The 115,343-nt window shown below is 66.1% G+C and carries 89 protein-coding genes, 1 tRNA gene and 1 pseudogene (2 of these 91 only partly in view); 47 read left to right on the top strand and 44 right to left on the bottom strand.

From position 1 onward, the window contains the following. Positions 1 to 263, bottom strand: partial view of an LLM class flavin-dependent oxidoreductase gene (locus tag ACOGJB_RS18215; RefSeq protein ID WP_419838496.1) — the 5' end (the start) only. It extends 688 nt beyond the left edge of the window; 263 of the gene's 951 nt are visible here — the first part of the coding sequence; it begins with the start codon at positions 261 to 263; its stop codon lies beyond the left edge, outside the window. A gap of 134 nt (positions 264 to 397) precedes the next feature. On the opposite strand from ACOGJB_RS18215, the gene ACOGJB_RS18210 reads away from it, so the two are divergent. Next, positions 398 to 841, top strand: coding sequence for a GlcG/HbpS family heme-binding protein (locus ACOGJB_RS18210; protein ID WP_419838495.1), 444 nt, complete (start codon positions 398 to 400; stop codon positions 839 to 841). A 43-nt stretch (positions 842 to 884) separates the two neighbouring features. Here ACOGJB_RS18210 and ACOGJB_RS18205 read toward each other — a convergent pair whose 3' ends face one another. Then, entirely contained in the window at positions 885 to 1,610 is a 726-nt protein-coding gene (locus tag ACOGJB_RS18205; protein ID WP_419838494.1) for a hypothetical protein, read from the bottom strand. 245 nt (positions 1,611 to 1,855) lie between these two features. Here ACOGJB_RS18205 and ACOGJB_RS18200 point away from each other — a divergent pair, with 245 nt between their 5' ends. The 10 genes from ACOGJB_RS18200 (at position 1,856) to ACOGJB_RS18155 (ending at position 10,455) form a co-directional block, all read left to right on the top strand. Further along, complete coding sequence (locus ACOGJB_RS18200) at positions 1,856 to 3,259, top strand: ABC transporter substrate-binding protein (protein WP_419838493.1); 1,404 nt, start codon at positions 1,856 to 1,858, stop codon at positions 3,257 to 3,259. Between the two features lie 45 nt (positions 3,260 to 3,304). Continuing rightward, positions 3,305 to 4,231 carry a branched-chain amino acid ABC transporter permease gene (locus ACOGJB_RS18195; protein WP_419838492.1) on the top strand — a complete coding sequence of 309 codons (927 nt, stop codon included), beginning with the start codon at positions 3,305 to 3,307 and terminating at the stop codon, positions 4,229 to 4,231. Further along, a complete protein-coding gene (locus tag ACOGJB_RS18190; protein ID WP_419838491.1) occupies positions 4,228 to 5,223 on the top strand; it encodes a branched-chain amino acid ABC transporter permease in 996 nt (331 codons plus the stop codon). Before ACOGJB_RS18195 ends, ACOGJB_RS18190 begins: the two co-directional genes overlap by 4 nt. Then, the gene (locus ACOGJB_RS18185) at positions 5,220 to 5,936 is read left to right on the top strand and encodes an ABC transporter ATP-binding protein (protein WP_419838490.1); all 717 of its coding nucleotides are present in this window, start codon (positions 5,220 to 5,222) and stop codon (positions 5,934 to 5,936) included. The genes ACOGJB_RS18190 and ACOGJB_RS18185 overlap by 4 nt, the downstream gene beginning before the upstream one ends. 35 nt (positions 5,937 to 5,971) lie before the next feature. Further along, complete coding sequence (locus tag ACOGJB_RS18180; protein WP_419840768.1) at positions 5,972 to 6,685, top strand: ABC transporter ATP-binding protein; 714 nt, start codon at positions 5,972 to 5,974, stop codon at positions 6,683 to 6,685. Positions 6,686 to 6,725: 40 nt separating this feature from the next. Continuing rightward, entirely contained in the window at positions 6,726 to 6,884 is a 159-nt protein-coding gene (locus ACOGJB_RS18175) for a hypothetical protein (protein ID WP_419838489.1), read from the top strand. A gap of 200 nt (positions 6,885 to 7,084) precedes the next feature. Next, the gene (locus tag ACOGJB_RS18170) at positions 7,085 to 7,411 is read left to right on the top strand and encodes a helix-turn-helix transcriptional regulator (protein WP_419838488.1); all 327 of its coding nucleotides are present in this window, start codon (positions 7,085 to 7,087) and stop codon (positions 7,409 to 7,411) included. Continuing rightward, positions 7,398 to 8,648 carry a type II toxin-antitoxin system HipA family toxin gene (locus ACOGJB_RS18165; RefSeq protein ID WP_419838487.1) on the top strand — a complete coding sequence of 417 codons (1,251 nt, stop codon included), beginning with the start codon at positions 7,398 to 7,400 and terminating at the stop codon, positions 8,646 to 8,648. Before ACOGJB_RS18170 ends, ACOGJB_RS18165 begins: the two co-directional genes overlap by 14 nt. Before the next feature lie 50 nt (positions 8,649 to 8,698). After that, positions 8,699 to 9,079: an alkyl sulfatase dimerization domain-containing protein gene (locus ACOGJB_RS18160; RefSeq protein ID WP_419838486.1), complete on the top strand. Its 381-nt coding sequence runs from the start codon at positions 8,699 to 8,701 to the stop codon at positions 9,077 to 9,079. Positions 9,080 to 9,135: 56 nt separating this feature from the next. Continuing rightward, positions 9,136 to 10,455, top strand: coding sequence for an ATP-binding protein (locus ACOGJB_RS18155; RefSeq protein ID WP_419838485.1), 1,320 nt, complete (start codon positions 9,136 to 9,138; stop codon positions 10,453 to 10,455). A 311-nt stretch (positions 10,456 to 10,766) separates the two neighbouring features. Here the strand turns inward: ACOGJB_RS18155 and ACOGJB_RS18150 are convergent, their stop codons facing one another. The 6 genes from ACOGJB_RS18150 to ACOGJB_RS18125 form a co-directional block, all read right to left on the bottom strand. Next, positions 10,767 to 13,871, bottom strand: coding sequence for a type I restriction endonuclease subunit R (locus tag ACOGJB_RS18150; RefSeq protein WP_419838484.1), 3,105 nt, complete (start codon positions 13,869 to 13,871; stop codon positions 10,767 to 10,769). Continuing rightward, on the bottom strand, positions 13,871 to 15,196 hold the full coding sequence (locus ACOGJB_RS18145; protein ID WP_419838483.1) for a restriction endonuclease subunit S: 1,326 nt from the start codon (positions 15,194 to 15,196) through the stop codon (positions 13,871 to 13,873). The genes ACOGJB_RS18150 and ACOGJB_RS18145 overlap by 1 nt, the downstream gene beginning before the upstream one ends. Next, positions 15,193 to 15,408 (bottom strand): hypothetical protein, encoded by a 216-nt coding sequence (locus ACOGJB_RS18140; RefSeq protein ID WP_419838482.1) that lies wholly within the window; start codon positions 15,406 to 15,408, stop codon positions 15,193 to 15,195. The genes ACOGJB_RS18145 and ACOGJB_RS18140 overlap by 4 nt, the downstream gene beginning before the upstream one ends. After that, on the bottom strand, positions 15,398 to 15,796 hold the full coding sequence (locus ACOGJB_RS18135) for a DUF2335 domain-containing protein (RefSeq protein ID WP_419838481.1): 399 nt from the start codon (positions 15,794 to 15,796) through the stop codon (positions 15,398 to 15,400). The genes ACOGJB_RS18140 and ACOGJB_RS18135 overlap by 11 nt, the downstream gene beginning before the upstream one ends. Then, complete coding sequence (locus ACOGJB_RS18130; protein WP_419838480.1) at positions 15,793 to 16,029, bottom strand: hypothetical protein; 237 nt, start codon at positions 16,027 to 16,029, stop codon at positions 15,793 to 15,795. The genes ACOGJB_RS18135 and ACOGJB_RS18130 overlap by 4 nt, the downstream gene beginning before the upstream one ends. 165 nt (positions 16,030 to 16,194) lie before the next feature. After that, entirely contained in the window at positions 16,195 to 18,303 is a 2,109-nt protein-coding gene (locus tag ACOGJB_RS18125) for a type I restriction-modification system subunit M (protein ID WP_419838479.1), read from the bottom strand. Between the two features lie 157 nt (positions 18,304 to 18,460). On the opposite strand from ACOGJB_RS18125, the gene ACOGJB_RS18120 reads away from it, so the two are divergent. The 3 genes from ACOGJB_RS18120 to ACOGJB_RS18110 all read left to right on the top strand — a co-directional run bounded on the left by ACOGJB_RS18120 (position 18,461) and on the right by ACOGJB_RS18110 (position 21,381). After that, a complete protein-coding gene (locus tag ACOGJB_RS18120; protein ID WP_419838478.1) occupies positions 18,461 to 19,768 on the top strand; it encodes an AAA family ATPase in 1,308 nt (435 codons plus the stop codon). Between the two features lie 3 nt (positions 19,769 to 19,771). Next, a complete protein-coding gene (locus ACOGJB_RS18115) occupies positions 19,772 to 20,278 on the top strand; it encodes a hypothetical protein (RefSeq protein ID WP_419838477.1) in 507 nt (168 codons plus the stop codon). Positions 20,279 to 20,445: 167 nt separating this feature from the next. Then, positions 20,446 to 21,381 (top strand): DMT family transporter, encoded by a 936-nt coding sequence (locus ACOGJB_RS18110; RefSeq protein WP_419838476.1) that lies wholly within the window; start codon positions 20,446 to 20,448, stop codon positions 21,379 to 21,381. Positions 21,382 to 21,509: 128 nt separating this feature from the next. Here ACOGJB_RS18110 and ACOGJB_RS18105 read toward each other — a convergent pair whose 3' ends face one another. The 6 genes from ACOGJB_RS18105 to ACOGJB_RS18080 all read right to left on the bottom strand — a co-directional run bounded on the left by ACOGJB_RS18105 (position 21,510) and on the right by ACOGJB_RS18080 (position 30,206). Further along, the gene (locus tag ACOGJB_RS18105) at positions 21,510 to 23,027 is read right to left on the bottom strand and encodes an amidase (RefSeq protein WP_419838475.1); all 1,518 of its coding nucleotides are present in this window, start codon (positions 23,025 to 23,027) and stop codon (positions 21,510 to 21,512) included. Positions 23,028 to 23,097: 70 nt separating this feature from the next. Beyond that, complete coding sequence (locus tag ACOGJB_RS18100) at positions 23,098 to 27,297, bottom strand: hypothetical protein (RefSeq protein WP_419838474.1); 4,200 nt, start codon at positions 27,295 to 27,297, stop codon at positions 23,098 to 23,100. Next, on the bottom strand, positions 27,294 to 28,547 hold the full coding sequence (locus ACOGJB_RS18095; protein ID WP_419838473.1) for an ATP-binding protein: 1,254 nt from the start codon (positions 28,545 to 28,547) through the stop codon (positions 27,294 to 27,296). Before ACOGJB_RS18095 ends, ACOGJB_RS18100 begins: the two co-directional genes overlap by 4 nt. 66 nt (positions 28,548 to 28,613) lie before the next feature. Further along, positions 28,614 to 29,015, bottom strand: coding sequence for a type II toxin-antitoxin system VapC family toxin (locus ACOGJB_RS18090; RefSeq protein ID WP_419838472.1), 402 nt, complete (start codon positions 29,013 to 29,015; stop codon positions 28,614 to 28,616). Continuing rightward, entirely contained in the window at positions 29,012 to 29,254 is a 243-nt protein-coding gene (locus tag ACOGJB_RS18085) for a FitA-like ribbon-helix-helix domain-containing protein (RefSeq protein ID WP_419838471.1), read from the bottom strand. Before ACOGJB_RS18085 ends, ACOGJB_RS18090 begins: the two co-directional genes overlap by 4 nt. Before the next feature lie 136 nt (positions 29,255 to 29,390). Beyond that, positions 29,391 to 30,206 (bottom strand): enoyl-CoA hydratase-related protein, encoded by an 816-nt coding sequence (locus tag ACOGJB_RS18080; protein ID WP_419838470.1) that lies wholly within the window; start codon positions 30,204 to 30,206, stop codon positions 29,391 to 29,393. Positions 30,207 to 30,400: 194 nt separating this feature from the next. Here ACOGJB_RS18080 and ACOGJB_RS18075 point away from each other — a divergent pair, with 194 nt between their 5' ends. After that, on the top strand, positions 30,401 to 31,141 hold the full coding sequence (locus tag ACOGJB_RS18075; protein WP_419838469.1) for a dienelactone hydrolase family protein: 741 nt from the start codon (positions 30,401 to 30,403) through the stop codon (positions 31,139 to 31,141). A 177-nt stretch (positions 31,142 to 31,318) separates the two neighbouring features. Then, positions 31,319 to 32,053 carry an SCO6745 family protein gene (locus ACOGJB_RS18070; protein ID WP_419838468.1) on the top strand — a complete coding sequence of 245 codons (735 nt, stop codon included), beginning with the start codon at positions 31,319 to 31,321 and terminating at the stop codon, positions 32,051 to 32,053. A gap of 138 nt (positions 32,054 to 32,191) precedes the next feature. Here the strand turns inward: ACOGJB_RS18070 and egtD are convergent, their stop codons facing one another. Both egtD and egtB read right to left on the bottom strand, forming a co-directional pair. Then, on the bottom strand, positions 32,192 to 33,235 hold the full coding sequence (gene egtD, locus ACOGJB_RS18065; RefSeq protein ID WP_419838467.1) for an L-histidine N(alpha)-methyltransferase: 1,044 nt from the start codon (positions 33,233 to 33,235) through the stop codon (positions 32,192 to 32,194). Further along, a complete protein-coding gene (egtB, locus tag ACOGJB_RS18060; protein WP_419838466.1) occupies positions 33,235 to 34,524 on the bottom strand; it encodes an ergothioneine biosynthesis protein EgtB in 1,290 nt (429 codons plus the stop codon). The genes egtD and egtB overlap by 1 nt, the downstream gene beginning before the upstream one ends. Before the next feature lie 260 nt (positions 34,525 to 34,784). Here egtB and ACOGJB_RS18055 point away from each other — a divergent pair, with 260 nt between their 5' ends. Together ACOGJB_RS18055 and ACOGJB_RS18050 are read left to right on the top strand one after the other, a co-directional pair. Next, a complete protein-coding gene (locus tag ACOGJB_RS18055; protein ID WP_419840767.1) occupies positions 34,785 to 38,243 on the top strand; it encodes a carboxyl transferase domain-containing protein in 3,459 nt (1,152 codons plus the stop codon). Positions 38,244 to 38,400: 157 nt separating this feature from the next. Beyond that, complete coding sequence (locus ACOGJB_RS18050) at positions 38,401 to 38,535, top strand: hypothetical protein (protein WP_419838465.1); 135 nt, start codon at positions 38,401 to 38,403, stop codon at positions 38,533 to 38,535. Positions 38,536 to 38,750: 215 nt separating this feature from the next. Here ACOGJB_RS18050 and ACOGJB_RS18045 read toward each other — a convergent pair whose 3' ends face one another. From ACOGJB_RS18045 to ACOGJB_RS18020, 6 genes are all read right to left on the bottom strand, one after another. Further along, positions 38,751 to 41,729, bottom strand: a complete 2,979-nt coding sequence (locus ACOGJB_RS18045) for an ATP-binding cassette domain-containing protein (protein WP_419838464.1) — start codon at positions 41,727 to 41,729, stop codon at positions 38,751 to 38,753. Further along, positions 41,726 to 43,924 carry an ATP-binding cassette domain-containing protein gene (locus tag ACOGJB_RS18040; RefSeq protein ID WP_419838463.1) on the bottom strand — a complete coding sequence of 733 codons (2,199 nt, stop codon included), beginning with the start codon at positions 43,922 to 43,924 and terminating at the stop codon, positions 41,726 to 41,728. The genes ACOGJB_RS18045 and ACOGJB_RS18040 overlap by 4 nt, the downstream gene beginning before the upstream one ends. Before the next feature lie 16 nt (positions 43,925 to 43,940). Further along, complete coding sequence (locus ACOGJB_RS18035) at positions 43,941 to 44,876, bottom strand: hypothetical protein (protein ID WP_419838462.1); 936 nt, start codon at positions 44,874 to 44,876, stop codon at positions 43,941 to 43,943. A gap of 33 nt (positions 44,877 to 44,909) precedes the next feature. Then, a complete protein-coding gene (locus tag ACOGJB_RS18030) occupies positions 44,910 to 47,432 on the bottom strand; it encodes a CaiB/BaiF CoA transferase family protein (RefSeq protein ID WP_419838461.1) in 2,523 nt (840 codons plus the stop codon). A gap of 111 nt (positions 47,433 to 47,543) precedes the next feature. Continuing rightward, positions 47,544 to 50,081 (bottom strand): CaiB/BaiF CoA transferase family protein, encoded by a 2,538-nt coding sequence (locus ACOGJB_RS18025; protein ID WP_419838460.1) that lies wholly within the window; start codon positions 50,079 to 50,081, stop codon positions 47,544 to 47,546. 100 nt (positions 50,082 to 50,181) lie between these two features. Beyond that, on the bottom strand, positions 50,182 to 51,099 hold the full coding sequence (locus tag ACOGJB_RS18020) for a hypothetical protein (protein ID WP_419838459.1): 918 nt from the start codon (positions 51,097 to 51,099) through the stop codon (positions 50,182 to 50,184). Positions 51,100 to 51,183: 84 nt separating this feature from the next. Here ACOGJB_RS18020 and ACOGJB_RS18015 point away from each other — a divergent pair, with 84 nt between their 5' ends. Beyond that, positions 51,184 to 53,253: a polysaccharide deacetylase family protein gene (locus ACOGJB_RS18015; protein WP_419838458.1), complete on the top strand. Its 2,070-nt coding sequence runs from the start codon at positions 51,184 to 51,186 to the stop codon at positions 53,251 to 53,253. A 127-nt stretch (positions 53,254 to 53,380) separates the two neighbouring features. On the opposite strand, the gene ACOGJB_RS18010 is transcribed toward ACOGJB_RS18015, so the two are convergent. Continuing rightward, positions 53,381 to 54,736: an LLM class flavin-dependent oxidoreductase gene (locus ACOGJB_RS18010; RefSeq protein ID WP_419838457.1), complete on the bottom strand. Its 1,356-nt coding sequence runs from the start codon at positions 54,734 to 54,736 to the stop codon at positions 53,381 to 53,383. Positions 54,737 to 54,803: 67 nt separating this feature from the next. Here ACOGJB_RS18010 and ACOGJB_RS18005 point away from each other — a divergent pair, with 67 nt between their 5' ends. Further along, positions 54,804 to 55,571, top strand: a complete 768-nt coding sequence (locus ACOGJB_RS18005; protein ID WP_419838456.1) for an NUDIX hydrolase — start codon at positions 54,804 to 54,806, stop codon at positions 55,569 to 55,571. A 109-nt stretch (positions 55,572 to 55,680) separates the two neighbouring features. On the opposite strand, the gene ACOGJB_RS18000 is transcribed toward ACOGJB_RS18005, so the two are convergent. From ACOGJB_RS18000 to ACOGJB_RS17985, 4 genes are all read right to left on the bottom strand, one after another. Further along, on the bottom strand, positions 55,681 to 56,292 hold the full coding sequence (locus ACOGJB_RS18000) for a hypothetical protein (protein ID WP_419838455.1): 612 nt from the start codon (positions 56,290 to 56,292) through the stop codon (positions 55,681 to 55,683). Between the two features lie 62 nt (positions 56,293 to 56,354). Beyond that, on the bottom strand, positions 56,355 to 57,653 hold the full coding sequence (locus ACOGJB_RS17995; protein WP_419838454.1) for a hypothetical protein: 1,299 nt from the start codon (positions 57,651 to 57,653) through the stop codon (positions 56,355 to 56,357). A gap of 296 nt (positions 57,654 to 57,949) precedes the next feature. Beyond that, positions 57,950 to 59,260 carry an NAD(P)/FAD-dependent oxidoreductase gene (locus ACOGJB_RS17990; RefSeq protein WP_419838453.1) on the bottom strand — a complete coding sequence of 437 codons (1,311 nt, stop codon included), beginning with the start codon at positions 59,258 to 59,260 and terminating at the stop codon, positions 57,950 to 57,952. Between the two features lie 60 nt (positions 59,261 to 59,320). Then, positions 59,321 to 60,733: an aminopeptidase P N-terminal domain-containing protein gene (locus tag ACOGJB_RS17985; protein WP_419838452.1), complete on the bottom strand. Its 1,413-nt coding sequence runs from the start codon at positions 60,731 to 60,733 to the stop codon at positions 59,321 to 59,323. Positions 60,734 to 61,002: 269 nt separating this feature from the next. Between ACOGJB_RS17985 and ACOGJB_RS17980 the strand changes: the two genes are divergently transcribed. Then, a complete protein-coding gene (locus ACOGJB_RS17980) occupies positions 61,003 to 62,538 on the top strand; it encodes an acyl-CoA carboxylase subunit beta (RefSeq protein ID WP_419838451.1) in 1,536 nt (511 codons plus the stop codon). Positions 62,539 to 62,547: 9 nt separating this feature from the next. On the opposite strand, the gene ACOGJB_RS17975 is transcribed toward ACOGJB_RS17980, so the two are convergent. Genes ACOGJB_RS17975 through ACOGJB_RS17945 form a run of 7 tightly spaced genes read right to left on the bottom strand, consistent with a single transcriptional unit; the run spans position 62,548 to position 69,931 of the window. After that, complete coding sequence (locus tag ACOGJB_RS17975) at positions 62,548 to 63,621, bottom strand: transglutaminase family protein (RefSeq protein WP_419838450.1); 1,074 nt, start codon at positions 63,619 to 63,621, stop codon at positions 62,548 to 62,550. After that, positions 63,618 to 64,613 carry an alpha-E domain-containing protein gene (locus ACOGJB_RS17970; protein ID WP_419838449.1) on the bottom strand — a complete coding sequence of 332 codons (996 nt, stop codon included), beginning with the start codon at positions 64,611 to 64,613 and terminating at the stop codon, positions 63,618 to 63,620. The genes ACOGJB_RS17975 and ACOGJB_RS17970 overlap by 4 nt, the downstream gene beginning before the upstream one ends. After that, positions 64,610 to 66,127, bottom strand: coding sequence for a circularly permuted type 2 ATP-grasp protein (locus ACOGJB_RS17965; RefSeq protein WP_419838448.1), 1,518 nt, complete (start codon positions 66,125 to 66,127; stop codon positions 64,610 to 64,612). The genes ACOGJB_RS17970 and ACOGJB_RS17965 overlap by 4 nt, the downstream gene beginning before the upstream one ends. 48 nt (positions 66,128 to 66,175) lie before the next feature. Further along, positions 66,176 to 67,048: an amidohydrolase family protein gene (locus tag ACOGJB_RS17960; protein ID WP_419838447.1), complete on the bottom strand. Its 873-nt coding sequence runs from the start codon at positions 67,046 to 67,048 to the stop codon at positions 66,176 to 66,178. Continuing rightward, complete coding sequence (locus tag ACOGJB_RS17955) at positions 67,048 to 68,133, bottom strand: 4-oxalomesaconate tautomerase (RefSeq protein WP_419840766.1); 1,086 nt, start codon at positions 68,131 to 68,133, stop codon at positions 67,048 to 67,050. Before ACOGJB_RS17955 ends, ACOGJB_RS17960 begins: the two co-directional genes overlap by 1 nt. 41 nt (positions 68,134 to 68,174) lie before the next feature. Then, positions 68,175 to 68,873, bottom strand: coding sequence for a 4-carboxy-4-hydroxy-2-oxoadipate aldolase/oxaloacetate decarboxylase (locus tag ACOGJB_RS17950; RefSeq protein ID WP_419838446.1), 699 nt, complete (start codon positions 68,871 to 68,873; stop codon positions 68,175 to 68,177). Then, positions 68,873 to 69,931, bottom strand: coding sequence for an amidohydrolase family protein (locus tag ACOGJB_RS17945; RefSeq protein ID WP_419838445.1), 1,059 nt, complete (start codon positions 69,929 to 69,931; stop codon positions 68,873 to 68,875). Before ACOGJB_RS17945 ends, ACOGJB_RS17950 begins: the two co-directional genes overlap by 1 nt. Positions 69,932 to 70,086: 155 nt before the next feature. Between ACOGJB_RS17945 and ACOGJB_RS17940 the strand changes: the two genes are divergently transcribed. Continuing rightward, positions 70,087 to 70,950: an alpha/beta fold hydrolase gene (locus tag ACOGJB_RS17940; protein WP_419838444.1), complete on the top strand. Its 864-nt coding sequence runs from the start codon at positions 70,087 to 70,089 to the stop codon at positions 70,948 to 70,950. 30 nt (positions 70,951 to 70,980) lie between these two features. Here ACOGJB_RS17940 and ACOGJB_RS17935 read toward each other — a convergent pair. Beyond that, a tRNA-Val gene (locus ACOGJB_RS17935) sits at positions 70,981 to 71,054 on the bottom strand. Between the two features lie 66 nt (positions 71,055 to 71,120). On the opposite strand from ACOGJB_RS17935, the gene ACOGJB_RS17930 reads away from it, so the two are divergent. Beyond that, on the top strand, positions 71,121 to 72,431 hold the full coding sequence (locus ACOGJB_RS17930) for a cytochrome P450 (protein WP_419838443.1): 1,311 nt from the start codon (positions 71,121 to 71,123) through the stop codon (positions 72,429 to 72,431). Between the two features lie 32 nt (positions 72,432 to 72,463). Here the strand turns inward: ACOGJB_RS17930 and ACOGJB_RS17925 are convergent, their stop codons facing one another. From ACOGJB_RS17925 to ACOGJB_RS17915, 3 genes are read right to left on the bottom strand one after another with little or no spacing between them, the layout of a single operon-like run. Beyond that, positions 72,464 to 73,627, bottom strand: a complete 1,164-nt coding sequence (locus ACOGJB_RS17925; protein ID WP_419838442.1) for a PrpF domain-containing protein — start codon at positions 73,625 to 73,627, stop codon at positions 72,464 to 72,466. A gap of 58 nt (positions 73,628 to 73,685) precedes the next feature. Then, positions 73,686 to 73,901 carry a type II toxin-antitoxin system HicB family antitoxin gene (locus ACOGJB_RS17920; protein ID WP_419840765.1) on the bottom strand — a complete coding sequence of 72 codons (216 nt, stop codon included), beginning with the start codon at positions 73,899 to 73,901 and terminating at the stop codon, positions 73,686 to 73,688. A 23-nt stretch (positions 73,902 to 73,924) separates the two neighbouring features. After that, positions 73,925 to 74,128: a type II toxin-antitoxin system HicA family toxin gene (locus ACOGJB_RS17915; protein WP_419838441.1), complete on the bottom strand. Its 204-nt coding sequence runs from the start codon at positions 74,126 to 74,128 to the stop codon at positions 73,925 to 73,927. A 210-nt stretch (positions 74,129 to 74,338) separates the two neighbouring features. Between ACOGJB_RS17915 and ACOGJB_RS17910 the strand changes: the two genes are divergently transcribed. From ACOGJB_RS17910 to ACOGJB_RS17895, 4 genes are read left to right on the top strand one after another with little or no spacing between them, the layout of a single operon-like run. Next, the gene (locus ACOGJB_RS17910) at positions 74,339 to 75,391 is read left to right on the top strand and encodes an LLM class F420-dependent oxidoreductase (RefSeq protein WP_419838440.1); all 1,053 of its coding nucleotides are present in this window, start codon (positions 74,339 to 74,341) and stop codon (positions 75,389 to 75,391) included. Positions 75,392 to 75,404: 13 nt separating this feature from the next. After that, a complete protein-coding gene (locus ACOGJB_RS17905; RefSeq protein ID WP_419838439.1) occupies positions 75,405 to 76,163 on the top strand; it encodes an SDR family NAD(P)-dependent oxidoreductase in 759 nt (252 codons plus the stop codon). Positions 76,164 to 76,218: 55 nt separating this feature from the next. Then, complete coding sequence (locus ACOGJB_RS17900; protein ID WP_419838438.1) at positions 76,219 to 77,844, top strand: sulfatase; 1,626 nt, start codon at positions 76,219 to 76,221, stop codon at positions 77,842 to 77,844. An 11-nt stretch (positions 77,845 to 77,855) separates the two neighbouring features. Beyond that, complete coding sequence (locus ACOGJB_RS17895) at positions 77,856 to 78,701, top strand: VOC family protein (RefSeq protein WP_419838437.1); 846 nt, start codon at positions 77,856 to 77,858, stop codon at positions 78,699 to 78,701. 21 nt (positions 78,702 to 78,722) lie between these two features. Here the strand turns inward: ACOGJB_RS17895 and ACOGJB_RS17890 are convergent, their stop codons facing one another. After that, positions 78,723 to 79,463: a J domain-containing protein gene (locus ACOGJB_RS17890; protein WP_419838436.1), complete on the bottom strand. Its 741-nt coding sequence runs from the start codon at positions 79,461 to 79,463 to the stop codon at positions 78,723 to 78,725. A gap of 272 nt (positions 79,464 to 79,735) precedes the next feature. Between ACOGJB_RS17890 and ACOGJB_RS17885 the strand changes: the two genes are divergently transcribed. The 6 genes from ACOGJB_RS17885 to ACOGJB_RS17860 all read left to right on the top strand — a co-directional run bounded on the left by ACOGJB_RS17885 (position 79,736) and on the right by ACOGJB_RS17860 (position 89,236). Then, a complete protein-coding gene (locus ACOGJB_RS17885; RefSeq protein WP_419838435.1) occupies positions 79,736 to 81,214 on the top strand; it encodes an acetyl-CoA acetyltransferase in 1,479 nt (492 codons plus the stop codon). A gap of 201 nt (positions 81,215 to 81,415) precedes the next feature. Then, positions 81,416 to 83,518, top strand: a complete 2,103-nt coding sequence (gene ppk1 / locus ACOGJB_RS17880) for a polyphosphate kinase 1 (protein WP_419838434.1) — start codon at positions 81,416 to 81,418, stop codon at positions 83,516 to 83,518. Positions 83,519 to 83,748: 230 nt separating this feature from the next. Next, a complete protein-coding gene (leuA, locus tag ACOGJB_RS17875; RefSeq protein WP_419838433.1) occupies positions 83,749 to 85,476 on the top strand; it encodes a 2-isopropylmalate synthase in 1,728 nt (575 codons plus the stop codon). Between the two features lie 65 nt (positions 85,477 to 85,541). After that, positions 85,542 to 86,240, top strand: coding sequence for an alpha/beta fold hydrolase (locus tag ACOGJB_RS17870; RefSeq protein ID WP_419838432.1), 699 nt, complete (start codon positions 85,542 to 85,544; stop codon positions 86,238 to 86,240). Between the two features lie 120 nt (positions 86,241 to 86,360). Beyond that, a complete protein-coding gene (locus ACOGJB_RS17865) occupies positions 86,361 to 88,046 on the top strand; it encodes a Mur ligase family protein (RefSeq protein ID WP_419838431.1) in 1,686 nt (561 codons plus the stop codon). Between the two features lie 65 nt (positions 88,047 to 88,111). Next, positions 88,112 to 89,236: a D-alanine--D-alanine ligase family protein gene (locus ACOGJB_RS17860; RefSeq protein WP_419838430.1), complete on the top strand. Its 1,125-nt coding sequence runs from the start codon at positions 88,112 to 88,114 to the stop codon at positions 89,234 to 89,236. Positions 89,237 to 89,263: 27 nt separating this feature from the next. Here the strand turns inward: ACOGJB_RS17860 and ACOGJB_RS17855 are convergent, their stop codons facing one another. Beyond that, entirely contained in the window at positions 89,264 to 90,256 is a 993-nt protein-coding gene (locus ACOGJB_RS17855; protein WP_419838429.1) for a nucleotidyltransferase domain-containing protein, read from the bottom strand. A gap of 158 nt (positions 90,257 to 90,414) precedes the next feature. On the opposite strand from ACOGJB_RS17855, the gene ACOGJB_RS17850 reads away from it, so the two are divergent. Further along, positions 90,415 to 91,458: a hypothetical protein gene (locus ACOGJB_RS17850; RefSeq protein WP_419838428.1), complete on the top strand. Its 1,044-nt coding sequence runs from the start codon at positions 90,415 to 90,417 to the stop codon at positions 91,456 to 91,458. Between the two features lie 91 nt (positions 91,459 to 91,549). Here ACOGJB_RS17850 and ACOGJB_RS17845 read toward each other — a convergent pair whose 3' ends face one another. Further along, the gene (locus ACOGJB_RS17845; protein ID WP_419838427.1) at positions 91,550 to 91,936 is read right to left on the bottom strand and encodes a hypothetical protein; all 387 of its coding nucleotides are present in this window, start codon (positions 91,934 to 91,936) and stop codon (positions 91,550 to 91,552) included. A 758-nt stretch (positions 91,937 to 92,694) separates the two neighbouring features. Here ACOGJB_RS17845 and ACOGJB_RS17840 point away from each other — a divergent pair. The 3 genes and pseudogenes from ACOGJB_RS17840 to ACOGJB_RS17830 form a co-directional block, all read left to right on the top strand. Further along, positions 92,695 to 93,987: an ISL3 family transposase gene (locus ACOGJB_RS17840; protein ID WP_419837643.1), complete on the top strand. Its 1,293-nt coding sequence runs from the start codon at positions 92,695 to 92,697 to the stop codon at positions 93,985 to 93,987. Between the two features lie 435 nt (positions 93,988 to 94,422). Continuing rightward, the gene (locus tag ACOGJB_RS17835; protein ID WP_419838426.1) at positions 94,423 to 94,917 is read left to right on the top strand and encodes a transposase; all 495 of its coding nucleotides are present in this window, start codon (positions 94,423 to 94,425) and stop codon (positions 94,915 to 94,917) included. A 12-nt stretch (positions 94,918 to 94,929) separates the two neighbouring features. Beyond that, positions 94,930 to 95,388: pseudogene (locus ACOGJB_RS17830) on the top strand (IS30 family transposase); the annotation flags it as partial. Positions 95,389 to 95,585: 197 nt separating this feature from the next. Here the strand turns inward: ACOGJB_RS17830 and ACOGJB_RS17825 are convergent. Both ACOGJB_RS17825 and ACOGJB_RS17820 read right to left on the bottom strand, forming a co-directional pair. Then, the gene (locus tag ACOGJB_RS17825; protein WP_419838425.1) at positions 95,586 to 96,641 is read right to left on the bottom strand and encodes a hypothetical protein; all 1,056 of its coding nucleotides are present in this window, start codon (positions 96,639 to 96,641) and stop codon (positions 95,586 to 95,588) included. A 297-nt stretch (positions 96,642 to 96,938) separates the two neighbouring features. Further along, positions 96,939 to 98,276, bottom strand: coding sequence for a S1 family peptidase (locus ACOGJB_RS17820; RefSeq protein WP_419838424.1), 1,338 nt, complete (start codon positions 98,274 to 98,276; stop codon positions 96,939 to 96,941). 816 nt (positions 98,277 to 99,092) lie between these two features. Between ACOGJB_RS17820 and ACOGJB_RS17815 the strand changes: the two genes are divergently transcribed. The 10 genes from ACOGJB_RS17815 (at position 99,093) to ACOGJB_RS17770 (ending at position 114,634) form a co-directional block, all read left to right on the top strand. Then, positions 99,093 to 101,489 (top strand): HAD-IB family hydrolase, encoded by a 2,397-nt coding sequence (locus ACOGJB_RS17815; RefSeq protein WP_419838423.1) that lies wholly within the window; start codon positions 99,093 to 99,095, stop codon positions 101,487 to 101,489. After that, positions 101,486 to 103,075, top strand: a complete 1,590-nt coding sequence (locus ACOGJB_RS17810) for a lactate racemase domain-containing protein (protein WP_419838422.1) — start codon at positions 101,486 to 101,488, stop codon at positions 103,073 to 103,075. Before ACOGJB_RS17815 ends, ACOGJB_RS17810 begins: the two co-directional genes overlap by 4 nt. Continuing rightward, the gene (locus tag ACOGJB_RS17805) at positions 103,065 to 104,045 is read left to right on the top strand and encodes a lysophospholipid acyltransferase family protein (RefSeq protein WP_419838421.1); all 981 of its coding nucleotides are present in this window, start codon (positions 103,065 to 103,067) and stop codon (positions 104,043 to 104,045) included. Before ACOGJB_RS17810 ends, ACOGJB_RS17805 begins: the two co-directional genes overlap by 11 nt. A gap of 148 nt (positions 104,046 to 104,193) precedes the next feature. Beyond that, positions 104,194 to 106,128: an ABC transporter ATP-binding protein gene (locus ACOGJB_RS17800; protein ID WP_419840764.1), complete on the top strand. Its 1,935-nt coding sequence runs from the start codon at positions 104,194 to 104,196 to the stop codon at positions 106,126 to 106,128. Continuing rightward, on the top strand, positions 106,118 to 107,005 hold the full coding sequence (locus tag ACOGJB_RS17795; RefSeq protein ID WP_419838420.1) for a M15 family metallopeptidase: 888 nt from the start codon (positions 106,118 to 106,120) through the stop codon (positions 107,003 to 107,005). The genes ACOGJB_RS17800 and ACOGJB_RS17795 overlap by 11 nt, the downstream gene beginning before the upstream one ends. Positions 107,006 to 107,122: 117 nt before the next feature. After that, positions 107,123 to 108,208: a class I SAM-dependent methyltransferase gene (locus ACOGJB_RS17790; protein ID WP_419838419.1), complete on the top strand. Its 1,086-nt coding sequence runs from the start codon at positions 107,123 to 107,125 to the stop codon at positions 108,206 to 108,208. Between the two features lie 195 nt (positions 108,209 to 108,403). After that, on the top strand, positions 108,404 to 110,683 hold the full coding sequence (locus tag ACOGJB_RS17785; RefSeq protein ID WP_419838418.1) for an aconitate hydratase: 2,280 nt from the start codon (positions 108,404 to 108,406) through the stop codon (positions 110,681 to 110,683). Positions 110,684 to 111,003: 320 nt separating this feature from the next. After that, positions 111,004 to 111,921: a LysR family transcriptional regulator gene (locus tag ACOGJB_RS17780; protein WP_419838417.1), complete on the top strand. Its 918-nt coding sequence runs from the start codon at positions 111,004 to 111,006 to the stop codon at positions 111,919 to 111,921. A 21-nt stretch (positions 111,922 to 111,942) separates the two neighbouring features. Then, positions 111,943 to 113,280 carry an acyl-CoA carboxylase subunit beta gene (locus ACOGJB_RS17775; protein WP_419838416.1) on the top strand — a complete coding sequence of 446 codons (1,338 nt, stop codon included), beginning with the start codon at positions 111,943 to 111,945 and terminating at the stop codon, positions 113,278 to 113,280. Positions 113,281 to 113,362: 82 nt separating this feature from the next. Beyond that, positions 113,363 to 114,634, top strand: a complete 1,272-nt coding sequence (locus ACOGJB_RS17770; RefSeq protein WP_419838415.1) for a citrate synthase — start codon at positions 113,363 to 113,365, stop codon at positions 114,632 to 114,634. Between the two features lie 64 nt (positions 114,635 to 114,698). Here ACOGJB_RS17770 and ACOGJB_RS17765 read toward each other — a convergent pair whose 3' ends face one another. Continuing rightward, positions 114,699 to 115,343 carry the 3' portion of a DNA cytosine methyltransferase gene (locus ACOGJB_RS17765; RefSeq protein ID WP_419840763.1) on the bottom strand. The gene runs 576 nt beyond the window's last position, so only the last 645 of its 1,221 coding nucleotides appear in the window; the start codon falls outside the window, past its right edge — the gene reads right to left on this strand; its stop codon occupies positions 114,699 to 114,701.

Below are 115,343 nucleotides of genomic sequence, written 5' to 3'. Positions count from 1 at the left end.
AGCTGCTGGGCCATACGGCCGACGTTCACCGGCTCACGAAACGTGACCGGCGTCACCAAGGGGCCGAAGCGAATCCGCTCAGTCTCCTCGGCGGCCATCACGAACGACAGATAGACGTCGATGGCGTCCTTCTGCTTGCCGTTGAAGTAGTGGTCGGAACGGAACAGCGAACGGAACTCCAGCCGCTCGATGAGCCGGCAGATATGGCGCCACCGTTCCCATCCCAGCGGCGTCGCCTCCCCGATGATGATGCCGACGTCCATAGATCGCTCCCCCTGCTGAGCGGCACCGGTGGCCTGCCCTCAGTCGTCCGCCGAGTCGGGGCGATGCGCAGCGGTGCGTGCGCGAGCCGGAGCGTAGTCTCGGCGCGTTCGCCCACTCACAGCCGGAGTTCTCCATGGCCGACAGCACAGGCACCGCCGACACCGCACCCGCACGCTCGCTGACACTCGCCGGCGCCCGCAAGGCACTCGATGCCGCGCTCGCCAAGGCCGCCGACATGGGCGGACTGTTCTGCATAGCGGTGACCGATCCTGCCGGCGAGCCGATTGCCACTGCACGGATGGACGGCGCGCCGCGCCTGTCAGCAGGCATCGCCCTCAACAAGGCGTTCACCGTTGCCGGTTTCGGCGGCATGCCCAGCGGCAACTGGTGGAATCTCATCAAGGATGAACCGGCGCTGGTGCACGGCATCACTCACACGCCGCGGCTCATCGTGTTCGGCGGTGGCGTGGGGATCTTCGTTGACGGCACGTTGGTGGGTGCCATAGGTGCCTCGGGCGGTTCGGCCACCGAGGACACCGAGGTCGCCCAGGCCGGCGCCGACGCGTTGGCCGGCTAGCTGGAGTCGTACATGTGAGCCCGGGCAAGCCGGGCGGCCGGGCTCAGCCCTGGCGCTTGGCGAGCCATTCCTCGAACTCGGGACGCCGATCCTTGGCGATCGGGAACGTGCCGATCGAACTCTCGCCGGCGGCGACCCGCTCGATGGCCCATTCCTCTTCTATCTCCTGAGCGTAGGAGTCGTTCGCAACCTCTTCGGCGAGCAGCGCCGGGATGACCACGGCCCCCTCGCCGTCGCCCACGATGATGTCGCCGGGGAATACGGTGACGCCGGCGCAAGCAATCGGCACTTGGTGTTCGAGCGGGGTGTGCAGCCGGCCAAGAGTCGCTGCGTGGGACGACTGGTGGTACACGGGCAAGCCGACGTCTGCGACGGCCGGCGTGTCGCGCAGCGCACCGTCAGTGATGAACCCCGACGCACCGAGGTGCTTGATCCGCATGGTGAAGATGTCGCCGATGGTGCCGGCGTGCGGCTCGCCGCGGGCTTCCACGATGAGCACCTCTTCGGGCTCGGTCGACTCCACGGCTCGGCGCTGAGCGTTGGGGCCCTGCAGGCGTCGCTCGAAGTCTTCCCGTTTCGGGACAAACCGGAGGGTGTGGGCATAGCCGAGCATTCGCTGCCCCTCATTCAGCGGCCGCAAGCCGTTGAGGAAGCTGTTCTGCATGCCTCGCCGCTGCATCTGACCCGCAAGCGTCGCCGTGGACACTGCGTTGAACTTCATGCGCATGTCGTCAGTGAGCGCCACTGGGCGGTGTTCTGCGTCGGCCATGGGATCCCCATTTCTTTGCCCGTCAGGACTGATTGTGCACGGCGCGTCAAGCGCGTCTCGCTCGCAGCAATGTAACCAATCAAATGCGCCGAATTTGAGTGCGCTCAGTTCTGGGAACCGGATTATGCTCGCCCGAGGCGGGGTCCCCGATCTCGCCCACAGGGGGCGCGGGCTCGGGAGGGCTGGGTTCCCGACCGGGCGATCTGCCCGGTCACACCACGGGGGGGAAGCTCATGCTTCGCAAATTGACAGCAATCGCATTCGTGTTCGTGCTCGTCGCCGCAGCCTGCGGCAGCGATGATGACGACGACACGGCAGACACCGCGGCGCCGGCCGCCACGGAGGCGCCAGCGGCCGACGACGACACGGCCGACGACGACATGGCCGACGAGCACATGGCGATGGACCAAGCCGGCGACTTCTGCGGCCTAGGAAATGGCGAAGAGGCGACCGGCGAGCCGATCGTCATCGGCAACGTGACGACGTCAGTCCCCGGCATTGACTTCTCGACCGGCCCCCTCATGATGGAGGCGTACTTCCGCTGCGTGAACGCAAACGGCGGCATTCACGGCCGCCCCTTGGAGATGGTCTGGGAGAACGACAACGCCACCCCCGAGGACGCCGCAGCGGCAGCACGCAAGCTGGTTGAAACCGATGGCGTCGTGGTACTCGCCGGCGGCTTCTCGATCTTGGACTGCGCGGTCAACGCCGGCTACTACGAGGAGCAGGGCCTGAACGTGATCGTTGCGGGCGTTGCGGGTGAGTGCTTCAGTTCGCCCAACATTTCGGCAACCAACATGGGTCCGGCCTACTCGTTGCTCGGCGCAGCCCAGGCAGTCGTCGCGAAAGGTGCCGCCAACAAGGTCGTGACGGTCACCGGCGTCTCGCCCGCTGCGGAATATGCGCAGTCGCTGGCCGGCGCGTTCGTCGAGCAATCCGGGCTGGAGTGGGAGAACGTCCTGACAGACCTGCCGATCTCGGATCCGACCTCTGTCGCACTCGACCTCGTGAACCGGGCTGGCGACGGCGGGGGCGTGCTGCTCAACTACACACCGCCCGAGGGTCTCAAGATCCTCAAGGCCGCGGAAGAGCAGGGACTGATCGACCGGGTCATCTGGGGCGCGTCGACACCGCTGAATGACAGCGCCGTGGCCGCCACGCTTGGCGCCGCCTGGGAAGGCAAAGTCAACGTCAACGCCGAATTCAGCCTGCTGGACGATCCCCGGCCCGACGTGGAGCTCTACCGGCAGGTGACCGCCGACTTCCACGAAGACCCGACGCTGGGCAGCTTCCAGCAGATGGGCTGGGTGGCCGGCCGCATCCTGGTGCACGCCCTGTTGGGCATGGACCCGGCCGATCTCGATGATCGGGCTGCAGTGAACGCAGCGATCGGCGACATCAAGAACTTCCAGACCGATCACCTGTGCAAGCCGTGGTACTTCGGCGGTCTGGAATTGGGCAACGTGTCGAACAACTGGGACTACAACGTGGTGCCCGACGGCGTGGGTGCCATGCGCGACGACAGCGGCTGCTTCGAGATTGCCGCGATCGACCCCATCCTGGTGGCCGTGCGCGAGGCCGAGGCCGGCGGCGGTCTGACGGCGGATGAGCCCAACAACTGGAAGGGCGGTCTGGGCTCGCAAGGCTGAGCCCGGTAGCCAGCACACCTCGAGTCACCGCACACATCGCGTCGGATGCCCGATAGTTCGATACTGCTGCCCTTCTTCATCCAAGGGCTGGCGTTCGGGGCGATGTATGCGGTGACGGGGACGAGCATCGTCGTCCTCTACCGCACCACAGGTGTGGTGAACCTGGCCTTCGGTGCCGTCGGAACCATGGGCGTCCACCTCGTGTGGTCGTTCATGGGCGGATCGCTCATCGTTCCCGAGCCGCAGGTATCGGGATTCGGCATTCTGCTGTTCCCGGCGCTGGTCGCGCTGTGCGCGGTCATGTTCCTGATCTACGGGCGAGTCTTCGCACCAATTCTGGACAAGCGCGATTCCCTGGTGAAGACGCTGGGAACCGTGGCCTTGGCGCTCTTTCTGATGGGCATCATGAAAGAGCGCTGGGACACCTCCAAGCCTCGCGGCATGCACTTCCCCACCGCGAGGTTCAGCATCGGCAACACCGTCGTTTCGACGACACAAGTGCTGGCGCTGGCGTTTGCATTCGCCGTGGTGATCGGAGTGGGGATCTTCCTGCGGCGCACGAAGACCGGCACCGCCATGCGGGCGATCGCGAACAATCGTGAGACCGCGGCGTTGCTGGGCGTCCCGGTCCGGCGCGTCGAGGCGATTGCCTGGTTCGGCGCCGGTTTGCTGTGCGGCTGCGTCTTTCTGCTGCTGCCGTCGCTCTTCAAGAGCATGGATCAGGTCACCCTCACCTGGTTTGTCATTCCGGCGCTTGCAGGGGCCATCGTGGGCCAGTTCAGGTCGCTGTGGATCACGCTGGGAGCGAGCCTGCTGATCGGCGTCGTGGAGTCGATGCTGACACCGTTCAGCGGCAGCTTGAGCTTCCTGTCCCAGATTCGCAAGATGACCCCCATGGTGATCGCCGTCGTCGCGATCCTGTGGATCTCACGGAAGCGCACGGTGGTGCTCGCAGGCAGGGAGATGTCGTGAGGGTCGCTCAGGCGCTCTCCCACCGAGCCTTCCAACCGACACTCGTCGGCGCGCTGTTCCTGTTTGCGATGTTCGTCATGCCGTCGGTCCTCGACGCAACGTGGATCTTCAACTTCACCCAGATGGCGATCTACGCCGTCGTGGCTGCCAGCGTCGGGATGCTGTACGGCCGGGTGGGCTTGGTGTCGCTGGGCCAGGTTGCCCCCTACGGCATCGGCGCCTGGGTGACGATCCGATTGGCCTACCTCACCGACGTCCCCTACCCCGGGGTGTTCCCCCTGCTGTTGATCGCCGGCGGACTGGTGGCTGCCATCTTCGGGTTGCTCATCGGCTTGCCCGCGCTTCGGGTCAGCGGGCTCTACCTGGCTCTGGTCACACTGCTGCTGGCCGTCGGCATCGAGATCGCCCTGAACCGCATCAAGCTCCCCACCGGCGGTCCGGGTTTTCGAGGAGTCGCGTTCGCGATCGGTGATCGTGAACCGATGCCGCGACCATTCGTCGCTGACGGTGATGTCGCCTTCTTCCGGTACGCCGTGATCGTTGCGTTCGTCATGTTCATGATTGCCGTGGCGTTCCTGGCCTCCAAGCCGGGGCGGGCGTGGGCGTCGGTGAGCCAGAGCGAGCCTTCGGCGCTGGCCTCGGGCATCAACATCACCCGCTACAAGCTGCTGGCCTTCGGCCTGGCTGCCTTCATGGCAGGCGTGGCCGGCGGCTTGTACGGCGCTCATGTGCAGTCGAACTCCAGCATTGCGCAATTCGACCGGCAAGCTGCGCTGTTCTTGATCGCGGTGGTGCTCATGGGCGGCATCAGCTCGCTGTGGGGTGCGGTGCTGGCCGCCTTCTTCGCCACGATCATGCTGCCCTTCCTGACCCAGAACGTCATCGGTCACAATTTCTGGAATGACTTCGCGCTGACCATTTTCGGGATCGGCCTCATGATCAACCTGATCCAGACGACGAAGGCCATGGAGAAGAAGGGTCTGCTCGAGTGATCGAGATCACCGACCTCAGCGTGCAATTCGGCGGTGTCCGCTCGCTGGATCAGGTGACACTCACGTTCCCGGGCGGCACCTGCGGGCTGATCGGCCCGAACGGCGCCGGCAAGACGACGCTGTTCAACGTGATGTCGGGCTTTGTGACACCGGTGTCGGGCCGCGTCGTCATCGACGACATCGACCTGTTGGACATGCCCGACTACGCGCGGGCTCGCTGGGGCGTACGTCGCACCTTTCAGACGGTGCAGGCCATCGAGAGCCTCACCGTGTACGAGAACGTGCTCACCGTGCACGAGCACGCCGCCGAGGGCTCGCGCTCCGAACGCCAAGACGCTGTCGACGACGTGCTCTCGTTCGTCGGGCTGAGCGACGTTCGTGACAAGGTGGTCCGAACGCTGTCTCAGCGTGACCGCCGCTTCATCGAAGTCGCGCGGGCCATCGTCGGCGCACCACGGATTGTGCTCTTTGACGAGCCCGCTGCCGGGCTGCCCGAGGAGGAAACCGAGCACCTGGCACAGATCATTCGCTCGGTGCCTGAGCGCACGGGAGCGACGGCGATCTTGGTGGATCACGACATGTCGCTGGTACAGGCGTGCTGTGAGTGGACAGCGGTGCTCGACTTCGGGCGTCTCGTGGCTGCCGGCCCGACTGCCGATGTCCTGCACGATGAGCGTGTGCTCGCTGCCTACGTCGGCGACGAGGAGGCGTGACCGTGTCCGACGAGACACCCACCGACGGCGCCGCCATGTCGAACCTGGTGCTGAGCGACCTGACCGTGGATCGAGGCGGGCGACCCGTGGTGCACGATGTCTCCCTTGAGGTGCCTCCAGGTGAGATCACCACACTGCTAGGGCCGAACGGGGCCGGCAAGTCCAGCCTCGCTGCCGCCATCGCCGGCTTGGCCCGCACGCGCTCAGGGCAGGTCACCGTCGGCGGCACCGACATCACCGGCTGGCGACCGGAGCGTGTCCGCCACGCCGGCGTGTCGGTGGTGCCCGAGGGCCGCCGGCTGCTGACCGACCTGACCGTGGCCGACAACATGCGCGTGGCCACCTACTCGCTCGACGCCCAGAGCGCGGCCGATGGCGTGGAGTATGCGCAGTCGCTCTTTCCCGAATTGGAACGCCGCTGGGACTACGACGGACGGCTGCTGTCGGGCGGCGAGCAGCAGATGGTGGTGCTGGCCCAGGCGCTGGTGTCGCGGCCCAAGGTGCTCGTTGTCGACGAGCTCTCGCTGGGTTTGGCACCCATCGTCGTGAAGCGGCTTACTCCGGTGTTGGCGGAGGTAGCCGACAGCGGTGTGGCCGTGCTGCTGATCGAGCAGTTCGCCCAGGTCGCATTGGCGATGGCCACCAAGGCGTATGTGCTGGAAGGCGGTCGCATCCGCTACGACGGCAGCGCGGAGGAACTGATTCACCAGCCGGAGGTGCTGCACTCGGCATACCTGTTGCAGGACTGACATATAGACGGCCGCGGCCGGACGGCCAGCGGGCCGTTTCGTGATTCGCAACATCTGGCGCTTGTACGGGGGTTGGTGGAATCTCGACCCGGCTTATTTCAAGCCCTCCCCCAAGGGCGAACTGGTCGCCGAGCGTCCGACGCAGCGAGCCTCAAACACCAGCCGAACAGCAACCACCATCATGCTCACCGCCATATGAGTCCCCGACGCGACACAGGACGACAGATCGATTTCACGGCACGAAGCCAGCGAAGGCTCGAGTCACACCAGCACCCGGCGGGGGGCACAACCAACAGTATGAGTGCGAAGGCTCGTGAAATTTCGCCAGACACCGGCGGATGAGTTTGTTGTCATATAATACTATGTTTTAGATCATTTAACCAGTAATATACTGATGCCATGAGAACGGGCCAGCCACTGAGCCGCGCTGCCTCCGAAGCAGTTCGACTGCTCGGACGGCGTATCTCGCTCGCCCGACGAGAGCGCAGATGGACCGTCGCAGAACTCGCGGAGCGGGTCGGGTCGAGCGAGACCACGGTGCGCAAGGTCGAGCGAGGCGATCCATCAGTCGCATTGGGCACCGTGTTCGAGGCAGCTGCGCTGGTCGGTGTTCCGCTGTTCAGCGACGACGCCATGACCGTGGCCCGCGAAGCCGAACTCGTCGAAGCTCGACTTGCGGTCCTGCCCCAACGAGTTCGCAGGCGTCAGGTTGATGACCAATTCTGAGCCGTTGTCGAATCCCCCCACGGTGTACGTGTGGGTCTGGCTCCCCGGCGCCAGCGAACCCGTGGTGGCGGGACGCCTGGACGACCGGGGGCCGGTGGCGACGTTCACCTACGGCCGCAGCTACCTCGGCAACCCCGACGCCGTCGCGCTGTCCCTGCCCGAGCTGCCGCTGGAGCCCGGAGAAACGCCGCCGGCATCAGGCACGCTGCCGGGCTGCATTGCCGACAGCGCACCGGACGCCTGGGGACGCAGGGTGATCGAACACCGGCACCGACTCGCAGACCAGGACCTCTCCGAACTCGGATACCTGCTCAACTCCGGTTCTGATCGCGCCGGGGCGCTCGACTTCCAGCGCTCGCCCACCGAGTACGTCGCGAGAGTCGCTGAGCAATCGTCGGTGGCCGAACTGGCCGAGGCAGCGGCCGCCATCGAGGAAGGCCGTCCTCTGTCGCCGGCATTGGAACGGGCGCTGCTGGGAGGCACCTCGATGGGCGGGGCACGCCCCAAAGCAACGCTTGTCGACCGGTCGCGCCGCGTCATTGCAAAGTTCAGCTCTGCCGCCGACAGCTACCCGGTCGTCAAGGCCGAATTCGTCTCGATGGAACTGGCGCGTCGAGCGGGCATCGACGCCGCCTCGGTCACGCTGATCTCTGCGGCCGGCCGTGCCGTGCTGCTCGTGGACCGATTCGACCGCACCCCCCAGGGCGGGCGCCGCCTGATGGTGTCCACGCAGACTGTGTTGAACTTGCACGATGCCTATGGAATCGCGGGCCGATACGGGACCTATGTCGACCTCGCAGATCAGATCCGAGCTCGATTCGTCTCGGCGGATGCGACGCTTCGCGAACTCTTCTCGCGCATCGTGTTCAACATGCTGGTCAGCAACACCGACGACCATCCGAAGAACCATGCGGCCTTCTGGGACGGCGAAATGCTGTCGCTCACGCCGGCGTACGACATCTGCCCGCAGCTTCGAAGCGGCGGCGAAGCCTTCCAGTCAATGGCATACGGTCCGAGCGGAGAACGCATCAGCCAGGTCAGCGGGTGCGTCGAGCACGCAGGCCGCTATCACCTCAGCCGAGGCGAGGCTGCCGACATCGTCCAGCATCACATAGAAGTGATCCGCAGCGAGTGGCGCGATGTATGCGATCTGGCGCAGCTGTCCACCCCGGAACGAGAGCAACTGTGGGGACGCCAGTTCCTCAACCCGTTCACCATCAGCACTGGCAGGTCCTAGCGCCTCGAGCGCTGCCTCGCACACGGCCCAGGGTGACACTGAGCTCTCCTGTGCCATGGACGCTCGAGTTCCGTATTCCTTGGGCGCGGGCGCTGCGCCACATGGACGCCCTCGATCCCGAGCTGCTGATCCCAGCGCACGGTCCGCCGGTGCGGGGCCGTGATCGCATCGGCACGGTGCTGCTGACACTGGCGGAATCGCTGGAGTCGCTGGTGAGTCAGACGATCGACCTCATGAACGACGGCGCTTCGTTGGACGAGATTCTCCAGAGCGTCTCGCTGCCGGCGGAATGGCTGGCGCGTCCGTGGATGCGGCCCGTCTATGACGAGCCCGAGTTCGTGATCCGCAACATCTGGCGCCTGTACGGGGGATGGTGGGACCTCGACCGCGAAGCCCCGCAGTCTGCATCAAGATGGCCTGTACATGTCTAATGCGCGAAGATAATGTCTGATAGCTGACATTGATGCGTTGCAGCAGGATGTTGTGCATGGCGAATTTGCTTGACGATCGTTTCGTGGAACGGGAAGCTGAGCGTCCGTTCGCTCCCGGTTTCGGGATTCCCCCGAGGCTGTTAGTCGGACGAGACCCGCTCGTGGCCAGCCTCAGCGCCGGTCTCGACATCGGTCCTACGGACGATCGATTTTCGACAGTGATTCTGGGCAGCCGCGGTTCAGGCAAAACCGTTCTGCTCGGCCGGATGAAGGAGATCACAGCGGCGTCCGGCTGGGTGAATCTGGATGTCGACGCGACCACCAGAGGTCTGCATGACCGGATCGTGGCGGAGATCGAGCGCGCCTGCGACGACAGCGAAGCCCTGCCTGGACCCGTCCCGGCTGTGACGGAACGCACATCGCGCCGCGGAGTCGGCCCACGTCTGGCATGGCTCGCATCCGAACGCAAACAGATTTTCGAGCCGAACTGGAATCTGCGTCGGCGCCTCACCACGCTCGGCAGGCTCGCCTCCGAACGAAGCGTCGGCGTGCTCATCACCCTCGACGAACTGCACGCGGCTGACATTGAGGAACTGCGACGCTTCGCCGCCGACATGCAGCACATCTCCCAACGCGGACAACTGCCGATCGCTGTGATTGCAGCCGGACTGCCAGACTTGCGCCTCACGTTCTTCGTCGACCGGAAGCTGAGCTTCTTCGTTCGCAGCTCCCACGCGGATCTGCCGCACATCACCGCCGCCCAGGCGTACCGATTCTTCAGGGACAGCATCAGCGACGCCGGCGGTCATGTCACCGAAGAAGCGCTCAGCATCATGGCTGACAGCGCCGGCCCTTACCCGATGCGGATGCAAGCACTCGGAAACGCAGCCTGGGACTGCGCGGGATCACCGAACGGCACGATCGACGCGGCCGCCGCAACCGAGGCAGTGCGACACGCCGACGCATACATCGCCGCTCGCCTCTATCCGCAGGTCTGGCACGACGTCGGCATGTCCGAGCGTCGTCTCATGGCCGCCCTCGCTGCACGCGACGGTGCCGCGGCGCTGACCGACGTGCTCGCCGACGTGCGCGGCACGGTCAACAATCCGGCAGCGGCATGGGAACGGCTGCTGGTCAACGAATGCGTCACAGAGGACAGTTACGGCATCGCCGAGTTTGGGCCGTCCATGAGCCCCGAAGCAGCCCGCAGTGGTGCCCGCTCCTTGCCTGAAGCGAATCCCGGAACTGCCGCGACCGCGGCAGCGGCCCGCGGCAGCGCCGACCCGACGCGTCGATGCAACGACTACATGCCTCGAGCGAAACGTCGCTGCGTGCTGCCCGCAGGACACAACGGCGGCTGCCGGTCCCGGCGGTGACCGCGCAGCTGCGGCAGCCCACATCGACGCGGTCGCCGACCTCCGGCGTACCTCGCGCTGCAGATCGGTGAGCACTGTGGGGCTAGCTCAACAAGCCCTGGTCGGTGAGCCAGCCGCGCCATCGCTCGCGCACATGCGGCGCCAGGTGGATCTCGTCCCACACTTCCACGAGAAGGTCGATGTCGACGTACTCGAGAATGTCCGCTATTGGTCCGCCCGGAGCTGGCTGTTTCTGCGATTTCGTGCGCGAACCACAACGTGGGACATGACGCGATCCAGAAGCGCCGCGAGCCTGGAAGCTGACGATGTGCTCACCCTGCGTCCAGCAGAGTTCCGCTGTCGGCTTCGGCGTTGGCGCTGCCGAAGATGGCTTGCATCATTCCGTGGTCCACGATGTCGCCGATGTCGGCCTCATTGTGGCAACGGTTGACGAGCGCTTCGTTCTCTGCGAGACGGTCGAGCATGAGTTCTCGCAGGCGTGCGCGCTGAGCCAGGAAGAACTTGTCGAAGTCGTTGGCTCGTGCGGTGACGAGCATGTCGTCTTCTTGCATGGCGTCGTTGTGGACTGCTTCGAGGAACAGGCGATCGGTGTCGTCGAAGTCGGTGCCGAAGAGGTGGTTGAGGCGTTCGATGATCTGTGACAGCGGCTCGGTTTCCTCTTCGGCGGTGCCGGTGCCGACTGCGGTGGGGCTGGTGACGGTGGCGTCGTCGCTGTCGAGGCTGATGGCTCCGCTGGAGATTTTCTGGATTCTGTAGTACTCCAGTTCGACGTCGCCGCCGAGGTCGATGGGGTCGCCGCCGTCGGGTGCGGCCAGCCGGGGCGCCAGCATGCGGCCATAGGAGTAGAGCCGTTCGAGTTCGCAGTCGGCGTAGGGGATGATCTGGCTCAGGAACGTGTAGAGGCGCACGTAGGCGGTGAGCCGGTCCCGGAATTCTTCTTGGGCGTCTTCGTCGTCGAGGGCGGCGAATCGGTCCCGTGCGGGCCCCAAGGCGGCTTCGAGGCGGGCGTGGTCGGTCGGCTGCTGGCGATGGGCGGGCAGGTAGAACACCGACGCGAAGTCGTCCACCTCGGACTGCTGGTACACGCCTGCCTGGCCGAGTTCGTGGGCGAGGGTGTCCAGTTGGTAGGGGTCGGACTGCTCGCGCAACTCGGCGACGTCGAAGTACGGCGCGAATGCCGCGGCGATGTCAGACGGCGAGTTCACGAAGTCCAAGACGAACGGGGGCTGCTTGCCTGCGGCGATGCGGTTGAGCCGCGAGAGCGTCTGCACCGCATGCACCCCCGACAGGGGCTTGTCGACGTACATGGCCGCCAGCAGCGGCTGGTCGAACCCGGTCTGGTACTTCTCCGCCACGAGCAATATCTGGTAGTCAGGCGAAGCGAACCGGCCCGGCAGCGCGGCTTCGCTGATCGGTTTGCCCGACACGACGTCGGTGTTCATCTTCGGCTCGGTGCACTCAGCGCCGGTGTCGGGGTCGGTGACTGTGCCGCTGAAAGCCACCAGCGGGCGCACGTCGTCATAGCCGTGCTCGTCGATGTAGCGGGTGAAGTGGTTCATGTACCGCACCGCGTGCAGCCGCGACCCCGCCACCACCATCGCTTTGGCCTTGCCGCCCATGGCGTGCATCACCTGATTGCGGAAATGCTCGACGATGATCTCGGTCTTCTGGGACAGGTTGTGCTCGTGCAGGGTCACGAACTTGTTGAGCTTGGTCGCGGTGCGCCGCTTGGGGAAGTCGTCGCCGTTCTCGGCGGTGTTGACCAGCTTGAAGTACGTGTCGTAGTCGGTGTAGTTGCCCAGCACGTCGAGGATGAAGCCCTCCTCGATGGCCTGGCGCATGCTGTAGGTATGGAACGGCACCGGCTTGCCGTCCGCGCCGGGACGTCCGAAAAGCTCGATCGTCTTGCCCTTCGGCGTCGCGGTGAACGCGAAGAAGCTCAGGTTCTCCTGCGGGCCGCGTGACTCCACCACCGCGTTCAGCCCGTCCTGCCAGTCCTGCGGATCGTCGCCGCCAGCCAGCGCTCCGGCGCCGAGAAGCTGCTTCATCTGGTGGGCGGTGTCGCCGGTCTGGCTCGAATGCGCCTCGTCCACGATGATCGCGTAACGCCGCGACGCCAGGCTCTGCGCCCACTCCGCCGCCTGAGCGCTCTCAGCCTCGCTGGCTGTGTCAGGGGAGTCCGCGCCGGCGATGCGCATCAGGCCGCCCATCACGAACGGGAACTTCTGCAACGTCGTGATGACGATCTTGGTGTCGTCCACCAAGGCCTTGGCAAGCTGAGCGGAGTCCTCGTCGATGGCCTGCACCACCCCTTGGGTGTGCTCGATCTGAGTGATCGCATCTTGCAGTTGCGCATCGAGCACCCGCCGGTCGGTGATCACCACCACGCAGTCGAACACCTTGTCGTCCGAGGCGGTGTGCAGGCTGGAGAGGCGATGTGCCAGCCACGAGATCGAGTTCGTCTTGCCGCTGCCCGCCGAATGCTGCACCAGATAGTTGTTCCCCGCCCCCTCGGTACGGGCGGTCTCCACCATCAGGCTCACCGAGTCCAGTTGGTGATATCGGGGGAAGACCAGCGTCTCGCGTTTGACGGTGCGGGTCCCCTTCGCGTCGACGACCTTTTCCTCGCGGCGCTCGGTGAACATGAACGAGCCGATGATCTCCAAGAACCGGTCCCGCTCCAGCACCTCGCCCCAGAAATAGCCCGTCCGAGGCCCCAACCGATGAACGGGATTGCCTGCACCGCATCGCACCTCGCCGGGATGGCTGCCACGGTTGAACGGCAAGAACCGCGTGTCGCCCTTCGCGAGCCGCGTCGTCATGTGCACCTCGTCAGGATCAGCCGCGAAATGCACCAAAGCCCGCTTGCCAAACCGGAACAACGGCGCACCCGGCTCACGATCGGTGCGGTACTGACTGATCGCGTCCTTCCACGTCTGGCCCGTCATCGGGTTCTTCAACTCGCACGTCGCCACCGGCACACCGTTCAGCGCAAGCAGCAGATCAACCGTGTCGTTCTTGCCCGGATGACAGCGAGCCTGCCGAGTCACCGTCAACTCGTTGGCGCCGAACAGCGCCAGCGCATCGGGGTTCAGGCCGTGAGCGGGCTTGAAGTACGCGAGCCGGAATATCTTGCCCACGAACTTGAAGCCATGACGCAGCACCTCCAAAGTGCCCTTCAGATCAAGCTCCTTGCAGAGCCGCTCCAGCAGACGCGGCACAAGCTCAGCGCCCTGTGACTTCTCAGCCTGCTCCCACAACTCCGGCTGCGTCGCCCGCACGAACGCCACGACCCGATCCGGGAACAACGCCCTATCCACATCCCACTCATCCGGCGCCACCGATACCCAGCCCACATCAGCCAGCATCGACTCCACCGTCGACTCGAACGCATGCTCAGAAGTCTGCGAAGACATCACACATCACCCCCAGCCAGCGCTGCGTCGCGTACATCGATCTTGCCCGTCACTGCCGCCGAGATCAGCGCCGAGCGGTACTCCCGGAGACGCCCGATCGATGCGTCTATTCGATTCCGTAGCCCGCCCACTTGGTCGAGTTGCCCACTCAGGTAGTCAATGATGAGCACTTGATCCTCTTTCGGGGGCACCAAGATGGGGATGTCGTTCATATCACCCTGTGTGAGTTTGTCGCGTGTGGAGCCGCCAATGAACGCGGCGTAGTCAGTCACATTGAGCACGTGAATCAAGAACTCTTGGTGTATTCCCACGGGGCGGAGAACGTGCGCATGGTTGTTGACCCAAATCTTCCCGCGTGTAGAGAACGCAACACGCTTGTTGCCAGTGAAGAAGGGTGCCCCATCTTCGCCGAGAAGCACAAGAGGTTCGCTAAACAGCCAATCATCGACATGATCAAGAACGCCATTTGCACCCCAGTATGGAATCGTGCCTTGGCGGTAGGAACGCTGCTCGGAATTCAGTGGCACCCGCTTCCCGTCCAGGCAATCGACTACGTACGCAAGTCGTTTGACCACCCAATGCTCCGGCACCTCCCCGAGCCACTCCACCCCCGAATCCTTCAGCGCCGGCTCCGGGTCCAGCCCGCCCGCCTCCGCAGCCTCGGGCGGCGGCCCCTTCGTCACCACCCGCGTGATCAACGCCGTCCGGTACTCGTCGAGCCGCTCGATGAGCGACTCCTGCATCGTGATGAGCCTGTCGATACGGGCGGTCTCGCGGTCGAGGAAGGCTGAGATTGCTTGTTGCTCCGATGCAGGCGGCAGAACTATTGGGAGTCTGCGCACTGTCTCAGCACTGAGGTTCGCCTGCGTGTTGTTGCGAGTGAGCGCCAGCACCGGTCCGTGTAGTGCGTGAAGCCACCAGAACAGATATGGATTCTCGACGTGACGACGGGGCAACAGACCGAGAATCGCTTGGTTGGTTACAGCCTCCAAACCCAGTACCGCGACGGCGCCGACGGAGGCGTACATCGAATAAATGATCGTGCCGGGAGGCAATGGTCGTAGGCGAGCGTCTCGCATGCCCGGCTCAGTCACCGCCTTTTCCGTGGATTCGACAATGCCTCCCTCGGACATGTCGGCAATAGCAATCCATGGCATGCCGTCTTCGTCATCCTCGGCCCAGTAGTCATCCCTGCTCGTACTTGGCGTACCGCCGGCGACTGCATCGGCGAGTGCAAAGCCAAGACGCTGAAGTCCCCAATGAGCGGGTATGTCGCCAAGCCACTCGATGCCCGAGGAGCGGTGATTGGCGTATGCCTGCTTCATGCCGTGACCTCGGCCAGCAACTGCCCGATCTCTGCTTCGAGCGTCTTGAGGTCGGCTTCGATGACTTCGAGGAGCCTCGGTGGCTCGTAGCCGCAGAAATGGCGGTTGAGCGGTGTCTCGCAACCGATCCTGGACTTGGCGTGGCCGGTGATGCCACCGCGAGCGAGTGGCGCGGCACATGACCTCTGGTTGCCGCTGCGGCTACGGGTCATCGCTGTGCCGTCCCAGCACGAAGACTGCGGTCAACGCTACGAGGTCAACGGTTCCCAGGATCACGCCAGCGACCTCCCTCCCGCCATTGATGAGCCAGGCTGCAACGAGCAGGAAGAGCACGGCAACGGCAAACCCGGCGACGAGGCCGTACGAGTCTCGGCGCGACTGCTCGAGGTCCATGCGATGACGATGTTCTCGCTCCTGTTCTGATGCAGTGACGATCCGCTCTACAAGATCAGGACTGATCTGGCCGTACGCCGCCAGATCCGACGGGGGCGGCAACGGACCTGAGAACGTGGTCTCGAACCGCTTCACCGAGAGATGCTCGGTAGCAGCGGGCACGGCCGCAGTCTCTTCGACTGGCTCAGGCAAGTCGGACGATGTCACGCCGCCGGACGTTGATGCATGGCACGACGCAGATCGTCTCCGACCGCACGCCAGTCCGACGCGAGGGCTTCGGCATCGGATCGGCAGCGCGACGTCGAGATTCTGCGGCGACGGATCGACCCGCTGAAGTCGAACATCAGCGAAGCACCCCGCACGAATCCGGAGCGACGGGCGCGGCGGACAATGCGCAGACGCCGCCGGGCGCGCCGAGGCACGGATGCGTCAGCGCTCATGTGCACATGCTCGCGGAATCAACGGCATGCGAGCAACGGTAGCGCTCTGCCAACGGGACAAGTCGCCCGCTGCTACGCGGGGCGTACCCGCCAGCACTGAGCTGGCTCGTCGCGCCTGCTTCGAGAGTTCCGCGCTACAGCGGATTGCGCTGAGATACAACACAGCTACGCGGTGACCTCGGCGAGCAGTTGTGCGATCTCCGTTTCGAGGGTCCGCAGGTCGGCTTCGATGACTTCGAGGGGTCGGGGCGGTTCGTAGACGTAGAAGTGGCGGTTGAGCGGGATCTCGTAGCCGATCTTCGTCTTGCCGCGGTCGACCCATGCGTCGTCGACGTGCGGGAGGACTTCGCGTGCCATGTAGGCGTCGATGTCCTCGCCGAGAGGGACGCTCTCGGTGTCGCGCAGGCCGGTGTCGGGCTCGGGGTTGCCGTGGCGGTCTTCGCAGACTGCGGCCTCAGGGTCGCGTTCGCTGAGCGCGGCGAGGACGGCGTTGCGCTCAGACGCCGACAAACGCACGTCGTGGGCTTCGGCGGCGGCTCGCAGGCGCACGGTGAAGTGGTCGCGGTTCGTGATGGTTGCGCTGTCGGTGGTCTCGGCGAGGGTTGCGAGCGTGTCGCGGATGGCTTGCTGGCGGGCCTGGCCCTCGGCGACCTCGGCATCGTGAGCCGGTCCTGCACGCTTCTTGCTCCTGGCGAGGTTGACGAACGCACGCTCGTCTTCGATGCGGGCGATGCGCTCGGGTGCGGCGGCGAAGTTGAGCCGCAGGGGGCGTTCGACGGTGATCTTGCGGTACCCGAAGTCGTCGTTGGCGAACACCTTGCTGACGACTCGGGGCCGGGTGCGCGGCTCATGGGTGACGGGATCCTCGTCGGTGACGTCGCGGGTCTCGCCGTCGGTGAAGCTGCCGTGGATGCGGGTCAGGTCGTCGATCTGGTCGGACGAGAGTTCGTTGCGCTTGTTGCCGAGGCTGCGGCGCATCTTAACGCAGAACTCGCGGCCGTCGATCAACTGAATCTTGCCGCGGCGGTGATCTTCCTTGCGGTTCGTCAGTATCCAGATGTAGGTGGAGATGCCGGTGTTGTAGAAGAGTTGGTCGGGCAGGGCGACGATGGCTTCGAGCCAGTCGTTTTCGATGATCCAGCGCCTGATCTCGCTCTCGCCGCTGCCCGCGTCGCCGGTGAACAGCGGTGACCCGTTGAACACGATCGCTATCCGGCTGCCCCCGGTGCCGTCTGCCGAGACGGGCGACATCTTCGACAGCATGTGCTGGAGGAACAGCAGCGAGCCGTCGTTGATGCGCGGCAGGCCCGCGCCGAAGCGGCCCTGGAAGCCGAGCGTGTCGCGTTCTTGCTTGATGGCCTGCTGCTGCTGTTTCCACTCGACCCCGAACGGCGGGTTGGCCAACATGTAGTCGAACGTCCAGCGCGAGTCGTCGGAACGGTGCTTGAAGCCGTCATCGGTGAACGAGTCGCCCAGCCTGATGTTGTCGGCGTCGGCGCCCTTGATGAGCATGTCCGAGCGGCACACCGCCCATGACTCGTTGTTGATGTCCTGGCCGAACAGGAACGGCCGCGCCTCGGCGTTGTGGCTACGCAGGAAGTCCTCCGCGACGCTGAGCATGCCGCCGGTGCCGCAGGCAGGGTCATAGATCGTCTTGACGACATTGGCCTTGCCCAGGTCGGGCTCGGGTGACAGCAGCAGGCTGACCATCAGCCGGATCACCTCGCGGGGCGTGAAGTGCTCCCCGGCCTCCTCGTTGGACTGCTCCGCGCCGATGCGGATCAACTCCTCGAACACGTAGCCCATCTGCATGTTGTCCACGCGCTCAGGCGACAGGTCGAGGTTCGCGAACCGCCCGATCACCTGGAACAGCCGCTGGCGCTCCGCGAGGCGGTCGATCTGGGTGCCGAAGTCGAAGCTGGCCATGATGTCGCGCACGTTCGGCGAGTACGCCGCGATGTAGGCGTTGAGGTTCGCCGCGATCTGGTCGGGGTCGTCGAGCAGCCGCCTGAAGTCGAACGGCGAGGTGTTGTAGAACGGCCGCCGCGCCGCAGCCGAAACAAGCTGGTGGCGCACGTTCTCGGACTGGCGAGCATGCACCCTGGCTGCCGCGAGCACGTCGTCCTTGGTGTCAGCGAGCACGCAGTCGAAACGGCGCAGCACCGTCAGCGGCAGGATCACCTTTCGGTACTCGTTGCGCTTGTAGGGGCCGCGCAGCAGATTGCAGATGTCCCAGATGAAGTTCGCCAACTCGCCGTGCGTCTGTGCGTTCACTCAATCCTCCGACTGTGCCGCTGGGCCGTCTGGGCTGGCCTGGCCCGACGGCGACTGTAATGAGGGGAACATCAATCGGACAGGGTGTCGCCGCATTCAGGAACTGATCCGCGTCGGCTTCAGTCCGCCGGTTCGGCACATCAGTACGCTTGTGGCTATGGCTGCCACGCTGGAGCAACTGAGGCTGCCAGCGTTCAAGAGCCTGCGGAAGGCCCACATCCGTCTCGGGCCGCTGACACTGCTTGTCGGTCGTAATGGCAGCGGCAAGTCGAACGTCATCGACGCTGCGGCGGTGCTGTCGGCCCTTGCGAGCGGCATGACTGTCCGAGATGCGCTCGATGGCGGTCGTGACGGGCCGCTCGTGCGAGGCGGATCCGAAGGATGCGCACCCGTCGGAGACGACATTTTCAAGATCGGCTGTGCCGCCAGAATCGACCGCAAGATCTACCACCTGACTGTTCATGTCTCTGTTCGGCCAAGCGTTCAGATCGTGCGAGAACGGCTCTGGACACAACGCGTCGGCGACCCGCGTCATGGCGAAGCTCAAGACTTGCTCAAGACAGATGCGCCCCGGAAGGACTCGGGCGACATCGATGCCCGCTGGGACAATCGCAAGCAGGGTCCGAACCCAGCAGCGACATTTCGGGCGACGCAACTGCTGACGACGCAGGTGGCCACTCGAGTGCCCGCGACATCGCAGGCGGGTCGGCACATTCACAGAGTTGCCGAACACATGCTCGCGGCGCTTCGCGGGATCTTCATTCTCGACCCCATTCCGCAGCAGATGCGCGAATACGTACCCGAGAGGGACACTCGACTTCGCCGGAATGCCGAGAACCTCTCCGCAGTGCTCGCGAGCCTGATGCGCGAGGACGGAGCACGTCGGGCCTTGTTCGAGATGACGCGGTCTCTCTCGGAGGCTCAAGTTGCCGATCTGGGCGTCGTCAGCAGCGATCTCGGGGATGTGATGACGACGATTCACGAACGGATCGGCGATGAATCGCATCCCATCCCTGCGCGCCTCATGAGCGACGGCACCCTGCGTTTTCTCGCCATTGCAGCGGCGCTGCTCGAGGCTCGACCTGTCGACGATGAGTCGGCAGGCTCGGGACCGGATTCTCGGCTGTTGGTAGTCGAAGAGCTTGAGAACGGCTTGCACCCGTCGCAAGTCGAGTTGCTGCTCGGCCGACTCAAGTCGGCCGCTCGTACTGGGGCGCGGACCTTGGCGACAACTCACAGCCCTGCCATTCTCGATGCGTTGGAGGGCGAAGATCACGAAGGAGTCATCGTCTGCAGCCGCGATTCGGATGGATGGACGCAGTCCACGCGCCTTACCGACTTCCCTGACTACTTCGAGGTGATCGGCGGTGGGCCGCTGGGAACTTCGGCAATTCGGGATCGACTGCGACCGCGTGAACACATGCCAGCGCAGCAGCGTTCGCTCGTCGATGTACTTGGGCTCTGATCGGTGCCCGTCCGCACAACGGTGGTCTTTGTCGACAGCTCGGTGCTGATGCGCCTCATCGGCATAGATGGCGACGCTGCGGCACGCGAGACAGCGGAACAATTCGAGGAACGGATTGCCGCCGGTCAACAGTTCGTCATTCCGGTAACGGCGATTGTGGAGGTCGGCAATCGGATCGCTCAGCAGTCGTCCAACCGCCGGAAACTCGCTGAGCGACTCAAAGAGGTCCTTCGGGCGGCACACGACGCTGATCCTCCGTGGATCATTCGTGCGGCACACGACGCTGATCCTCCGTGGATCATTCGTGCGGTGACCATGGACCAGCAGTTCATTCAGGAACTACTTGACGGTAACTCGACCGGTTCCGATCTGGTGACGCTCATCGGCGACGGTCGTCTCGGCACCGGCGATGTCGCCCTTCTCGTAGAGCGTGACCAATTCCTCCGGGGAACGCAGTACACGAGCGCCCAAGTATGGAGCTTGGACCAAGAGCTCACGGCCTACAGCTGATTGCTGGCACGCGCTGTGGAGCGCATCTCGCGTGGGAGGTCGGCAATTGCAGCACCGCACTCGCCTGCTCGCCGGGGCGTAGTCTTCCGCGCAGCGCTTCATGGGGTCGGCTCGGCATTCCCGCGGCCGTGACTTGCTAGCTGGAACGGCGGGGCTGGAGCACGCACATGGCCGACAACGGATCGGGGGCGGCGCCGGGGGCGCCGTACGGGGGGCGCGGCGCACCCGCGCTGTCCGAACGTGCGCTCGGTGTGCCCGCCGCCGCTGTGGCGATGGTGGGCTGGGCGGCTTCGGGCGTGATCTCCAAGGGCATCTCCGAGCTCGGGCCGCTGGCTGTCGTGTTCTGGCGAATGTGGCTCTACACGGGCCTGGTCGCGCTGTTCCTGTGGGCGAGCCGCACCCCGCTGCGGCTGGCTTCGATCAAGATCTCGTTCTGGGGCGGGTTCTCGCTGGCGTTCGACATCATGCTGTTCTTCGTCGCTCTGCGGCTGACCACGGTGGCCAATGCCACAGTGGTGGCATCGCTGCAGCCGTTGCTCATGCTCTTTCTGGCGCCACGGATCTTCGACGAGCAGCCGGGTCGTCGCCATTGGGGCCTGGCGCTGGTGGCGATCAGCGGCATCGTGATCGTGGTGGTGGGCTCTTCGGGGCTCTCGGAGTGGAGCGTGTACGGCGACCTGCTGGCCTTCGGCGCCCTGTTCGCCTGGACGGGCTACTTCGTGTGCTCGAAGCTCAGCACGCAGAAGATCGCAGCAGCGCAGTACACGGGCGGCAGCGCGCTGGTGTGCTCGCTGGTGGCAACGCCGTTCGCGCTCGCCTCGGGGCAGGTGTTCGACTGGCCGTCATCAGGGGCGTGGCTGTGGCTGGGAATCATGGCCATCGGGCCGGGACTCGCCAGCCACATGCTCATGAACTGGTCGCTGGTGCGGATCCCGTCGTGGCTGGGCTCCACGATGACGCTGGCCATCCCCGTCACCAGCACGTTGATGGCCTGGGTGTTCTTGGGCGACCAGGTAACGCCGTGGCAATTCCTCGGCATGGCGGTGGTGATGTTCGCGCTCGCCGCGGTGGTGCTCGACCAGTCCCGCACGAAGCTGAAGTAAGGGCGGGGCGGGCTTATGCGCCCGCGTGATGGCACGACCCTTCGCTCCTGCAATCAGTCAGGCCGCGAGTTCGCAGGGTCTCCTGCCGTCACCCCAATTTCAGCGTCTGTGCCTACCTGCCCGAGTCCTCAGGCGACGTGGATGGGCGGTCGGCGCAGCGACCAGGGCGCGGCCTGTTCCATCTGGGCGGCAACCCGCAGCAGCACGTCCTCACGGCCGGGTGCGGCGACGAGGTGCACCCCGATGGGCAGGCCCTCGGGTGACATGCCTTCGGGCGTTCCCAACGGCACCGAGACGGCGGGCTGGCCGCTGACGTTGAACTGCGGCAGGTACGGGGTGACCTTGGCCAGCCGTCTGGTCAGCGTGCGCTCGTCGCCCTCGACGAGATGACCGACGCGCGGCGGGACGACGCCGAGCGTTGGGGTCAGCAGCAGGTCGAAGCCGTCGCCTTGCCCTGGCACCTCGTTCCACCACTGCACGATCCGGCGGGTGAACTGGTGCAGGCGCTCCCGGCTGGCCAGCACGTCTGGCGCGCTGATCTTGGCGCCGCGCTGGTAGTTGATCCATGCGACCGGCTCGACGTCGTCTTCGGCCCACGGTCGGCCCAGCACGCCTTCGAATGACCGCAGTGTTGCCGTTGCGCTGGCGCGCATGATGCGCACGTAGTCGTACATGTAGTCGTTGGTTGCCATCGGCGCGGGCAGCGCTGCCTCTACCCGGTGGCCGAGGCCGTCGAGCAGGCCGGCCGCGGCGTCGGTGGCCTGCGTGCACAGCGGGTCGGTGTCTTCGAAGGGGATGGTAGAGCTCACCCCGATACGCAGCTCGCCCGGGTCCTGGCCGACTTCGGCGACGTAGCCGGCTGGCGGCGCCCGATGCGCCGGCACGTAGGGATCGCCGGGCTCGGGGCCGGCGAGCACATCGAGCGCCAGCGCGGCGTCGCGCACCGTGAGGGCAACGGCACCGTCAGTGGTGCCGCCTCCCCAGGCCTCCCCGGCGGGGGCGTTGGAGATCCGCCCCCGAGAAGGTTTGAGACCGACCAGACCGTTGGCGCTGGCGGGAATGCGGATCGAGCCGCCGCCGTCGCTGGCGTGGGCGATGCGCACGATGCCTGCGGCAACCGCTGCTGCTGCACCGCCGCTGGAGCCCAGCACGGTGTGGTCGGTGTTCCACGGGTTGCGCGTGGGCCCGTAGAGATGCGTCTCGGCAGCAGCGGGGCACTGGCCGCCGCCGAGCTCGGGGCTGTGCGAGTGCCCGATGCTGATAGCACCCGCTTCGGCCAACCGGCGAGCGACTGCCCCGGTCTCGGGATAGCGGTAGTCCAGTTCCGCCAACCGGCGATTGCCCTGGTAACCCGGCTCGCCCGCGGCCGGGCAGAACAGGTCCTTCAGCGCGATCGGCACGCCGGCAAGCAGCCCGTCATGGGCTCTGCGGCCCGAGGACTCGGCGGCCAGTTCTCGTGCTGCGTCATGTTGCGCAGCCCGTTGTTGCGCTGACTCAAATGTCTGCTCGACGATCGCGTTGATCGTCGAGTTGATCTGTTCGCAACGAGCGATGGCCTCTTCAACCGTCGTCGCAGCGTCGGTCTCGCCAACCCTCACCTGTTCGGCCAGCGCAGTCGCGTCGTTCATCTTCACCCCGGTCGTCATGGGCGCGCCGCTCGCCGTGCCAGCCCGCAGCCTCGCCGTCAACGGCGCAGTCTCGCGCAGCGGTGCGACCTCATGGCTTGGTTACATCGAGCACGACGACGCTGATCCTTCGACGCTGCTCGTGGCTTAACGACTCATTGAGCAGGCGTTCGAGTTCATCGGGAGTCTCTGGGCGGTCGCCATGGGTGGGGTGACCCCGGTACCCATCGATGTCTGAGCCGAACCAGAGCACCAGGTAGATGCCGTACCCGCCAGTGTCAGGGTCGCTCGTGTACTTGGCGATGAGCTGTTCCTCGATTGCGGTCCACAGATCCTTGTGGGAGTTCTTCTTGATCTCGACAGGGATGTTGAAGTTGCTGAACGAGACGCGAATGTCAGCACGACGGTCAGCGGCGTAGTGCCCCTCCGGCTGGGCATCGACGCGTTCTGGCAATCGGTTTCGCATCATTTCCAGCAGCGCGTCGCGACAGCTGTTCTCATGCTTGGCCCGCTCCGGCGGCGACTTGTGGTCGTCGGCCCAGAACTGACGCCAAAGGTCAGCGTTGTTGCCGCGGACATCCCGGCCAAGGTCGCGCAGATGGTCGCAGAGCAGGGCGTGCAGGTCGGCAACGTTCGCCGGGGGACCATTGCGCAACAAGTCGAGTACCTCGGTGACGCTCAGGGGCGAGTACGAAGCGTCTCGCCTCAATCGATGCTGCTTGTCGCGGACGAATTCCAGCGAATCGTGCCAAGCGCTCATTCTCTCGTCCGCAATCAGGGCATCGAGAGCAGCGCCAGCTTCTTCGACTGCTTGCGCGCCGAGTTCATCGATCCATCGGCCGACGAGGTCCGACATCTCGCCGGCTGGACCGATGCTGACGACCTCGCCGCCCCTCCATTCTCGCGGCGGGAAGTGACGACCGATCACGCTCACCAGCGTGCGAAGCGTCGGGATCGGCTCACTGCCGAGCAGCCGATCAACGATCCCTCTGCTCCGACGGTACGGGGCGCTCAGCAATGCAGCCAGATGCTGCGGGCGCTTCTCGTTGGCGTCGATGAACTCGTCAAGCGTTCCCAGCGCGTCCCCGCCATGCATGATCACATCTAGGGCAAGCCAACGGACCCGCTGCCCGTCGGTCATGCTCGTCGCTCGGAGCTTCTGATCGACCAATTTTCCTAGCGCTGCCCTGTCGGGGTGGTCCGCGATGCAGTGCAGAAGCCTGTCCACGACTTGCAATTGGGCGACTGGCAATCGGACGGAGATCGATTTCAGCAAGCGCAATCGAAAGTCGTGCAGCTCGTCATCGAATTGGTCAACCTCATCAAGCCAGTCCAGCATCGAGAGGTGAGTGCCACCATGCTTGATGGCTGCGACAGCAGATCGATGGCATACATCGAGGACCAAGCGCGGGTTAGATCGCAACCAACGCACCGGCCATGCAGGACGCTGCTTTAACTGGTACGCCGCCCGGCCGTGCGAGGCATAGATGGCTACCACATCGCGGCGCCTGTCTTCACTGAAGCGCGAGTCGTCAATTTGCAAGGTGCCCTCACGCAGGTCCATACCAGCGAGAACGGGATATACGAGCCAGTCGTGCTTCGATTCCGCAGCCAGCGCAGCCGTGCGTTCCGCCGTCGGCAGGTCGTCTCGAAGCGGCGCATTTCGCAGTGCGCTCATTACAGCATCGAGGATCTCGGTGTCGTTGCCGATCATCCTGGCGATCCGCTCACGAGGCGTCGCGTCCTCGGGCGCTTCGGGAAGATGCCCGAAGTAGGCCCATGCCAGAGCGTGCAGATCGCGTGCCGCGAAGGTGTTGGAACGGAGTTGGTCAACGTGCTCGCTCAGGTATGCCGCCCAATCAGACTGCCGCTGCTGCCGGTCGCGTTCGTGCCCAGCCCTGATCTCATCGATCTCTTGTTGATGCCTGCGCTCCCGCTCGGCGAACTCCTTCTGTGCAGGAGCCGGCACGAGATACTCGTCTAAGTGCCGCAGCAGCAGTGGGCTGGATATCAGTTCAGATCTCAGCCGTTCGATCACGGCATCTCTCATGTCACCGATCCAATATCGGTGGCGGATTGGCGTTTCAACGCAGGCACAGGCAAAGCTCCAATCTGTTGCTGCCCGCGCACGAGCCTGCTGCGCACACCACTCAATGAAGTTCGGCGGAGCTGAGCTCAGCAGCAGATGACCGAGGACGTGCCGCTCGTCGAGGCCCATCTCATCGTCGACTGACCGAGCGATCCAAATGCTGCACAACTCGAGCGTGATCTGGTCGTTCGCTGCGAGCCACGCCGGTAGCTCGGCCGTCTCATCTGAGTGCCCTGTCCCTCGTGCGTGATTGGCGACGACCCCGGCTAACCAGCGATAGAGCCGAGCTGCCTCGATCTGGTGCCCGATCTCATGCACCGCGCGAGCAAGCAACTTCCAAGGCAGTTCTTCCGCAAATGCACTCGCCAAGATCGGCCACAGTCGCTCCGCGTCGTCGGCGAAGCTGTCCAGCAGATTCGCCAGCACATCGACGGGGGTCTCGTCGCACAGTATGTGTCGCCAGAACATCCAGCCCTCGCCTACGACGGCCCCTCGGCGAAGGAGAGATGCGTAGGCCCAGACTCCGCTCGGCGCGATCGACTTCGGATACAGGAGACGCAGCAACGAACCCCCGATCCGGTCATCTGGGTCGGCAATTCTCCCGTCGCGAACGGCGTTGAGTGCTTCACTCAAAGTCGTCGCCACCCCGGACAACGAGGGTTCGATTCTTGCGAACGCAAGCAATCCGGCAAGCCGGACATCGGGTTGAGTCGTCACGTCAAGGGCGACTTGGCGGATACGTGGGAGGAGAATGGACAGCTCCTCCAACCAGCCGCCCTCAGCTTCTGACAAGGCTCGGAGCAGGAGTTCTCGGATGTGCTCGGGAACATCGTTGCGTCTATCGACGTCGAGGATCTCGCCGACGCTCGGCGTCATGTCCGGCTTACAGAGGCTTCGGAAGCTCCACGCCGTCGCATCCCGGTATCGGTGCTCGGCTGCGTCGAACCATGTCACCCCCCAGAGGTCATCCGGCCGCGCTTGTGAGACGAGACAATCCAAGAGCGTTCGACGATCTTCGACCGGCCAATCGGAAATGTCGCCGTACAACGCAGCCCCGACAGGGTCAGCCTCAAGCAGCGAATTGCGTGCGGCTTTCGAGTGCGTCCCGAGCCACGCAGCTAGCCCTCTCATGTCCGTGACGACTCTGCTGTCGACAGGACTCATCATGGCGGCACACACTCGTCCGGCGGACACGACCCCACGCCCAATGAGGTCCGACAGATGCTCTGCTCCGAGGTACTCGGCCACTTGCCTGTGGACAGGCTCGTAACACTGGTCGCCAGCGCTCCTGAAGAGACCGGTGGCTATCACCGGCCGCAACTCGTTCGCAGACATCCCGGTGATTGTCGCTAGGCCCGCCGCCATGACGGAAGCAGCGACGAAGTCCCTGCTCCGAGTGTTGGAACCGAATGCGATGCCTGCGCTTCCGCTCAGCAACAGGGCAGCACACACCCGGCCGGCGGTGTTCATGACCTCCTGCGTCGGGACAACCTCGGCTGCATGTGGATGATCGTCTCTGGCTTCGGAAACGAGCCGCTCACATGCCCGTCGAAATGCCTCGGAGCGCGTGTCAGGCCAGTGGCCACCAGCCACAGACTCGAAGAGGAACTTCAGCATCTGTGGGGAATCCAGCATCGAGTCGAATCCCCGGCTGGACGCCTCAAGCAGGAACGCAACAGCGTCAGTCGCCGACGAGTGAGCCTCCAGCCACCGACGCGCATCGCTTCTGCTCAAGGGGTCAAGCTGCAGCGTTGTGATGTGGCCATCAGGTAACGCCCGATTCAGCGGCGACCGGTCGACAGGCCCGAACCAATCGGCGACTCGGCAGGAAATTCTGAAGGCGGGCTGGTTCAGGTCGAAGAGCCTCGCCTGTATCTCGTCGACAGCGTCAGATGCATGAGTCCCGCCAGCGCGGGTTTCGTCGAGACCGTCGATGTACAGGATCCTTCCCGTCAACTGCTGCAGCCGGTTGCCGCTGACGTGCCGAAACTCACGCGCCGTGATATACGCCGCTGCGTCGCCTAATTCCGCGCACTCCTGCTCGAACTCGGTCGTCTTGCCGGCACCAGGTTCGCCGAGGAGCACGTAGGCCGGCACATCGCGGTACGCGCTCAGCGGCTCGGGCTTGCCGAAGACTGCACTGTCTCGCTCGTCGGTGACGATCTCGGTGCAGGTGCGCGGAATCAGGCTGCCCGCCGTCATGACGAACTCAGCCAGTGCTCGGCAGGCTTCGACAGGAACTCCTGCAACGGCACGCCCGTCTCCCCGACGACGAGCGAAGGGGCGGCCGAGAATCTGTGTTCGAAAGACTTGATGCTTGAGCGCCGGGGACGGCGGCGGCCAGCCTTGACTTCGATACCCACGAGGTGAGGACCTCGCTGCAGCACGAAGTCGACCTCCTCGTTGCCGTCGCGCCAGTAACGGACATTGATGGCCGACGAGGCCGAATTGACCAAGTGTGCGCCGACGGCGCTCTCGACGACTCTCCCCCAGTGACTGCGGTCAGCTCGGGCATCATCGAAACTGTCGCCGACGACGGCCGACATCAGGGCCGTATTGAGGACATTCAGCTTCGGCGACGAGGAACGTCGCAGGACAGGCTTGTCAGCATGCTTGAACAGACCGGTGACCAGACCGGCACCGGACAGGAAACCCAAGTAGCGCGCAAGCGTCGACTCATGGCCCGCATCTTCGAGCTGCCCGCGCATCTTCCGGTACGAGAGCTCTTGGCCCGAGTACAAACAGCCCAGTTCGAGCAGTTGCCGCAGCAGCGCAGGCTTGTCAACTCGAGCCATCTCCAGGATGTCTCGTTCGAGGTGCGGTTCGATGAGCGCGTCCCTGACGTAGTCCCTCCAGCGTTCGAAACTGCCCCGAAGACGGGCTGCGCCCGGGTAGCCGCCGTAGAAAACAAACTCATCGCATCCAAACTCGAATGCGTCGTGCATCTCGTTGAACGACCAGTGGGTCGCGCGGATCGACTCGAATCGACCCGCCAGGCTCTCGGTGAGTCCGGACTGCATCCGCATCGGTGCCGAGCCGAGAATCACGACATGCAGCGGGCATCCCGACGCCCGGTCGGCATCCCAGAGTCCTTTGACGATGTCGGACCACTGCGGGATCTTCTGCACCTCGTCGAGCACCAGCACATACTTCGAACCGAGCCTGACCGCCTGTGCAGCGCACTCTCGCCATGTCTTTACGAGCCATTCAGCGTCTCGCGGCTCCGCTGCTGCGCGGGCCGCGGCTGCCGCCGGCCCGACCGGTGCGATGAGCGGCTGACCCGGCTGATCTACCGCCTCGTATCGACTCGGGTACGGCACCTGGGCCAAGGCCTGACGGACAATCGTCGTCTTGCCACATTGCCGCGGGCCGAAGATCGACACGATCCGCTCGACCGGCTCATCCAGCCGTTCCAGCAGCACGTCAACCTGTGATCGCTCGTACTGCTGCATAGCGGCAGTTTAGTTGTTTGATTACTCACCTGCGTAAATTTGCGCAGGTGAGTAATCAAAGCACTTCTAGGCAAGCGAATCGAACAGCTCCACTTCGCACCTGATTCCTGGGGCGCGGGCCTGGCCGACATCGCGGGTGAGCAGCGTCGCTCCGGTCAGTTCGGCCAGCGCCACGTAGGACGCGTCGTAGATCGTCAGATTGTCTCGCAGTTCCCAGCAGCGAGCGATGAGGTGTGCGTGAGGGAATCGCCGAATTCGCAAGCTCGCCAAGTGCCGCATTGCGCGTCCGGCCGCAGCCTCCGAAAGTACGTCGCGGTGATGCAGCTGACGCAACGCCGACACGACTTCGAGATCGAGGAGATGGGGAGCCCAGGCCGTCTCGCGGGCGATGCGCCGCAGGGCGCCCTCAGCATGCTCACCGACCGCTCCGACGGCAGTTACGACAACGCTGGCGTCGACGACGATCAATGCGACTCACGATCGCTACGGATGATTTCCACGATCATGTCGGGGTCAAGCTCGATCTCGCCGTACGCGAGCGCTTCAACGCGCTTGCGAGCGAGGAGTTCCTCCACAGACGCCATCTCGGCCTCGCGGCAAACGGCCTCCAGCATATATTGCTGCAGCGACTGTCCTGCACCGGCTGCTCGCTGCTGGAGCGTCTCGTGCACCTCGTCGGGCACGTTTCTGATCTGAATCGTCGCCATGACGCGACACTAGCGCTGAAGTAGCGCTAGTAGCGTTATTTCAGCGCTACCAGTCGCTTACGCTCCTGCGCAAATCTGCTCAGCCGAGCAATCGGCGTGGATGAAGCGTGAAGCCCGCCTTGCACCGCCAGCGCGATCAGCGGCCTTGCCAGTTGGGCTGGCGTTTCTCGGCGAAGGCTCGGGGGCCCTCCTTGACGTCCTCGCTGGCCATCAGGCGGGTGACAGCCGGGTAGGGGTGGTGGAAGGCCTCGCCGAGCGGCATGTCGAGCCCGCGCATCGCAGCCTGCTTGGTGGCCTGGATGGACAGCGGCGCGCACCGCATGATGTCGTCGATCAGCCGATCGGTTGCTGCGTCGAGATCGTCGTAGGGCACGACGTCGTTCACGATGCCCAGCTCAAGCGCCCGCTGCGCGCTCATGGTGCGAGCCGTCAGCAGGTATTCCATGGCGAGCTTCATCGGGATCTGGCGCGGCAGTCGGTGCACTCCCCCGCCGCCGGCGTACAAGCCGCGCAACGGCTCGGTCAGCCCGAACTGGGCATGGTCGGCCGCCACGACGAGATCGCACGCCATCGCCACCTCGAACCCGCCGCCGAGCGCTACGCCGTTCACCTGGGCGATCAGCGGCTTGGGATAGTCGAAGCGCTCGATCAGCCGGGTCACCTGGCTCATCAGCTCGCGGTCCGCAGCCTGGGTGGCCTCGTCGGACTGGCGAATCATCGACAGATGCTTGAGGTCGCGGCCGGCGCAGAAGGCCTGGCGGCCCACGCCGGTGATGACCATGAGCCACACGTCGTCGTCGGCAGCGGCGTGGTCCAAGATGTCGGACCACTCCTTGTGCGCCGGCGTGTTGATGGCGTTGCGCACCTCGGGCCGGTTGATGGTGATCCGGGCCACACGCGGCCGGATTTCCTCATAGACGAAGTACTGCGGTTCGAAGTCCAGTGCCTGCATGGCCCGGGATCGTATGCCGCCGGGCATTCGCGGGTCGCAGCACGCCTGCGTGAAGACGCCGCTGCGGCTGGCACCGACCGCCCAGTAGTCCCCCGCTGCTGTCTCGCACGCACTACACAAGGGGCGACTGCGCCAGCGCACGATGGGCAGGCGCAGTGCCGTAGTGCTGAGAGCCCGTACCCAAGGAGGCAGCGATGTTCGAAGACCACGTGTCGATCGACACCGGCGAAGGCGAGATGAGCACGTTCGTGGTGCATCCCGAACCGAGTGAGCGGCGCCCAGGGCCGTTCCCCACGGTGCTGTTCTTGATGGATGCGCCTGGCAAGCGTGAAGAACTGCACGACATGGCCCGCCGCATCGCCACGGTCGGGTACTACGTGCTGCTGCCCAACCTGTACTACCGCGACGTCCCGGGCTTCATCGTCCAGCGCGACGACCCCGCCAGCCGCCAGTTCATGTTCGAGCTGATGACCAACCTGTCCAACGCGATGGTCTCACGTGATGCTGCAGCCCTGATGCGCTACGCCGACGCAGACCCGGCTGCCAGCATCGAACGGGTCGGCACCACCGGCTACTGCATGACCGGTCCGATGGCGATCTGGCTCGCCGCGGACTATCCCGACACGATCACTGCGGCCGCCTCGATACACGGTGTGCGACTGGCGGTGGACGCCAGCGACTCGCCTCACCTGCGGGCGCCAGACATCCGCGGCGAGGTGCTGGTGATGTCCGCCGAGCACGACGACTACGTCGACCGGGCGCACTACGACCGGCTCTGCAAGGCCTTCGCGGATGCCGGCACTGATGCCCAGACCTACTGGGTGGACGGCACCCACCACGGCTTCGTGTTCCCGCAGCGGCCCGTGTATGACCAGCCTGCCGCCGAGCGGCACTGGGAGCTGCTGTTGGACTTGTTCGCCCGCCGCCTGCAATAGGGCGGCGGCCCGGTTGGTGCAGCCCCGACCCCAGAGGCGGGAGAGCCCCATCGCCCGATGAGCAGCGAATAAGGGCGGGCCGCAGATCGCGTCCCAGCGGGAAGGCCGGTCAAGCAGCGCAGCGGCTCGGGGACCCGTCAGAGCGGTGCCGGCTTCGCGATGCCACACTGTCGCCCTATGGAAACACGAGATCTTGTCCAACGGGTGTGCCCGCCCATCGCTTCGATGGGTTCGATGTTCTATTTCGACCCTGGAACACTGGCCCGCGGCAAGGAGGCAGGCCTCGACGGCTTCCGTCTGTACGTGCTGGGCCGCGGCGGGGTGCTCGGTGATGTCGAGCCGACGGTCGTGCACAGCGCCTTCGGTTACTTCAACCCCGGTCTCGTCGCGAAGATCTGGAATTCGGCCCGCGAGACCATGGCGCCGCGAGACGGCGGTCGGCTCTACATGGAGTGCGCGGGCGCTTTTGGCGCCTCGAAGCTCGACGGCGTCGAAGGCCTCGATGCGTTCAATGCCGCCGCCGACAAGGTGATCGACGCCGGGCTCGCCGACAGTTCCGCACAGGCGCTCTTCGCCGCAATCGCGTCTGAGCCGCGCGGCGACGACCCCGCTGCGCGTGCATTCCAGAACGTGGCCGTGCTGCGCGAGCTGCGCGGCAGCCTGCACCTCGTTGCCATCGTGGCGTCGGGCTTGTCGACCGAGATGGCTCACCGGGTGCGCCGGCCCGATGACGTGGAGATGTTCGGCTGGTCGAACGACTCGGAGGTCACCGACGAGCATCGAGCGAAGTGGGAAACCGCCGAGGCCCTCACCGACGACCTCGTTACGCCGATCTACGCCGTTCTTGACCAGGCCGAGGCTCAAGCACTCGCTGACGGCGTGGCTGCCATCGCAGCTGCCCTCGGCGCCTAACACCCCATTCATAGTGGAGGCAGGTGGCTCTGCTGCCGGTGGCTCACACCGTCGGCACCGACTTCAAGCCCGGCCGCCGCAAGCCGTTCGACCAGTTCGTCCACGTCAACGGCTGGTAGCCGGAGACAAGCCGGCAGGTCAGTCGCGGCGCACCCGCCGGGCCAAGGTGAGGGCGTAGTCGCCTTCTGCATCGGTCCACATACGTTGGGTGACGAGACCGGCGGCGCCGAGTTCTGCGCGCACGCCCTCGGGGCGAAACTTGGCGCTGATCTCGGTGCGCATCGGTTCGCCTGCAGCGAACTCCACGGTCATCTCCAACGCAGGGATGTGCACCCGCTGGGCGCGAGTCGAGCGCAAGCGCATCTCGATCCACTCGTTGTCGGCATCGAACACCGCCTCGTGCTCGAATGCTTCGAGGTCGAAGTCGGCGCCGAGCCGGCGGTTGAGCACCGACAGCACATTGAGATTGAACTGCGCGGTGATGCCTGCCGCGTCGTCATAGGCCGCGACGAGACGGTCGGCATCCTTGACGAGATCTGTGCCCAGCAAGAAGGTGTCACCGGTCTGCGTCGCACCGGCGACAGCATCGAGAAACGCCGGGCGATGTGCTGGCGAGAAGTTGCCGATCGTGCTGCCGAGCAGCATCACCATTGCAGGAGCCCGTGGAGGCGCTTCGGGCGGTCGCTCCGCCTCGTCGAGCGGCAGGCGGCCGAGGTGATGCTCGAAGTCGCCGACGACGCCGTGCACACGAAGGCCCGGGTACGCCTCGACGAGTTCCTCAGCAGCATTGCGCAGCGTTGCCTCGCTGTTGTCGAACGGCACATACCGTTGGAGCTGACCGGCGGACGCGAACGCGTCGAGCAGGATGCGGGTCTTGGTCGAGGTGCCCGATCCCAGCTCGGCCAGACAGTCGGCCCCCGAGGCCGAAGCGATGGCGTCGGCTTCCCGTTCGAGAATCTCCCGCTCCCGGCGCGTCGGGTAGTACTCCTCGAGGCGGGTGATCTGGTCGAACAGCTCGCTGCCGCGATCGTCGTAAAACCACTTGGGCGGCAGTTCCTTGGGGCTCGACGACAGGCCCACCGAGACATCCGCACGCAGTTCCCGATCTGCCCATCCCGCTTCGAGCCAGTTGTCGATCACGGGTGTCGCTGAGCGATGCGCTGCGGGGTCTGGGCTGATCATCAGGCGTCGGCGGCGAGCCGCAGGCCCGAGAAGTGCCAGCGGGTGTGGGGGTGGAAGAAGTTGCGATAGGTGGGACGGATGTGACCCTCGGGCGTTGCACAGCAGCCGCCGCGCAGCACCATCTGGTTGATCATGAACTTGCCGTTGTATTCGCCCACCGCACCCGGGGCGACACGAAAGCCGGGGTATGGGGTGTACGGGCTGGATGTCCACTCCCAGACGTCGCCGTACATCTGCAAGAGCGGCGACGACCCCGGTGCGCCGGCTGCCGGCGACTCGGGCGCCGGGGCTGGATGCAGGCCGGCGCAGGCCCCAATATTCCCAGCTTGGGGCAGGCCTGCCGAAGCGTGCTCCCATTCGAACTCGGTGGGAAGCCGGGCGCCTGCCCAGCGAGCAAATGCATCAGCCTCGTAGAACGACAGGTGGCACACTGGCTCGTCGCCGACGACGCACTTCAGCCCCTCGAGGGTGAACACCTGCCAGCCGTCGTCGCCAAGGTGCCAGTACGACGGTGCATCCCAGCCGTGGGCCGTCCGCTGGCCCCAGCCATCGGAAAGCCACAGCGTCGGCGTGTCGTAGCCGCCGTCGGCCATGAACTCCAGCCACTGTGCACAGGTCACCGGGCGGTCGGCCAGCCGGAACGGCTCGATCAGCACCCGGTGGCGAGGCACCTCGTTGTCGAATGAGAAACCGCACCCGTCGTGGCCGATGCTCGCCTCGCCGCCATCGAAGCTCGCCCAGCGGGTCTGGCTCGTACATGGCGTCACCCGGCTGGCCACCTGCGGTGCTGGTGGCGTGCGGTATGCCGGCCACAACGCCGGGTTGCACGACAGCACATGCTTGATGTCCATCAGGATCAGCTCTTGATGCTGCTGCTCGTGGTGCAGACCCAGCGTCACCAGGTCTGCGACCTCAGGTGCGACGCCGTCACCGAGCAGTTCGCACATCGCCGCATCGACATGACGGCGGTATGCGGACACCTCGCCGCACGACGGCCGCGACAGGTTGCCTCGCTCGGGTCGCGGGTGTCGCTTGCCGACGGTCTCGTAGTAGGAGTTGAACAGGAAACCGAACGCCGGATCGTGCTCGAGATAGCCGTCGAGATGCGGCTTGCACACGAAGGTCTCGAAGAACCAAGTGACGTGCGCCCGGTGCCATTTCGTGGGGCTCACGTCGGGCACCGTCTGGATGCACTGATCCTCGTCGCTCAGCGGTGCGGTGAGCGCATCGGTGTGCGCTCGCACTGAGCGATAGGCCTCAAGCAGGCCTGAAAACGTGTCAATGGTCATAGCTGAGGCCATATGGCCCGCCGGAGGGTAGTGCACTTTCATGAAGGCACTGCAGTCTGAGGTTGGACCGCGGCTCATGTTTCGGGCGGTTCAAGAGTCAGAATCCGCATGGATTTCGAGCTGGCGTGGCGCTCAATCGACGCGAACAGGGTGCTCTGCGGTAAACACGCGGGCGGGAATTGCGTGCAGCGGTCGCAGTGAGCATTTCGCGGTCGCCTGCGCCGGTGGGCGACAGGGTCGCAGACAGGGAGTCGGCATCGATGGGCCTCAAGAAGCTATTGATTGCGAACCGCGGCGAGATTGCCGTAAGGGTGGCTCGGGCTGCCAGCGAACTCGGTATCAGCACGGTCGCGATCGCCAGCAGCGATGACGTCACGTCCCTGCATACACGTGTCGCCGACGAATCATTCACGCTTGACGGGCGGGGCGTCGCTCCGTACCTCGACGCCGACCAAGTTGTCCGCGTCGCTGCGGAAACCGGTTGCGACGCCATCCATCCCGGCTACGGGTTCCTTGCTGAGAATCCGGCCCTGGCGCTGGCTGCCAAGTCCGCCGGCATCACCTTTGTCGGGCCGACTGCGCTGCAGCTGGAGCTCTTCGGCGACAAGCTCGCCGCCCGTGCGCTCGCGCAGCAGCACCATGTGCCGCTGCTGCCTGCGACCTCCGAGCCGACATCGGTCGAAGCGGCGCGAGCCTTCTTGGACGAGCACGGGCCGATGATGATCAAGGCCCTCGCCGGGGGCGGCGGGCGCGGCATGCGCGTCGTCCGCTCGGCTGACGAAGTCGAGGCGGCCTACGAGCGGTGCGCCAGCGAGGCTGCCGCCGCATTCGGCAATGGCGACCTCTACGTCGAGCAATTGATCGAACGCGCCCGCCACATCGAGGTGCAGATCGTCGGCGACGGCGAGTCGGCGGCGCATCTGGGCGAACGGGAATGCACGCTGCAGCGCCAGAACCAGAAGATCGTCGAGATCGCTCCCTCGCCCACCTTGGCGCCCGAGACTCGCCAAGCCGTCTGCGATGCGGCTGTCGAGATGGCCAAGGCAGTCGGCTATCGCAGCCTTGGCACGTGGGAGTTCCTCATCGATGCCGACGACCCGAACACGATCGCCTTCTGTGAAGTCAACGCTCGCATCCAGGTTGAGCACACGGTCACCGAGGAAGTCACCGGCGTCGACCTCGTAGCCGCACAGCTTCGGATCGCAGGGGGCGCCCGTCTGGCCGATGTCGGCCTGACGCAACCCGATGTGCCGTCGCCGCGGGGCTATGCCGTCCAGTGCCGGGTCAATACCGAGACGATGCAGCCCGACGGCACCGCCCGACCCAGCGGCGGCGTGCTCGGCGCCTTCGAACCGCCCACCGGGCCGGGCATCCGCACCGATACCTACGGCTACGTGGGCTATGGCACCAACCCCAGCTTCGACTCGCTGCTTGCCAAGGTGATCGCCTACAGCCCCAGCCGCGACTACGCCGACGCTGTGCGCAGGGCGCGCCGGGCACTGGGCGAATTCCGCATCGACGGCGTGGCCACGAACCAGGCATTCCTCGCGGCGCTCCTCGACCGGCCCGAGGTGATCGCCAACGAGCTCACCACCAGCTTCGTGGCCGACCACGCCGAGGCACTGTGCGCCGCTGCTGCGCAGACGGCAACGGTGTGGACGCCAGTCGAGGCGGTTGCCGCCGCCGGCGTCGCCGGCAGAGCGGGTGCCGTCGTCGACAACGACCCGCTGGCGGTCTTGCGCCACGGCGACATTGACGACGCTCCGGCCGACCGAGCCGCATCGGATGCAGTGCGCGCTCAAGCCATGGCGGCTGGCACGGCGTCGCTGCAAGGCGCGTCGGCAGGCGCGTGGCACTCCAGTGTGCCGGTGGCGACGGTCACCGGCCCCGACGGCAGCATCGCGGTGGCGGCACCGCTGCAAGGCACGATCGTCTCGCTGTCGGTGGCCGAAGGCGACCCGGTAGCCGAGGGCCAGCAGGTCGCCGTAATGGAAGCCATGAAGATGGAGCACGTGGTGACCTCGACGGTCACGGGCATCGTGCGCATGGTCGGTGTGACCCCCGGCGACACGGTGTACGACGGCCACGCGCTGCTGTTCGTCGAGGAAGCCGAAGTCGACGTGGAAGTGACTGAGGCTGCCGCAGCGGTCGACCTCGACTACATCCGGCCCGACCTGGCGGAGGTGTTCGAGCGCCGCGGCTTCGGCCTCGACGAGAACCGGCCCGACGCAGTTGACAAGCGCCACGGACGGGGTCATCGCACCGCACGGGAAAACATGGCCGACCTTGTCGATGCGGGCACGTTCGTGGAATACAGCCCGCTGATGGTGGCCGCGCAGCGGCGCCGTCGCTCCATGGAGGACCTGATCGCCAACACCCAAGGCGACGGCATGGTCGCCGGCGTGGCCAGCGTCAACGGCGACCTGTTCGGTCCCGAGAAATCCATGGCCATGGTGATGTCGTATGACTACATGGTGCTTGCGGGGACCCAGGGCGGGAACAACCACCGCAAGAAGGACCGTATGTTCGAGATCGCCGAGCACAACCGCCTGCCGGTGGTGCTCTTGGCCGAGGGCGGCGGCGGTCGTCCGGGCGACACGGACGGCATCGGCGGCTCCGGTCTGGACTGCTGGGCGTTCACGTTCTTTGCGCAGCTCAGCGGCCTGGTGCCGATGGTGGGAGTGACCAACGGACGCTGCTTTGCCGGCAACGCAGTGCTGCTCGGGTGCTGCGATGTGATCATCGCGACCGAGGGCTCGAATATCGGCGTCGGCGGCCCGGCCATGATCGAAGGTGGGGGCTTGGGCGTGTTTCGCCCCGAGGAAGTCGGCCCGGTCGATGTGCAATGGCCCAACGGCGTCATCGACGTACTCGTCGCCGACGAGGCCGAGGCGATCGAGGCAGCCAAGCGGTACCTGTCGTACTTCCAGGGCGCCATCGACGAATGGGAATGCCACGACCAGCGCGAGCTGCGCCACGTGGTGCCCGAGAACCGGCTGCGGGCCTATGACGTGCGCGAGGTCATCGACAAGCTCTGTGATGTGGACTCGGTGATGGAATTGCGTCGTGGCTGGGGGCCCGGCTGCGTCACCGCGCTGGCACGCATCGAAGGACGCCCGATCGGGGTGGTGGCCAACAACAACCACCATCTCGGCGGTGCCGTCGATGCCGACACCGGCGACAAGGCCGCCCGGTTCATCCAGCTGTGCGACGCACATGACATCCCGCTGCTGTTCTTGTGCGACACGCCCGGGATCATGGTGGGCCCCCAGGCCGAGTACGAGGCCACGGTGCGTCATGCCGCCCGCATGTTCGTGACAGCGGCCAACGTGACGGTGCCGTTCATGACGATCGTGCTGCGCAAGGGCTACGGGCTCGGCGCGCAGGCCATGGCGGGCGGCAGCTTCAAGGCGCCGACGTTCACCGTTGCGTGGCCGACGGGCGAGTTCGGCGGCATGGGCCTCGAAGGGTTCGTGAAACTGGGCTACCGCCGCGAGCTCGAGGCCATCGAGGACCCCGCCGAGCGCATAGCCGAATACGAAAAGCGGGTCGCCCGGCTGTACGACCAAGGCAAAGCCGTCAACACCGCCACGTTCTTCGAGATCGACGACGTCATCGACCCCGCCGAAAGCCGCGACTGGATCCGCATGGCACTACTCGCTGCGCCCAAACCACCGACACGCACCGGCAAGAAGCGCCCCATGGTCGACACCTGGTAACACACGCCTCGCAGCACACATGCCGAGTCCTCTTCGAGTCCTCACATGCTTATCGAAAGCTCGGCAATTCCGCGCGACCGCCGCGGGCCGCGGCGTCGCGCGGACCCTCAGTGATCTGTGCAATTGGCCGACATAGCTCACCCCGACATGGCTCGCCGTGGCTGAACGCCAAGACCGAGCGACTGCCGAGGCTGCCGCTCAGCCTCCCGGGGGAGTCCTCGGCGGGGTGTCGGGGCTGGCAGTCCAATTGTTCATGGCCCAGTTGGTTGCCGGCCTGCCGCCGCCGCCTTGAATCTGTTCCATTTCAGCGTCTGCCAGCTGCACTGGCACATCGCCCTGCTCCTGGTCAGTTTCGCTGTCGCCGCTGCCTGACGCGGTTTGCGCCTCTTTGTTCATCACTCACTCCACAGATGGTGCTTACTCACGTCACCATACCGCAGTCGACAAGCCGGACCCGTCCAACACCGATTCACCGCCAATGCCCCACGCAGTGCCGTCGTTGGCATCTCACAGCAGCTGCCGCTGTACCAGCTCCCGGAACGGCCCCGTCTCGTCGAGCAACTCGTCGAAGCCGCCCGACTGCACGAGTTGCCCAGCGTCCAGCACGTAGATCCGGTCGGCTCGCCGGATCGTCGACAAGCGATGCGCGACAACGATGCGCGTCGCCCCCAAAGCCTCGATGCTGCTCATGACCTCTGCCTGGCTGCGGGCATCGAGCCAGCTCGTGGCTTCGTCCAAGATGACGATGCGCGGGTCGCGCACCAGCGCCGCAGCGATGCGAATACGCTGAATCTGCCCGCCGGAGAAGATGCTGGAACGGTCGCCCACCATCGTCATCATCTGCATCGGCATGTCAGCGATGTCGGCATCCACCGCGGCCAGTCGAGCAGCCTGCCAGGCGTCTTCGAGCTTCAGATCCTCCGACATCCCGATGATGTTCTCGGCCAGGCTGCCGGGCTGCAGCGAGCTGTCCTGGGGAACCACGCCAATCTGGCGTCGAACCGAGCGCCGGTCGAGGTTGCTCAGATCGCGGCCGTCGAAATACACAGCACCTCGCTCAGGCGTCTCCAGACCCAGCATCAGACGAACCAGCGTGCTCTTGCCCGCGCCTGAACCCCCGACCAGGGCGATGAACTCGCCCGGCCTCGCCTCGACGCACACCTCGTCGAGCACCAGCGGCGAATCCGCGTCGAATCGGAAGCTCACCCGATCCACCACCACCTCGCCGTCGAGCCGGACCGGGGCGAGCGTCGAGGCATCCCGTTCGGGCATCGATGCCAGCACCGGCCGAATCTGCTCGTAGGAAGTGAACGCCTCCGCGAGAGCCTCCATGGCGCGGCCCAGATCTGCCACAGCCACGTACAGCGTCAGCGACGCCGCCAAGGCCACGACGAAGTCGCCTGCGGCGACGGCATCGCCTCGGACGAGCGCTGCGGCGCACAGCACCGCAGCGAACGCGAACGGGAAGGCAGTGCCGAACGCCACCGAGTGCTCATCGATGCGCGAGCTGCGAATCTCCGCCAGCTGTTTGTCGCGGTAGGCGCCCGCCCACGAAGCGAACGTCGCCGCCTCGGCCCCGCAGGAGCGGATCTTGGCGACGCCGCCGATGAACTGGAACAGGCGCCCCGACAGGACGCGCACTGCCTCGTGCCAGCGTCGCTGGTGGGGCATCTGCGCCAGCCCGAGCCCCGCGATCACCACCAGCGAGACAGCAGTCATCGCCACCGCGATCGAGGCGAGAAACGAGTCGTAGAAATAGAGCAGCCCCAGGGTGGGGAGCAGGAACACGACCGATGACAGCACGCTGGCGACGACTCCTGAGAACAGGTCGCGCAGCCGCTGAAAGGTCGCCATTCGCACCGCGAGCTCACCGGCCACGGCATCACGGAAGAACGGCAGCGGCAACGCCAGCAGGCGATCCCACGCCGCAGCGCTCAAACGAGCGCCGATCCGCGCCTCGAGGCGCATCAGCGTCACGCCGCCGAAGACCGACAGCACTGCTGCGCCGACGGTGAAAACGGCCAGCGCCGCGAGGATTCCGACGAGCGCTTCGGTTCGCGCGAAGGGCAGCGCCCAGTCCGTCAGCATTCCCAGCGCGATCGCTGGTGCCTGCGTCAGCAATGCGGCTACCAGCCCGGCCGCGGCGATCCGGATCAGGTCCGTGCCGACGCCATGCCGTGTCAGGCGCACCAGATCACGCAGCCGCACCGGCTCGCTGTCGTCGAACTTGGGGTACACGATCCAGGCTGAAGGCATGAACTCACCTGCCGACGCAGCACTCACCCGTGTGGCGCTGCCATCGGCGCGGACTGCTCGATAGCCGGTCAAGCCCGGCAGCAGGGCGACGGGCTCGGATCCCTGCTGGGTGTAGCCCAGCATTGCGCCGCTGTCGGAGCGCCACCAGCGATCCTCGGGCGCCAAGCGCACTCGTCGTGCCCGCAGGCCTGACGCGACAACAATCTCCTCAAGTGTGGGCGGCGGCGCCGTCGCCGGCCGGCGAGGCTCGCTGAACTCGATGCCGCTGTGACCTCCGATGAGCGACAGCACGGCCATCAGTGCGGAGTCGTGCGGTGTCGGCGCAGGCCGCGCGGTACCGCCCAATGAGTCCAGCGCCGCGCGGGCCCTCTCGCGCACTGTCCGGCTCTGGGCACTGCGGGCACTGCGGGCGTTGACCTCATCGACAATTCGGAGCCGACGATTCAGCGCCTCGGCGTCGAGCGCCAAGCGGGCGAAGTCTCCCAGAGCCCCGAGCAGCTCGCCGCTTCGCGCCAGCTGCTCCGCAGTGCCTGTGCGTATCAGGACCGCAGCGTCAGGGTGCGCGCCGGAGTCGGCAGCCGACAGCGTGACCCAGCTCTGCGCCGTGAGGGGAAACCAGATCGGGCCTTCGTCGGCGCTGCGGGACAGCGTCTCGGTTCCCAGATAGGACGCTGGGAAGGCTGTATTCTCCTGCTCCGGCGACACCCAGACCACCTCCGCAGGCCGCACGGAGAGCACACAGTCAGCGGAGATCTCCTCCGCCGATCCGGCTTCGATCAGCCTCGTGGCGCGCGGCCGCGATTCGATGTCGGCAGTGACTGCGTGAGCGAGGTCGCCAACCCACAGGTCCGCCTGTCGCGCAATCTCTGTGAAGAGCACGCCGTGCCCGTCGATGGCTTGCGCCCGCACCGTTGCGGTGTCGAGCCTGCGCAGGCGGGTGCCGACGACGCCCTTTGCCAGCACCGCGAACGGCCCGTCGAGCTCGGGCATCCCGAACACCAAACGGCCTGCTTCGGCGCGCAGCAGATGCTTCGCCGCCGCGACGACGCGTCCGTCGCTGCGCTCGGAGCAGAACACATCGAGCGCTCCCTGCTCGACGAACCAGACGTGGTGGGCGCCGTCGAGACGCACCGGCGCGTTCGCCGCAGCAGCCATCGGCACGCCCGCTCGGTCGGCGAGACGTCCGAGCCCTCCGCCGGATTCTGCTTGCGCTGGGCCGGGGGCGCTCACTGCATCGTCACCAGGTCGAAGTAGAGGCCGTCACGATCTGCCACCAGCTCGTCATGTGTGCCGCGCTGGCTGGGCCTCCCGCGCTCGAGGACAACGATCTCGTCGCAGTCGCGGATCGTGGCGAGCCGGTGGGCCACGATGACGCAAGTCAGCCCCCGGCGCCGCAGCGCGTCGTCGATCTCGCGTTCGATGACTGCATCGAGCGTGCTCGTGGCCTCGTCGGCAAGCAGCATCGTGGGGTTGCGAGCAAGAGCCCGTGCAATCTCGAGCCGCTGCCGCTGGCCGCCGCTGAAGTTGCGCCCTCCCTCAGTGACCTTCGCGTCGTATCCCCCGGCACGGCTCATGATCACCTCATGGATGCGCGCATCACGGGCGGCCTCGACGATCTGTTCGTCGCTCATGGCGGTGTTCCACATCGAGAGGTTCTCGCGTACCGATGCCGCGAACAGGTGAATCTGCTGATCGACCGAAGCGAGCGAGTCGGCCAGCACCTCGCGGGGGATCGCCCGCCGCGGCGCGCCGTCGAAGAGGATCTCGCCGCTGTCAGGTGCAATCTCGCCGCTGATGAGGCGCAGCAGCGTGGACTTGCCCGATCCGGTAGGGCCGACCAATGCGACCCGCTGGCCCGGTCGGATCGTGAGATTCAGCCCGTGGATCAGCGGCGCACGCTCACGGTCGAAGCCGAAGCTCACGTCGCGCAGTTCGATGCCGCCGACGAGACGCAAACGGCCCTCGAAGGTGGCCACGCGGCTGTGCGCTGCTGAGGGTTCCTCGCTCTCGTCCGCGACCGCATCGGGATCAGGCGGTGCATCGAGCACGTCCTGCACGCGCCCCAGGTCGGCGTCGAGCACCATGAACTCGTCGGCGAACTGGACGAAGCGTCCGATCGGCACCAGGAACGCACCGGCCATCACATAGAAAGCGATGAGCGAGCCGACGCTGAGCTCATCAGCGGCGACCTGCCAGCCACCGATGCCGAGCACGGCAATGGCGCCGATCATCGTGAACAGCCGCGGCAGCGCGCCAACGACATAGCCGAGCTCGGCGAATTGCTGCCGTGCTGCAAGTTCGCGTGCCTGCTGACCGCTCCAGCGGACGAAGAAATCGTCCTCGGCCGCCGTTGCACGCATGGCGTCGAAGTCACGGAGCCCGGCTGCTTCGATGCCTGCCATCGTCGCCTGCTCGTGCCGGAACTGGCGCTCGGTGTCAGCGCGAAGCCTGCTGATCGCCAACATGACCAAGATGGCGACCGCAGCGATCGCCGCAACGAGCACTGCCAAAGACGCATCGAGCGTGAACATCACCACCAGCAGCACGAGGCTCGCGAACAGCTCGATCACGATCCATACCGCGCCGCTGGAAGCCCCGTGCGCGACTGCGTCGACGAGGTGCACACGAGAGGTGAGATCGCCGGCGAAGCGGTGCTCGAAGAACTGGGTCGGCAGGCAGAACAGGCGGCCCAGGAAGCCCTGCGCCCCGCTGACCGACAGCCGCACCGCCAGTTTGCGGAACATGTACTGCTGGAGCCAGACCAGCAGGTACATCGCACCGCCGGCGGCAGCCATCGCCCACGCGACCGGTGCGCCCCAGCTCCGCTCGGCGCCTCCCAGCACGCTGTCCACGAAGATGCCCAGCAGGATCGGCAGTGCGGCGCCGGGCACCGCGGCCAGCAGCCCCGCAAGCACGCAAAACGCCAGCGCTCCCTTGGCCGGCGACAGCCACGGCCACAGCTTGCGCACGATCCCCGGCGGCCGCTCGGAGCGGGCGAACGATTCATCGGGCTCGGCCTTGAGCACGATGCCGGTGAACGCACGGTCGACGGTCTGCGCGCTCACTGAGCGGCGCCCGTTGGCAGGATCGTTCAGGTAATAGCGGCCGCGCCGGATGCCTTCGAGAACCACGAAGTGGTTGAACTCCCAGAACAGGATTGCCGGGCACTCAAGGTCAGCCAGGCCGTCGGTCTCCATGCGCCATCCGGTGAGGCTCAGCCCGTAGCGCCGGCCCGCTGCCACGACATCGGCCGCACTGGACCCGTCGCGGGTCACCTTGCAGGCTGCTCTCAACTCCTCGGTGGACACGCTGCGCCCGTGGTGCGCGAGCACGATCCCCAGACATGCGGCGCCGCACTCCGAGGCATGCATCTGGGGGATGACCGGCGTGCGGCGCACACGCCGCGGCCCGGGAGTCATGCGCATGGCCGCTGCCCTCCTCTCAGCGACGACCGATGAGCAGTTCGATCGGCCGTCGCGAGGCCGTGACGATGCGGGCGGTGCAGCCGAGCGCGGCATCCGTGCCCGACCCGAGCGCCGGCGCATCTGCGAGCGGTTGCGCGAACTCCGCGATCACTGTGGCGTCGGCGGTTGCTCCCGCGGAGAACTCCGCGCCCGGCGAGCCGAGGACGGGCGCTGCTGCGTTCACCTCCGTGACCGCAGCATCGCTGAGCACGCTGTCGGAGCTGGAGCGTTGCGTCCAGCCGACACTCACCTTCATGCCGGGGCGTGCACGCGCTGCATCTACGCCCGTGAGGAAAATCGTCGCCTGCGGCGGGCCGTCGGCGGCCTGGTGGATCTCGGCGATGGGCGCGCCGAGCATCAGCGTGTCGCCGAGGCGGGGGGCGGAGGAGACCAGGGTGCCCCTGAAGGGTGTGCGGACCAGCGTCCCCGATGCTTCGACATCAGCCAACGCCTCGGCTTCCGCACGGGCGGCGACAGCGTCGGCGCTGTCGGGGTGCTGCGCGCCCAATGCCGCGGCGCGGACCCGCGCCAACTCCGCGGCGAGGCTGACCTCAGGCGACGTCACCCGCAGCAGCGGTGCCCCCGAGGCCAAACGGTGGCCAGGCCGAGCGAGGACCTCGGTGACGACGCCTGACACTGTGGCTGTGACGGTGTGACGCTCCCCTGCGGGCCGCAGCGAGCACGGCCCGCTCACACCCGATTCCAGCCGGCCGGCGAAGCTCCACACCACTGCGGCGACGATCATCGCTGCCAGCGCCAGCAGCACCAGCCATTCGTGCGGTGCGCTGACGCGCAGGATGCCATCGATCGGCGCGACGCGCCCCCGGTGCTCGTACGCGCTGCGGCGGTACAGCGGGTTGCTGCTCGGGACGGCCGACCCCTCAGCGGGCTCCTCGGTCTGCTGCGATGTCATGTGCCACCCAGATTGCTGCGGACCCAACGGCGGTCAGGCCAGGAGTTCGGCGACGGCGAGTTCTGCTATGCGGTCGCTGTCGTAGCCGAGGACGTCGGTGAGGATGTCGAAGGTGTGCTCGCCGAGTGTCGGGCCACCGTAGGTGACCTGCGCTGAGGTGCGCGACAGCACGAAGCGGGAGGCGTCGACGACGGTGGTGCCCTGCTTGGCGTGGGCAACCTCGACTTGCTGGCCCCGGTGAATGATCTGCGGGTCGGCGGTGTACTCCGGCGAGTTCTGCACGATATGCGCCGCCACGCCGACATCCTGCAGCCGGTACATCAGCGCGTTTCCGTCTTGACCCCGGGTCCACGCTGCGATGACGTGGTCCAACTCGTCGTGACGCTGGTGGCGCTGCGCCAGCGTCAGGTCTCCCAGATCGCTGCGACCCATCTGGGCTGCCAGCGAGTGCCACTGGCTGTCGTCGACGCAAGCGATCGCAATCCAGTTGTCGTCATGGGCTTGCGTTGCACCCGTCTGGTAGACGCCTTGGGGAGCAATGTGGCTGTCTCGGTTGCCCACCCGTTCAGCCATGCGGCCGTTGACTGTCTGGTCGAGCAGCGCAGGCGCCATGAGGTGCAATGCCGCCTCCGCCTGGGACATGTCGATGTGCTGGCCTTCGCCGGTGCGGCGCCGGTGCTCCAGCGTCCCCATGACGGCCGCAACCAGCCAGCGCGGCGACGTGTAGTCGGTGTAGGCGCCGAACGGTCCGCACGGTGCACGGTCGGGCCAGCCGACCGGGTAGAAGAACCCCGAGATGGCCGCGGCCATCGTCCCGAAGCCGGCCAGCATCGCCAGCGGGCCGGTCTGGCCCATCAGGCAGCTCGACGCCATGATGACGTCCGGCCGACGTTCGCGCACCTGCTCCCAGCCCATCCCCCAGCCCGCCATGGCCTTGGGCGAGAACGACTCGACGATCACGTCGGCCCAGTCGATGAGATCCCAGATGACATCGAGCGCCGCGGGCTTCGACATGTCCAGACAGATGCCCCGCTTGCCGGCGTTCATGTTGTTGTAGAGCGCCGAGTACTCGGGATCACCCACGTCGTCGCGGAACGGCTGCAGCGAGCGGGCCACCTCGAGTCGGGTCTCGGACTCCACCCGGATGATGTCGGCGCCATAGTCGGCAAGCACCCGCGCTGCTGCGGGCCCGGCCATCGCCCACATGAAATCGAGCACCTTGACGTTCTCGAGCGGGCGGGCTGACGAGGGCGTGTGAGCGGACACGTCTGCGCCGGTTGCCTCGATCCGGGGACGAGTCTGCGCCGCCGACGCCAGCTCCCCGAGCACGTCATCGGTGTGCTGGCCGAGCTTGGGCGGCGGGCCGAGCGGCGGCATCGGCGTGGCGCCGAAACGGGCGTAGCGACCCGGGTACGTCACCTCGGTCTGGCCGTCCCCGTCGACTTCTTGGGCAACGGTCTCCCAGTACTCGCGCGCCGCCAACTGGTGCGAATCGATGACTTCGGGCGTCGTCGACACCGGCGTGATGAGCACCCGACGGCTCATGGCCGCGTCGAGCAGCTCGGCCTTCGTCTTGGTGGCGAAGAAGTCAGCCAGCACCTGCTTGAGCCGCTCGTACTCTGAGACCGGCTCACGGCCATCAAGCAGCATCATCGCGTACTCGGTCCAATTCTTGTCTCGTGTGGCTTCGTCGCAGAAGCCCTCTTCGCACACCCAGTCCATGAGGTTCTGCGTGAAGGCCCGAAAACCAGGCCCGAACAGGAACGTGACCGAGGCATGGCCGTCCGCGCAGGGCCACATCAGCTGGATGTGCAGACCCTCCACGAGCACCCCGCCCGCGTGCCGGATCGGCGGGGTGGCTCCGATCGGCGTCGAGAGTGCGTACGACTGGCAGGCCTGATTCATGCTCTGCTGCGCCGACATGTCGACGTGCTGGCCGAGGCCCGAGACTGTCTGGCGTTCCCACAGGGCGATGAGCGCCGCGCCCGCTGCCTCGGAGGCTGCGTTGTGGAACGCCTGGGGCAGCAGTCCCCCGGTGCGGACCGGCGCCCGATCGGAGTCGCCGGTCATGGCCATGTTCACCGCGGAGGCCTGCAGCGTGAGGTCCGACGCCATCCAGGTCGCCTTCGGCCCGTCCGAGCCGAACGGCGTGATGGACACGTACACCAGCTCGGGATTGACCTCCGACAGAGCGTCGTAGCCGAGCCCGAGGCCGTCCATGGCCCCGGCGCCGGCCGACTCGATCAAGATGTCCGCCGCAGCTGCCAGCGCCTTGAGCTGCTCAGCGCCCTCGTCGGTGCGCACATCGAGCACCACGCTGCGCTTGCCGCGGTTGTAGGCCCAATGGTGCAGCGACCTCTCGGGTCCTGCAACATCGCCGGCAAAGGGGGCCAGCCGCCGCGCCGATGAGCCCTCGGGCGGCTCGACTGCGATCACATCAGCACCCATCTGGGCGAGGATCGCCCCGCACAGGTGGCCCCGTTCATCGGCGAGGTCCAGCACCCGGAACGGGCTCAGCATCGATGTGGGCACAGCATCTTCGGGGGCGTCAGGCATCCCGACATTTCAGCACGGACGCGCACTGCGGTGTGTTGGGGAGATGAGTCGGCCAGCGACGTCGTGGACCGTGCGGCGAGCGATGATCTACGTCGCTCGCTCACGGGATCGCTACTCCAGCAGTTCAGCTATGGCCAGTTCGGCAATACGGTCGCCGTCATAGGCGAGCGTCTCAGTCAGCACCTCGAAGCTGTGCTCGCCGAGCGTCGGGCCGCCATAGGTCACCGATGCCGGGGTGCGAGACATGACGAACCGGGTGTTCTCCACCGTCGTCGTGCCCTGCTTGGCGTGGTCGACCGCGGTGAGGAACTGGCGGTGCACGATCTGCGGGTCGACGGTGAACTCCGGCGAGTTCTGCACGATGTGCGCCGCGATGCCAGCCGCCTGCAGCTCGGCCATCAGCTCGTAGCCGTCGCGGCCCCGGGTCCACGCAGAGATGATCTCGTCGAGTTCGTCGTGGCGCGCATGGCGCTCGCTGGTGCTCAGCGACGCCATGTCGTCGCGCCCTATCGCGGCCGCCAGCGCAGACCACTGGCGGTCGTCAACACAGGAGATCGCGATCCAATTGTCGTCGAAGTCGTCCCCCGCGGGGCCGCCCGCTGCGGTCTGGTACGCACCCTGCGGTGCGAACACCAGATCCCGGTTGCCCCCCGCCTCCCAGATGCGCCCGTTGGTGGTGCGCTCGAGCAACGCAGGCCCCATCAGGTGCAGAGCCGCCTCAGCCTGGGACATGTCGACGTACTGGCCGCGGCCGGTCTGGCGCTTGTGCTCAAGCGCCCCCATTATCGCGGCCACCAGCCAGCGCGGCGACGTGTAGTCGGTGTACGCGGCGAACGGCCCCGCCGGCGCCCGATCGGGCCACCCGACCGGATAGAAGAAACCGGAGATCGCTGCGGCCATGGTTCCGAAGCCGGCAAGCAGCGCAAGCGGCCCGGTCTGGCCCATCAGGCAGCTCGACGCCATCACCATGTCGGGGCGGCGCTCACGCACCTGTTCCCAGCCCATGCCCCAACCGGTCATGGCCTTGGGCGAGAACGACTCCAGGATCACGTCTGCCCAGTCGATGAGGTCCCAGATGACCTCCATCGCTTCGGGCTTGGACATGTCCAGCGCCAAGCCGCGCTTGCCGGCGTTCAGATTGCTGAACAGGGCCGAACCGTCGGGATCGCCGACATCGTCGTGGAACGGCTGGATCGACCGAATCGCATCGAGCTTGTTCGCTGATTCGACACGGATGATGTCGGCGCCGTAGTCGGCCAGCACCCTCGAAGCCGCCGGGCCGGCCATCGCCCACATGAAGTCGAGCACCTTGACGCCCTCAAGCGGCGGCGAAGTATGGGCCACCGGGGCGACGGCAGCGGGCACTGCCGGCAGGCGTTGTGCGGCGTCCAGATCGACCAAGACCTCGTCGGTGTGCTCTCCCAACCTCGGGGCGCGGCCCAGTTTCGCCAGCGGAGTCTCGGTGAACTTCGCGAATGCGCCCGGATAGCGAATTGCCGCAGGATCGAATGAACCAGCGCCGGCGTCAGACACGACATCGCTGTGATCGACGTCCTCCCAGTACTCGCGGAAAGCGAGCTGATGGGAATCCACCACCTCGCCGGTGTTCCATACCGGCGTGATGAGCACCCGCCGGGTCATCGCCGCGTCCAGCAATTCAGCCTTGGTCTTGGTGGCGAAGAAATCGGTGAGGATCCCCTTGACCCGCTCGTACTCCGAGACGGGCTCGCGACCGTCGAGCAGCATCATGGCGTACTCGGTCCAGTTCTTGTCCCGCGTGGCCTCGTCGCAGAAGCCCTCCTCATGCACCCAGGCCATGAGGTTCTCGGTGAATGCTCGGAAACCCGGTCCGAACAGGAACGTCACCGAGGCATGCCCGTCGGCACACGGCCACATGAGCTGTATGTCGATGCCCTGCAAGCTGGCGCCGCCGGCGATGCGCTGAGTCACGGTCGCATTCACCGACGCGTTGAGCGTGGACGACATGGAGGCCTGGCTCATGGACCGCTGGGCGGACGTGTCGATGTGCTGGCCCAGCCCCGAGCGGGTCTGGCGGTCCCACATGGCAATCAGCGCCGCTCCGGCGCCCTCGGATGCCGCGTTGTGGAACGCCTGCGGAAGCGTGCCGCCGGCGCGAAGCGGCGCCCGGTCCGCGTCGCCGGTGATCGCCATGTTCACCGCTGAGGCCTGCAATGCCAGGTCCGAATGGGTCCAATTGGCTTTCGGGCCATCGCTGCCGAACGCAGTGATCGACACATGAATCAGTGCCGGGTTGAGCTCCGCGAGCACGTCGCGGCCCAAGCCGAGATTCTCAGCCTCGCCAGAGTCGAATGACTCGAACACGACGTCCGCGCCGGCGATGAGCGCTTTGGCACGATCGACGCCCTCGGAGGTGCGCAGATCCAGCACCACGCTGCGCTTGCCCCGGTTATAGGACCAATGGTGCAACGAGCGCTCTGGATCTTCGACGTCGCCAGCGAACGGCCCGAGCCGACGCGCCGACGAGCCCTCCGGTGGTTCGATCGCGATCACGTCGGCGCCCATCTGGGCCCAGATCAACCCGGCCAGGTGGCCGCGCTCGTCGGTCAGGTCGATGACGCGGTAGTCAGCCAGAACGCCTTGTACATCAGTGTTCGTTTCCCCACTCATGGGCACATTTCAGCACGCCCGCCGGCGGTGACTTGCCGAGGGAGCAGCAGCGATATCCGATTCGTTCTCGATGCACGCCCGCAGACCGCACCTGCGGCGCTCATCCGCCCAGTTCCGGCCACTCCCCCACACTCGGCCGCGACCGGCCCGAGAGGTCCGCATACATCAGCGCGTAGGCGATCGCTGACAGCGCACCGAAAATGGGTCCGACGATCGCATTCGAGATGAAATCCCCGTATGGGCTCGGCAGTGCGAGCAGGCCAATCCACAGGATCAATCCGACCGCGATGTTCGCCAGGATGATCAACGACGAGCGTCCCCATGTAGCGGCCAGGTTTCCTGCGAGCAGTCGCCACCAGCGCGGGAAGGAGGGGAAGCCCGGCTCCACGTAGGCCACCACGAAGTGCATCTGGATCAATGGCATGAAGTAGAGGAAGGCGACCGCGATCCCGACGACGAAAGCGGCGACCCCCAAGTACGGATGCATGAAAGACAGCACGAACAACGCAATGCCGAGCGCTATGAGCATCACGAGAAACACTGCGAGGTAGACGATCGACAGCAGGAGTGCTTTCGGCACCCGCGCAAGGCCTGTTCGCAGTGAGCCTCCGATCGTTGAAAAGCGGCCCTCGACGTCATCCAGTGCGACCAGCGAGAAGGCGATGGTGGTCGCCCAACCGAGCAGCGAGACCAGCACACCCGCCGCGACCAGCAGCCCCGCATTGACCAACCGATCCCCCTCTGTCGATTCCAGCCATGCTTCGACTGCGACTTCGATGTCTTCGCTCTCAGCTTGTTCCTGCGCTGTCAGGTCGATGAGCTCTTCGAATCTGGGGTTCTCAAGGATTTCTTCGTTGACGATGTCGAGAGCCGACGTGATCGCAGCCACCGAGATGACCGCCACAGCCGCGGCGACGATGGCGATGACTGCGATTTCGCGAAAGCGCCGTCCGACGACATTAAACGTGTCACCGATCAGAGCCGGTATGGGCCGGTGCCGCCGGTCGCCAACTGCCACGGCGAGATGCTAGGTCGGCGGTCACTAGGGACTGCAAGCGGCGACGAACGACGTGCGATCAACAGGCTGTCGTAGCGTCGGCTCATGGACAACACGGCCTCTGGCCTGATCGCACCGCTGCCGGGCAGCTTGCCGCCGCACCGGGTGAGGTACCTGCCGATCACCGATCGGCCGCGGGTCCGGTGGCCCAACGATGCTCGTGTGGCGTTGTGGATCGCCCCCAACGTCGAGCACTACGAGTTCCTGCCGCCGCGTGACCCGCAGCGGAACACCTGGACGCGCTCGCCGCACCCTGATGTGCAGGGCTACGGCTACCGCGACTACGGCAACCGCGTTGGCTTCTGGCGCATGATCGAGGTGCTGGATCGCTACGGCATCGTCGCAACGGCCTCCACCAACCTCGCCGTGTTCGACCACTACCCCGAGGTCGGCTCGGCCATGGTCGAGCGCGGCTGGGAGATCATGTCCCACGGCATCTACAACACGCGCTACATCTCCTCTATCGACGAGACCGCCGAGCAGGCGTTCTACATCGAGTGCATCGAGGCACTGCGCAGCCACACCGGTCAGCAGCTGCAGGGCATGCTCGGGCCCGCTGTTTCCAACACCGCCCTGACGCCGGATCTCATGGCTGAGACGGGGCTGATCTACCACGCCGACTGGTTCCACGACGATCAGCCCGTGCCGCTGGCGACTCGGGGCGGGCAGCGACTCGTGTCGGTGCCGTACTCGATGGAGCTGAACGACGTCCCGGTGTTCACCCAGCATCACGACACTGGCGAATTCGTGGCGATGGCGCGTGCCCAGCTCGATGTGCTGCGCCGTGAGGCCGACGACTCGGCCGGCGGCCGGGTGATGTGCGTGGCCCTGCACCCGTACCTGATGGGCATGCCTCACCGGGTCGACGGGCTCGCGGCGATGCTCGAATACCTGATGGGCCACGACGACGTGTGGCAGACCACCGCCAGCCGGATCGCGCAGCACTACCTCGACCATCACTACGACGACGCCGTCGTCCACGAGCTGGCGCCGCCAAAACCCCAGCAGTCGCCGACGCGAGTCACAGCGAGCCCGCACCGCCTGGCCGCACCTCCGGCGCACCGGAACGTCGGAAAGGCATCCGGCACCGCCGCAACCGCCAGTCTGGGCCTCGCAACAACCCGTCAGGCCCCCTACGAATTCGGCCCGGCCCACCACCAGCGCGGCATGGACCACCCCTACTACGACTGGTCGCCCCTGCCGGGCCGTGCCGGCTTCGAGTGGCCCGACCACAGCCCCCTCGCGGTCGGCGCGGTGATCGTGCTCGAGCACGTCGAATGGGAGCCGCCGCCAGATGCGTATGCCTTGCGACGACGCAGCGGCGGGCTTGCTCGGCTGCCCGCTCCTGACTACCCGCAGCTCACCATCCGCGAGTACGGACACCGGGTCGGCATCTTCCGTTTGCTGGATGTGCTCGATCGGCACGGCATCGCCACAACCGTGGCTGTCGACGCGCTGACCGCCGAGCACTACCCGTGGCTGACGTCCCACCTCGTCGAGCGAGGCTGTGAGATTGCTGGGCGAGGCATCGCAGCGACCCAGCTCATCACCTCCAAGAACTCCGAGTCTGACGAGAGAGATGCCATTGCGCGAAGCATCGATGCCATCGAGGCCAACACTGGAATCCGCCCGACCACCTGGTTTTCAGCCGAAGGGGTTGAGTCGTTCCGTACCCCGGCGCTGTTGGCAGAGGCCGGAATCGACACCGTGTTGGATTGGCCCAATGACGAGCAGCCTTTCCTAATGACGACGGACGGCGTGCTGGCCGGGGTAGGTCGTCTCAAGGGCACTGCGCCGATGGTGTCGTTGCCGCTGTTCCTCGAAGCCGACGACGAGTTCGCACTGTGGCACCGGCGGGTGTCCCTGAACGGCTGGCACGAGATCGTTACGAAAGCCGCAGCCCGTATGCACCTTGACGGCACTCAGCATCCGGCAGGAGCGCGTCTGCTGATGCTGACGCTGCGTCCTTGGCTCGCCGGTCAGCCGTTCCGGGCCCAGATTCTCGACGCTGCTCTCGGCGAGGTGAACGCCCTCGGCGACATCCACACCGCAACCGCTGCTGAGTTGGCCGCACACACCCGCAGCTTTAGCGGCGGCACTCCTGCACAGACCTAAGGCCGAGGCGTTTTCTGTGCACAAGAGCTGTCTGCGACGGCACTTCTGCACAGATTTGAGCCCAACGCATTTTCTGTGCAAAAGAGCCGTCTACGGCGGCATTTCTGCACAGAAGTCAGGCTGACGGCTAGGTCAGGCGCCACGAACCAGGCTCGGGCACCTGCAAGCCGAGGTGGTCGCGCAGCGTGGTGCCCTCGTACTCGGTTCGGAACAGTCCACGGCGCTGGAGCTCGGGCACGACGAGTTCGACGAAGTCCTCGAATGCCCCAGGCATGTGTGTGCCAGCGATCACGAACCCGTCCACTGCACGCTCGGTGAACCATTCCTCGAAGTGGTCGGCCAGCTCGACCGGGCCGCCGACGGTCGGGTGAGCCAGCCGACCCCGGCCTGAGATCTGCACGAAGTCGCGCACAGTGGGATTGGCGCGCCCGGTGATCTGGAGCACCTGGTTGCGGATGCCCTGGATGCCCGTCATGGCGTCGAGGTCGTCGTCGGACAAAGGCTCGTCGAGGCCGCGGGCCGCGAAATCGAAGTTCAGCCCTTCCGACAGCAGGGACAGGTCGTCGATCAGCGTCGGCAGCTCGTCGTAAGCCGCTCGGCGATCTTCCGCCTCGGCCATGGTACGCCCGACCACCGGGAACGTGAGGTTGGTGATCTTCACCTGATCAGGGTCGCGGCCCAGCTCGGCGATCTGCGACTTCACCGCGCCGTACTGATCGACAGCGGCATCAAGCCGCACGTGGCTGACGAACAGCAGCTCGCCCCAGCGGGCCGCAAAGGCAGTGCCCCGGCCGCTCTGGCCGGCCTGGATGACCACCGGATGCCCTTGAGGCGTGCGCGGCACGGTGAACGGCCCCCGCGACGAGAACCACTCGCCGTCGTGGTCGAGACGGTGCACCCGATCGCCGTGGGCGTACACCCCGCTCACCCGGTCAGCGGCGATGGCGTCGGCCTCCCAGGTGTCCCAGTGGCCGTGGACGACCTCCATGAACTCGTCCGCCCGGTCGTAGCGCTCGTCGTGGGCAGGGGCCTGGACCAGACCCATGTTGCGTGCTTCGTTGTCGTTGACTGAGGTGACGACGTTCCACGCTGCGCGGCCGCCGGTGAGGTGGTCCAAGGTGGCGAACACCCGGGCCACATGGAACGGCTCGTAGTAGGTCGTGGAGTAGGTGGCGCCGAGCCCGAGCCTGCTAGTGGCCACGCCCATCGCGGTAAGCACAGTCACCGGGTCGAGCTTTACGCAGCGGATGCCTGCTTCCACGGTGTGACGGTGATCGCCTCCGAACATGTCGGGCATGGCGAGCCGGTCATCGAAGAAGCCCAGATCAAAACAGCCCGCCTCGAGCACTTCGCCGATGTGGCGGTAGTAGTCGAAGCTGGTTACATCGTGCCGGGCTTGCGGATGCCGCCACGCTGCGGGGATCGTCGTGCAGTTCTGCGCCTGCAGGAAACCCACCAAAACGATCTGGCGTTGCGCGTTCACGTCCAGCGATCGTAGAGAGTCCCGCTTACCGGCGGGCCGTAAGGGCGAGGTGCCAGACTCTCGGGCTATGTCGCCTGAGCCGTCAACCGGCGAGATCGCCCACGACGAATCGCTGCGGGAACGGCTGTCGGCGAACTTGGCCCGACACGACGTCCAGCGGCATCCGGGTGAGGGCCGCAAGCACGCCGCAGTCGCAGTGATCGTGTTGGACAGCGACGCCGAACTGCACGGGGCCGATCCGGCGTTCCGCGGTCTGACCGCTGAGGAGCGACGCGAGATGCTGGCCGCGGTTCCCGGAGCCGCCGACGACCCGATGCTGACCGGAGACGTGGAAGGCACTGCCGGTGGCGCAGCAGTGCTGCTCACCCGGCGTGGCTCGCATCTGCGCGGCCACGGCGGCCAATGGGCCCTGCCGGGAGGCCGCTTGGATGCCGGTGAGACACCGCTGGAAGCGGCCATGCGGGAAGCCGACGAAGAAGTCGGACTGCGGCTCACCAGCGACGATCTGCTCGGCCGGCTCGACGACTACCCCACCCGCTCGGGCTACGTGATCAGCCCGTTCGTGTTCTGGCTGTCGGACGACCGCGAACCGGTAGCCAACCCCGCAGAAGTGGCTTCGGTGCATCGCATATCGATGCGCGAACTGACAAGGGACGACTCGCCTCGCTTTGTCAGCATTCCTGAGAGCGACCGCCCAGTCGTGCAGATCCCCATCGGCGGCGACCTCATCCACGCCCCCACCGGCGCCGTGCTCTACCAATTCCGAGCGGTCGCCTACGACGGCCTCAACACCCGCGTCGACGAGCTCGAACAGCCAGTGTTCGCCTGGTCTTGACCAAGCGAATCATCAGGCCCCCGAATGTGGCGCGACGAACGAGCACGAAACCACCTCCTCGCGCTCGCCACTTGACAAGGGAGCGTCCAACACTGCAAAGGCTGCATTGTCACGTCGGAAGGTCGTTCGGCACCCATGCGTGGGGGTACTGCTCGCATTCCGGGTATGGCGTGGTCAGCCATCGCAGCCCGGGGTGACCCACAGCCCTGATGGAGGTAAGCATCACTTCGCCATTAGCGGCAGTGCCTTGAGTTGCGAAACTGCCGACGCCCCATTCCTCTCCGTGTGCCCCTACCCAGAATCCGTTGCGGTCGCCTCGGACAACCGAGCCGTGGGGATCGAAGTACAGCGCTTCGTGGTCGTCCTCGCCGAGCAGATTCACCGTTGCCTGCGGTACTGCGGCGGCGGTTGTCGCAGATCGCAGCAGCGACAGGTTCGGCAGGTACACGCCCGCGATCGCCGGCGAGCCGTCGACTTCGACGAGTTCGCGGCCAGTCTCGAACAGCAGCAAATACCTGGTGCCGTCGCGACCGGTACCGGTGATGCAGCGGATTCCGATATCGAGCAGCACCTGCCGGGGCGAATAGCGGACGTCGGTCCAAGCGTCGGGCCTGTATTCGACTTGCACGAGGCGGCTCGGAGGCCCCTCGGCGGCTTCCCGAAACAAGGCTGTACAGGCGTTCCCGATAGCGAGCGCACCGACGACTGCCGTGGCGGACACCCACAGCACTCGGCGGCCTGGCCACGGTTGCCGCCGTCGTAGTCTGCTACTGGCGATACGCACTATCTGGTCAACACTTGTACGCCGAGCTCGTCTGCCGCCAAGGAGACTGGGGTGAAAGCATGCTCGCTGTTGGTCGTCGAAGAGACTCCGCCGCTGCCATACCGGCCGGTGTTGATGCCCACAGCTTGAGTGCCTGAGTACCACGGGCCACCGCTGTCCCCGCCTGCCCCATACACGCTTCGCATGCGTACCTGACTGCACACGAGACTGTCGCCGTTGTGGCACACATCGGTGTACTTGACGTTGTTGCAGTCCGGCCGGTTCGAGGCGCGCCCAAACTTACAGTAGTAGTCGCCAATCGCAATCGCGCTCGCCGACTTGACGCTCGTCACCGTACGCAGATTCGAGGTTCCTGATCCGGCATAGAACTTCGGCTGGACGGTGCCCGAGTACGAGTACCAAGCGAAGTCGCCGTAGTAGCCCGCGTACTCGTCCCGCAACGTCAGCGCTGTTGTGCTAGCAGAGACAGGATCGACGTAGTACAGCGTGTTCGCGCAGTGGCCTGCTGCCAGCAGACCGTACGTCGAACCGGAACGGACGCCGAATGAGAACGTGCATTCGATGTCCGAACCGTCGCTCTTGGTGCTGCCAACCGTGCCGCCCTGCGCCGTGTCGGGCGTGAACGGACCCTCAGTGACACGGCTGACGCCTACACCGATGGTCGAGGTCTCCAGTTCCCGGATCGTTCGTTCGAATTCGCTCGCGTTCGCAGAAGTCTCGTCGGTGACGCCGAGAATGACGTCGATTCTCTGCGTGCGAATATTCGGTGCCACCGCAAAATCAGTCGAACCGGCGTCGTGCAGTGCTTGCGCTATCGCACGGGTCATCCCGACCAGCGCAGCTTGCGAAGCGGTAGCGGTGGCATCCAATCCAATCGCCAGACCCGACTGCTCAATTTCGGCAACGATCGAGGCGGGCACTTGCCCAACCCAACGCACCGTCGTCCGAGTGGCGAAGCCGTCGGCGTGGTAGGCGCCTCCGAATGCTTCTGGATGCTGCCGCCGCCACTTCGCGATCAGCGGTGCAACGGCCTCTTGATGCCGCAGACGGGCCAGTGCTGCATCGGCGCCGACGCCAAACTCGGCGGCGAGTTGATTCGCCATCTCAACGAGCGCGGAATCCGGCGGGCCGTTTCCATCAGACGTGCTTCCCAGTGGACCGGACGGCGATGTGTCCAGATGGTCACCGGCCGTGCCCGAGTGGAGGGGGCCGTCGGGGCCGCCCGCGCCGGCCGACATCGGCGCCAAGACCACTGCTGCGACGACAAGCGCCACCAGAACCCAAAAACGGTCCCGCATGCGGGACCGTCTGCCAAACCGACCAAAGCGAGAAGTGGCGGGGTCGCCCCGACTCCGCAGTTCCTGATGCAACATCCTTGACTCCTTCGTACTGTCGGTGCCCGGATACAACCGGGCCGCTGCACACGAACGTAAGGCACGTTCAAGCGTCAAGTCAAGAACGAATGTTCTAACGGAGATTCGATTCAGAGGCGTGTCAGAAATTGGGCTTTCCCGAGAGGGAAACAATGCCGATGTTTGCCGCAAGCCAGCGAGCAACCAAACTTTGCCGAGCACTGTCACATGTGCGGTCGGCGTTAGCCGAGCACCGACATTGACGAGCCGTGGAGGTCCCGCTTGCGGGAGAACGTGCCCATGTCGATGTCGAAGCCGGTGTGCTTGCCGGTCACGACGACGGGGTCGGCGTCGTGGTCGTGGCCGGCTTCGACCGCACCGATCAGCTCGGCCATGCAATGGCCGGCGACTGCGGCGTTCTTGAACTGGTTGCCGCTGGTGCCGATCGCTACGTAGAACCCGTCGAGCGACGTGCGGTCGTAGATCGGGATCCAGTCGTCGGCCACGTCGTACACGCCTACGATGCCTCGCGGCTGGTGCGGCAGTCCGAGATCGGGCATCCGCCGGGCGAACCGCAGCACATGGGTTTCCCACTGATCACGGCTGAGGTCTTGTGAGCAGCCGTCGATCTTGTCGGTGTCGAGCCACTCGAAGTGCGTCGAATCCAACTCGAGGGAGCCGATGAGGACGTTGTTGCCCACCTCGGGCCGCACATAGCAGCCGCAGTCGTCGTCGGCCATCGCTGCACCACGGTGCTCGAAGTCGACACCCGGCGGCGAGGGCACGTGATACACCTCCTTGCGCAGCGGCCGGGTGCTGATCGACATGTCGTCGAGCACGCCGGCGAGGCGGTTGACGGCGCTGCTGTGCGGACCGGCGACATTCACCACCACGGGCGCCGACACCTCAGTGCCGTCGGCGAGCACCACGCCCTCGGCGCGACCGGAGCCTGAGATCCCGACCACGGTCGCACCGAAGCGGAATTCGGCACCTGCAGCCTCCGCCGCGAGCCGCAGGTTGTGGGCGGCAAGCTGCGGATCGCCCACGTACCCAGCTTCGGGCGTCCACAGGGCGCCCTCGAGGCGCGACGTGGGCTCCGCCCAGAAGTCAGGGTCGTCGAGTTGGCGGGGCGGACCGAAACGGGCCATGTCGAGCGGGACGAGCCGGGCGACCGTCTCGTCGCAATCCCAGATCTCATGGGGAACGCCGAGCGCCTCGAAGTGCGGCACCGGCAGCAGGTGGGGACCTTCGCCGCTGAAGAGCGTCACCATCCCGCACTCGGTGAACCCTGCGTAGCCCGCCTCGTCGCACGCGCCGATGTGGTTGGGCCAATCCAGCCAGTACTGCAGGCCTTCGTAGGACATCGCCACGCCCGAGCGGGTCGAGTAGGTGAACCGCACGATGGCCGACGAGGCGCTGGTGGAACCCTGGCCGGCGCCGGGGTTGCGGTCGAGGCCCAGCACCCGCCAGCCGCGCCGTGCCAGCTCGCACGTGACTGACGTGCCGATGACACCGGCGCCGATGACGATGGCGTCGAAGCGCTGCGGGCTCATCCGATGCCATCCGTGCGGCCGTCGCACAATCGGTGAAGCACTGCGCGAACCGTTCCGGATTCAACCGATGCGGATCGGCTTGGCGATCGCCGCCGTCAGCACCTCAGGATCGGCATCGGTCACGAGCACATCGTCCTCGATCCGGATGCCGCCGAAACCCCTCAACTCGTCGACCCGATCCCACACCACGCTGTCTGCGAACTTCTCCCGCCGGGCCGGGTCGCACAGCAGGGCATCGATGAAATAGATCCCGGGCTCCACGGTGGTGACCATGCCGGCAGCGAGGACTCGTTCTGGCCCCAGCCTCGACAGCACCGGGTCGTCGCTCGGCGTTCGGCTGTACGGAACGCTCGTGATGTCGTGCACCGACAGACCCAGCAGGTGCCCGAGCCCATGAGGGAAGAACAGCGCCACCGCGCCTTGGGTCACGAGTTCTGCCGGGTCACCCCGCAGCACGCCCATCTCGACCAGTCCCGCCCCCAGGATCCGGGCGGAAGCCAGGTGCACATCGCGCCACACGATCCCAGGCCTGCACATGTCGATCGTCTGCTGCTGGGCGCTCAGCACGAGCTTCCAGATGTACTCCTGCTCGTCAGTGGGATCGGCGCCCACGACCATCGTGCGGGTCACATCGCTGGCGTAACCGCCGAATTGCGCCCCGGCGTCGATGAGCAACAGGTCGCCGGCTTCCACCGTCCTGGTCGCCGGCCGCAGGGGATCGTCGCCCGCATAGACGTAATGCAAGTACGCCCCATGCGGGCCAGAGGCAACGATGCTGTCGTAGGCCACCCGGGGTGCTCCCGCAGCGAAGAACTGTGCCTCCATGCCGACCTGGATCTCGCGCTCAGTCATGCCTGCCGCGGCGTTTGCGTACACCCAGTCGAATCCGGTTGCGCTCGCGGCAGCGGCGCAACGGATGTCGTCAAGCTCGGCTTCGTCCTTGGTCATGCGCTCCAGCGCAATCGCAGCGCCCAGTCGCAGGACGGTCGCTTCCGGCGATGCATCGGCCTGTTCGTCAGTCGAGTCGTCAGACGCCTCTGCGGGCTGCCCGTTGCTGGCGGGCGTGTCGGACTCAGCCTTCTCGGCCGCAGCCGGCAGCGTCTCGGGCATCTCAGCACCGGCGCCCAGCTCGATGACGGTGCGATCGCCTCGCTCCGCCAGCCAGTCGCCCAACTCGTCCAGCGGTCGGCCCACGGGTGTCGGCGGCTGCTCCCACACGAGCCGTTCGGGCGTGAAGCGGGGCCCGAAGAGCTCCCATTCGCCGGCCGCGGCATCGAAGGCCAGCGTCGTGCCCGGCGATCCCACCGCCGTGAGATATGCGACGTCAGGATGCGGCAGGAAGGCGAAATGCTGATCTGTCCCCGACCAGCCAGCGGGCTCTCCCGCCCGCAGGAGCACCACCTCGTCGGTCAGCTCCCAGCGCTTCGCCACTCGCGCCCGTCGCTCGGCCAACGCCTCATCAGTCGGCTTCACGCCGCGCACCCTAACGCCGCGAATGCGCCCTGTCCGCGCGAGCTCTCAGGACTCAAGCCAGTAGGCGCAGATGCCGGAGCTGGGGAGGCGGCAGGAGACTCGGCGACGTTGCGACCGGTTCCCTTCTGGATGGATGGCGATGCGGTGATGACGCCGACCAAGAGATGCGCTGCGGTATAGATCTCTCGCCTGCCGGATCGCTGGAGCCGAGGCTCTTGCCGCTTCCCCAGCGGGCGCACCTACCCGCGCGGCTCCTAAGTTCAGACACTGTGACTGATGAAGCCACATCCGATAACGCGACAACGCCGCGGCTGGCCAAGGCCATGGCAGCCAAGGAGGCAACGCTGGACGTAGCCCGGCCCACCGCCGTGGCTCGCCAGCACGCACGAGGCCGATGGACGGCTCGAGAACGCATCGCCGCCCTGTTCGATCCTGAGACGTTCGTCGAGTACGGACAGCTCGCACAGCCTCAGATCCGCTCGCTGGGCGACGCCCCAGCCGACGGCTTGGTGATGGGCGTCGGACGCGTCGACGGCGTCGCGGTGTGCGCCTTCACCTACGACTACACGGTGATGGGCGGCAGCCAGAGCCCGACCAACCATCGCAAGGTAGACCGGATGATGGAGGTGGCCGAGCGCAACCGCTGGCCGGTCATCTTCTGGTCAGAAGGCGCCGGGGCGCGCGCCACCGAGCTGTTCTACGACAGCGGCACGGCGACCACGTTCATCCAGCTCGCACGGCTCTCAGGCCTGGTGCCGATCGTCACGATCCTGTCGGGACCGAGCTTCGCCGGCCAGGCCAACATTGCCGGCACCTCCGATGTGGTGATCGCGACCAAGAACTCGACGCTGGGCCTCTCGGGCCCGCCGCTCGTGAGATCCGCAACCGGCGAGGACTTGACCCCCGAAGAACTCGGCCCCGTCTCGATGCACGAGCGGGCGGGCACCATCGAACTGGTTGTCGACGACGAGACAGCAGCGCTGCACACTGCTCGCAAGTACCTGTCGTACTTCACCGACGTGGCGACTCCCCCGCCGCCGGTCGCCGCGGATCAAACCCCGTTGCGCACGATGGTGCCTGAGAACACTCGACGTGCCTATGACGTGCGCAAGATCGTGGAGATCCTGGCCGACGAAGGGTCCGTCTTGGAGCTGCGCCCCAAGTTCGGCCGGTGCTTGTCAACGTCGCTGTGCAGGATCGACGGACACCCCATCGGTGTGCTTGCGAACAACCCGATGTTCGGAGCAGGCGCGATCGATGCCGAGGGCTCGGCCAAGTTCTCGCGCCACGTCGAGCTGTGCAACGCCTACGACCTGCCGCTGCTCTTCCTGTGCGACACGCCCGGTTTCATGATCGGGACGGCTGCGGAGAAGTCCGCTCTCGTGCGTCACAGCGCCCGCACCCTGGTGGCGCTCAGCGCTGTCGACGTGCCGATCCTGACCGTGATCCTGCGCAAGGCATATGGCCTCGGCTACTACGCGATGGGTTCCGACGCGTTGAACCCTGACCTGTATGTCGGCTGGCCGACTGCGGAATTCGGCGGCATGGGCCTCGAAGGCGCTGTGAACATCGTGTTCCGCGACGAGCTCGAGGCTGCGCCAGACGACGCAATCCGGCGCGAGATCCAGGATCGGCGCGTCGCGGAGTGGAAGGAACGCAATACCGGCCTGGAATTCGCCCGGTCGTTCTTGCTGGACGACATCGTCGACCCAGCCACGACTCGCGACCTGATCGCCCGACTGCTGGCGGCGCTGCCAACCCCGCAGCCGCGCGAGAGCCGCAAGCACCCGATCGATCCCTGGTAGCGGGCCCCGCTACTGCTGCTGTTGCTTGGCGGCCTGTTGGTGGTCGGCCATCGCAGCAGCCGGGGAGGCGACGGCCACGTTGGAGCGGCGGCGAATCGGCTCGGTCACCATCGAAGTGGGCGCCGTGGGCCGGGCGATGATCACCTCGGCGTCAACTTCGGCGTCAGCCGAACCGTGGACGACGCCGCGCACCGGCGCGACGTCGTTGTAGTCGCGCCCGTGACCGATGATCACGTGACGCTCGCCGACCGCTCCGCCATTGGTTGGATCGAGCGCGTACCAGCCGAAGCCAGGCACAGCGGCCTCGATCCAGGCATGGGTCTGCACCGAGACGGCAGATGGTGCCTCGCCGTCGGAGTTCGGCACGCCCGACGGCTCGCCGGTGTCGTTGTCAGCCACGAAGTCCTCTGCCCTGCTCGCTGCGGCCGCAGGCGAACCGTCAGTGCCGTCACCATCGGGTGTCGTCTCGTCGACTGCGAACAGGTAGCCCGACACGTACCGGGCAGGGATGCCGACGCAGCGCAGCATGCCCACAGCAAGGTGCGCGAAGTCCTGGCAGACGCCGCGACCGCCGTCCACCAGCTCCTCCAGCGTCACCCCGATCGATGTCGAACCTCGTTCGTAGGTCAAGACCGTCGGCACCGCCTGCACCACCGCGAGCACGCGAGCGCTGACATTGTCGGGCGCCGAGCGGACCGACCACGAGGCGACCTCATTGATGAGATCCCCCCACCGCACATGCTGGGACGGCGCCAGGTACTCCACATGGGAGTTCACGAAGTCCACATCGGCGAGCCGCTCGCAGCTCACCACCGGTGGGCCATCGGGGATCGGCGCAGTCTCCACCGACGATTCGGCGACCACCAACAGTTCACGGTGGGCGCCCCGCACGCCGAGATGATCGACGGTCGTTCCGAAGTAGTCGCGTGTCTGCAAGACCCGTGTCGCCGGTGTCGTCGTCAGCCGGTACGACAGCACTTGCTGGCGGAGGTCATCGCGAGGGCGGACGCGTATCTCGTTCTGCGACTCCGACACCGGAGCGGCGTACTGGAAGTGCAGCCGGTAGGCGATGTCGAGCCTCACGGCGCCGCCTCCCCGCCGTCACCTGGGCGCACAAACTGGGCGTGCACCTCGACCTGACCGGATCCGGAAACGGTGCTGGCATGCACGTCAGTCGCCAGCGTGGCCAGCGAAGTGCCCAGCTCGGACAACTCCGTGTCGGGCTCGGCGGCCAGCGAACCGTCGAGTTCGCCGTACTCCAGGTGGGCCCGCAAGGCGCCAGCGCGGCGTCGCGGAATGGCAACCGCGGCTGCCGCGGCTGCGAGATCTTCCAGTCGTTGCTCCACCCGACCCAGGCACCACAGCACCGAGCGGGGCAGATCGAAGTGCTGGAGCAGGAACTTGGCGACGGCGGCCCAGTTTGGGGAGTGGCCGATCTCACGGCGAGCCGCCTGCAGCGAATGAGTGAACGCCAGCAGCCGGTTGCCGTCGAACACATCCCCGCCAGTGCCCAAACCAGACTTCAGCAGTTCGACCGTCAAAATGGAGCGCTCCAGCAGGCGGCCCACCTCGATGAAGGCATAGCCCTCGTCGCGCATCATCGATTCGGTCATCACTCCGCTCAACGACCGGCAGCCCCGTCGGGCGGTGATGACCGACATCCGCGACACCTCGCCGCCGGTCTGTTCCCGCGCCCCCGAGCTGACGGCCTTGGCGCTCTGCATCAGGATGTGGAGGCTGTTGGCTTCCTCCCACAGCTCCACCGGGATGCGGTCTCGCACGATGCGCAGGTTCTCTCGCACAGCCTGCACCGACGACACGACCGAACCCGGATTCGTTTCAGCGGAAACCAAGAAGTCCATGACTGCGTACGGTCCGGTTCCGACTTGGGCGGCCACGAACTCGTCTTGCAGCCCGAGCGCCTGCACCAGCCGGCGCGACGCGAGCCGGGCCTCAGTGGGCGGGCGATGCATCACTGCGTTGGTCTCGACCGATACGCACCGGGCGATGGTGTCAGCGCGCTCCAAGTAGCGGCCCGCCCACAGCATCGAATCGGCATGTCGGGCCAGGATCATCGGGCCGACTCCTGCCCGGCGGCATCCATCGACGGTTCGCCGGCGAGCTCTGCCGCCCCCGAGTTGGTGCCGGGCGCCAGAACCCAAGTGTCCTTGGAGCCGCCGCCTTGAGACGAGTTCACGATAAGCGAGCCCTTCCGCATCGCCACCCGCGTCAGGCCGCCGGGGAATACCTGCGTCCGCTCCCCGGTGATCACGAACGGCCGCAGATCGAGGTGGCGGGGCTCGAGCACGTCATCGCACATGGAGGCCAGCGTCGACAGCTCCACCACCTCCTGGACCACCCAGTTACGGGGATCCGCCTCGATCTCCGCCCGCGCATTGGCGAGCTCCTCGTCGGTGGCGTTGCGCCCGATGACGATGCCGTAGCCCCCCGATTCGCCGACCGGCTTGATGACCAGCTCGTCCAGCCGCTCGAACGCCGCTGCGCGCTGATCGGGCTCCCACATCACGTAGGTCTCAACGTTGGGAAGGATCGGCTCCTCGCCGAGGTAGTAGCGAATGAGGTCGGTCACATAGGGGTGGATGGCCTTGTCATCGGCCACACCGTTGCCGACGGCATTGGCCACCGTCACCGTGCCGGCACGGATTGCGCCGAGAAGTCCCGGCACTCCCAGTGTCGAATCGGGGCGGAACGACACCGGGTCCAAGAATGTGTCGTCGATGCGCCGGTAGATCACATCGACGGGAACCAGTCCTTCGATGGTGCGCAGGTATACGACGTGCTCGTCCACCACCAAGTCGGGGCCTTCGACCAGCTCCACGCCCATCTCCCGAGCGAGGAATGCGTGCTCGAAATACGCCGAGTTGTAGATGCCCGGCGTCAAGATCACGATGAGCGGCTTGTCGCCGGACCCCGCTGGCGCTACCGATTCGAGCGCCGTTCGCAGCATCCGGCCGTACTGGCTGACAGGTTCGACCGTGTGGTCTTCCCAGACGAGGGGAAACGCCCTGGTCATCGCCGCCCGGTTCTCGATGACGTAGCTGATCCCGCTCGGATTGCGCAGGTTGTCTTCGAGCACCCGGTACTGGCCCTGCGCATCTCGCACCAGGTCGATGCCTGCGATGACGCAGTGAGCATCGTGGGGCACGCTGATGCCGAACGCGTTGCGCTCGAAACCGTCAGACGACTGCACCAGCCATGCGGGCACGACGCCGTCGGCCATGGCCGCGCCCTCGCCGGTGTAGACGTCGGCAAGGAACCGGTTCAGCGCCGTGACCCGCTGCGCCAAGCCCCGCTCGATCTCGCGCCACTCGGCCGCGGTGATAAGCCGGGGGAACAGATCCATCGGCCAGGTCCGCTCGGTTCCCTTCGAGTCGCCGTACACGGTGAAGGTGATGCCTTGGCGGCGGAACTCCTCTTCGATGATGCCCTCGCGGCGGCGTAACTCGGCCGCGTCGAAGTTGGAGAATCGCTCCACGATTGCCGCGTAGAGCGGCCGGACGGTGCCATCGCGGTCAAACGCTTCGTCGTACGCAGCAAACTCAGCGTCAGGCCTGCGGAATTCCGCCATGGCACATTTGTTAGCGCGTTGAACTAGCCGTCCGTGTCACCAACGTCACTAGCCGAAGTCGTAGAGCTCCTCGGGGTTGTCCACGAGGACCCGGTTGCGGATGACCTCATCGGACGCGAATAACGCGAGTACATCCACAAGATCGCCGTCGTCGGGCATGTGGCGCACGTTGGGATGCGGCCAGTCGGTGCCCCACAGGATCCGATCCGGCGCTGCGGCAATCAGCGCCTGCGCGAGTGGCACCACGTCGTCGTAGGGGGGCGTGCCGCCGGCGGTGAGCCGTTCCGCGCCCGAGATCTTCACCCACGCTCGCTCATCGCGCATCAGCTCCAGCAGGGCGCCAAACGGCGCCTGGTCGAGTCCCGCCGAGGCGTCAACGCGGGCCATGTGGTCGATCACGTACGGGCACGGCATCCGGTCGAGCATCTCGGCATACGACGGCAGGTCTTTCGCATCGAAATGCAGCACGATGTGCCAGCCGAACGGCTGGACTCGATCCACCAACCGCCAGAACACCTCGAGGTCGGGCGCTCCGCCGAGGTGGGCGACGAAGTTGAACCTGGTGCCGCGGACACCAACGTCGTGCAACGCGCCGATTTCGGCGTCGCTGAACGACTCGTCGATCATCGCAACACCGGCGTATCGGCCATCGCCGCGCACCAGCGCATCGACCATCGCGGCGTTGTCGGTGCCATGGCAGCTTGCCTGCACGAAAACCGCGCGGGACAGGCCCAAGCGCTCCTGGAGCACCTCGAAGTCGTCGATACCGGCATCCGGCGGTGTGTAGGTGGCTTCGGGGGCGAACGGGAATCGGTGTGCGGGGCCGAAGACGTGGCAGTGCGCGTCGGTTGCGCCTGGCGGCGGCGTGAACGCGGTGGGCGCGTGCGGCGACGGATGCGGCGGCAGGATCGTGCGGGCCATCAGGCGTCTCGGAAGGGACCTGCACTCGTGGGCAGTGCTGCGCTCCGGGGAAACACGTGGCCGTCGAACAGCTTGCGAGCGGTGCGAACGATGCCGGATCGCCTCACGACAGGGCCCTGGGGGCCGTGGGTCAACTCCACTCGCGCGGCAAATGTGCCCGTCGGGTGCTCGATCTCCACTAGGTCGGGATCGGCCCCAGCACGCAGCAGCTCTGAGCCCACGCCACCGGGCAGCCGCAGCGCGGTGGCCACGCTCACCGCTCCCAGAACACCGATGGCGTCGTGGCAGCGGTGCGGGATGAATGTGCGGGTGCAGATGTGCCCGTTTGCCCGGGGAGCAGACACCAGCGTCATCTTCGGCACCGTGGCTGCACTCACATCACCGAGGTTCATCGACTCTCCCGCCTGCAGGCGGATGTCTTCCAAGCGCTCCCTGAATAGTTGGTCGGCCTCGAGCTCTCGCGGTGCCTCGTCGCCGGCGATGTCCATCTCGGCCGCCCGCAGCACGACCGTCGGCATGCCGTTGTCGACGCAGGTCGCCTCGACGCCGTCAATCAGATCGGCAACAGCACCGGTCGGCAGCAGGGCACCGCATGACGACCCCGCAGTGTCGGCAAAGTCCAGGCGGACCTGAGCTGAGGTGCCCGGCACCCCAGAGATCGACGTGTCACCGTCATAGGTCGGCAGACCGTCCTCCAGCGGAAACGAGGTCGTCGCCATCGAATCGCTGTTGACCATGCGAATCCTCACCTGGGCCTCGCCGGCGGCGGCAGCGACGAGTCCCCGTTCGATTGCGAATTGCCCGACGCCGGCCAGCAAGTTGCCGCAGTTCTGACGATCGCTGACCGAGCCGTCGTCGACGCCCACCTGCAGGAACAGGTAGTCCACATCGGCATCGCGCCCATCCGCCGCCGAAACAACCGCCACCTTGGACGTCAGCGGGTGCGCTCCGCCGATGCCGTCGATCTGGCGGGCGTCGGGCGAACCCATGATTCGCGCCAGCAACCCATCGCGCTCGTCGGGATCGCTCGGCAGCTCGTCGGCAACGAAGTATGCGCCCTTGGAGGTGCCGCCTCGCATGACCATGCAGCGCACCCCGGCCGCTGCCGCCTCGTGCAGGCTTGGGCTCACTCGATCCACTCCACGCCCAGCTCGACCAGCTTGCGGCGCAGCCCGTACATGTCGAGTCCCAGCTCGCCCGCCTGCAGGCGGGCCCGGGTTTCGGCTTCGGTCTCAAGCCGAGCGTTGGACCGCTCCAACGCCCAACTGGCTTCGTCGCGTGGCACAGCGACGACGCCGTCATCGTCGGCGCAGATCACATCGCCCGGTTCGATGATCACACCGTTGATGCTGATCGGTACGTTGACCGATCCCGGGCTGGCCTTGACGGTGCCTTCGCAGGACACATGCCGGGTCCACACCCAAAAACCCATGGCCCGCAGGTCCATGGTGTCGCGTACACCGGCATCCATGACCAGCCCGACGACACCGCGTGACATCAGCGAGGACGCCAGCAGGTCGCCGAACATGCCATGAGTCGACGGGGCCGTGTTGGTGACGACCAGCAGGTCTCCCGGCTGGCAGACCTCCACCGCAGCGTGGATCATGATGTTGTCGCCCGGGTGCGAGCGCACGGTGACCGCCGAGCCGGCGACTTTGACGCCTTGCTGGATCGGGCGCAGCTCAGGCCCGAGATAGCCGCGGCGTCCGATCGCCTCGTGCACAGTCGCAGTGCCCGCATCGCCCAGTCCCGCAATGTCCGCGCCAGGGGCACGTTCGATGGTGCGGACCACGACGTGGCGGCCGTGGTCGGGTCCTGAAGACATCAAACCTCCTCCGTTGCCGGTGCAGTTGATCGGCCCTGCTGATCTTCCAGCGCGCCGGCCAGGCGGGGATACACCCGCAACGCATTCTCGCTGAAGATCATGCGTCGGGAGTCGTCGGTGAGATCGGCTGCGTCGATGTAGCGCTTGGTGTCGTCGTAGTGGAAGCCGGTGGTCGGGTCGATACCCCGCACCGCACCCACCATCTCGGACGCGAACAGGATGTTCTGGGGCGGGACCACTTTGACCAGCACGTCGATGCCGGGCTGGTGGTACACGCAGGTGTCGAAGTACACGTTTCCCAGCAGCAGCTCGTCGAGCAGCCCCAGCCCCATGTCCTGGGCCATCCCCCGGAACCTGCCCCAGTGGTAGGGCACCGCTCCCCCGCCATGGGGGATCACGAAACGCAGGTCGGGGTGGTCGGCGAACAGGTCGCTCATCATCACCTGGACGAATGCCGTGGTGTCCGACCCCAGGTAGTGCGAGCTGGTGGCGTGGAAGTTGGGGTTGCACGTTCCGCTGACGTGGATCATCCCCGGCACGTCCAGCTCGGCCATGGCCTCCCACAGCGGCCACCAGTAGCGGTCGCCGAGAGGCGGCCCGGTCCAGTAGCCGCCGGAAGGGTCAGGGCTGACATTGCAGCCGATGAAGCCCATCTCGTCGACGCAGCGACGAAGCTCGCGCACCGAGTTGTCGATCGGCACGCTCGGCGACTGCGGCAGCTGGCAGACCGGCACGAAGTTCTGCGGAAACAGGTCGCAGACCCGGCGGATGAGCTCATTGCAGTGCTCAGACCAGAAGCGAGACGTGTGCTCGTTGCCTTCGTGGTGGCCCATCCACGAGGCTCGCGGCGAGAAGATCGTGAGGTCCGAGCCGCGTTCACGCTGCAGCCGTAGCTGATTCTGCTCGATGCTGTCACGAATCTCGTCGTCGCTGATGTCCAGCACACCCTTGGCGCCGACGACGTCCGGATCGACATCGAGCGCGGCGCGCTGGGCGTCGCGGTACTCGCCGAGCTGCGGAGGCGCTGTGGTGTAGTGGCCGTGGCAGTCGATGATCACCGCGACCTCCCCTCCCCTGATCGATCCCCACGACGCTCCAGCGGCGCTCGCAGCCGTTGGCTGCCGGGGGCGACCTTATTCGTTGGCTCCCAGCGAAACGTCCGACGGTTGCGGCATGCTGTGCGTCACCTCACTCCACCGAAAGGGCCGTAGCGATGACGAGCACGAACGGCGTCAACACGACCGTGATCGAGTCGAACGGGCTGCACTTCACCGCGGATGTCGCCGGCCCGGCGGACGGACCCGCGGTGCTGCTGCTGCACGGGTTTCCCCAGACGCGCCACACCTGGCGTGCCGAATTGCCCGCGTTAGCGGCAGCCGGGTACCGCGCCTGCGCCCCCGATCAGCGGGGTTACTCGGCAGGCGCCCGCCCGGAGGGCATCGACAACTACCGCGTTGAGTTGCTCATCGCCGATGCGTTGGGCATCGCTGACAGCCTCGGAGCGGATCGGTTTCACATCGTCGGGCATGACTGGGGAGGTGCGCTCAGCTGGTTCATCGCCGCGCACCACACCGAGCGGGTCATCTCGTTGAGCGTTGTCTCGCGGCCCCATCCCGTGGCATTCATGTCTGCGATGCGGGATGACCCCGAGCAAGCCCATCGCTCCCGCCATCACCCGGCGTTCCAGCGTTCCGAGGCAACCGACAACTTGCTCGTCGACGCCGCCGGTCCCCTGCGGCGAGCGATGGCTCGCAACGGAGTTCCCGAGGCCGACATCGACGCCTACCTCTCGACGCTCGGCGAGCGGGATGCCCTCGACGCCGCCGTCAACTGGTATCGGGCAATGGGTCCCTCAAGGATCCAATCCAACGGCACCCCGCCCACCGCCGTCCCCACCATGTACGTCTGGGGCAACGAGGACGTCACCGTAGGCCGCATGGCAGCGGAGAACACGGCCGGCCACGTGACCGGCCCGTACCGCTTCGAGGAAATCGACGGTGTCAACCACTTCGTCACCGACGAGGCGCCCGGCGTCTTCACCGAGCTGCTGCTCAGCCACCTCGCCGAACACGGCTGAGCTGTGGCGCCTCATGCAGGGCCGACGAAGTGGGCGATACTGGACTCGAACCAGTGACCTCTGCCGTGTGAAGGCAGCGCTCTAACCATCTGAGCCAATCGCCCGCGGGCCGACGATGATAGGCGTTGCCGACGCTGGCGAGCGCCCGGCGATCCGCAGGGAGACGGCCCGTGAGCACAGACTCGTACCACACCGCACCGGATCGGCTGGCTCCGCCGCCGCCGGGCTGCCCGGTGCACGAGAGCTGGTCGCCGCTCAGCGACGAGTACTTGGCCGATCCGTATCCGATCGCTGCGCAGCTGCGCGAGGACCACCCGGTCTTCTATGCCGCCGAGATGGGCCACATGGTGGTGACCCGCATGGACGACATCGAGGCGGTCTTCATGGACCCCGACACGTATGCCTCGTCGAACGTGCAGGACCCGATCTTCCCGCTGGCGCCTGAGGCTGCAGAGGTGCTGTCCGCACCCGACTACGACCCCCAGGCGGTGATGTCGAACCGGGCCGAACCCGATCATGGACGCATCCGCGCGTTTACCCGTGCCGGGTTCTCGGTGCGGCGCTTGCGCACGCTCGAGGACTACATGGCATCACGGGCGACCGAGTTGATCGACGAGATGCTGGCCGGCCCGTCACCGGCCGACTACGTGAAGGCGGTGGCGTTCCCGCTGCCGGCGGAGATCGTGTTCCGCTTCATCGGGTTCCCGCCCACCGACGATCTCATGCTGAAGTCGTGGTGCGTCAACCGCAAGGCGTTCGCCTGGGGCAAACCGACCCCAGCCGAGCAAGCCCATATGGCCGAGGGGATGCTGGCGTACTGGCGCTACTGCCGTGAGTTCGTGGCCGAGCGCCACCGCAACCGCACCGACGACTTCTGCTCTGAGCTGCTCGACGCCCACGACGCCGACCCCGAGCCCGAGAGCGGCACCGGACTCGCCTACAGAGAGGTCGAGTCGATCATCTACGGGATCTCCTTCGCGGGCCACGATCCGGTCACGAACCTGCTCTGCAACACCCTGCATTGCCTGCTGCCGCGACGAGATCAATGGGAAGCGCTGTGCGACGACCCGTCGTTGATCCCTACGGCGGTCGAAGAGACCCTGCGGTTCGACTCCAGCCAAGTGGCCTGGCGCCGCGTCACCACCCGCGACACCGAGCTCGGCGGCGTGCAGTTGCCGACAGGGACGCGAGTCTTCCTGAACTTCGCAGCGGCGAACCGCGAGCCGTGCTCTTTCGCCGAGACCGACCGGTTCGACGTCAACGACTACGACTTCACCCGGCCCGATCCGCACCGCCACATCAGCTTCGGCAAGGGAATCCACTTCTGCCTGGGGGCGAACCTGGCCCGCATGGAGGCACGGATCGCACTGGAGATCCTGACCCAGCGAGTGCCCTCGCTGCGGCTGGTGCCGCAGGACTACTGGACGTTCCCCAACATCACCTTCCGCGGCCCTGAGGAACTCTGGCTCGACTGGGACTGAACGGTTCGACGGCGACTACGCCGAGAAACGACTCAGCCCGGCCAAGCCTCTTGCGGCACATAGACGGTGCCGGACATGATCTTGCGGGCAGTGCGCGTCACCCCGCCCGAGATGATCCGCACGCTGCCGTCACGCCATTCGGTGTGCAACGCGACCTCCAGCGAACCGCTCGGATGCTCGATGGTTGCGTCGCGTTGCTCTTCGCCGGCATGTTGAACGTCGCCTGCGGTCCAGCTGGCCGACTCGTGCGCGAGCGAATCAGCAGCTGTGCCCGGGACTCTCGGGGCCGCCGCCGGGTCGTCGGCGAGTGATGCGGCCACGGTGCCTGGCACCGCGGTGGCCGCTGCTACGCAGATGCCGCCTGAGACTGCGTGGGCTCGATGGCATTGGGTAGGCGTGAAGTAGCGAGAGGTGATCGTGCCGCCGTTGCGGGCCGCTGACAGCAAGCCGAACTTGGGTACGACGCTGCGGGACACGTCGCCGAGGCCCATGCGCTCACCTGCCTCACGGCGGATCGCCTCCATGGTCGCCATGAACTCGGGATCCGAGTCGAATTCCTCCGGTGCCTCATGGCCGCTTTGGCCAAGATCGTTTGCCCGCACCATCACCATCGGCATGGCCACGTCGATGAGCGTCGCCTCCACGTCGACTCCACCCGCGGTAATCGGCTCGCTCACGCACCCCGTCGGCAACATCGAGCCGGTCACCGAACCCTCGATGCCCCGGAATCGCAACTCCACCGGCGTCGCCGTGCCGTCCACCCCGTCGATTGCGCAGTCGCCCTCGTAGGTCAACTCCCCGCCGGGCGTGCAGCAGACCACGTCAATGAAGCTGCCGGTGTTGACGTTGCGAACCACCAGCGACGTGGTCGGGTCTCCTGCCGTCACCAGACCGTGCTCGATGGCATACGGCCCTACCCCGACCAGCATGTTTCCGCAGGTCGGCTTGGTATCCACCGTGCCCCAGACAGGGTCGATCTGCGCGAACAGGTAATCCACATCGGCCTCGGGATGCTCCGACGGCCCCACAACAGCGACCTTGCTGGTCACGGTCGTGCCGCCGCCCAGCCCGTCGATCTGCCGCCCCGTCGGGGATCCCATGGCCGCCAGCAGCACCGCGTCGAGCGTCGCCGGATCGCGGGGCAGGTCCTCGGCGGCAAAGAACGGCCCCCGAGACGTGCCGCCCCGCATCAGCACACACGGAATCGACCGCTGCCCGGTAGCCAACCCTCGCACGTGGCCCGAGATTAAGAAATCAGGCGACAGACACCTCGATCTCGACTGCCGATGAGATCAGCTCGGGAATCTCATCTCCGTCTTCGATCATCGACTCGAGATGAAACTCCATCGCTTCGCGCATCGACGCCACAGTTTCCTCGCGGGTACTGCCGACGGCAATGCAGCCCGGGAGGTCAGGCGCATACGCGCCGTAGCCCGTTCGGGACCGTTCGAGGATCACCGTGTAGTTCAGGGTGCCGGTCGTGACGGTGTCGCTCATGTTGAGGGTCTCCCTACGATGCCCGCTTGCCTCAAGATGCTCTTCCACGTGCCCGACGGCACTTCATCTCCGAACTTGCCCGCAACGGTCACCTTACCCGGCTTGCGTGGATGCACGAATTGACGATGGCTGCCGCGAATGCGCTTGAGACGCCAGCCGTCGGCGGTGACTACCCGAATCGCTTCTCGCACCGTCGGCATCCGGACAAATGTAGTTGTTCAGTAGTTTTCAATCTATTCCATTTCACCATGCCAGTGTCGCCGAAGTCGTAGCGTTACTCGCCCCGGGTGAGCGTCGGGCAGGCGGCAGGATCGAATGCAGCCGGACGATGCCTGCCACCTTCGGTGCGTCTCGTCGTCAGCGCCCATACTGGGCAGCGAGAAACCCCGAGATCGACAAGGCGGCGTGACATGAAGCTTGCAACCGGAGCCGGATACTGGTCAGCAGGGCCTCCGCCCGACGCGCTCGAGACGCTCCAGCTTGCAGATCGTCTGGGCTTCCATTCGTTTTGGACTGCCGAGGCGTACGGCTCAGACTGCCTCACTCCGCTCGCATGGTGGGGCAGCCACACCGAGCAGATCGGCCTAGGCACGGGCATCGTGCAGATCTCGGCCCGGACACCCGCAGCCACCGCCATGGCGGCCGTCACGATGGACCACCTCAGCGGCGGCCGGTTCATCCTGGGGCTCGGCGTGAGCGGGCCGCAGGTGGTGGAGGGCTGGTACGGCCAGCCATACCCCCGACCGCTGGCACGCACGCGGGAGTACATCGAGATCATCCGGGCGATCCTCGAACGGGACAAGCCTGTCAGCTTCAGCGGCGACCACTACCAGATGCCCTTCCCGGGCGGCATGGGCTTGGGCAAGGCGCTGAAATCGACCGTGCATCCGCTGCGGCCTGACCTGCCGATCTACCTCGGTGCGGAAGGGCCCCGCAACGTGGCATTGGCCGGTGAGCTGTGCGACGGGTGGCTGCCCATCTTCTTCGCTCCCAAGGACAACCAGTTCTACGTCGACGCCCTCAACTCGGGCTTCGCCGCCGCCAGCAAGCCCCAGATCGGCACCGACGGCCGCATTCCCGACGACGCCGACTTCGAGGTGGTGTGCATGGTGAGCGTGGTGCCCGACGACGACGTCGAGCGGGCCGCCGACCGTGTGCGCCCGATGCTGGCGCTGTACATGGGCGGCATGGGCGCCCGCAACGCCAACTTCCACTACGACGTGTTCTGCCGGATGGGCTACCAGCACGTCGCCGACGAGGTGCAAGACCTGTACCTCGACGGGCGCAAGCAGGAAGCCTCCGCGGCGATCCCAGTGGAACTGGTGGAAGAAGTGGCGCTGATCGGGCCGATGGACAAGATCGCCCGCGACCTGCGGCGCTGGGACGACACCGTGGTGACGACCCTGCAGATTGCGGGTCCGCCGCAGCTGCTCGAAGCAATGGCCGAGATGGTCGCCAACTGAAAGGCTGCAGCTCATGGACTTGACAGGCAAGCTGGCCGTCGTCACCGGAGGCTCGGGCGACATCGGCCGCGCCATCTGCGAGGCGCTGGCCGCCGCAGGCTCCGACGTGATCGTGACCTATGTGGGTGATCAGGAACGGGCCGAGGCCAGTGCAGGACTGGTGCGCGACGCCGGTCGAGATGCAAGCATCCTGCAGCTCGACCAGCGCGACGAGGCCTCGATCGACGCCGCCGCAGCGGCGATCGCCACCCACGGCCGCTGCGATGTCCTGGTCAACAACGCTGCGTGGAACATCGGCATCCCCTTCAGGAATCTCGAGCCACTCGACTCGGCTACCTGGGATCGGGTGCAGGAGACCAACCTGCGAGGCCCGTTCCTGCTCACCCGCGCGCTGGCCGGCCTGCTGCAAGCAGACGGCGGAGGACGGGTCGTCAACATCGCCTCCGTAGGCGGTCTGTTGCCGGGCTCCAGCAGCATCGCCTATAGCTGCTCGAAGGCCGCGCTGATCCACCTCACCCACTGCCTCGCAGTCGCACTCTCGCCCACCGTTTCGGTCAATTGCGTGGCCCCGGGTCTCGTCGAGGGCACTCGCATGGCGGCTCGGCTGCCCGACGAGATCTCCGAGGGCGCCCGGCGGGCCTCGGTACTCGGCCAGGTCGGCAGCCCGATCGACATCGCCAACGCCACCGTCATGCTGTGCGAAGCCGACTCCATCACCGGACAAACTGTGGTAGTGGACGGCGGCAACCCCGGTGCCATGAACTTCGGCTGATGCGTCCGCGCAGCCCCCGCTGCCTCACTGCCCACGCCATCGACGGGAGATTGCAATGACCGCTGCCACCAACGGCGCTGCGCCACAGCCGAATGTGCTGTTCATCATCACCGACCAGCAGCGAGCCGACCACACCGGCTTCGGCGGCAACGAGGTGGTGCGCACCCCCAACCTCGACTCATTGGCTGCTCGTGGCACGGTCTTCGACAACGCATGGGTGGCGAACCCGGTCTGCATGCCGAATCGCTCGACGATCATGACCGGGCGCATGCCGAGTGCTCACGGCGTGGTGTTCAACGACCGGTCGCTGGAACCTGGCGCCAACACCCACGTGCGTCAGTTCCGGGCGGCGGGCTACCGCACGGCGCTCATCGGCAAGTCGCACCTCCAACACGGCATGTCCCGCAACGCAGTGTTCCCGTCGCGCCAATCCGGGGGTGCCGTCGACGACTACTGGCCCTCGGGCTGGGACACGCTCGAAGATGCCGAGCGCTACATGAGTGGGGCACCCGAATTCCCCGACAGCTTCTATGGCTTCGAACACGTCGAGCTGGCGATCGACCACGGCGCTCGGGTCACCGGGCACCACATGCTGTGGGCGCTGGACCGCGGCGGCCGCCTCGAAGATCTCATGGTGCCGCTGACGGCCGATTCGCCCGCCCGTCGTCGCTCCGAGCGCTGGTGGCAGGTCTACGAGCCGCCCTATAGCGCCGAGCTTCATTCCAGCACGTTTGTGACCGAGCGCACCATCGACTTCATCACCGATGCCGCGAGGCGGGGCGGCCCCTGGCTGGCCTGGGCCTCATATCCCGACCCGCACCACCCGATGACGCCTCCCGGTGAATGGTTCGACCGCCACCGTCCCGACGACATGGAGGTTCCCGCCTCCATCGACGATCCGCTGGACGGCGCCCCCCGCTATGTGCAGGCCATCAGCCGGATGCACCCTTCGACCCAGCGAGCCTGGGTCACACCGTGCGGCGTGGCCGGCGACCATCAGATGCTCCGGGAGGCTCTGGCTGCCACCTACGGAATGATCGAGATGATCGACGACGGCATCGGCCAGATCCTGGCTGCACTGGATCGGCTGGGCCAGGCCGACAACACGATCGTCGTGTTCACGAGCGACCACGGCGACATGATGGGCGACCACGGGTTGATGCTGAAGGGCTTCATGCACTACCGCGGCACGCTCGCCGTGCCGTTGGTGATTGCCGACCCGAGGCGTTCACCGGGCCGCACCCAATCGCTGGCAGGGAGCATCGACCTGGGCCCGACGCTGATGGATCTCGCCGGCGTGCACGGCTACGAGGGCATCGGGGGTCGCAGCCTCGTGCCGGTGCTGGACGACGACTCGGCGACGGTGCGCGACGAGGTGCTCATCGAAGATGATTTTCCCGGTGCGTTGACGATGGACATCTTGACCCCGGCAAAGACCCGCACGCTGGTCACCGCCGACCTGCGCCTGACCCGCCACAGCGACGGTTCCGAGCAGCTCTTCGACACCGCCGCCGACCCCGACGAAATCGCTCCCCTGGGCCGCAGCGACCTGGCCCGGCGAGCCGACATGTACGAGCGGCTGGCAGAGGCGCTCATGGAAGCCGACGACCTCGCCCGCGGCATGCCCCTGCACCCGCCCCCTGCCTCGCCCAACGTGAGCGAGTCCTTCATTCCCGCATAGCCTGCGACGCCATGCCGACCGACACCCTCGTCATGGACCACGTCGCCGTCGTCAGCGACCGTGCCTGGGACAACGTGATCCGCTACAGCCGCGACCTGGGCGGTCGCTGGATCGGCGGGCCCGACAACGACCCGGCGTCCCAAGCTGGCGACGACTTCTACTTCTGCCAGGTGGCCTTCGACGGTGGCGCAAGGATCGAGATCCTCGAACCGATCGAGCACGACGGCAGCGACTTCCTGCGCCGCTTCATGGCCCGCAACGGCCCAGGCCCGCACCACTTCACCTTCAAGACGCCCGACTTCGGCGACACCGTCGAAGCGCTGGCTAAAGCCGGCTACAACGTGATCGGGGTCAACGAGGACAACCCCATGTGGAAGGAAGCCTTCCTCCATCCAAAGGACAGCTGGGGCATCGTCATCCAGATCGCCTGGGATGGCGGCGGAAGCTGGGACGATGCGCCGCCGCTGCCGCCCACCCACCACGAACGCACCACGTCGCTGGCAACGGTGGTCCACCTCGTGGCCGATGTGCAGGCCGCCGCCGCGCTGTTCCGGGGACCGCTCGGCATGGAACAGACCGATGAGTGGAAGGACCCCAACGTCGGGGTCGGAGTAGACCTGCGTTCAGGCCCGTGGAACCTCAAGCTCATCCAGCCCACCGAGCCCGACCTGGCCCATTGGATGGGCAACCGGCCCGGCCGGCTGCAACTACTGCACTTCCAGCTCGACGACCCCGCCCTCGTCCCGGGCGCCCAACGAGTCGGCGTCTGCGGAGGCGGCGAACAACAGGACGCCATGTTCATCATCCCCCCCGAGCACAACCTCGGCGTCCGCCTCCTCCTCACAGAACACGCCTGAGAATCAGCACCGCAAGGGCCGCTACTCCGCAGCGGGCGGCGCCCAGCGGTCCACCGGAACCAGACACAGCCGACGGCCGGCAATCGGCGCCTCGTGGACAACGGCGTCGGGATGACGACAGCGGTCACCCGGTGACATCGTGATGATCTGATCGAGCACGCCGTCAGTCCGGTGCCAATCGCAAGCGACGGTGTGCAGCGTTCCATCGGGAGCCGACCAGAAACACTGCCCCACATCGAGCGACGCAACCCGGGACTGGTCGACGTTGTTGCTGGCAGTCATGTACGCGCTCGCTACGAAGATCACCAACCCTATGACCGTGATTGCGAGCCACGGCAGCACCCGTACCACCAGCGCCGCGCCGCGGTGGCTGACGACGAAGCCGCCCGGACCTCCGGGCTCGGTGGTCGGAGCGCCATCGAACCACGGGTCGGCGGGTTCACCTTGGCTGCCGCTGGGGCCAGCCGCAGCGCCTGCGGGCGGGGCCGGTCTCGCTGAGGAAGCCGGTTCGGTCGGCTTCGGCGCCGCGGCAGCGCGCTCCTCGTCGTAGGACCGGCGCGATTCCACGCGGCCCAGCACACGCCACGCCTCATTCACTGCTCGCATGCGGCGGTCGGAGCGCTCTGTCTGCGCTTGGTTGACATCGCCGCGTTGATCTGGATGGTTGGCCCGGGCAGCCCGGATCCACGCTCGCCGGATCTGTGCCGCATCGGCGTCGGGACGCACGCCGAGCGCTGCGTAGTGATCGGGCAATTGGGCCACCGTCGGCCTCCCCGTCCCGACGCTACTGCCGCCCGTCAAGTCATATGCCGTCGCTGCCAGAGGCTGAGCCGATAGGCGAAGCCGTGGCCCGAGCGGCCCGTGAGCGACAGCGAACAAGAGCGGGAAACGACTGGTGCGAGAACGGGAAGGCTCACCTGTCCGCTCAGCCGCACACCGCGCTGGGGAACCGCCGCTCGGCCCCGACAAAGGGCGGTTCGCTATCGTCGCGACCCGATCACCCAACGAGCTCCCACCAACGAGGCCACATCGCCATGACAGACACACAGATCGACCCGCGCACCCCCGTCCTCGTAGGCGCCGGTCAGTTCAAGCAGCGTCCTGAGGTCCCTGTCGAAGCGCTCGAGCCCGTCGCCATGATGGCCGAGGCGCTGGCCGCAGCCGCCGAAGACGCAGGCGCACCCGGGCTGACCAGCCGAGCCACGCACACGTGGGTCGTGAAGGGCGCCTGGCCGTATCCCGACCCGGCCGCGCTGCTGAACGAACGATTCGGCGCCTCCGCCAGAACCGGGTTGTCCACCGACGGCGGCAATGTTCCGCAATCCTTGGTGAATATGGCCTGCAACCGCATTGCGGCCGGTGAAGCCGATGTCGTGCTCATCGCCGGGGCCGAGGGCATCTGGAGCCGCCGCCGAGCCCGCCGTCGCGACGAGCGCATCCCCTACACCTCCCAGACCGACAAGGTGCCCGACGAGGTGCTCGGCGCCGACGTCGTCATGAACAACAAGGTGGAAGTCGAGCGCGGCCTGCGAGATCCCATCAACCTGTATCCCGTATTCGAATCGGCGTTCCGGGCCTCCCGCGGCGAATCCATGGACGAGCACCGGGATCGTGTCGCTGCGATGTGGGAGAAGTTCAACCAGGCTGCGGTCGCCAATCCCTACGCCTGGGTACGCACCCCGATGACAGCGGACGAGATCCGCAACCCAAGCCAAACGAACCGGCTCATCGGCTTCCCCTACACCAAGTGCATGAACTCCAATTGGGATCTCGACCTGGCCGCAGCGCTCATCGTGTGCTCGGCGGAGGCAGCGTCGGCCGCGGGCGTGCCGACCGACCGCTGGCTGTTCCCTTACGCGGGGACTGACGGGCGCGACACCAACTACGTGTCCAACCGCGGCGACCTGCACAGCTCGCCCGCCATCCGCGTGGCCGGGCGCCGGGCCATGGAACTGGCTGGCGTCGGCGTCGACGACATCGACTACGTCGACCTCTACTCCTGCTTCCCCTCAGCCGTGCAGATTTCGGCCACCGAACTGGGCCTGGGTCTCGACCGCGACTTGACCCTGACCGGCGGTCTCACCTTCGCGGGTGGCCCGCTCAACAACTACGTCGGCCATTCGATTGCCACCATGGCCGGAAAGCTCCGCGAGAACCCCGGCAGCATCGGACTGTGCTCGGCAAACGGCGGCTACCTCACCAAGCACTCGTTCGGCGTGTACTCCACAACACCTCCGGAGGCCGGCTTCCGCCATCAGGATTGCCAGGACGAGATCGACCGGTTCCCCTCTGTCGACCTCGACGCGGACTACACCGGCGACGCCACGGTGGAGGCATACACCGTCATGCACGGACGGGAGGCACCCGAGGTGGCGTTGGCGGCGGTGCGCACCCCCAACGGCAGGCAATGGGCCCGCAGCAGCGACGCAGGGCTCATGGACGAGATGATCAGGTCGGAGTTCATCGGCACCGACGTTGTCGTCGACGACGCCTTCGAATTCGCGCCCGCCTGATTGGCAGCCAAACCGGCAGTTGTCCACAGAGGCGCCGCCGAGAGTGCACAATTTTTCCATAGACCGGTGCAAGAAAGTCGGGCCTACCTGCCGGTATTTCGCGGCCCCTTGTGGACAGTGACGCCGATTGCGTACTCTCACGAGCGCAGGGTGCTGCGCCCCACGGCGCCGTGCATCGACCGCACAGGGGCTTGAGCCGTCATGTCCGCCGCCCACGGGGACCGATCACCCGAGCGCTACCTCAATCGAGAGTTGTCCTGGCTCGACTTCAATCATCGCGTCCTGGCACTCGCACGTGATCGTGAGCTGCCCCTTCTCGAGCGCATCAAATTCGTCGCCATCCACGCATCGAACCTCGACGAGTTCTTCCAGGTGCGGGTTCCCACGGTGCTCGACTCGATTGAGGCGGGTGTGCGGCGGGCCGGACCTGACGGCCTGACGCCTCTGGCCCAGCTCAAGGGAATCCGAGCGGCAGCGGCCGAGCAACTCCGGGACGCCTCGTCGCTGTTCGAGGACGAACTCCGTCCAGCGCTGGCTGCCGAAGGAATCTCCTTCGTCGAGCCCGACGAACTCGATGCCACCAGCCGAGCTTGGGTCGCTGAGCTGTTCAGCGAGCAGGTCTATCCAGTGCTGACACCCCTGGCGGTCGATCCCGCGCACCCCTTTCCCTACATCTCGGATCTCTCGCTGAGCCTCGCCGTATTTGTCGAGCACTCCGCCAGCGGCCCGTCGTTCGCCCGTGTGAAGGTGCCGCCGATCCTGCCCCGCTTTCTGGCACTGCCCGACGAGCACCGATTCATCACCCTGGAATCGGTCATCTCGGGGCACCTGGGTGACTTGTTTCCTGGCGTGAAGCTGCTCAGCCACAGCACGTTCCGCGTCACCCGGGACGCAGATCTCGACATCGACGACACCGAGACCGACGACCTGCTCAAACACATGGAACTCGAGCTGCGCCAGCGCCGGTTCGGCGGTGCGGTTCGCCTCGAGGCTGCCCCGGACTTGAGCAACGACGCCCTCGACATGCTGACCCGTGAGCTGAAGCTGACCCACGACGACGTCTACACCTCGAAGGGACTGCTCGGCCTGTCAGACCTGTTCGAGCTGTACGGGATCGACCGCGATGACCTCAAGACACCTCCGCACAACCCCAGAACGCCGCTGCCGCTGCGGGTGACGACTGCGGCCGGCGCACTGCTCGCCAGCGGCACCGGGAGCCAGCGTGCGGAGGCAACCGAACCCGAGGCCAGAGTCGATTTCTTCGATGTCCTCAAACGCCAGGACGTCCTGGTGCACCTGCCGTATGAGTCATTCACGACCAGCCTCGACGCATTCATTCGCCAAGCGGCCGACGACCCCGACGTGCTGGCCATCAAGCTGACGATGTACCGGACCTCAGAGCGAACCCGTCTGGTGGACTCGCTCATCCGTGCCGCAGAACGCGGCAAGCAGGTCGTGGTCGTCGTGGAGCTCAAGGCACGCTTCGACGAGCAATCCAACATCGAGTGGGCACGGCTCCTCGAACGTGCGGGCGTGCACGTCGCCTACGGCGTGGTGGGCCTGAAGACCCATTGCAAGCTGGCGATGGTGGTGCGGCGCGAGTCGCGCGGGATCGCCCACTACTGCTTCGTCGGCACGGGCAACTTCAACGCCGACACCGCACGCATCTACGAAGACTTCGGACTGCTCACCTCCGACCGAGACTTCGCAGCCGACGTGGCGGCATTGTTCAACTCGCTCACCGGCTACAGCCGCAAGACCGACTACCTCAAGCTGGCCGTCGCGCCGCACAGCCTTTGCAACTCGCTCGTCAATCACATCGAGGCCGAAGCCGCCGAGCCAGACGGCCACATCTTCATGAAGATGAACGCCATCGTCGACAACGAGGTGATCGACGCGCTGTATCAGGCATCGCAGCAGGGCTGCCGAATCGACCTCGTCGTGCGCGGCATCTGCTGCTTGGTCCCCGGCGTGGAGGGCATGAGCGAGAACATTTCGGTACGAAGCATCGTGGGCCGCTTCTTGGAGCACAGCCGGGTGTACCGATTCGGCAATCCCGACCGGGGCTACACGATCCTGCTGGGCTCAGCCGACGCGATGCCGCGCAACCTGCGCTACCGCGTCGAGGCGCTGGCGCCCGTCGAAGCGCCGGCGCTCACCGAAGAGCTGGGCGCGCTCACCGACATGTACCTCGACGATGGCATCGCTCATTGGAAGCTGGGCAGCGACGGCGAATGGACACAGCACTGCGGCACCGATCTGCACGAGTTGATGCTGGCCCGCCACGCCGACCGCCGCCGCTGACAGCGCGTCTGGTCGTTGTCCGCTCAGGTTGGTAGAATTGTCTCCGTGATTCGCTTCTCGACTCACCACGCACTGCATTCCGCAACCGGGCTGCTCCTTCTTACCTAGGCGGGGACCGCACAGGTCCTCGCCCAACCTCCTGCGCCTTCGGGCCAGGGGGTTTTTTCGTGGCCCCACCCGTCCAGTACCCACCTCGTCACCGACCGAACCCACCGACTCAGGAGAATCCGATGGCAGACGTCAAGCGCATCAGCACCCAGCAGCCGAGCTCAATGCCGCACCACCTCTACGGCACCTACGCGTTTCCCGCGCACCTGCCGGACCGCACCTGGCCCGACCAGATCATCTCTGAGGCGCCGCTGTGGTGCTCGGTGGATCTGCGCGACGGCAACCAGGCCCTCATCGACCCCATGGACGTTCCACGCAAGCGCCAGATGTTCGAGGTGCTGGTGGAGATGGGCTTCAAGGAGATCGAGGTCGGCTTTCCGTCGGCTTCGGCGCCGGACTTCGAATTCTGCCGCATGCTGGTCGAAGAGGACCTGGTGCCCGACGACGTCTGGATCCAGGTGCTCACCCAGAGCCGGCCCGAGCTGATCGCGCGGACCTATGAGGCCATCGCCGGGGCGAACAAGGCGATCGTCCACCTCTACAACCCGACATCGGAACTGCAGCGCCGGGTGGTCTACCGCTTGGACAAAGAGGGCATCAAAGACATTGCCATCACCGGCACACAACTGTGCAAGGAGCTGGCGCGCAAGCACGACGGCGGGGCGATCCGCTTCGAGTACTCGCCCGAGTCGTTCACCGGGACCGAGATCGACTATGCGCTCGAGGTGTGCAACGCGGTGAGCGCCGAATGGGGCGCCACTGCCGACGACCCGATCATCTTGAACCTGCCCGCCACCGTGGAAATGGCGACACCGAATACCTACGGCGACCTCATCGAGTACTTCCATCGCAACGTGGAAAATCGAGAGGCCGTGGTGCTGTCACTGCACCCCCACAACGACCGCGGCTGCGGGGTGGCGGCGACGGAGTTCGGCGTGATGGCAGGTGCTGACCGGGTGGAAGGCACGCTGTTCGGCAACGGCGAGCGCACCGGCAATGTCGACATCATCACCCTCGCGATGAACCTGTTCAGTCAAGGCGTCGATCCCGAGCTGGACATCAGCCACATCGACCACCTGCGTCGTATCGCCGAGTACTGCAACCAGCTTCCCGTGCACCCCCGTCACCCCTACGGCGGCGACTTGGTCTACACCGCGTTCAGCGGCAGCCACCAGGACGCCATCAAGAAGGGCTTCGAGGCGCTGGCTGACGACTACGACTGCTGGGAGGTCCCCTACCTGCCGATCGATCCGGCGCATGTGGGACGCACCTATCAGGACGTCATCCGGGTGAACAGCCAGTCGGGCAAGGGCGGCGTGGCCTACGTGATGAAGAACAGCTTCGGCCTCGACCTGCCGCGACGGCTCCAGATCGAGTTCAGCAGCGTGATCCAGTCGATCACCGACGAGGGCGGCGAGATCCTGCCCGAGGCCATCAAGAAGACATTCGACGAGACCTACCTGCATGCCGAGTCGCCGTACACCTACGTCGGTCACCGCAGCTACTTCGACTCGGAGTCGTCCGACGAGTCCGAGGTGGAGGCGACCATCAAGGGGCCCGACGGCGATGTACGCGCCAAGGGCCGCGGCAACGGCCCGCTGTCCGCGTTCAAGACCGCCCTGGCAGATGCGCTGGGCATCGAAGTGAGCCTCGTCGACTACCACGAGCACGCTGTCGGCGCGGGAGCGGACGCCACCGCTGCGGCCTACGTGGAGATCGAGACCCCGTCACGCGAGGTGTACTGGGGCGTCGGGCTGCACCCAAACATCGTCACCGCCAGCTTCCGGGCCCTGCTGTCAGCGATCAACCGGTCGCAGCCCGGTCCCGATTCCGAGGCGCTCGCCCGCTGAGCCCCCTCACCAGCTTTGCTGGCGGCACCGTCTTTGGCAGCCGCTTCGGCGAACAGCCCGCCGATGTGCTGGCGCTGCACGGTTGGGGTCGCAACCACCACGACTTCGACAAAGTCCTGACCAGTCTTGTCGAGTCGCGAGGGACCACCGGCGCCATTGCCCTCGACCTGCCTGGCTTCGGCGCCAGCCCGGCGCCGGGTGAGGCGTGCGGTGCCGCGGGCTATGCACAGTTGGTCTGCCCGATCCTCAGTGAGTGCCGTCCGCAGGTTGTCCTCGTCGGCCACAGTTTCGGGGGGCGGGTTGCCGTCGAGCTGGCTGCTCGATTCCCAGACGCCGTCGCGGCACTGGTGTTGTGCGGGGTGCCGCTGCTGCAGCGAGCCGACCGCCCCGCGGCGCGGCCAGCCATGCGGTTTCGTCTCGCTCGGGCACTGCACCGGCGCGGCTTGCTCGGCGAAGACGCCATGGAGCGCACGCGGCGGCGCTTCGGCAGCGCCGATTACCGCGGCGCAACGGGGGTCATGCGTGATGTGCTCGTGACGGTCGTCAATGAGACCTATGAAGCTCAACTCGGCGAGATCTCCCAACCGGTGGAGCTGATGTGGGGTCACAACGACGCCTCCGCACCACTGGACACGGCGCGACGGGCACGGGCGATCCTCGCCGACGCTCGACTGACCGTTCTCAACGGCGTGGGGCACTTCGTGCCGACCGATGCCGCACCGGCGCTGACCGATGCCATTTCGCGCCGCCTCGACATGCTGTGATGAGCAGATGTCGGCGAAGGCGCCGATCATGCACACGGAGTGTCGAGACTATGAGCAGCATCGCCGCTGCAGGGCCTGAAGTTCAGGCCTGAACCCGCAGAGCAGGATGGGCAGATCCCCATGAACCAGATCGTGCTGTGGACGTCGGTCGTGGCCGGCATGATCGCAGCGGCACGCTGGCTGCGAGTCGCCCAGCGTGAGCACTACGGCGTCGGGCGAGCGTCGCGCTTTGCCCGACGCTGGTGGTTGCTGGACCGGAACAATCGCGTGCTGGCATTTGCGGCAGCCGCCGGGGTGGTGTTGAGCGGCACATTCTGGTGGGCACCCGCGATTACTGCATTCGCGGTCGCAGTTGGACCGCAGGGTCTCGACATTCGCGGACGGTCCAGCCCGTTGGCGTGGACTAGGCGACTTGTCACGGTGGCGGCCACGCTGGCTGTGCTGTGGTTCGTGCTAGTCGGCGTCGGCTTGCTGGCAGGTCTGGCTGAACCAGTCGTGTCCGTGCTGCTGTTCGGCATGCCGCTGTGGGTAGACGTCTCATTGGCGATCCTCGCGCCGCTCGAAGCCCTGCTGTCGCGCCGCTGGGTGCATCGCGCGCAGCAACGGCTGGACCACATCGACCCGGTGCGAGTCGCAGTGACTGGTTCCTACGGCAAGACCACCATCAAGGGCTACTTGCGCCAGCTGGTGGAGGGATCCCGGTCGGTCGTCGCTACTCCGGCCAGCTTCAACAACACAGCGGGGATATGTCGCAGCGTCAACGAGCACTTGGTGCCTGGCACCGAGGTGTTCATCGCGGAGATGGGCACCTTCGGCACCGGAGAAATCGCGGCGATGACCCGCTGGGTGCGCCCGTCGGTGTCCATCCTGGCTTCGATCGGTCCGGTCCACCTCGAGCGCTTCGGCAGCCTTGACCGAATCGTGGCTGCCAAGGCGGAGATCTTCGCGACGAGCCGCACGGCAATTCTCAACATCGACGCCTACGGATTGCGGGCCGAGGCTGATCGGTTGGCCGCTTCGGGTCTGCGCATCATCCGGTGCTCGACGCAGGATCCGGCCGCGGACGTGACCGTGCTGCCTGCCGACGCCAACGGCGACGGGACCGCAACGACGAGCGGTTCGGGCTCTGGGTCCCGCAGCGATGCTCCCGTCGCCGGGTACGACGTGTCGATCAATGAGGCTGCGGTGTCGCGCCGCATCACGCTGTTCGGCAGGGAAATCGCTGTCGGTCCGCTCGGCGGCGCTGCGCCGGCGAATGTGGCGTGCGCCGTGGCCGCGGCCTCGGTACTGGGAGTCTCCGATGCCGACATCGCAAGCCGGCTCGGCGACCTGCCGACTCCCGATCACCGCCGCACCGCCGCGCGGAGCCCCGCCGGCGTCATGGTGATCGACGACACCTACAACTCCAATCCCGCAGGCGCGCGGGCGGCGCTGTCCATGCTGGCAAATACCGACGCCGGCCGGCGCGTCGTGGTCACGCCGGGGATGGTCGAGCTCGGCCGCAGCCAAGCTCACGAGAACCGCCGGCTCGGCGAGCAGGCCGCGCAGATTGCCGACGACGTCATCATCGTCGGTCGCACCAACCGGACTGCGTTGCTGGGCGGAGCAGCCGGCTGGGACCAGGCCGCCGCCAAGCGAGCAACCCGAGGCCGCAACATGCGCAACCTCATTCACGATCGCACGGACGATAGCGCCACAGTTCGCTGCATGGCAGACCTCGAATCAGCAGTGAACTGGGTGCGTGCAAATCTCGGCTCCGGCGATGCCGTCCTGTACGAGAACGACCTCCCCGACCACTACCCCTGATCGCCTCGCTCCCATGAGAACATGGCCCACATGGTCGAGCGGTTGAGAACCTTGGGGGCGCGCCCATGACCCGTGCTGGCGTCTGCTTCGGCGGTCCGTCGCCTGAGCACGACATCTCGATCCTCACGGGGCTGCAGGCAGTGCACGCGCTTGCCGAAGCTGGGCGCGACCCGGTAGCGCTGTACTGGTCACCGGTCGGCACATGGCACGAAGTTCCGCCCGACATCGAGGCGTCGGCCTTTGCAGAGGGTCTGCCGCGCTCGGCGTCCGAGGTCGAGTTGGCCGCCCGCCCGGGCGGCGGGTTCGTGCGAGCAGACCGGCGTCGGCGACCGCTGCCGGTCGACGTCGTAGTCAACTGCTGTCACGGCGGCCCTGGCGAGGACGGCGGCCTGCCGGCCCTGCTGGATCTGGCGGGATTGGCCTACACCGGTCCGGGACAGCTCAGCGCGGCAATCTGCATGGACAAGCTGGCGTTCAGCGGCGCCGCCGAAGCGGCAGGCCTTCCGACGCTGCCGCTCCAGCTGCTCACCGAAGACCTGCCCAGCGACGCCGCCGCGGCCGAGCTGTCGCAGGGACCTCTCATCGTGAAACCGCGTTTCGGCGGCTCATCGATCGGTATCGAGATCGTTGCTGACCTCGCGACGGCGCGGGCATTGGCACGGTCGTCGCCGCTGCTGCGCGACGGCGCTGTCGTGCAGCGCTACCTCAGCGACATCATCGATCTGAACATCTCGGTGCGCACCTGGCCGGAGCTTCGGCTGAGCGCGGTGGAGCGGCCGCTGCGCAGCGACAGCACGATCTACACCTACGCCGAGAAATACCTCACCGGCGGGGGCGGGATGGCCACAGCGCCACGAGAGCTGCCCGCCACGCTGCCGCCCGCGATCGAGTCGGCGCTGCGCGCTGCAGCGGTCGAGGTGAGCCGCCTCGTGATGGCCCGCTCGGTCATGCGCATCGACTTCTTGTGGGACGGCAGCGACGACCCGGCCGGGCTGTGGGTGAACGAGATCAACCCGATCCCCGGCTCGCTGAGCTGGTACTTCTGGTCCCACGAGGGAGACAGCCTCATCGAGCTGCTTGACGATCTCATCGCCGAAGCGCTCGACGGGCCCACTCGCCGGTTCGTGACGCAAGGCGCCGACGGCACGGCCCTGCGATCGGTGGGTTCCATCGCCGCGAAACTGGCGTGACCCCCACGACGGCAGCCGCAGTGCTTGCTACGGGGCGCCGTTCACCGGGTCGCCTGCGGAGAGCACTGCCTGAGCGCGACTCAACTCGTCCATGCAGGCAGCGACTGTCTCGCTGTCGGGGTCGGCGCCGTCAGCGATGACACGTTCGAGCGTTGATTCGGCGGTGACCGTCGCCGCTCGAGCTAGCAGCCTGGCGAGCCGTTCTGTTCGTTCGGAGGTGGCGGTCCGCGGCAGAGCCGACGGGTAGGTGCCACCGATCCGCCAGCTCGACACGTCATCGAACCGTTCACGGCTCGGACGCAGCGTGTTCGCTTCGAGCGGGGCGAGAGCGTCCTCGAGCGCAGCCGGGAGCGGTCCCGCCGAGGCCAGCAGCCTGGCGATGCTGTGAGTGCGTTCCGAAGGGACCCCGTTCGCGGCGTGCCACGCCTTGAGAGCATGCTCGATCGTCATCGACGCAGCAGCGCACAGGGAGCGCAAGCGGGCCATCCGCACCCTGGGCACGACTGTGTTGTGACCGTCGGCAAGCATGATCTCGCCGACACGCTGCCGACAGGCGACTGCCATGTCCCCGAGTGACTGGCACACGTCGTTGAGCCGTTCGACGGCTTCGTTCAGGTCGCTGTCGGGCATGCCGATCTCCTTGCCCCAGTCCACTGCGCCGGGCAGCGGCTCGCGTTCGAGCAGGACTTCGGCTCGGCGGGCGACGCTCCCCTCGAACGATGACGCCACCTGCCCGATGCGATGCTCCCACTCGGGCCGGTCAGTGACGTGCACGTCGACGGGGACGCCCACAGCGGCGGCGCATCGAGCTTCGAGCCTCCACCTGAGCGGGTACCGCTCGTCGTAGTCGATGTCGTCGAACACCGCCACCAGGTCGATGTCGCTTCCCGCCCGAGATGTGCCGTCCGCGACCGACCCGAACACCAGCACCGCCGCTGCTCCTTCGGCGGCGAGCACTTCCGCCGCTGCCGACGCATGCCTAAGAGTCGGGACGAGCAGCGTCTCGTCGCGCACGGCCATCTCAACAGACTAGAAGAACGCGTCCGGCACGCCGAATGTCGGGCCGCGGTGCGCGCTCAGCGCCCTCATGGAGGTGCCGAGTCCGCGATCGCGGCTCGGCGATGCCCTCGGGTAACCGGGTGATGGCACATGCTGCGCGAAGCAGCAGACTTCATTCGATGCCGTCCTGCCGCAATGCCAGCAAGACCACAAACAGCCTGCGAGGCCGGGTCGGCCTGGCAGCGGCTCGCCGGGTTCTCTTGACGCTTGCTGCTGCGACTCTGTTGGTGGGATGCAGCGGATCGAATATCTCGGGCACCGATGGCGACATTGCATCAGAGTCCGACCTCACGGCCTGCGAGCGTGCCCGCTTGGCAGCTGCGCTCGGCGTCACCGAGCTGTCCTTGCCGCTCGATCCCGCCGATGAGCCGCTCGCAGGCATCGCGAGGGATATCTGCGCTCTCGACAGCGGTGATGCCGGCGGGATCGTGCCCGTCGATACCCGGTTGCTGTCGCCCGTTGAGGAGCGCGACGCGGCGTTGCCCGCAGAACTCGTGCGCGCTCCTGCGCGCTTCGATCCCAGCGACGCTCCGCCCGGAAACGACGCTGCGCTCGACGAGCTCTGGGTCGTGTGCGGGCAGGGTTCCGCCGCAGCCTGCAACGCGTTGCTGTTCGAGTCGCCCGCCGGCAGCGACTACGAGGCCTTCGCCTTCAGCTGCGGGGGCCGTGAGAACCTGCACTGCAATGTGCTGCTCGGCGAGCCCGGCGCCGACGCAGGCCTGCTGAGCGTCGAGTTCGATTCCGAGTCGCCAACCCCGGGGAACATCCCTGAACTGGACGGCTGGTGGGCGGCGTGCGGGGAGGGAAGCAGCCGCGCGTGTGCCCAGCTTGTGCTGTCCGCGCCGGGGGGATCGGCATATGCCAGCTTCGGTTGGACCTGCGGCGGCCGCACCACCCGCGACTGTGCGCTGTTGGTGGGCGACGACGGCGCTCCGCCTGCGCTAGCAGGGCGATCGCCGCAGGACTCGCCGCCCGGCAACGACGAGTACCTGGATCAGATGTGGGAGCGCTGCGGCGCCGCCGATGCGACGGCATGCCGCGACTTGGCCACCTTCGGACCACCCGGAAGCGACTACGAGCGCTACGCCCTGTCATGCGGTTGGCGGGCGGTCCGCGCGTGTGCCCGACTGTTCGCAGAGCTCTCGGCATCCCCGGCCCTGTGATCTGTGGGGTTGATCGCCATCAAGCTGGCATTGGCATCACGGCGTAGCTCGTCGTCCTGCCAAAGAACCGGAACAACTACGCCAAGGACCACTATGGGCCGATCCACGCACGCATGACTCGCACTGGAACGCCCAAGCGTTGCTCGACGATGCCCTGAATCGTTACGAGCAATTCCTCATGCGGAACGATGTCCATACTCGAGTAACCATCAGGATTGCCAGTCAGCACGACAGCGGCTACTTGGCGCGGTACCCAACGTGGATCGACCGCGATGACGAGTCCGTTCTCGGAGTGATCGATCCAACTATTGGCGACAGCATTAGAGAGCATAAAACGCGTCGCTGCGCCTGTGCGTTCTTCGTCCGACACGAAGAAGCCCTGCCCGTCGGCGAATGCCTCGTGAGCAGCGAGCAACCGACTATAGCTGGTGGTGGCACCGACTCGGATCTCAAGTTCCTCATGCTCGCCGGCGAGCACCTGGACCTCTCTGCTCGGAGGTTCATGGCCAGTGAGCCACAGCCAAGCCCTAAATTCCTTACCGTGATCGAAGCCCCAGCCTGCGACTCTATTTGTTTCAAGTGTCCGCAGTAGCTGCTGCGTCTAAAGGTTCCGGATCCTCCGACCCCGATGATGTCGCCTGTTCTAAACGGACCTTCAACCTGCTCGCCGTTCGTAGTCCACCAGTACAGTGCGTTGGATTCATCGTGCCTCATGCTACCTCGCGGCAGGGACAACACATAAGGTGATTTACCTGTTGGAGAGAAGTCTTCCTCGCCTGTAAGGACAATATAAACACAGTCCCTGTCGATTACTAGCGTCCCTCGTTGGTCGACCATATGGTAATCGTCACCAGGTTCATGCATCTCTGCTAATTCGACACGCGACAATCGTGCAACACCCTGCGAGCTACGTTGAGGCAACACCGAGGTCAATGGCGCAGACGAATGGTCAATCGTTCGCCCAACCTCCATGCTAGTAGCCATGGGCGAGTTGTCTACGCCAAGTGGTTCTTGGGCTAATTCATCCGCAGACGGCGAGGTCATCGAACACGAATAGCAGGTCACGGCGCAGGCAAGGACGTAAGTGAATTTCATCTTGGAGCAATGACTTGATGCACGAGAGTTTTCGGGGCGCTTCGCGTTTCCGCGTGGGGTAGTGCTGTGAGGGTTCGGGCTGGATAGGGAGGGATCCCCCAGAATCGGAGGTGTCGAGACCGCGAGTTCTGGAGGATCCCTGTGGCTGTTGACCTTACGCGTGCGTTGTTGTTGATCGTGGGTCTGGGCCCGCATGTCGCGGTGCTCGATGTGCGGGGCCGCCGCGGCGGCCCGCTCGAAGTCGAGATCGAGTTGAGCGGGCGGCCGTGCTGTGGGGGCTGCGGCGGCAAGGTGTGGGCTCACGGGGCGAGCGCGGTGGGTCTGGCTGATCTGCCGGCGTTCGGGCGGCCGGCCCGGCTGGTGTGGCGCAAGCGCCGCTGGCTGTGCCCTCATCAGGGCTGCGCGGTGCGCACGTTCACCGATCAGGAGCCTCAGATCGCGCCGCCCAGGGGGCGCATGACGAGCCGGGCTGCTCGCTGGGCGACCCGCGGGGCGGGCAAGGGACGGGCGATCAAAGAGATCGCAGCCGAGCTGGGCTGCAACTGGCACACCGCGATGGCCGCAGTGCATCGCTGGGGCCGAGCGCTGCTCGAAGCCGACCGGTCGCGCATCGGCGGCGTGACCGCTTTGGGGCTCGACGAGATCTTGATGTTCCGCCGCGGCCGGTACCGCGAACAGCACTGGGGCACCACCATCGTGGACGCCAGGCGGGGCAAGCTGCTCGACATAGTCGCTGGTAAGAGCGCCAAAGGGGCCACCAGATGGATCCAGGCGCGCACCTCGGTGTGGCGGCGGCGGGTGCGGTGGGCGGTCATGGACCTGTCAGGGCCGTACCGCAAGGCGTTCACCGGCTCGCTGCCCAAAGCGATCCAGGTCGCCGATCCGTTCCATGTCGTCAAGCTCGCCAACAGCACCATCGACGAAGTGCGCAGACGCGTCCAGAACGAGACCACCGGCGGACGCGGCACCAAGCACGATCCCTTGTACCGGATACGGCGGCTGCTGCTCAAGGCACACGAACGAGTCACCGAACGCGGCGAGGCGAAGCTGCGCGGCCTGCTCGCAGCCGGCGACCCCCACGGCGAAGTCCGCGACGCATGGCACGCCAAGGAGACCCTGCGCATGACCTACCGCATCCCAAACCGCAAGGTCGCGCTCGAAGCCCTCGACGAACTGTCCCGCGACCTGCGCGACGACACGTACTCCCCGGAGCTGAACAAGCTCGGCCGCACCCTGCACGCCTGGCGCACCCCGATCACCAACTGGCACCGCTCACAGGTGACCAACGGGCCGACCGAAGCGGCGAACAACCTGGCGAAGCTGATCAAGCGAGTGTCGTTCGGGGTCACCAACTTCGACCACTACCGCATCCGAGTCCTGCTGTATGCCGGCAAACCCGACTGGACCCTGCTCGACACCCTCACCCCACGCTAAAGCGCGAAGAGCCGTTTTCGGTCAGCACTTTTTTTCACGGGCGACTATGGAATCATGGGACGTTGATAGGACCGAAGGTTACCAAGCTAAGGGTTCGCCAGAAGTCAAGTCGCGTGGTCTGCGCTCGGGAATCATGCGCAACTCTTGGCAATCACACTGGTCATTCGCGCGACTTGACCCGCGGCGGACCCTAACGCCGAGAAAGTATGTGACATTCCGGATCGCGCTAAAGTACACATACGTTCCGACTCGGGTGCAGTTCGGATCTTTCTGGCCGCCGTTGAAGACACCATATGCAGAAGACCAGCTGTACACAGGACCACCACTGTCTCCTTTACATCCACGTAATGCATGGCGGACTCCACCGGTGATTGCGAGTGATCGGTCATGATGACCGGTTGTTCGACACGGCAACCACCAGTGGAGGTGTCCAGTATGGCAGCGAGGCTGAGCGCGTTCGAGCGCGCCCGGATTGAGGCGATGAGATCGGCGGGAGCGACTGCTTTGGACATCGCGGGAGTGCTGGGCCGACATCCGGCGACGGTCTATCGCGAGCTGGGCCGCTGCGGCGGCCCCATGACTGTGTACGACGCGGCGGCAGCGCAGGCTGACGCGAGCTTGCAGGCGCGGCGGCCCCGCCCCTGCAAGCTCGAAGCGGACCCGGTGCTGGCCGAGCAGGTGAAACGTAGGATGACCCAGCGCTGGTCGCCGCAGGCGATCAGCGCCGACATGGCCGCCGAAGGGCGGCGGGTGTGCACGGAGACGATCTACCGGGCCGCGTACAGCGGCTGCGGGCTCGACGCGGACGCGTGGGCCGACCTGCCGAGGGGCCGGCGCCGTCGTCGTCCGCGCAGCGGCCACAGCGACAAGGCCAGCCCGCTGGGGCAATACCGGCCGCTCAGCGAGCGGCCCGCAGCCGTCGCCGAGTGAAGCGAGCCGGGCCATTGGGAAGGCGACCTGATCATCGGGGCAGCCAACCGCAGCGCCGCGGCCACTCTGGTGGAGCGCGTCAGCCGCCACACGCTGGTCGTCGCATTGCCGCACGGCTACACGGCGCCCAACGTCGCAGCCGCGGCCACCGCCGCGTTGGCTCGCCAGCCCGCCCATCTGGTGCGCAGCCTCACCTGGGACCAAGGCCGCGAGATGGCCAGCGGGGCCGACATCGAAACGGCACCCCGCATCGAGGTGTTCTTCTGCGAACCCCACAGCCCAACCCAGCGCGGCACCAACGAGCAGACCAACGGGCTGCTTCGACGCCGGCTGCCAAAAGGCACACCGCTCGACCTCAGCCCACTGCGACTGTCGATCATCGAGGACAACCTCAACTGGATGCCACGCCGACTCCACAACTGGCAATCAGCCGCCGACATCTACACTCGACTCACTCGCAACCACCGGTAGAGCCTGCCGACCCACTCGCCGGTTCGTGACGCAAGGCGCCGACGGCACGGCCCTCCGCTCCGTGGGGTCCATCGCCACAAAACTGGCGTGACCTCGCGGCGGGTGCTCGCCGGTTGCGTCACCGCGGTACTGCTGCCGGTCGCGTGCAGCGGACCGGGACCCCCAGCGGGCGAAATTGACCCACGCAGAACACCCGATCAACGGCGCATCAAAGCGCGCTGCACAAGCAGGGGGACGTCGAGGCGTTGCGCGATGATGCGCTCGATGGTTGCGAGCAGTTCTTCGTTTGGAATATGACTCGGAACAGAGGCAGCGTCGGGGTAGCTGCCGTGTTCGCTGGCCAGTAGCGCCGAGGCCACTTGACGCGGCACCCAGTCCGTGTCGACACCGATGCCGAGGTGACCTTCGGAGAGATCGATCCAACTGCGCGTGACTGCATCGGCTAGTTCGAAACGCGCGATGTTGTCCACGTCAGCGTCGAATGGCAAATGCAAGTCCTGCCCGTCCGCGAATGCCGCTTGGGCCTCAAGCAACTGGTTGTAGCTGGTCTCGGCCCCGGTTCGGATCTCAAGATCATCATGTGCATTGGCGAGAGCCAGAGCCGTCTCGCTCGGCGACTCAAGACCCGTCAGTGAGAACCATGCCGCAAATTCCAATCCGTGATCGAATCCCCATCCGGCCACCCGGTCCGATTCGATTTCTCTCAATTCCTCAAACGCAGCCTGCAGGACCGGAAAGAGTTCAAAGCGTCGTCGGGCCTCGTCACGTTGAATGCGATGGAAGCGGGCATATTCCTCAATCTCGCACAAGGGATTATTTACAGACGGGAAACGCCTGCAACCCCAAATAGAGGGTGTACTGACTATTATCTCGTTCCCGCAATCTCGACTTCGTAAACTTGCGTAAGAACCGCCAATACTCACACGTTCGCCGACACGAATCGGCCCTTCAATTTGTCGATCCTTATGGTGCATCCAAAGTTCCTCGGATCGCGAATCGTATTGGAACTTTCCGCGCGGCAGTGACAACACTAGGCGCTGAGGTCCTTCAGTGTACGTCGCGTAGTCGGCTCGAGAATCAATATACGCACACCTGCCTTCGATCACGAGCCGACCCGATATCTCCATGCCATGGCTCATGCTATCGATGGCGGCATCATACATTTCATGGAAATCAGCCCACGGCAGAGGCAGTATGTCATCGGGATGTGGCGCGTAGGCTTCGTTTGTCGTCGCAGACTCATTCGTAGCCACTGGTGTTACTACTACTGTCTGTTCTCTGGTATCAATGTTGACGGGTTCATCATAGGCCGCCCGGCGTTGCCCTTCCGGCTGGGGGGCAGCGCCGGGCGGGGCTGGTGCACATCCCGCCATGATGAGTGTTGACCAAAGCACGACACCTACGACGGTTCGCGGAACTCGTAACCACATCGACTCGGTACCGTCTACCTAGAGTCGCAACTCGTTGCCACTGCTGTGACGCTGTCGTGGCGAGGGAGTCCGGCGGGCAAACCGACGCTCATCGGCCCCATGCTGTCAACAGACACATCACTATGGGACATTAGTCGGACCAAAGGTAACGACATCGACTCCCAGAATCGACGTAACTCTTCCAATGGCGCTGAAGTAAATTGAAACTCCGAGAAGGTCACAATCGTTACCCGAATTGCTCCCATTATGAATTCCGTAAGCCGAGTTGCCGCTGTAGACGGGCCCACCGCTATCGCCGCGGCAGCTTTGCATCGTCGGGCCAGTGGCTTGAACGTATACGGCAGCGCACGGCCCCCCGATTCCATCGCAACCTTCATCCGGGTTCGGGAGATAACTAACGTTATTGACGGTTCCACATGAGACGCCGCTGTTGGTACCAGAGCGGCAAACGGGCATATCCATCATCTTCAAACGACTCGATTCGATGCTTCGAATGCTACATATGCTCTGAGTCGCGTAGTTGTTTACACAGATGACCTTATTCGTCACTTGGTGTGACTGGCCTGAAGGAATCAAATACACTGCGGCGTCCAAGAATCTACCGTATTGCCGACTCTCGAACGTCAGCGTCGTTCCTTGCGCCCTATAGGTGTCTTCGTCGCAGTGTCCGGCGGTGAGCAGACCGTATCGACCGGTACTGCGGTGGTAGACAGTGAAGCCGGATGTGCAGACCGCCAATCCGTTCTTCATTCGGTGGCTTCCTTCGAATGCGGTTTCGGCTTCGACTGGTTCTGCTTCGATGACGTTATACGGAACGCTGAGATGGGATGCGAGCAGTTGTGCTATGAGATCCAGCGTGCCGCTGCTGCTGTTGCTGACGTCACCGGTTGTGCCCAACGGGCCGGTCGGCGATTGTCCTTGCCCAGGGTCAAGGGCACCCAATGGCGCCGTCGGCGCCGCGCCGAGATCGATGCCGATCTCGAGCGCGTTGGCTCGCAGGTCGACTGCTGTGTGGGTGAGCATGTCACTGAGGTCGATCTGCGTGGCGTCCGCTGCGCCCGTGTTTCCCGCGGCACCGATGCCTCTACCAACGCCGAAAGCATCCTGAGCAGCCGCGAGTGACGCAAACGTGACTTTCGCGCCGGTGCGGATCTCGACGTCGGTGTGAGAGGCCGCTATCGCTGCGGCAGCACTGCTGGGCGGGTTCGTGCCAACGAGCCACACCCAGGCGGTCATCGGTCCGTCGTGATCGATCCCCCACCCAGCGAGACGCTCGGGTTCGGCAGCACGCAGCGCAGCGAGGATGTCCTGCATCTCAGGTAGGCGTGCGAGGCGGCGCTGCGCCTCGGCGAGACCGACGCCGTAATCGCTTGCGTACGAAGCGACCACAGGGTGAGCCGATGCCTCAGCGTCGGTCGCAGATTCGGCTGATGCGCCGGTCGGCAGCAGCGCGCCCACAGCGACAACGATCAGCACAGCCGCCAGGAATCGGGATTCCGACGTCTTGGAGGATCGCCTCGCGTCGGTCTGGAGACGAGGTGGTGGTCGGGTTGCATGATTCGTTCCTTTCGTGTCCTGGCTCAAGTTCGTGAGATTCACTCGAGCCTTCTTGTTGCCGACGGTACGCCTCCCTCAGAACACGAAAGTCGCACACCGCGTTAGAAAACACACCCCATTAGAAAAGTGGAAAAACGGGAGGCACCGAGGCCGCATGTGCCAGGCCCGCCATAGCAGCCCAGCGCATCCATCGGGTGACCGGGTGACGGCACATGCCGTGCCAAGCAGCAGACTTCACTCGATGCCGTCCCGCCGCAATACCAGCAAGACCACACACAGCCTGCGAGGTCGGGTCGGCTTGGCAGCATCCCGCCGGGCTCTCATGACGCTTGCTGCTGCGACTCTGTTGCTGGGATGCAGCGGGCCGCAGACTTCGCCACCCTCGGGCCGCCCCGGGAGCACCTGCGAACGCTTTGCGCTGTCAAGCGGTTGGCGGGCGGTCCGTGCGTGCGCCCGACTGTTCGCAGAACTCTCCGGAAGCTGAGCCCTGGGCCGGAGCGGCCCGTGAGCGAAGCGAGCTTGAGCGGGAAGCACAGGGCGAAGCCGTGGCCCGAGCGGCCCGTGAGCCCAACCGCATGAGCATGGGGAACATGAGCGGGAAACGAGTGGTTCGACAGCGAAACGCTCTGCCCATTCGTTGCTCTCACGAGGCTGCGCCATGAGCGGATCGAGCGGTCGTGCGCGTATCTGGGCCCCGATGGGGCTAAACAACACGTCGTGATCGCCGACGCGTTGGCTGCGAAGCGCATTGCCATCACCGGTGCAACCGGTTTTCTGGGCACGGCGCTCGTCGAGCGGCTGCTGCGCTCGGTGCCCGACTGCGACCTGGTGCTGCTGGTGCGTCCGGGTCGCCGCAGGGATGTGAACCGGCGCGTCGAACGCGAGATCCTGCGCAACGATGCGTTCGAACGGCTTCGCACCGCCTGGGGCGCCGACTTCGACGACATCTGCAGTCGCCGCATCACCGTCGTGTCCGGCGACGTGAGCGTCGACGGGATGGGCCTGTCGCCCGAAGACCTCGAGCTGTTCTGCAGCTGCGATGTCATCATCCACTCGGCTGCCACCGTCAGCTTCGACAGCCCGCTCGATGCATCGATCGAGATCAACCTCCTGGGCCCCAACCGACTGCTCGAGGCCTGCCGGCGCCAAGGCACCGCACCGCACGTCATCGCCGTGTCGACGTGCTATGTCGCTGGGAACCGGCGTGGCTCAGCGTCGGAAGTCTTCTTGGCAGACACACCGTTCTCGATGGACGTGGACTGGCGGGCGGAGGTGTCAGCAGCGCGGCGCACTCGGGCCGATCTCGACGCCACCAGTCGCACACCGGCTCGCCTTCGCCGCTTTCATCGCGATGCCCGCGACGAACTCGGCCCCGCCGGCTTGCCGCTGCTCGCCGCCAAGACCGAGCAGCTGCGCCGGGAATGGGTGGACGCCGAGATGGTCACCGCCGGCCGCAGCCGCGCAACCTCGCTGGGATGGCCGGACGTCTACACCTACTCAAAAGCGCTCGGCGAGCAGGCACTGGTGGAGTTGCAGGGCGACGTGCCCATCTCCATCGTGCGGCCGTCCATCATCGAATCTGCCTTCTCCGAGCCCTCGCCAGGCTGGATCCGCGGCTTCCGCATGGCCGAACCGCTGTTCGTGTCGTTCGCGAAGGGCGAGCTCGACACTTTCCCGGGCTACCCCGAAGGCATCATCGACGTCATCCCCGTCGACATGGTGGCCGCGGCGATCATCGCCGTCGCAGCACGGGGGCCCGCACCCGAGCCCGAGATCTTCCAGGTGGCCTCTGGCGCGGTGAACCCGCTGCGCTTCAAGGTGCTGACCGAGACCACCATGCAGTGGTTCGCCGATCACCCGGTCTATGACTCCAAGGGTCATCCCACCGCCAGCACCCAGTGGCGCTACGCGGGCGCGAGCGGGCTCGAGGAACAGCTCGACCGGGCCATGTCGCTGTTCAACGCGGCCGAGAAGGTGGTGCATCGCCTCCCGATGCGCGGCCGCAACGACTTCACCATCCGGCTTGCGCAGCAGCGAGCGGGGCTCGAGCAGATCCGTGACTACGTGCTGCTGTACGGCGCCTACGGCAAGTGCGAAGCGCTGTACGAAATCGACCGCACCACTGAGTTGTGGGAATCGCTGCCTCAAGCCGACCGCGACAGGTTCGGCTTCGACCCCCGCGTCATCGACTGGCCTACCTACATCGCCGACGTGCACCTGCCGACCGTCATCGCCCAGGCACGGGTCAAGACCACACCTCAGCCCCGCATCGGGCCGAGCCGCAACGAGCGCCTGCGGACCGCGGTACTCGACCCAAACCGCCATTTCGCCGCATTCGACCTCGAGAACACCCTGATCGCCAGCAACGTGGTGGAGACGTACGCGTGGCTCGCTACCCGCAGGCTCGATACGCCCCAGCGCGTGCGATTCGCCCTGCGCACCCTGGCAGAGACACCTGGGCTGTGGCGGCGAGATCGCCGCGACCGCACCGATTTCCTGCGCCACTTCTACCGGCGCTACAAGGGGGCGTCGGTAGGTCAGCTCGATGCCGACGCAGCCGAGATGCTCAGCCATCTGTTCTTGACCAAGGCATTTCCCGCCGGTCTGCGGCGCGTACGAGAACATCGGGCCGCGGGCCATCGCACGGTGCTGATCACCGGCGCGTTGGAGCTGGCGGTCCAGCCACTGGCGCCGCTGTTCGACCACATCATCGCGGCGCGCATCGACAGCCGCGACGGGCGCTATACCGGCGAGATGATCGATGTCCCGCCCACGGGCGAGGTGCGCGCCCAGATGATGGTCGACTGGGCGGCCGCCCAAGGGCTTGACCTGGCCCAAGGGGTGGCGTACGCCGATGCAGCATCGGACATGCCGATGCTGGAGGCCGTGGGCTATCCCGTGGCTGTCAATCCCGAGACCCGGCTGGTCACCATCGCCGACAAGCGGGGCTGGCTGTGCGAGAACTGGGAACGCTCGCCGGGCGGTCCACGTCCGCTGCTGCCGATTGCACCGCGGTTTCGGGTGCGCGCCAACACTGACCGCCTCGACCAGACGCACCGGTCACGCCGCTCGCGTGCCGAAGTCGGTGTCGGGAACGATAGGTATTCGCGATGACTGCCCGCAAGGGTCTCGTCCTCGACGTGGACCGCACGACCCCGCCCATCCTGTTCCACCACGGCGAGGGACTGCGCTTGGAGAAGCTGCCGGTCGGCAGCCGGGTCGTGTATCCCAACGAGCCGCTGGACCCCGTGCGCGATCCCGAACGCGCCATCGCCGAGGCCCTGGCGAACCCGCTGGGCGATCGCGAGCCCCTGGCCGCCTACATGCAGCCCGGCATGAAGCTGACCATCGCGTTCGACGACATCTCGCTGCCGCTGCCCCCGATGGTCGCCCCTGACATCCGCGGCCGGATCATCGAGCAGGTGCTCGACATAGCAGCGTCTGCGGGCGTCGACGACGTCGAGCTCATTGCCGCGCTCGCGCTCCACCGCCGCATGACCGAAGCCGAGCTGCGCCACGCCGTCGGCGACCGGGTGTACGACGCGTTCGCCCCCCACGGCCAGCTCTACAACTTCGACGCCGAAGACCCCGACGCACTCACCCACTTGGGAACCACCGAAGCCGGCGAGGAGGTGGTGATCTCCACGCGGGCCGTCGAATCCGACCTGCTGGTGTACGTGAACATCAACTTGGTGTCGATGGACGGCGGCCACAAGAGCGTCGCCACTGGGCTGTCGCCCTACACCGCACTGCGCCACCACCACAACGTGCACACGATGCGGCACTCGACGTCGTTCATGGACCCTGAGCACTCCGAGCTGCACACCCGCAACTGGCGCCAAGGACGCCTGCTGGCAGAAGCGGGAGTGAAGGTGTTCCAGATCGAGACGACGCTCAACAACGACACGTTTCCCTCCCAGTACGGCTTCCTCCAGCGACGCGAGTGGGAGATGTCCGCACGAGACCGCATGATGCTGATGGGCACCAAGACAGCGCTGGACCTGATGTCCCGCCGGCAGGCCCGACGCATCTTCCACGGCATCCGGGCGCCGTATGGGCTGACGTCGGTGCAGGCCGGCGAGGTCGAGGCTGTGCATCGCCGCACGCTCGAGAACGTCTACCGCCAGCACCTGGTGCGGGTGGAGGGCCAGACCGACGTGCTGACGATGGGGCTGCCGTACCTGTGCCCCTACAACGTCAACTCGATCATGAACCCGATCTTGGTGGCGTGCTTGGGGCTCGGGTATTTCTTCAACCTGTACCGGGGCCGCCCGCTCGTCCGGCAGGGCGGCGTGGTGATCATGACGCACCCCACGCCGTGGGAATTCCACCCTGTGCACCATCCCAGCTACATCGATTTCTTCGAAGAAGTGCTGGCCGACACCACCGACCCCGAGGTCATCGAGCATCGCTACGAGAAGCGCTACGCCGAAGACGAGTGGTACCGGCACCTGTACCGGACCTCCTACGCCTACCACGGCGTACACCCGTTCTACATGTGGTACTGGTGCGCGCATGCGCTCGAGCACCTCGGCGGGGTGATCATCGTCGGCGGCGACAAGGCCGCTGTGGGACGCCTGGGCTTCCGCTCGGCGTCGACGCTGAACGATGCGCTTGAGATGGCCACCGACGTAGTCGGGCGAGACCCGTCGATCACCCACATTCACAATCCGCCGATGCTGATGGCCGATGTCGTCTGAGAAGTCGGGCATCACGCACCTCGGGGCCAAGCGCTCGGGGCGCAAGAAGGCCTCGGTGACGCGCATCATGCGCGGAACCGAATTCCCGCTGCGGGCCGCCCCGACGCCCCGTGGGCAGACGCCCCTGCCGGTGAACGTGGGGGCCAACTACGACACCGACTGGGCTCGGCGTTTTCCTGCGCGGGTCGCCCGGCGTGTCGCGCGTGACACGGTGGTTCAAACGATGGTGCGGTACTACGCCCAGCCGACCGTCAAGGGCGTCGACCGGCTCAGCGAGCTGGAGGGGCCAGCCGTGTTCGCCGCCAACCACCAGAGCCACGCGGACACCGCAGTCATCGCCACCTCGATGCCCGAGCCGTGGCGCAATCGGCTCATCGTGGGCGCCGCCTCCGACTATTTCTTCGGGAACCGCGTCACGTCGGCGATCTCTGCACTCTTCGTCGGCGCCATCCCCATCGAGCGAACCGCACTCAACCGACGCACGATCGACAAGGCCGTCGCCTTGCTGCGCAGCGGCTGGAGCCTGGTGATCTATCCCGAGGGAGGCCGCTCGCGCGACGGCTGGGGGCAGCAGTTCCGTCCCGGCGCGGCGTTCTTGGCCAAGCAGGCCGGTGTGCCCGTGGTGCCCGTGCACATCCGGGGCACGTTCGACATCCTGCGCAAGGGCCGCGCGTGGCCGAGGCGTTCCCGCTCGGTGATCAATTTCGGCCGCCCGCTGAGCTTCGACGAGGGCGAGAACAACCGACGCTTCACCGCACGGCTGCAGGCCGCAGTGGAGGGACTCGCCGACGAGACCGCCACCGGGAACTGGTTCGCGGCCCGCCGACGCCTGCACAGTGCCGACAGCCCCGGCCTCGAGGGCCCCACGGCATCGGCGTGGCGCCGCCGCTGGGCGCTCACCGAGCCACGGCCAACAGAGGGATCAAGCGACACCTCGGGCGCTTCAAAGCGTCGCTGGCCCTACGTGTGAGGTGCTGAGCCGGTAGGCGGCACCGCTGCCCCGAGCGTCCGCTCGACCCTGCCTACGCCGGGGCAGGCCGCACGGGCACCGGCGACTGCGCACCGCGGTCGCTGCTGCTGTTCGCCGAGCGGCTCGTATCGTGCGCTGCGTGGTGACCATGGCTTCCGCGCACGGCGCGATGGGGCACGATCCGGCCGGCATCAAGGGTCGTCACATCGGGCGCAGCACGGTTCGCCGCGCGGCATCGTTGGCACGCCCGTACCGGGGGATGCTCACGGGATTCCTCGTGGTGCAATTGCTGGGCGCGCTTGCATTCCTGGTGCCGCCGATCCTGTTCGGGCGAATCATCGACGACGCCATCCCGGCGGGAGACCGGTGGCAGCTCAACGTGCTGGCCGGGATCATCGTGGCAGCCGCGTTCTGCGAGGCCGGCCTGTCGTTCATCGAGCGCTGGTGGTCGGCGCGCATCGGCGAGGGTCTCATCTTCGACCTGCGCGTGAGCCTGTACGACCACGTCCAGCGGATGCCCATCGCGTTCTTCACTCATGTGCAGACGGGCTCGCTGATCAGCCGCATGAACAACGACGTCATCGGTGCACAGCGCGCCTTCACGGGCACGCTCAGCTCGGTCGTGTCCAACACGATCATCCTGACCACGACGCTCATCGCGATGCTGGCCCTGGAGTGGCGGCTCACGCTGCTGGCACTGGCGCTGCTGCCGGTGTTCATCGCTCCGACCAAACGCGTCGGCCGCAAGCTCCAGGCGCTGACCCGCCAGAGCATGGAGCACAACGCCGAGATGAACACGGTGATGACCGAGCGCCTCAACGTGGCCGGTGCGCTGCTGGTCAAGCTGTTCGGACGCCATGACGTCGAACGGACTGGTTTCAGCCGCACTGCACGCACGGTGCGCGACATCGGGGTGCGCAGCGCGCTCTACGGGCGGGCGTTCTTCATCGGCCTCAGCCTGGTGGGCGCCGTGGGAGCAGCACTGCTCTACTGGGTGGGCGCGCATCTGGTGATCTCGGGATCGCTCACCATCGGCACGCTCGTCGCGCTGGGCCTGATGGTGGTTCGCATCTACACGCCGCTGACCAGCCTGACGAACGCCCGGGTCGACGTGATGACTGCGCTCGTTTCGTTCGAGCGGGTCTTTGCCGTGCTGGACCTGCCGAATCCGATTGCCGATCGTCCCGACGCCGTCGAACTCGACACTCTCGTCGGGAAGATCGAGCTGCGCAACGTGACGTTCGCCTACCCGCCGGCCGACAGCAATGTGCTTGCCGAGCTAGGCGGCGCGCCAGCGACGCCCCAGCAGCACGGCAGCGCGCCCGCGACGACCGCAGGGGCCAAGGGCGCGCTAGGGGCGCCGCCGAGCGAGGCGCTGACAGGACCGGCCCTCGAGGCGGTGTCGGCCGTCATCGAGCCGGGCCAGACCGTTGCGCTCGTCGGGCCGTCGGGCGCAGGCAAGACGACGCTCGCTGCGCTCGTTGCACGGCTGTACGACGTCGACAGCGGCGCAGTGCTCATCGACGGGCACGACGTGCGCCACGTCACCTCGGAGTCGCTGCGATCCCACATCGGCGTCGTCTCCCAGGATCCGCACCTGTTCCACGACAGCATCGCCAAGAACCTGCGCTACGCCCGACCTGAGGCCACCGATCAAGAACTCGACGAGGCGTGCCGGGCCGCCCACATCGACGAGCTCATCGCCAGCCTGCCCGACGGCTGGGACACCGTCGTGGGCGAGCGCGGCTACCGGCTCTCCGGCGGCGAGAAGCAGCGGCTGGCCATCGCCCGAGTGCTGCTGAAACGCCCTGCCATCGTGGTGCTCGACGAGGCCACCAGTCACCTCGACAGCGAGAACGAGTCGCTGGTGCAAAACGCACTTGCGACTGCGCTGGCCGGGCGGACCGCGGTGGTGATTGCTCACCGCCTGTCCACCATCACCGACGCCGATCAGATCTTGGTGCTCGACCGGGGACGCCTCGTCGAACAGGGCCGCCACGCCGCTCTGCTCGCTGCTGAGGGTCTCTATGGCGACCTCTATCGCACACTCGTGCGTACCGATGGGCCCGCCGGTGTTGCCTGAGACTGGTTCGCGTCGATGGCGGCGCTGCCGCTGGGCTGTCACTGCAGCAACCTTCGGCCTGACGGCCCTCTTGGGACCGAATGCGCTCGGCGCCACGGTCGCCGAGCCGCAGACCTGGATCGATGAGCCGATCATCGGGCCATGGACGCCCGCGACAACCCGGGACGAGCCCACATCGCGCTGGCGAGAGCCCGCTCCCCCAGACATCGACTCGCTGTACTTCCCGCATTTCACGGGGCCGGAGTTCAACCGGCTGTTCAGCACCGCAGCGCTGCCGAACCTGTCGTCGATCTCGAATGCGCCGACGATCATCGATGCAGCCGGGTTAGACGATCGGATTCGCGCCGAGGCGGTCAAACGCGGTTACCGGCGCCGACCGCTGCCGGCCGACAACGCGCAACTGCGTCTCATCGGCGAGGGCCTCGCCTTGCAGCGCCCCGCCGCCTCGGCGTGGCTGGCCCTGCGAGCAGACGCCGCTGAGCATGGCTTCGCCCTGGTGCTGAGGTCCGCGTACCGGGGGCACCAGCACCAGCGACGAGTGTTCTTGCGTCCGCTCCAGGCGCCCTATGTGTTCGGTGACCTCGCAGAACGCCTGAAGCTGTCGGCGCCGCCGGGCTACTCCAAGCACCACACGGGATACGCAATCGACATCGGTCAGGCTGGGTATAGCAACTTCGGGCAGACGCCCGCCTATGAGTGGCTGTCGGCCGACAACTTCGCCAACGCAAAGCGGCACGGCTGGATCCCGAGCTACCCGCCCGACGGCGGCCAGCAGGGACCGGTGCCCGAGCCGTGGGAGTTCACCTACGTCGGCGTCGAGGCCATCTTGTGCTTCCACCAGCCGCCCGCAGCCGACGACCCGCTCTGCAACGACTGACTGTGACGCCGTTCTGACCGCTGTGCTGCGTTGAGCGACGCCGTGTCCACAGAAATCGTGTCTCAAGAAGCCGTGTCCCAAGAAATCGCTGCGCCGTGCGCGGGTAGCGTCTTGGGAATGGCTGAGACTGCAACCGAGCGGCGCGAGATCGATCCCGAACTCCTCAAGAAGTACGCCTTCCAAGTGTGGACGTACAAGAAGGGCGAGATGGTGTCGGCGATGCTGCACATCGGCGACCAGCTCGGACTGTTCGCCGCCCTCTCGCAGACCCAGCCCGCCACCAGCCATGACCTCGCCGAGGCCACCGGTCTTGCGGAGCGACTCGTGCGAGAGTGGCTGTACGGCGTAGCCGCTGCTCGCCTCGTCGATCATGACGATGGCGCCTTCTCGTTGTCACCCGAAGCCGAGGCACTGCTTGTCGATGAGGAGGGTTCCCTGCACTTCGCCATGGGCGCTTTTCGCGGCGGGCTCGGCGACGATGTATTGGAGCTGATCCTCGACTCGTTCCGCACCGGCATCGGCATGACCTACGAGCAGCAGGGTCCTCGGGCAGCCGCCGGGCTGGCGCGCACCACCGGGCCGTTCAGCCGTCAGAACCTCACCTCGGTCATCCTGGGCGGTCTCGACGGCGTCACAGCCAAGCTGGAACGTGGCGCCAAAGTGCTTGACGTGGGCTGCGGGGCGGGCGTGTCAGCCTGTTTGATCGCGCAGAAGTGGCCCAAGTCCGAGGTCGTCGGCTTCGATCCGTCGTCCATCGCCATTCGACAGGCAGAAGAACGAGCCGCCGACGAGGGCTTGGAGAACACCACCTTCGTCGAGGCCGGCGCCGCCGACGTGCCCGCCACGGGCGACTTCGATCTGGCGCTCACGTTCGACTGCCTCCACGACATGCCCCGCCCCGATGCCGCGCTGAACGCCATCCGCGCTGCGCTGGCACCCGACGGCACGCTGCTCATCAAGGACATCCGATCCAAGGGCGACTTCAACTTGGACCAGCGCAACCCGATGCTGGCCATGTTCTATGGCTTCTCCATCACGAGCTGCCTCCAGTCGGCGCTGAGCGAACCCGACGGCATGGGGCTGGGCACCTTGGGCCTCTATCCCGACAAGGCCCGGGAGATGACCGCAGCCGCAGGATTCACGCGCTTCACCGAGCACGACTTCAGCGACGCCGCGAACCTGTACTACGAAGTCCGCCCCTGACGTTCGCCTGACGTCAACTGGCGGAACGAACCGCCGACTGGCACTACCGCCGCGGGGTTCACGAATTCGCGGCACCGACGCTGGGAGTCGCCGCAGGGCGAGCCTCTAGATTGAGAAGCTGGCCGGCGGACACTGCACCGCTCTCGCAGCTGCATGCCTCTGCCGGCAGTTTCACCAGCGAACGGGGAGTTGTCCATGGCTGTTCACGCGAGTACGCCGATCGAGCTGATCGAAGGGGTGTACGCCGGGCTGGGCGACGCCGTGGCATTCGGGCGTGAACGGCTGGGTCGAGCGCTCACGCTGTCGGAGAAAATCCTGATCGCGCACCTGTCGGGTCGCGACCAGGAACTCGAGCGCGGCGTCTCCTACGTCGACCTGGCGCCGGACCGCGTCGCCATGCAGGACGCCACGGCCCAGATGGCGTGGCTGCAGTTCATGACCGCGGGGCTCGACGAGGTGGCAGTGCCCACCACGACGCACTGCGATCATCTCATCCAGGCTCGTGTCGACGGCAAGCGGGATCTGCTCGCCGCATCGGAGAACAACGAGGAGGTCTACGACTTTCTCGAGAGCGTGTGCGCCCGCTACGGCGCCGGGTTCTGGAAGCCGGGCAGCGGCATCATTCATCAGGTTGTGCTGGAGCAGTACGCATTTCCCGGCGGGATGATGATCGGCACCGACAGCCATACGCCCAATGCCGGCGGCCTGGGCATGGTGGCGGTGGGCGTGGGCGGCGCAGATGCCGTCGACGTCATGACGGGTTTCCCTTGGAACGTGCGGTGGCCAAAGGTCATCGGCGTTCACCTCACCGGTGAGCTCTCCGGCTGGAGCGCGCCCAAGGACGTGATCTTGAAGGTGGCGGAAGTCCTCACCGTCTCGGGCGGCACCGGCGCGATCGTGGAGTACTTCGGCCCGGGCGCCGAATCGCTGAGCGCCACCGGCAAGGGAACCATCTGCAACATGGGCGCCGAGATCGGCGCCACCACGTCGCTGTTCGGCTACGACGCCGCGATGGCCCGCTACCTCTCGGCCACCGGTCGGGAGGCGGTGGCGGCTGCGGCCGACGCCGTTGCCGAGCACCTGCGGGCTGACGACGAGGCGATGGCCGATCCGGCCTCTAACTACGACCAGGTCATCGAGATCGACCTGTCGCAGCTGCGGCCTCACATCAATGGTCCCCACACGCCCGACCTCGCCCGCGAGGTGTCGGCGCTGGGTGCGGAGGCGAAGGCCGAGGGCTGGCCGCTTGAGATCAGCGCAGCGCTCATCGGCAGCTGCACGAACTCCAGCTACGAGGACATCACCCGCGCCGCCTCCATCGCCCGCGATGCCGCCGCCAAGGGACTGCGGACGCGGACGCAGCTGCTGGTGACCCCCGGTTCGGAACAGGTGCGTGCCACCATCGAGCGAGACGGGCTGCTCGCCGACTTCGAAGCGCTGGGAGCGGTGGTGCTCGCGAACGCCTGCGGACCCTGCATCGGCCAGTGGGACCGCTCAGGTGACGAGAACTACGTCCCCGGTCAGGCGAACGTGATCGTCACCTCCTACAACCGCAACTTCCCCAAGCGAAACGACGGCGACGCGGCGACGCTGGCGTTCGTCACCTCACCTGAGACGGTCATGGCACTGGCGCTGGCGGGCACGCTCGACTTCGACCCGGTCGACGGCGTGCTGCATACCGATTCCGGGGAGCCGGTCACGCTGCCGACCCCGGTGGGCGTCGAGCTGCCGCCGGCCGGTTTCGACCCCGGCGAGAGCGGATTCGTGGCGCCGCCGGCGGATCGGGGCAACATCGAGGTGCGGGTCTCGCCGACCTCGGACCGCCTGCAGGTGCTCGAGCCGTTCGAGCCATGGGACGGCAACGACTACGAAGACCTCCCTGTGCTGGTCAAGGCGAAGGGCAAGTTCACCACCGATCACATCTCGATGGCCGGTCCGTGGCTCCGCTACCGCGGTCACCTCGAGAACATCTCAGGCAACCTGTACCTAGGAGCGGTGAACGCCTTCGACGGCTATGACGTCGGTCACGGCAAGAACCACTTGACGGGTGAGACGCAGCCGTACCCGGAAATCGCGAAGGCGTACCACGAAGCCGGCGTCAACTGGGTCGTGATCGGCGACGAGAACATGGGCGAGGGCTCGAGCCGCGAGCACGCCGCCATGGAGCCCCGCTTCCGGGGCGGTCTCGTCGCACTGTGCCGCAGTTTCGCCCGCATCCACGAGACCAACCTGAAGAAGCAGGGCATGCTGCCGCTCACGTTCGCCGACCCGGCCGACTACGACCGCATCGGGATCGACGACCGGATCTCGGTGCGAGGCCTCGCGGATCTCGCGCCCGGACGGCCACTCACCGTGGAGGTGCGCTCTGCGTCGGGTGAGACGTACTCGTTCGAGGCCAACCACACCTTCAGTGCCGACCAGGTGGAATGGTTCAAGGCCGGCTCCGCACTCAACATCATCAAGGCGTCGCTCTGAGACTGAGCCGAAGTGCGCGCCCGTTGCGACGGCGGCCCTAACGCGAGGAAGCCGACCCGGGGGGAGGGTCGGCTCCTTCGCTGAGGTCGCTGTGCGTGGGGGACGCTTTCGACCTGTTGCCGGTCGGAGCGGGGGCTTCCGATCCGGCACTCGCCCGCCTGGGTGGGGGGACACCGTGCGGCGGTGCGATATGTGAAGCGGTATGGGGTAACCGCTCAGAAAGCAAGCTACCGTCAGCTTCCCTATCGGGCCAGCAGTTAGCGCAGATAGTTTCGATCTCTTTGAGAGATGACAAGTCACGAGGCGCTAGTGTGACCGCAATGGACCTCAAGTACTTGGACGCCCTGGCTGCGGTTGCCGCACATGGCCGCTTCTCCGCAGCGGCGCGAGCGCTGCACACGGTGCAGTCGAACGTGTCCAGCCACATCGCGAAGCTCGAGGAGGAGTTGGGCGCCGTGCTCGTGGATCGAGCCGTCGGGTCGTTGACTCCTGAGGGCGAGGTGGTGCTGGCGCGCACCAAGCGCATCAACGGCGAGATCGCTTCCATGCGAGCAGACGTTGCATCAATGACCTCGCATGTCACCGGCGATGTCCATCTCGGCATTATCGGAACCCCCGGGCGATGGCTGCTCCCGCCGTTCTTGGACGAGTTGCGCCGGCGCCACCGTGACGTCAACGCCACCGTCCTCGACTCCACCACGCTTGCGCTCACCCGACTGCTCGAAGGCGGCGAACTCGACCTGGCCGTCGTGAATGCCCCGGTCGATCATGAGGAGTTGGTCACCACTGCCCTGTTCACCGAGGAATTCGTGGTCATCGCCCCTGCCGGTCACGCGCTGGCCGTGCTGGGCGACCGCGAAGTGCATTTCTCCGAACTCGAGCAGCACGAGCTGCTGCTGGGCCCACCCGAATCAGCGATGCGCACGCTCATCGACTCAGCGGCGGCTCGGCACGGGATCACGCTGCGGACGCTGGCTCAACTCGACGGCATCCGGCTCACTGCGACGCTCGCCTTCCAGGGCTACGGCCCCGCCATCGTGCCGATCACCTCGATCCCGGTGTGGACCGATCGGGGCGACTGGAGCGTGCTCACCGTCGCGGACCTGCCGCCCCGGCAGGTCGCGCTGGCCATCCGCCGCCGCGGCATGCTCTCGGCCCCCGCAGCAGCGGCCCGCGACGTGCTGCGCATAGTGATGCGAAGCGTCTCGCGCCGCATCCCCGGCATCACCGCCGCATGAGCACGGCATAGCCTCCCCGCAGTGGACCTGCAGCTGCGCGCCGGGGCAAGCGGCCATGTCACGGCCGGCATCACCACCCTCGGCGGGCGGACGGCCATGCTCATTTCCGCCGACAGTCCCCATCGGCGGGGTGCCCTGTCGCCGGCCGACAGCGAGACCATCGTCGCGGGCCTGCAGACAGCCCTCGCGAAGCGTCTGGCCGTGGTTCTCATGCTGTCCTCCAGTGGGGCCGATGCGCACTACGGCGTCGCGGCGCTGCATGGCTGGGGGGAAGCCGCGCGGGTGCTCGTGCGGTGCTCTGGAGTGGTTCCGGTCCTGGCCGGCGTGACGGGACAGGCCATCTCAGGCATCGCGCTGCTGATCGGGCTGTCCGACATCGTGGTGATGTCCGACGACGCCTACGCCTTCGTCAGCGGACCGGTCCCGGTGCGCGAGATGACCGGTGTGGCCATCGGACCCGATGAGCTGGGCGGTGCTCCGATTCATGCCAGCGCCTCAGGAACGGCGTCGGCCGTCACCTCCGCCGACGGCGTGGCAGAGGTGCTGACCGAGATTCTGAGCTACCTGCCATCGCACTGCGATGAGCTGCCGCCCTTCTTCGAGACCAGCGATCCGCGTAACCGCCCGACTCCTGGTGCGGGCGAAACACTGCCGTCCGTGCCGACGGGCGCCTACGACGTGCGAGACATCATCACCGAGCTGGTCGACGAGGGTTGCCTCACCGAACTGCGGGCGCAGTGGGCGCCGAATCTCGTCACGGGGTTCGCCTCGCTGGGCGGGTACTGCGTGGGCGTGGTCGCGAATCAGCCGATGTGCATCGCAGGCACGCTCGACATCGCCGCCAGCCAGAAGGGCGCCCGCTTCGTCAATTTCTGCGATGCCTTCGGCCTGCCGCTCATCACGTTGGTGGACACTCCCGGCTTCTATCCCGGCAAAGACCTCGAATGGCGCGGGATGATCCGCCATGGCGCGCAGCTCGCGTTCGCCTATGCACGCGCCACCGTGCCTCGGGTCGCCGTCGTGCTGCGCAAGTCCTACGGCGGCGCCTACATCGTCATGGACTCCAAGACCATGGGCAACGACGTGTACCTGGCGTGGCCCAGCGCCGAGCTGGCCGTCATGGGTGCATCGCAAGCAGCCCAGATCCTGCGCCGGAGCGCCGATGAGAGCGAGCTCGCCCGCTACGTCTCCGATTACGAGGACACGTACTTGAATCCCTACGTAGCGGCCGAGCGAGGCTACGTCGACAGCGTCATCGATCCCGCCGACACGCGCCGCGAGCTCATCGACACGCTCGACATGCTGGCGACCAAGCGCGAACGGCTGCGACAGCGACGCCACGACAACACTCCCCTGTAGCCGACCGATCCGCGAATCACGGGGTGGATTCGCGCGGCAGCGTTCAATTGGGTACATTCGTCGGCGCGAACGAGGGGGACTGATGGCGCAGGACAGCTTCACGATCACCGACAACCGCACCGGGGAATCGGTGACCGTTCCCGTGGTCGACGGCACGATCTCCGCGGCCGCACTGCGCGAGCTGGACCGAGGCATGTGGTTCTACGACCCTGCCTACCTCTCCACCGCGAACTGCGAGTCGAAGATCACCGAGATCGACGGCGACGCGGGAATCCTGCGATACCGCGGCTACCCCATCGAGCAACTCGCCGAGCAGTCCAGCTTCCTGGAAGTCGCCTACCTGCTGATCCACGGCGAGCTGCCCACCGAAGCCGAAGCCGCCGAGTGGATCCACCAGATCACGTTCCACACCTACGTGCACGAGGACATCACGCGCTTCATCAAAGGCTTCCGCTACGACGCCCACCCGATGGGCACGCTGGTTTCCACGATCGCTGCGCTGTCGACCTTCTACCCCGAGGCGAAGGACATCGACGATCCGTACACGCGGCTGGTGCAGATCATCCGGCTGATGGCCAAGATGCCGACGATGGCGGCATTCACCTACCGCAACCGGATGGGGCTGCCGTACGAGTATCCGGTCAACCACCTCAGCTACACCGCGAACTTCCTGCGGATGATGTGGAGCGTGGCCGATCCCGACTACGAGCCCGACCCCACGCTGACCCGGGCGCTGGACGTGCTCCTCATCCTGCACGCCGACCACGAACAGAACTGCTCTACCACCACGATGCGCACGGTCGGGTCCAGCCGGGCCGATCCGTACTCGGCGGTGGCGGCGGCGACCTGCGGGCTGTACGGGCCGCTGCACGGCGGTGCGAACGAGCAGGTCATCAGGATGCTGCACGAGATCGGCAGCTTCGACAACGTTCCCGCGTACGTCGAGCGCGCCAAGTCGGGTGACGTGCTGCTGCAGGGCTTCGGGCACCGGGTCTACAAGAACTACGACCCTCGGGCGAAGATCATCAAGGAGACCGCCGATGCGGTGTTCAAGGTGACCGGCCTGAACCCGCTGCTCGACATCGCCATGAAGCTCGAAGAGGTCGCACTCAGCGACTCGTACTTCAAGGACCGCCGACTGTACCCCAACGTGGATTTCTATTCGGGGCTCATCTACGAGGCGATGGGCTTCCCGCTGGACATGTTCACGGTGCTGTTCGCCATCGGGCGGACACCGGGGTGGCTGGCGCACTGGGTCGAGATGCTCGACGATCCCGAGCAGAAGATCTACCGACCCCGCCAGAAGTTCACCGGCCCAGGCGAACGCGACTACGTGCCCATCGAGAACCGCTAGGTATCAAGCGCCGGCAGTATCCAGCTGCGACGCTGCCAACCCCTAGCAGCCGCATCATCAGAATTCACGGCTGTGCCAATCCCAAGGCATCCGCTACGACGGACGCAATCTGGCGAGCGAGAAGTGGCGGAACAGCGTTGCCAACTTGTACATATTGTTTCGTCCGAGGGCCTTCGAAGAAGTAGTTGTCTGGGAACGTTTGCAGCCTTGCTGCCTCGCGGACAGTGAGACTTCTACATTGCCTTGGATCAGGATGGATGTAGTAGTGGCCATCTTTCGAGATGTGCGATGTAATTGTCTTAGATGGACGGTCAGCCAATTGCACCCTGAATCGATCTGAGAATAGACCCCCCCGAAGCGCGGACCGAACATTGAAGTGATCTGGAAGTAGATTGCTAGGAAAGTCGGCGAGAGTGGGCGAGCGTCCCTCGACGAGACCAAACACCGAGACAAACAAGTACCGAGTGAGGTCGTCCGGCATGTGCCCTCGGGATTCATGATTCAGCACACCTCCGATGTTCGTGTCCGCATACCACGATGGCTCGTATTGCGAAGACACGTCTTCTGCCGGCACGAATCGGCCTCCACGACTGCTCGACGGGACTTGAAGTTGGTCCCGTATGCGCGTAATCTCCTCCCTCATCGGGCTCGACAGCGTTCCCGCCTCATTCAAGAGGTTGTTCGCTGATGTCCGCACAGCGTTCTCCCA

The sequence above is a fragment of the Candidatus Poriferisodalis sp. genome, assembly GCF_965208895.1.
In the GTDB taxonomy this organism is placed as follows: domain Bacteria; phylum Actinomycetota; class Acidimicrobiia; order Acidimicrobiales; family Poriferisodalaceae; genus Poriferisodalis.
This window is presented reverse-complemented; position numbering and strand designations above follow the sequence as displayed.

What these genes read in the sequence shown, in the direction of transcription:
- ACOGJB_RS18150 (WP_419838484.1), bottom strand. Translation starts at nt 13,871, where the DNA reads ATGTCTTCGCAGACTTCTGAGCATGCGTTCGAGTCGACGGTGGAGTCG.
- ACOGJB_RS18005 (WP_419838456.1), top strand. Translation starts at nt 54,804, where the DNA reads ATGTCGCCTGAGCCGTCAACCGGCGAGATCGCCCACGACGAATCGCTG.
- ACOGJB_RS17955 (WP_419840766.1), bottom strand. Translation starts at nt 68,133, where the DNA reads ATGGTCATGCGAGGCGGCACCTCCAAGGGCGCATACTTCGTTGCCGAC.
- ACOGJB_RS17900 (WP_419838438.1), top strand. Translation starts at nt 76,219, where the DNA reads ATGACCGCTGCCACCAACGGCGCTGCGCCACAGCCGAATGTGCTGTTC.
- ACOGJB_RS17970 (WP_419838449.1), bottom strand. Translation starts at nt 64,613, where the DNA reads ATGATCCTGGCCCGACATGCCGATTCGATGCTGTGGGCGGGCCGCTAC.
- ACOGJB_RS18015 (WP_419838458.1), top strand. Translation starts at nt 51,184, where the DNA reads ATGGACAACACGGCCTCTGGCCTGATCGCACCGCTGCCGGGCAGCTTG.
- ACOGJB_RS18140 (WP_419838482.1), bottom strand. Translation starts at nt 15,408, where the DNA reads ATGACCCGTAGCCGCAGCGGCAACCAGAGGTCATGTGCCGCGCCACTC.
- ACOGJB_RS17860 (WP_419838430.1), top strand. Translation starts at nt 88,112, where the DNA reads ATGACCCGTGCTGGCGTCTGCTTCGGCGGTCCGTCGCCTGAGCACGAC.
- ACOGJB_RS17770 (WP_419838415.1), top strand. Translation starts at nt 113,363, where the DNA reads ATGGCGCAGGACAGCTTCACGATCACCGACAACCGCACCGGGGAATCG.
- ACOGJB_RS17895 (WP_419838437.1), top strand. Translation starts at nt 77,856, where the DNA reads ATGCCGACCGACACCCTCGTCATGGACCACGTCGCCGTCGTCAGCGAC.
- ACOGJB_RS18170 (WP_419838488.1), top strand. Translation starts at nt 7,085, where the DNA reads ATGAGAACGGGCCAGCCACTGAGCCGCGCTGCCTCCGAAGCAGTTCGA.
- ACOGJB_RS18085 (WP_419838471.1), bottom strand. Translation starts at nt 29,254, where the DNA reads ATGGCGACGATTCAGATCAGAAACGTGCCCGACGAGGTGCACGAGACG.
- leuA (WP_419838433.1), top strand. Translation starts at nt 83,749, where the DNA reads ATGGCAGACGTCAAGCGCATCAGCACCCAGCAGCCGAGCTCAATGCCG.
- ACOGJB_RS18145 (WP_419838483.1), bottom strand. Translation starts at nt 15,196, where the DNA reads ATGAAGCAGGCATACGCCAATCACCGCTCCTCGGGCATCGAGTGGCTT.
- ACOGJB_RS17805 (WP_419838421.1), top strand. Translation starts at nt 103,065, where the DNA reads ATGTCGTCTGAGAAGTCGGGCATCACGCACCTCGGGGCCAAGCGCTCG.
- egtB (WP_419838466.1), bottom strand. Translation starts at nt 34,524, where the DNA reads ATGACCATTGACACGTTTTCAGGCCTGCTTGAGGCCTATCGCTCAGTG.
- ACOGJB_RS17835 (WP_419838426.1), top strand. Translation starts at nt 94,423, where the DNA reads ATGGCAGCGAGGCTGAGCGCGTTCGAGCGCGCCCGGATTGAGGCGATG.
- ACOGJB_RS17865 (WP_419838431.1), top strand. Translation starts at nt 86,361, where the DNA reads ATGAACCAGATCGTGCTGTGGACGTCGGTCGTGGCCGGCATGATCGCA.
- ACOGJB_RS18205 (WP_419838494.1), bottom strand. Translation starts at nt 1,610, where the DNA reads ATGGCCGACGCAGAACACCGCCCAGTGGCGCTCACTGACGACATGCGC.
- ACOGJB_RS17800 (WP_419840764.1), top strand. Translation starts at nt 104,194, where the DNA reads ATGGCTTCCGCGCACGGCGCGATGGGGCACGATCCGGCCGGCATCAAG.
- ACOGJB_RS17850 (WP_419838428.1), top strand. Translation starts at nt 90,415, where the DNA reads ATGCCGTCCTGCCGCAATGCCAGCAAGACCACAAACAGCCTGCGAGGC.
- ACOGJB_RS17965 (WP_419838448.1), bottom strand. Translation starts at nt 66,127, where the DNA reads ATGGCGGAATTCCGCAGGCCTGACGCTGAGTTTGCTGCGTACGACGAA.
- ACOGJB_RS18095 (WP_419838473.1), bottom strand. Translation starts at nt 28,547, where the DNA reads ATGCAGCAGTACGAGCGATCACAGGTTGACGTGCTGCTGGAACGGCTG.
- ACOGJB_RS18030 (WP_419838461.1), bottom strand. Translation starts at nt 47,432, where the DNA reads ATGCCTGACGCCCCCGAAGATGCTGTGCCCACATCGATGCTGAGCCCG.
- egtD (WP_419838467.1), bottom strand. Translation starts at nt 33,235, where the DNA reads ATGATCAGCCCAGACCCCGCAGCGCATCGCTCAGCGACACCCGTGATC.
- ACOGJB_RS18180 (WP_419840768.1), top strand. Translation starts at nt 5,972, where the DNA reads ATGTCGAACCTGGTGCTGAGCGACCTGACCGTGGATCGAGGCGGGCGA.
- ACOGJB_RS18110 (WP_419838476.1), top strand. Translation starts at nt 20,446, where the DNA reads ATGGCCGACAACGGATCGGGGGCGGCGCCGGGGGCGCCGTACGGGGGG.
- ACOGJB_RS18025 (WP_419838460.1), bottom strand. Translation starts at nt 50,081, where the DNA reads ATGAGTGGGGAAACGAACACTGATGTACAAGGCGTTCTGGCTGACTAC.
- ACOGJB_RS18040 (WP_419838463.1), bottom strand. Translation starts at nt 43,924, where the DNA reads ATGCGCATGACTCCCGGGCCGCGGCGTGTGCGCCGCACGCCGGTCATC.
- ACOGJB_RS17995 (WP_419838454.1), bottom strand. Translation starts at nt 57,653, where the DNA reads ATGCGGGACCGTTTTTGGGTTCTGGTGGCGCTTGTCGTCGCAGCAGTG.
- ACOGJB_RS18100 (WP_419838474.1), bottom strand. Translation starts at nt 27,297, where the DNA reads ATGACGGCGGGCAGCCTGATTCCGCGCACCTGCACCGAGATCGTCACC.
- ACOGJB_RS18210 (WP_419838495.1), top strand. Translation starts at nt 398, where the DNA reads ATGGCCGACAGCACAGGCACCGCCGACACCGCACCCGCACGCTCGCTG.
- ACOGJB_RS17785 (WP_419838418.1), top strand. Translation starts at nt 108,404, where the DNA reads ATGGCTGTTCACGCGAGTACGCCGATCGAGCTGATCGAAGGGGTGTAC.
- ACOGJB_RS18195 (WP_419838492.1), top strand. Translation starts at nt 3,305, where the DNA reads ATGCCCGATAGTTCGATACTGCTGCCCTTCTTCATCCAAGGGCTGGCG.
- ACOGJB_RS18070 (WP_419838468.1), top strand. Translation starts at nt 31,319, where the DNA reads ATGGAAACACGAGATCTTGTCCAACGGGTGTGCCCGCCCATCGCTTCG.
- ACOGJB_RS17855 (WP_419838429.1), bottom strand. Translation starts at nt 90,256, where the DNA reads ATGGCCGTGCGCGACGAGACGCTGCTCGTCCCGACTCTTAGGCATGCG.
- ACOGJB_RS18080 (WP_419838470.1), bottom strand. Translation starts at nt 30,206, where the DNA reads ATGCAGGCACTGGACTTCGAACCGCAGTACTTCGTCTATGAGGAAATC.
- ACOGJB_RS17950 (WP_419838446.1), bottom strand. Translation starts at nt 68,873, where the DNA reads ATGTCTTCAGGACCCGACCACGGCCGCCACGTCGTGGTCCGCACCATC.
- ACOGJB_RS17940 (WP_419838444.1), top strand. Translation starts at nt 70,087, where the DNA reads ATGACGAGCACGAACGGCGTCAACACGACCGTGATCGAGTCGAACGGG.
- ACOGJB_RS17780 (WP_419838417.1), top strand. Translation starts at nt 111,004, where the DNA reads ATGGACCTCAAGTACTTGGACGCCCTGGCTGCGGTTGCCGCACATGGC.
- ACOGJB_RS17960 (WP_419838447.1), bottom strand. Translation starts at nt 67,048, where the DNA reads ATGGCCCGCACGATCCTGCCGCCGCATCCGTCGCCGCACGCGCCCACC.
- ACOGJB_RS17790 (WP_419838419.1), top strand. Translation starts at nt 107,123, where the DNA reads ATGGCTGAGACTGCAACCGAGCGGCGCGAGATCGATCCCGAACTCCTC.
- ACOGJB_RS17915 (WP_419838441.1), bottom strand. Translation starts at nt 74,128, where the DNA reads ATGCCGACGGTGCGAGAAGCGATTCGGGTAGTCACCGCCGACGGCTGG.
- ACOGJB_RS18035 (WP_419838462.1), bottom strand. Translation starts at nt 44,876, where the DNA reads ATGACATCGCAGCAGACCGAGGAGCCCGCTGAGGGGTCGGCCGTCCCG.
- ACOGJB_RS17885 (WP_419838435.1), top strand. Translation starts at nt 79,736, where the DNA reads ATGACAGACACACAGATCGACCCGCGCACCCCCGTCCTCGTAGGCGCC.
- ACOGJB_RS18155 (WP_419838485.1), top strand. Translation starts at nt 9,136, where the DNA reads ATGGCGAATTTGCTTGACGATCGTTTCGTGGAACGGGAAGCTGAGCGT.
- ppk1 (WP_419838434.1), top strand. Translation starts at nt 81,416, where the DNA reads ATGTCCGCCGCCCACGGGGACCGATCACCCGAGCGCTACCTCAATCGA.
- ACOGJB_RS18165 (WP_419838487.1), top strand. Translation starts at nt 7,398, where the DNA reads ATGACCAATTCTGAGCCGTTGTCGAATCCCCCCACGGTGTACGTGTGG.
- ACOGJB_RS18130 (WP_419838480.1), bottom strand. Translation starts at nt 16,029, where the DNA reads ATGAGCGCTGACGCATCCGTGCCTCGGCGCGCCCGGCGGCGTCTGCGC.
- ACOGJB_RS17910 (WP_419838440.1), top strand. Translation starts at nt 74,339, where the DNA reads ATGAAGCTTGCAACCGGAGCCGGATACTGGTCAGCAGGGCCTCCGCCC.
- ACOGJB_RS18055 (WP_419840767.1), top strand. Translation starts at nt 34,785, where the DNA reads ATGGGCCTCAAGAAGCTATTGATTGCGAACCGCGGCGAGATTGCCGTA.
- ACOGJB_RS17990 (WP_419838453.1), bottom strand. Translation starts at nt 59,260, where the DNA reads ATGAGCCCGCAGCGCTTCGACGCCATCGTCATCGGCGCCGGTGTCATC.
- ACOGJB_RS18105 (WP_419838475.1), bottom strand. Translation starts at nt 23,027, where the DNA reads ATGACGACCGGGGTGAAGATGAACGACGCGACTGCGCTGGCCGAACAG.
- ACOGJB_RS18075 (WP_419838469.1), top strand. Translation starts at nt 30,401, where the DNA reads ATGTTCGAAGACCACGTGTCGATCGACACCGGCGAAGGCGAGATGAGC.
- ACOGJB_RS17905 (WP_419838439.1), top strand. Translation starts at nt 75,405, where the DNA reads ATGGACTTGACAGGCAAGCTGGCCGTCGTCACCGGAGGCTCGGGCGAC.
- ACOGJB_RS18120 (WP_419838478.1), top strand. Translation starts at nt 18,461, where the DNA reads ATGGCTGCCACGCTGGAGCAACTGAGGCTGCCAGCGTTCAAGAGCCTG.
- ACOGJB_RS17810 (WP_419838422.1), top strand. Translation starts at nt 101,486, where the DNA reads ATGACTGCCCGCAAGGGTCTCGTCCTCGACGTGGACCGCACGACCCCG.